General features: G+C 60.7%; 111 protein-coding genes, 1 tRNA gene and 3 pseudogenes (1 of these 115 running past the window's edge). 64 read left to right on the top strand and 51 right to left on the bottom strand.

What is annotated here, in order from left to right; genetic code table 11:
* The 10 genes from ACI77D_RS18660 to ACI77D_RS18615 form a co-directional block, all read left to right on the top strand.
* Positions 1-728 carry the final stretch of a carbamoyltransferase gene (locus ACI77D_RS18660; RefSeq protein ID WP_064451797.1) on the top strand. 1114 nt of this gene lie to the left of the window's left edge, so only the last 728 of its 1842 coding nucleotides appear in the window; its start codon lies off the left edge, out of view; its stop codon occupies positions 726-728.
* A gap of 31 nt (positions 729-759) precedes the next feature.
* The gene (locus tag ACI77D_RS18655; protein ID WP_167353688.1) at positions 760-903 is read left to right on the top strand and encodes a hypothetical protein; all 144 of its coding nucleotides are present in this window, start codon (positions 760-762) and stop codon (positions 901-903) included.
* Positions 904-929: 26 nt separating this feature from the next.
* Positions 930-2249: an aspartate aminotransferase family protein gene (locus ACI77D_RS18650; RefSeq protein WP_064451798.1), complete on the top strand. Its 1320-nt coding sequence runs from the start codon at positions 930-932 to the stop codon at positions 2247-2249.
* Positions 2250-2305: 56 nt separating this feature from the next.
* Positions 2306-2908, top strand: a complete 603-nt coding sequence (locus ACI77D_RS18645) for a formyltransferase family protein (protein ID WP_064451799.1) — start codon at positions 2306-2308, stop codon at positions 2906-2908.
* Between the two features lie 78 nt (positions 2909-2986).
* Entirely contained in the window at positions 2987-3616 is a 630-nt protein-coding gene (locus ACI77D_RS18640) for a LysE family translocator (RefSeq protein WP_064451800.1), read from the top strand.
* Between the two features lie 435 nt (positions 3617-4051).
* Entirely contained in the window at positions 4052-6757 is a 2706-nt protein-coding gene (mgtA, locus tag ACI77D_RS18635) for a magnesium-translocating P-type ATPase (RefSeq protein WP_262667527.1), read from the top strand.
* A 106-nt stretch (positions 6758-6863) separates the two neighbouring features.
* Positions 6864-7580 (top strand): MgtC/SapB family protein, encoded by a 717-nt coding sequence (locus tag ACI77D_RS18630; protein ID WP_053255480.1) that lies wholly within the window; start codon positions 6864-6866, stop codon positions 7578-7580.
* A gap of 303 nt (positions 7581-7883) precedes the next feature.
* Positions 7884-8510, top strand: a complete 627-nt coding sequence (locus tag ACI77D_RS18625) for a response regulator transcription factor (protein ID WP_064451802.1) — start codon at positions 7884-7886, stop codon at positions 8508-8510.
* Between the two features lie 6 nt (positions 8511-8516).
* Positions 8517-12143, top strand: a complete 3627-nt coding sequence (locus ACI77D_RS18620) for a transporter substrate-binding domain-containing protein (RefSeq protein WP_407017226.1) — start codon at positions 8517-8519, stop codon at positions 12141-12143.
* A 134-nt stretch (positions 12144-12277) separates the two neighbouring features.
* Positions 12278-12700, top strand: a complete 423-nt coding sequence (locus tag ACI77D_RS18615; protein WP_064451804.1) for a hypothetical protein — start codon at positions 12278-12280, stop codon at positions 12698-12700.
* Here the strand turns inward: ACI77D_RS18615 and dkgB are convergent.
* A complete protein-coding gene (gene dkgB / locus ACI77D_RS18610; protein WP_407017225.1) occupies positions 12697-13515 on the bottom strand; it encodes a 2,5-didehydrogluconate reductase DkgB in 819 nt (272 codons plus the stop codon). The two genes, ACI77D_RS18615 and dkgB, sit on opposite strands and share 4 nt — an antisense overlap.
* Positions 13516-13710: 195 nt before the next feature.
* Between dkgB and ACI77D_RS18605 the strand changes: the two genes are divergently transcribed.
* The 6 genes from ACI77D_RS18605 to ACI77D_RS18580 all read left to right on the top strand — a co-directional run bounded on the left by ACI77D_RS18605 (position 13711) and on the right by ACI77D_RS18580 (position 21043).
* Positions 13711-14349 (top strand): TetR family transcriptional regulator C-terminal domain-containing protein, encoded by a 639-nt coding sequence (locus ACI77D_RS18605; protein ID WP_064451806.1) that lies wholly within the window; start codon positions 13711-13713, stop codon positions 14347-14349.
* Between the two features lie 148 nt (positions 14350-14497).
* A complete protein-coding gene (locus ACI77D_RS18600) occupies positions 14498-15289 on the top strand; it encodes an enoyl-CoA hydratase/isomerase family protein (RefSeq protein ID WP_407017224.1) in 792 nt (263 codons plus the stop codon).
* Positions 15290-15317: 28 nt separating this feature from the next.
* On the top strand, positions 15318-16478 hold the full coding sequence (locus tag ACI77D_RS18595; RefSeq protein ID WP_407017223.1) for an acyl-CoA dehydrogenase family protein: 1161 nt from the start codon (positions 15318-15320) through the stop codon (positions 16476-16478).
* Positions 16479-16496: 18 nt separating this feature from the next.
* Entirely contained in the window at positions 16497-18605 is a 2109-nt protein-coding gene (locus tag ACI77D_RS18590) for an acetate--CoA ligase family protein (protein ID WP_064451809.1), read from the top strand.
* On the top strand, positions 18595-20202 hold the full coding sequence (locus ACI77D_RS18585; RefSeq protein ID WP_407017222.1) for a 5-guanidino-2-oxopentanoate decarboxylase: 1608 nt from the start codon (positions 18595-18597) through the stop codon (positions 20200-20202). Before ACI77D_RS18590 ends, ACI77D_RS18585 begins: the two co-directional genes overlap by 11 nt.
* A gap of 139 nt (positions 20203-20341) precedes the next feature.
* Entirely contained in the window at positions 20342-21043 is a 702-nt protein-coding gene (locus ACI77D_RS18580; protein WP_407017221.1) for an NAD(P)H-dependent oxidoreductase, read from the top strand.
* A gap of 61 nt (positions 21044-21104) precedes the next feature.
* On the opposite strand, the gene ACI77D_RS18575 is transcribed toward ACI77D_RS18580, so the two are convergent.
* Positions 21105-22184 carry a 3-deoxy-7-phosphoheptulonate synthase gene (locus ACI77D_RS18575; protein ID WP_407017220.1) on the bottom strand — a complete coding sequence of 360 codons (1080 nt, stop codon included), beginning with the start codon at positions 22182-22184 and terminating at the stop codon, positions 21105-21107.
* A 619-nt stretch (positions 22185-22803) separates the two neighbouring features.
* On the opposite strand from ACI77D_RS18575, the gene ACI77D_RS18570 reads away from it, so the two are divergent.
* Both ACI77D_RS18570 and ACI77D_RS18565 read left to right on the top strand, forming a co-directional pair.
* The gene (locus ACI77D_RS18570; protein WP_064451813.1) at positions 22804-23553 is read left to right on the top strand and encodes a carbon-nitrogen hydrolase family protein; all 750 of its coding nucleotides are present in this window, start codon (positions 22804-22806) and stop codon (positions 23551-23553) included.
* Complete coding sequence (locus ACI77D_RS18565) at positions 23554-24000, top strand: GNAT family N-acetyltransferase (RefSeq protein WP_064451814.1); 447 nt, start codon at positions 23554-23556, stop codon at positions 23998-24000.
* Between the two features lie 35 nt (positions 24001-24035).
* On the opposite strand, the gene ACI77D_RS18560 is transcribed toward ACI77D_RS18565, so the two are convergent.
* Positions 24036-24275: a DNA-binding protein gene (locus tag ACI77D_RS18560; RefSeq protein WP_064451815.1), complete on the bottom strand. Its 240-nt coding sequence runs from the start codon at positions 24273-24275 to the stop codon at positions 24036-24038.
* Positions 24276-24356: 81 nt separating this feature from the next.
* Here ACI77D_RS18560 and ACI77D_RS18555 point away from each other — a divergent pair, with 81 nt between their 5' ends.
* The 6 genes from ACI77D_RS18555 to ACI77D_RS18530 all read left to right on the top strand — a co-directional run bounded on the left by ACI77D_RS18555 (position 24357) and on the right by ACI77D_RS18530 (position 29307).
* Positions 24357-24722 carry a helix-turn-helix domain-containing protein gene (locus tag ACI77D_RS18555; protein WP_064451816.1) on the top strand — a complete coding sequence of 122 codons (366 nt, stop codon included), beginning with the start codon at positions 24357-24359 and terminating at the stop codon, positions 24720-24722.
* A 151-nt stretch (positions 24723-24873) separates the two neighbouring features.
* Entirely contained in the window at positions 24874-25515 is a 642-nt protein-coding gene (gene uvrY, locus ACI77D_RS18550) for a UvrY/SirA/GacA family response regulator transcription factor (protein WP_017530522.1), read from the top strand.
* Between the two features lies 1 nt (position 25516).
* Positions 25517-27340, top strand: a complete 1824-nt coding sequence (gene uvrC, locus ACI77D_RS18545; RefSeq protein ID WP_064451817.1) for an excinuclease ABC subunit UvrC — start codon at positions 25517-25519, stop codon at positions 27338-27340.
* A 32-nt stretch (positions 27341-27372) separates the two neighbouring features.
* Positions 27373-27933 carry a CDP-diacylglycerol--glycerol-3-phosphate 3-phosphatidyltransferase gene (pgsA, locus tag ACI77D_RS18540; protein WP_053255497.1) on the top strand — a complete coding sequence of 187 codons (561 nt, stop codon included), beginning with the start codon at positions 27373-27375 and terminating at the stop codon, positions 27931-27933.
* A 63-nt stretch (positions 27934-27996) separates the two neighbouring features.
* Positions 27997-28072: transfer RNA gene (locus tag ACI77D_RS18535), tRNA-Gly, on the top strand.
* Positions 28073-28467: 395 nt separating this feature from the next.
* The gene (locus ACI77D_RS18530; protein WP_407017219.1) at positions 28468-29307 is read left to right on the top strand and encodes a DNA/RNA non-specific endonuclease; all 840 of its coding nucleotides are present in this window, start codon (positions 28468-28470) and stop codon (positions 29305-29307) included.
* An 89-nt stretch (positions 29308-29396) separates the two neighbouring features.
* On the opposite strand, the gene ACI77D_RS18525 is transcribed toward ACI77D_RS18530, so the two are convergent.
* The 3 genes from ACI77D_RS18525 to ACI77D_RS18515 all read right to left on the bottom strand — a co-directional run bounded on the left by ACI77D_RS18525 (position 29397) and on the right by ACI77D_RS18515 (position 31730).
* Complete coding sequence (locus ACI77D_RS18525) at positions 29397-29702, bottom strand: hypothetical protein (protein WP_407017218.1); 306 nt, start codon at positions 29700-29702, stop codon at positions 29397-29399.
* Between the two features lie 220 nt (positions 29703-29922).
* Positions 29923-30984 carry an ATP-binding protein gene (locus ACI77D_RS18520; RefSeq protein ID WP_407017217.1) on the bottom strand — a complete coding sequence of 354 codons (1062 nt, stop codon included), beginning with the start codon at positions 30982-30984 and terminating at the stop codon, positions 29923-29925.
* Entirely contained in the window at positions 30981-31730 is a 750-nt protein-coding gene (locus ACI77D_RS18515; RefSeq protein WP_407017216.1) for a response regulator, read from the bottom strand. The genes ACI77D_RS18520 and ACI77D_RS18515 overlap by 4 nt, the downstream gene beginning before the upstream one ends.
* Positions 31731-32197: 467 nt before the next feature.
* Here ACI77D_RS18515 and ACI77D_RS18510 point away from each other — a divergent pair, with 467 nt between their 5' ends.
* On the top strand, positions 32198-32974 hold the full coding sequence (locus tag ACI77D_RS18510) for an ABC transporter substrate-binding protein (protein ID WP_407017215.1): 777 nt from the start codon (positions 32198-32200) through the stop codon (positions 32972-32974).
* A 57-nt stretch (positions 32975-33031) separates the two neighbouring features.
* Here ACI77D_RS18510 and ACI77D_RS18505 read toward each other — a convergent pair whose 3' ends face one another.
* From ACI77D_RS18505 to ACI77D_RS18455, 11 genes are all read right to left on the bottom strand, one after another.
* Positions 33032-33658, bottom strand: coding sequence for a transcriptional regulator (locus tag ACI77D_RS18505; RefSeq protein ID WP_064451822.1), 627 nt, complete (start codon positions 33656-33658; stop codon positions 33032-33034).
* Positions 33658-34791 (bottom strand): NAD(P)/FAD-dependent oxidoreductase, encoded by a 1134-nt coding sequence (locus tag ACI77D_RS18500; protein ID WP_407017214.1) that lies wholly within the window; start codon positions 34789-34791, stop codon positions 33658-33660. Before ACI77D_RS18500 ends, ACI77D_RS18505 begins: the two co-directional genes overlap by 1 nt.
* 21 nt (positions 34792-34812) lie before the next feature.
* On the bottom strand, positions 34813-35760 hold the full coding sequence (locus ACI77D_RS18495) for an ornithine cyclodeaminase family protein (protein ID WP_064451824.1): 948 nt from the start codon (positions 35758-35760) through the stop codon (positions 34813-34815).
* Positions 35761-35850: 90 nt separating this feature from the next.
* Entirely contained in the window at positions 35851-37197 is a 1347-nt protein-coding gene (locus ACI77D_RS18490) for an ATP-binding protein (protein ID WP_407017213.1), read from the bottom strand.
* Entirely contained in the window at positions 37173-37838 is a 666-nt protein-coding gene (locus tag ACI77D_RS18485) for a response regulator transcription factor (RefSeq protein ID WP_053255526.1), read from the bottom strand. Before ACI77D_RS18485 ends, ACI77D_RS18490 begins: the two co-directional genes overlap by 25 nt.
* Positions 37839-37915: 77 nt before the next feature.
* Positions 37916-38344: a hypothetical protein gene (locus ACI77D_RS18480; RefSeq protein WP_407017212.1), complete on the bottom strand. Its 429-nt coding sequence runs from the start codon at positions 38342-38344 to the stop codon at positions 37916-37918.
* A gap of 23 nt (positions 38345-38367) precedes the next feature.
* Complete coding sequence (locus ACI77D_RS18475) at positions 38368-39132, bottom strand: hypothetical protein (protein ID WP_407017211.1); 765 nt, start codon at positions 39130-39132, stop codon at positions 38368-38370.
* Between the two features lie 60 nt (positions 39133-39192).
* On the bottom strand, positions 39193-40260 hold the full coding sequence (locus ACI77D_RS18470) for an ABC transporter ATP-binding protein (protein WP_407017210.1): 1068 nt from the start codon (positions 40258-40260) through the stop codon (positions 39193-39195).
* Positions 40257-41831 (bottom strand): ABC transporter permease, encoded by a 1575-nt coding sequence (locus ACI77D_RS18465; RefSeq protein WP_407017240.1) that lies wholly within the window; start codon positions 41829-41831, stop codon positions 40257-40259. Before ACI77D_RS18465 ends, ACI77D_RS18470 begins: the two co-directional genes overlap by 4 nt.
* A gap of 27 nt (positions 41832-41858) precedes the next feature.
* Positions 41859-42872, bottom strand: a complete 1014-nt coding sequence (locus tag ACI77D_RS18460; protein ID WP_407017209.1) for an iron ABC transporter substrate-binding protein — start codon at positions 42870-42872, stop codon at positions 41859-41861.
* Between the two features lie 282 nt (positions 42873-43154).
* Positions 43155-43457 carry a DUF6124 family protein gene (locus tag ACI77D_RS18455; RefSeq protein WP_407017208.1) on the bottom strand — a complete coding sequence of 101 codons (303 nt, stop codon included), beginning with the start codon at positions 43455-43457 and terminating at the stop codon, positions 43155-43157.
* A gap of 564 nt (positions 43458-44021) precedes the next feature.
* Here ACI77D_RS18455 and ACI77D_RS18450 point away from each other — a divergent pair.
* The 3 genes from ACI77D_RS18450 to ACI77D_RS18440 all read left to right on the top strand — a co-directional run bounded on the left by ACI77D_RS18450 (position 44022) and on the right by ACI77D_RS18440 (position 46979).
* Positions 44022-45011, top strand: a complete 990-nt coding sequence (locus tag ACI77D_RS18450; RefSeq protein WP_407017207.1) for a hypothetical protein — start codon at positions 44022-44024, stop codon at positions 45009-45011.
* Positions 45012-45013: 2 nt separating this feature from the next.
* Positions 45014-45376 (top strand): hypothetical protein, encoded by a 363-nt coding sequence (locus ACI77D_RS18445; RefSeq protein ID WP_064451834.1) that lies wholly within the window; start codon positions 45014-45016, stop codon positions 45374-45376.
* Between the two features lie 331 nt (positions 45377-45707).
* The gene (locus tag ACI77D_RS18440) at positions 45708-46979 is read left to right on the top strand and encodes a HAMP domain-containing sensor histidine kinase (protein WP_262667545.1); all 1272 of its coding nucleotides are present in this window, start codon (positions 45708-45710) and stop codon (positions 46977-46979) included.
* 9 nt (positions 46980-46988) lie between these two features.
* Here the strand turns inward: ACI77D_RS18440 and ACI77D_RS18435 are convergent, their stop codons facing one another.
* The 3 genes from ACI77D_RS18435 to ACI77D_RS18425 are packed head-to-tail and all read right to left on the bottom strand — an operon-like array spanning position 46989 to position 51056.
* Positions 46989-48335 carry a cytochrome c gene (locus ACI77D_RS18435; RefSeq protein WP_221294425.1) on the bottom strand — a complete coding sequence of 449 codons (1347 nt, stop codon included), beginning with the start codon at positions 48333-48335 and terminating at the stop codon, positions 46989-46991.
* Between the two features lie 16 nt (positions 48336-48351).
* A complete protein-coding gene (locus tag ACI77D_RS18430) occupies positions 48352-50589 on the bottom strand; it encodes a molybdopterin cofactor-binding domain-containing protein (protein ID WP_064451837.1) in 2238 nt (745 codons plus the stop codon).
* Positions 50589-51056, bottom strand: a complete 468-nt coding sequence (locus ACI77D_RS18425; protein ID WP_064451838.1) for a (2Fe-2S)-binding protein — start codon at positions 51054-51056, stop codon at positions 50589-50591. The genes ACI77D_RS18430 and ACI77D_RS18425 overlap by 1 nt, the downstream gene beginning before the upstream one ends.
* 272 nt (positions 51057-51328) lie before the next feature.
* Here ACI77D_RS18425 and ACI77D_RS18420 point away from each other — a divergent pair, with 272 nt between their 5' ends.
* From ACI77D_RS18420 to ACI77D_RS18410, 3 genes are all read left to right on the top strand, one after another.
* Complete coding sequence (locus ACI77D_RS18420; protein WP_221294426.1) at positions 51329-52069, top strand: hypothetical protein; 741 nt, start codon at positions 51329-51331, stop codon at positions 52067-52069.
* Positions 52070-52200: 131 nt separating this feature from the next.
* Positions 52201-52491, top strand: a complete 291-nt coding sequence (locus ACI77D_RS18415; protein WP_407017206.1) for a hypothetical protein — start codon at positions 52201-52203, stop codon at positions 52489-52491.
* A 265-nt stretch (positions 52492-52756) separates the two neighbouring features.
* On the top strand, positions 52757-53257 hold the full coding sequence (locus tag ACI77D_RS18410) for a hypothetical protein (RefSeq protein WP_082895861.1): 501 nt from the start codon (positions 52757-52759) through the stop codon (positions 53255-53257).
* Between the two features lie 49 nt (positions 53258-53306).
* Here ACI77D_RS18410 and ACI77D_RS18405 read toward each other — a convergent pair whose 3' ends face one another.
* Together ACI77D_RS18405 and ACI77D_RS18400 are read right to left on the bottom strand one after the other, a co-directional pair.
* On the bottom strand, positions 53307-53933 hold the full coding sequence (locus ACI77D_RS18405) for a helix-turn-helix domain-containing protein (protein ID WP_064451841.1): 627 nt from the start codon (positions 53931-53933) through the stop codon (positions 53307-53309).
* Positions 53934-53937: 4 nt separating this feature from the next.
* Positions 53938-54096: a hypothetical protein gene (locus ACI77D_RS18400; protein ID WP_407017205.1), complete on the bottom strand. Its 159-nt coding sequence runs from the start codon at positions 54094-54096 to the stop codon at positions 53938-53940.
* Between the two features lie 259 nt (positions 54097-54355).
* On the opposite strand from ACI77D_RS18400, the pseudogene ACI77D_RS18395 reads away from it, so the two are divergent.
* Positions 54356-56472: pseudogene (locus tag ACI77D_RS18395) on the top strand (TonB-dependent receptor family protein).
* 114 nt (positions 56473-56586) lie between these two features.
* Here ACI77D_RS18395 and ACI77D_RS18390 read toward each other — a convergent pair.
* Positions 56587-58419: a sigma-54-dependent Fis family transcriptional regulator gene (locus tag ACI77D_RS18390; RefSeq protein ID WP_221294429.1), complete on the bottom strand. Its 1833-nt coding sequence runs from the start codon at positions 58417-58419 to the stop codon at positions 56587-56589.
* A 277-nt stretch (positions 58420-58696) separates the two neighbouring features.
* On the opposite strand from ACI77D_RS18390, the gene ACI77D_RS18385 reads away from it, so the two are divergent.
* From ACI77D_RS18385 to ACI77D_RS18360, 6 genes are read left to right on the top strand one after another with little or no spacing between them, the layout of a single operon-like run.
* On the top strand, positions 58697-59791 hold the full coding sequence (locus ACI77D_RS18385) for an ABC transporter ATP-binding protein (protein WP_064451844.1): 1095 nt from the start codon (positions 58697-58699) through the stop codon (positions 59789-59791).
* Positions 59791-60888, top strand: a complete 1098-nt coding sequence (locus ACI77D_RS18380) for an ABC transporter ATP-binding protein (RefSeq protein ID WP_407017204.1) — start codon at positions 59791-59793, stop codon at positions 60886-60888. Before ACI77D_RS18385 ends, ACI77D_RS18380 begins: the two co-directional genes overlap by 1 nt.
* Entirely contained in the window at positions 60885-61751 is an 867-nt protein-coding gene (locus ACI77D_RS18375; RefSeq protein WP_005789024.1) for a carbohydrate ABC transporter permease, read from the top strand. The genes ACI77D_RS18380 and ACI77D_RS18375 overlap by 4 nt, the downstream gene beginning before the upstream one ends.
* A 10-nt stretch (positions 61752-61761) precedes the next feature.
* Entirely contained in the window at positions 61762-62562 is an 801-nt protein-coding gene (locus tag ACI77D_RS18370) for a carbohydrate ABC transporter permease (protein ID WP_003174634.1), read from the top strand.
* A gap of 11 nt (positions 62563-62573) precedes the next feature.
* Positions 62574-62846, top strand: coding sequence for a DUF2160 domain-containing protein (locus ACI77D_RS18365; protein WP_064451847.1), 273 nt, complete (start codon positions 62574-62576; stop codon positions 62844-62846).
* A gap of 31 nt (positions 62847-62877) precedes the next feature.
* The gene (locus ACI77D_RS18360) at positions 62878-64620 is read left to right on the top strand and encodes an ABC transporter substrate-binding protein (RefSeq protein WP_407017203.1); all 1743 of its coding nucleotides are present in this window, start codon (positions 62878-62880) and stop codon (positions 64618-64620) included.
* A gap of 154 nt (positions 64621-64774) precedes the next feature.
* Here ACI77D_RS18360 and ACI77D_RS18355 read toward each other — a convergent pair whose 3' ends face one another.
* Positions 64775-65206 (bottom strand): hypothetical protein, encoded by a 432-nt coding sequence (locus ACI77D_RS18355; protein WP_407017202.1) that lies wholly within the window; start codon positions 65204-65206, stop codon positions 64775-64777.
* Between the two features lie 164 nt (positions 65207-65370).
* On the opposite strand from ACI77D_RS18355, the gene ACI77D_RS18350 reads away from it, so the two are divergent.
* On the top strand, positions 65371-65763 hold the full coding sequence (locus ACI77D_RS18350) for a RidA family protein (protein WP_064451850.1): 393 nt from the start codon (positions 65371-65373) through the stop codon (positions 65761-65763).
* Here the strand turns inward: ACI77D_RS18350 and ACI77D_RS18345 are convergent, their stop codons facing one another.
* On the bottom strand, positions 65764-66660 hold the full coding sequence (locus tag ACI77D_RS18345; protein ID WP_064451851.1) for a LysR family transcriptional regulator: 897 nt from the start codon (positions 66658-66660) through the stop codon (positions 65764-65766).
* A 149-nt stretch (positions 66661-66809) separates the two neighbouring features.
* Here ACI77D_RS18345 and ACI77D_RS18340 point away from each other — a divergent pair, with 149 nt between their 5' ends.
* On the top strand, positions 66810-67823 hold the full coding sequence (locus ACI77D_RS18340; protein WP_407017201.1) for an ABC transporter substrate-binding protein: 1014 nt from the start codon (positions 66810-66812) through the stop codon (positions 67821-67823).
* Between the two features lie 142 nt (positions 67824-67965).
* Here the strand turns inward: ACI77D_RS18340 and ACI77D_RS18335 are convergent, their stop codons facing one another.
* Positions 67966-68754 (bottom strand): helix-turn-helix domain-containing protein, encoded by a 789-nt coding sequence (locus ACI77D_RS18335; protein ID WP_221294434.1) that lies wholly within the window; start codon positions 68752-68754, stop codon positions 67966-67968.
* A gap of 85 nt (positions 68755-68839) precedes the next feature.
* Between ACI77D_RS18335 and ACI77D_RS18330 the strand changes: the two genes are divergently transcribed.
* From ACI77D_RS18330 to ACI77D_RS18315, 4 genes are all read left to right on the top strand, one after another.
* Positions 68840-69838 carry a bile acid:sodium symporter family protein gene (locus ACI77D_RS18330; protein ID WP_064451854.1) on the top strand — a complete coding sequence of 333 codons (999 nt, stop codon included), beginning with the start codon at positions 68840-68842 and terminating at the stop codon, positions 69836-69838.
* Between the two features lie 86 nt (positions 69839-69924).
* Positions 69925-70287 carry a hypothetical protein gene (locus tag ACI77D_RS18325; RefSeq protein ID WP_064451855.1) on the top strand — a complete coding sequence of 121 codons (363 nt, stop codon included), beginning with the start codon at positions 69925-69927 and terminating at the stop codon, positions 70285-70287.
* Between the two features lie 112 nt (positions 70288-70399).
* Positions 70400-71584, top strand: a complete 1185-nt coding sequence (locus ACI77D_RS18320; protein ID WP_064451856.1) for a sugar transporter — start codon at positions 70400-70402, stop codon at positions 71582-71584.
* 14 nt (positions 71585-71598) lie between these two features.
* Positions 71599-71955: a lysozyme inhibitor LprI family protein gene (locus ACI77D_RS18315; protein WP_407017200.1), complete on the top strand. Its 357-nt coding sequence runs from the start codon at positions 71599-71601 to the stop codon at positions 71953-71955.
* A 63-nt stretch (positions 71956-72018) separates the two neighbouring features.
* On the opposite strand, the gene tal is transcribed toward ACI77D_RS18315, so the two are convergent.
* From tal to ACI77D_RS18295, 4 genes are all read right to left on the bottom strand, one after another.
* Positions 72019-72942: a transaldolase gene (gene tal, locus ACI77D_RS18310; protein WP_407017199.1), complete on the bottom strand. Its 924-nt coding sequence runs from the start codon at positions 72940-72942 to the stop codon at positions 72019-72021.
* Between the two features lie 79 nt (positions 72943-73021).
* On the bottom strand, positions 73022-73225 hold the full coding sequence (locus tag ACI77D_RS18305) for a YciI family protein (RefSeq protein ID WP_237140900.1): 204 nt from the start codon (positions 73223-73225) through the stop codon (positions 73022-73024).
* 53 nt (positions 73226-73278) lie between these two features.
* Positions 73279-73503, bottom strand: a complete 225-nt coding sequence (locus ACI77D_RS18300) for a hypothetical protein (protein WP_407017198.1) — start codon at positions 73501-73503, stop codon at positions 73279-73281.
* A gap of 148 nt (positions 73504-73651) precedes the next feature.
* On the bottom strand, positions 73652-74596 hold the full coding sequence (locus tag ACI77D_RS18295) for an aliphatic sulfonate ABC transporter substrate-binding protein (RefSeq protein WP_407017197.1): 945 nt from the start codon (positions 74594-74596) through the stop codon (positions 73652-73654).
* 207 nt (positions 74597-74803) lie between these two features.
* Between ACI77D_RS18295 and ACI77D_RS18290 the strand changes: the two genes are divergently transcribed.
* From ACI77D_RS18290 to ACI77D_RS18275, 4 genes are read left to right on the top strand one after another with little or no spacing between them, the layout of a single operon-like run.
* Entirely contained in the window at positions 74804-76135 is a 1332-nt protein-coding gene (locus ACI77D_RS18290) for an LLM class flavin-dependent oxidoreductase (protein WP_407017196.1), read from the top strand.
* A gap of 22 nt (positions 76136-76157) precedes the next feature.
* Positions 76158-77225, top strand: a complete 1068-nt coding sequence (locus tag ACI77D_RS18285; RefSeq protein ID WP_407017195.1) for an ABC transporter substrate-binding protein — start codon at positions 76158-76160, stop codon at positions 77223-77225.
* A complete protein-coding gene (locus ACI77D_RS18280; RefSeq protein ID WP_407017194.1) occupies positions 77212-78201 on the top strand; it encodes an ABC transporter permease in 990 nt (329 codons plus the stop codon). Before ACI77D_RS18285 ends, ACI77D_RS18280 begins: the two co-directional genes overlap by 14 nt.
* A complete protein-coding gene (locus ACI77D_RS18275; RefSeq protein WP_407017193.1) occupies positions 78195-78983 on the top strand; it encodes an ABC transporter ATP-binding protein in 789 nt (262 codons plus the stop codon). The genes ACI77D_RS18280 and ACI77D_RS18275 overlap by 7 nt, the downstream gene beginning before the upstream one ends.
* A gap of 17 nt (positions 78984-79000) precedes the next feature.
* Here ACI77D_RS18275 and ACI77D_RS18270 read toward each other — a convergent pair whose 3' ends face one another.
* Complete coding sequence (locus tag ACI77D_RS18270) at positions 79001-79894, bottom strand: LysR family transcriptional regulator (RefSeq protein WP_407017192.1); 894 nt, start codon at positions 79892-79894, stop codon at positions 79001-79003.
* A gap of 171 nt (positions 79895-80065) precedes the next feature.
* Between ACI77D_RS18270 and ACI77D_RS18265 the strand changes: the two genes are divergently transcribed.
* Complete coding sequence (locus ACI77D_RS18265) at positions 80066-80470, top strand: cupin domain-containing protein (protein WP_407017191.1); 405 nt, start codon at positions 80066-80068, stop codon at positions 80468-80470.
* A gap of 2 nt (positions 80471-80472) precedes the next feature.
* On the opposite strand, the gene ACI77D_RS18260 is transcribed toward ACI77D_RS18265, so the two are convergent.
* Complete coding sequence (locus tag ACI77D_RS18260) at positions 80473-81015, bottom strand: acyl-CoA thioesterase (protein ID WP_064451866.1); 543 nt, start codon at positions 81013-81015, stop codon at positions 80473-80475.
* Positions 81016-81122: 107 nt separating this feature from the next.
* On the opposite strand from ACI77D_RS18260, the gene ACI77D_RS18255 reads away from it, so the two are divergent.
* Complete coding sequence (locus ACI77D_RS18255) at positions 81123-82082, top strand: GlxA family transcriptional regulator (RefSeq protein WP_407017190.1); 960 nt, start codon at positions 81123-81125, stop codon at positions 82080-82082.
* A gap of 1 nt (position 82083) precedes the next feature.
* Here ACI77D_RS18255 and ACI77D_RS18250 read toward each other — a convergent pair whose 3' ends face one another.
* Positions 82084-82947, bottom strand: a complete 864-nt coding sequence (locus ACI77D_RS18250; protein WP_407017189.1) for a LysR family transcriptional regulator — start codon at positions 82945-82947, stop codon at positions 82084-82086.
* Positions 82948-83048: 101 nt separating this feature from the next.
* Between ACI77D_RS18250 and ACI77D_RS18245 the strand changes: the two genes are divergently transcribed.
* Positions 83049-84047: a quinone oxidoreductase gene (locus ACI77D_RS18245; protein ID WP_262667559.1), complete on the top strand. Its 999-nt coding sequence runs from the start codon at positions 83049-83051 to the stop codon at positions 84045-84047.
* 62 nt (positions 84048-84109) lie between these two features.
* On the opposite strand, the gene ACI77D_RS18240 is transcribed toward ACI77D_RS18245, so the two are convergent.
* Together ACI77D_RS18240 and ACI77D_RS18235 are read right to left on the bottom strand one after the other, a co-directional pair.
* Positions 84110-84496, bottom strand: coding sequence for a hypothetical protein (locus ACI77D_RS18240; RefSeq protein WP_407017188.1), 387 nt, complete (start codon positions 84494-84496; stop codon positions 84110-84112).
* 144 nt (positions 84497-84640) lie between these two features.
* Positions 84641-85159 (bottom strand): annotated as a pseudogene (locus ACI77D_RS18235) (pirin family protein); the annotation flags it as partial.
* A gap of 78 nt (positions 85160-85237) precedes the next feature.
* Here ACI77D_RS18235 and ACI77D_RS18230 point away from each other — a divergent pair.
* Together ACI77D_RS18230 and ACI77D_RS18225 are read left to right on the top strand one after the other, a co-directional pair.
* Positions 85238-85612 carry an isochorismatase family protein gene (locus ACI77D_RS18230; protein ID WP_221294445.1) on the top strand — a complete coding sequence of 125 codons (375 nt, stop codon included), beginning with the start codon at positions 85238-85240 and terminating at the stop codon, positions 85610-85612.
* Positions 85613-85810: 198 nt separating this feature from the next.
* Positions 85811-86698 carry a LysR family transcriptional regulator gene (locus tag ACI77D_RS18225; protein WP_262667560.1) on the top strand — a complete coding sequence of 296 codons (888 nt, stop codon included), beginning with the start codon at positions 85811-85813 and terminating at the stop codon, positions 86696-86698.
* A gap of 126 nt (positions 86699-86824) precedes the next feature.
* Here ACI77D_RS18225 and ACI77D_RS18220 read toward each other — a convergent pair whose 3' ends face one another.
* The 6 genes from ACI77D_RS18220 to ACI77D_RS18195 all read right to left on the bottom strand — a co-directional run bounded on the left by ACI77D_RS18220 (position 86825) and on the right by ACI77D_RS18195 (position 93704).
* Positions 86825-87772 carry a D-isomer specific 2-hydroxyacid dehydrogenase family protein gene (locus tag ACI77D_RS18220; RefSeq protein WP_262667561.1) on the bottom strand — a complete coding sequence of 316 codons (948 nt, stop codon included), beginning with the start codon at positions 87770-87772 and terminating at the stop codon, positions 86825-86827.
* Positions 87773-87785: 13 nt separating this feature from the next.
* On the bottom strand, positions 87786-88949 hold the full coding sequence (locus ACI77D_RS18215; protein ID WP_407017187.1) for an acyl-CoA dehydrogenase family protein: 1164 nt from the start codon (positions 88947-88949) through the stop codon (positions 87786-87788).
* 106 nt (positions 88950-89055) lie between these two features.
* Positions 89056-90411 carry an LLM class flavin-dependent oxidoreductase gene (locus ACI77D_RS18210; protein WP_407017186.1) on the bottom strand — a complete coding sequence of 452 codons (1356 nt, stop codon included), beginning with the start codon at positions 90409-90411 and terminating at the stop codon, positions 89056-89058.
* A 12-nt stretch (positions 90412-90423) separates the two neighbouring features.
* On the bottom strand, positions 90424-91398 hold the full coding sequence (locus ACI77D_RS18205; protein ID WP_407017185.1) for an ABC transporter substrate-binding protein: 975 nt from the start codon (positions 91396-91398) through the stop codon (positions 90424-90426).
* Between the two features lie 114 nt (positions 91399-91512).
* Complete coding sequence (locus ACI77D_RS18200; RefSeq protein WP_407017184.1) at positions 91513-93096, bottom strand: rhodanese homology domain-containing protein; 1584 nt, start codon at positions 93094-93096, stop codon at positions 91513-91515.
* Positions 93093-93704: a cysteine dioxygenase gene (locus ACI77D_RS18195; protein ID WP_407017183.1), complete on the bottom strand. Its 612-nt coding sequence runs from the start codon at positions 93702-93704 to the stop codon at positions 93093-93095. Before ACI77D_RS18195 ends, ACI77D_RS18200 begins: the two co-directional genes overlap by 4 nt.
* Before the next feature lie 211 nt (positions 93705-93915).
* Between ACI77D_RS18195 and ACI77D_RS18190 the strand changes: the two genes are divergently transcribed.
* Together ACI77D_RS18190 and ACI77D_RS18185 are read left to right on the top strand one after the other, a co-directional pair.
* Positions 93916-94821 (top strand): LysR family transcriptional regulator, encoded by a 906-nt coding sequence (locus ACI77D_RS18190; RefSeq protein WP_407017182.1) that lies wholly within the window; start codon positions 93916-93918, stop codon positions 94819-94821.
* A 116-nt stretch (positions 94822-94937) separates the two neighbouring features.
* Positions 94938-95732: a class II aldolase/adducin family protein gene (locus ACI77D_RS18185; protein WP_221294451.1), complete on the top strand. Its 795-nt coding sequence runs from the start codon at positions 94938-94940 to the stop codon at positions 95730-95732.
* A 134-nt stretch (positions 95733-95866) separates the two neighbouring features.
* On the opposite strand, the gene ACI77D_RS18180 is transcribed toward ACI77D_RS18185, so the two are convergent.
* The 3 genes from ACI77D_RS18180 to ACI77D_RS18170 form a co-directional block, all read right to left on the bottom strand.
* Positions 95867-96949 (bottom strand): LLM class flavin-dependent oxidoreductase, encoded by a 1083-nt coding sequence (locus ACI77D_RS18180; RefSeq protein ID WP_407017181.1) that lies wholly within the window; start codon positions 96947-96949, stop codon positions 95867-95869.
* A 175-nt stretch (positions 96950-97124) separates the two neighbouring features.
* Positions 97125-98429, bottom strand: a complete 1305-nt coding sequence (locus tag ACI77D_RS18175; RefSeq protein ID WP_407017180.1) for an ATP-binding protein — start codon at positions 98427-98429, stop codon at positions 97125-97127.
* On the bottom strand, positions 98426-99166 hold the full coding sequence (locus ACI77D_RS18170) for a response regulator (RefSeq protein ID WP_407017179.1): 741 nt from the start codon (positions 99164-99166) through the stop codon (positions 98426-98428). Before ACI77D_RS18170 ends, ACI77D_RS18175 begins: the two co-directional genes overlap by 4 nt.
* A gap of 249 nt (positions 99167-99415) precedes the next feature.
* Between ACI77D_RS18170 and ACI77D_RS18165 the strand changes: the two genes are divergently transcribed.
* From ACI77D_RS18165 to ACI77D_RS18150, 4 genes are read left to right on the top strand one after another with little or no spacing between them, the layout of a single operon-like run.
* Positions 99416-100447 carry an isopenicillin N synthase family oxygenase gene (locus tag ACI77D_RS18165; RefSeq protein WP_064451883.1) on the top strand — a complete coding sequence of 344 codons (1032 nt, stop codon included), beginning with the start codon at positions 99416-99418 and terminating at the stop codon, positions 100445-100447.
* Between the two features lie 13 nt (positions 100448-100460).
* On the top strand, positions 100461-101255 hold the full coding sequence (locus tag ACI77D_RS18160; protein WP_407017239.1) for a MetQ/NlpA family ABC transporter substrate-binding protein: 795 nt from the start codon (positions 100461-100463) through the stop codon (positions 101253-101255).
* A complete protein-coding gene (locus ACI77D_RS18155) occupies positions 101252-101998 on the top strand; it encodes a methionine ABC transporter ATP-binding protein (protein ID WP_082895865.1) in 747 nt (248 codons plus the stop codon). The genes ACI77D_RS18160 and ACI77D_RS18155 overlap by 4 nt, the downstream gene beginning before the upstream one ends.
* Entirely contained in the window at positions 101995-102660 is a 666-nt protein-coding gene (locus ACI77D_RS18150) for a methionine ABC transporter permease (RefSeq protein ID WP_064451884.1), read from the top strand. Before ACI77D_RS18155 ends, ACI77D_RS18150 begins: the two co-directional genes overlap by 4 nt.
* A 21-nt stretch (positions 102661-102681) precedes the next feature.
* Here ACI77D_RS18150 and ACI77D_RS18145 read toward each other — a convergent pair whose 3' ends face one another.
* Positions 102682-104094 (bottom strand): PLP-dependent aminotransferase family protein, encoded by a 1413-nt coding sequence (locus tag ACI77D_RS18145; RefSeq protein ID WP_064451885.1) that lies wholly within the window; start codon positions 104092-104094, stop codon positions 102682-102684.
* Positions 104095-104252: 158 nt separating this feature from the next.
* Here ACI77D_RS18145 and ACI77D_RS18140 point away from each other — a divergent pair, with 158 nt between their 5' ends.
* The 5 genes from ACI77D_RS18140 (at position 104253) to ACI77D_RS18120 (ending at position 108438) form a co-directional block, all read left to right on the top strand.
* A complete protein-coding gene (locus ACI77D_RS18140; protein WP_016968943.1) occupies positions 104253-104417 on the top strand; it encodes a rubredoxin in 165 nt (54 codons plus the stop codon).
* Positions 104418-104444: 27 nt separating this feature from the next.
* On the top strand, positions 104445-105314 hold the full coding sequence (locus tag ACI77D_RS18135) for a sugar phosphate isomerase/epimerase (protein WP_064451886.1): 870 nt from the start codon (positions 104445-104447) through the stop codon (positions 105312-105314).
* A gap of 65 nt (positions 105315-105379) precedes the next feature.
* A complete protein-coding gene (locus ACI77D_RS18130) occupies positions 105380-106012 on the top strand; it encodes a LysE family translocator (RefSeq protein WP_064451887.1) in 633 nt (210 codons plus the stop codon).
* Positions 106013-106101: 89 nt separating this feature from the next.
* Positions 106102-107160, top strand: a complete 1059-nt coding sequence (locus ACI77D_RS18125) for a diguanylate cyclase (RefSeq protein WP_064451888.1) — start codon at positions 106102-106104, stop codon at positions 107158-107160.
* A gap of 48 nt (positions 107161-107208) precedes the next feature.
* Entirely contained in the window at positions 107209-108438 is a 1230-nt protein-coding gene (locus ACI77D_RS18120) for a M20/M25/M40 family metallo-hydrolase (protein WP_407017178.1), read from the top strand.
* A 134-nt stretch (positions 108439-108572) separates the two neighbouring features.
* Here the strand turns inward: ACI77D_RS18120 and ACI77D_RS18115 are convergent, their stop codons facing one another.
* From ACI77D_RS18115 to ACI77D_RS18090, 6 genes and pseudogenes are all read right to left on the bottom strand, one after another.
* On the bottom strand, positions 108573-108992 hold the full coding sequence (locus ACI77D_RS18115; RefSeq protein WP_407017177.1) for a hypothetical protein: 420 nt from the start codon (positions 108990-108992) through the stop codon (positions 108573-108575).
* 2 nt (positions 108993-108994) lie between these two features.
* Positions 108995-110064 (bottom strand): annotated as a pseudogene (locus tag ACI77D_RS18110) (RHS repeat domain-containing protein); the annotation flags it as partial.
* Positions 110065-110149: 85 nt separating this feature from the next.
* Entirely contained in the window at positions 110150-110455 is a 306-nt protein-coding gene (locus ACI77D_RS18105) for a contact-dependent growth inhibition system immunity protein (RefSeq protein ID WP_064451892.1), read from the bottom strand.
* Positions 110452-110763 carry an RNase A-like domain-containing protein gene (locus ACI77D_RS18100; protein ID WP_407017176.1) on the bottom strand — a complete coding sequence of 104 codons (312 nt, stop codon included), beginning with the start codon at positions 110761-110763 and terminating at the stop codon, positions 110452-110454. The genes ACI77D_RS18105 and ACI77D_RS18100 overlap by 4 nt, the downstream gene beginning before the upstream one ends.
* Positions 110764-110787: 24 nt before the next feature.
* The gene (locus tag ACI77D_RS18095; protein ID WP_064451893.1) at positions 110788-111108 is read right to left on the bottom strand and encodes a hypothetical protein; all 321 of its coding nucleotides are present in this window, start codon (positions 111106-111108) and stop codon (positions 110788-110790) included.
* On the bottom strand, positions 111105-111911 hold an 807-nt coding region (locus ACI77D_RS18090), incomplete at its 5' end, for an RHS repeat domain-containing protein (protein ID WP_407017175.1). The genes ACI77D_RS18095 and ACI77D_RS18090, both read right to left, overlap by 4 nt.

Genomic DNA, 111911 nt, shown 5'->3' with positions numbered 1-111911 from the left:
GGCCGGGCTTCGGCGATGAAGAAATCGCCGCATTCCTGCTGGAAAACCAATACCCCTTCATTCGCTATGACGACAGCGGCCTGTATGACCAGGTCGCCAGCCGACTGGCCGATGGCGCTGTGGTGGGCTGGTTTCAGGGCCGTATGGAGTTTGGCCCGCGGGCCCTGGGCGCGCGCTCGATTCTCGGCGATGCGCGCAACCCGCAGATGCAACGCACGATGAACCTGAAGATCAAGTATCGCGAGTCGTTCCGCCCGTTTGCGCCAGCAGTACTGGCCGAGGACGCCGGGAATTATTTCGATATCTGTGAAAAAAGCCCCTACATGTTGATGGTCGCGCCCGTGTCGGACGCCATCAAAACCCCGCAATCGCTGCAAGAGGGTGGCCCGGAGCGTGGCTTGGGCAGCATCAACAATATTCGCTCGCAATTGCCGGCAGTAACCCATGTCGACCTGTCGGCGCGGGTGCAAACGGTGACCGAGGAAAACAACGCGCCGTTCACCTACCTGCTGCGCAGTTTCAAGCAGCGCACCGGGTGTTCGGTACTGGTCAATACCTCGTTCAACGTGCGTGGCGAGCCCATCGTGTGCAAGCCGGAGGAAGCGTATGCCTGCTTTATGCGCACGGAAATGGACGTTCTGGTACTCGGCCGTTACGTACTGGAGCGGCCGGGCCAGCCTGCCTTTGTTGAAAGCGTCGACTGGCGCAACGAAATCCCGCTGGACTGATCGTGACCCCTAACTTTCCGGAGCTTTTTCCATGCTGAGATTTCTCGCGTTTATCGTGTTCATGGTTGTACTCCTGCCCGTCGGGTTGACGCGCTCGGTGCTGCATTCCTCACGGTTTGGCCGTCGCTTCCACCAGGCGCCGTCCGCGTGGGATCACGCCGTCAATCAACCGTAACGCCATCGGCCTAAGGATCTGTGTCCATGTCAAAGGTGATTTACAAAAACCTCAATACCTCACCGATTCTTGCGGTGGGTGGCGCCGGGTGCTGGCTGGAGGATGCGGCGGGTAAACGCTACCTCGACACCTGTGGGGGTGTCGCGGTGTCGAGCCTGGGCCATGGCCACCCGCGCATCGTTGCGGCGTTCGAGCGGGAGGCGAAAAAACTCGCCTGGGCCCATGCCGGCAGTTTCACCACGGCGGCAGCGGAGGAACTGGCTGAACACCTGGTGGCCGGCAGCGGCGGCCTGGCGCGAGCGCAGTTTTTGTCGGGAGGCTCGGAGGTGATGGAGTTGGCGATGAAAATCGCCTACCAGTACCAGTGCGAGCGGGGGCTGCCGGATAAGTCGGTGTTTATTTCCCGGCGCCAGAGCTATCACGGCAGCACCCTGGGCACCCTGAGCATTTCCGGTAACCCGCAGCGTCAGTCGGTGTTTGGCCAGTTGTTCCCGGCGGCCGAGTTCGTGTCGCCGTGTTACGCCTACCGTGATCAGCGGCACGACGAAACTGAAGAGCAGTATGCAACCCGCCTGGCCGAAGAACTGGACCAGAAAATCCGCGCCTTGGGCAGCGAAAATGTCGCGGCGTTTTTCGCCGAAACCGTGGTGGGTTCGACCAGCGGCGCTGTTCCCCCGGTGCCGGGTTACTTTCGCAAAATCAAGGCGGTCTGCGAGCGTCACGATGTGCTGTTGATTCTCGATGAGGTGATGGCCGGGATGGGGCGCACCGGCCAGATGTTCGCGTATGCCGACGACGGCATCGTGCCGGACATGGTCGCCGTGGGCAAAGGCCTGGCGGCCGGTTACATGCCGATTTCAGCGCTGCTCATCAGTGAACAGGTGCATTCGGTGATGGCGCGGGGCTCGGGCGTATTGGGCAACGGCCAAACCCATGTCAACCATCCACTGGCCTGTGCCATCGCCCTGGAGGTGCAGCAGGTCATCGTTGAAGACGAACTGTTGGCCCGGGTGCGCCAGCGCGGCGAGCAGCTGCGCAGTTGGCTCAAGGAAAGCCTGAGTGACCTGGATACCGTTGGCGATGTGCGCGGGCGAGGGTTGTTTGTCGGGGTTGAATTTGTGCAAGACCGCGCCACCAAGGCGCCGTTCAAGGGCGGTGGTGCGTATGCGGCAGCGCTCAAGCAAGAGGCCTTGGCACGCGGCCTGCTGATCTACCCGGGCAGTGGCACCGTGCAGGGCGTACAAGGCAATCATGTGCTGTTTGCACCGCCATTTATCACCCGTGAAGACGAGCTGGCGCAAATGGTTGAACGGTTCAGTGCGGTGGTGCGGGCCGTGGCTCATTAGCCGTCAGGCGATGTATCGCGCGTTCACCCAAATTACGTAGAAATGGAGCAGTGAAGATGCAGACAATCGAGCCGTGCAAGGACAAAGTCCTGCTGTCGGTGTGCACCATGGACTGGTGCGATCATGGGGTGGAATTCGCCAAGACCGTGTTCTCCAACCTTGAGGTGTTTTGTTGGGACCCGGGTGATCCTTACCCTTATCACCTGGATAATTGGGAAGGCGACTGGATCATTTCCTACCGTGGCGATTTCATCTTCCCAGAGAGCATTTATAAAAATGCGCGCAAGGGTGCGATCAACCTGCACCCAGCGCCGCCCAAGTATCGCGGGCTGGGCAGTCAGCATTACGCAATTTACTACAACGATGAAACCTACGGCTCGACGTGCCACCACCTTGCGCCGTCGGTCGACAGTGGCCAGATCATCAATGTTGCGCGCTTCAATGTAGCGCCCGCCGAGACGGCATCGTCCCTGCGCCTGCATGTCGGGGCCTATTGCTTGCAGCAGTTTATTCATCTGCTGACCGACTACATCCTGGTGGGGCGACCGTTGCCGGTCTCGCCGGAGAACTGGGGGGAGCGGTTGTACAAACAATCGGAACTCAAACCCTGGATGGAGCAGATTCGTGCCCAAGAGCCGGATCATCGTTGTTTCAAGTAGTTTTTGGGCAAGTCACTTCAAGCCGCTTGTGGTTTGAAGTGTTCACTGCGCGTTGGCGCGACGGGTAAGAGAGCATCTATGTTCGAGTTTTCGAGTTTCGTGGCGGCACTGGGCGTCTACGTGATCGGCACCGCCAGCCCTGGGCCTGGCAATCTGGCGATCGCCAATACCTCCCTCAATTACGGGCGTACGCCAGGCCTGGCCTTGGCGGCCGGGGTTATTTCCGGGTCGCTGTGCTGGGGTGCGATGACCGCTGCCGGTGTCTCGGCGTTGTTGATGTCCAACACCCAGATCCTGCTGTGGCTGAAGGTACTGGGTGCGTGCTACTTGTTCTTCCTCGCCTGGAAGTCCATCCGTGGCGCACTGGCTCACAACGCCACCATGGTGGCACGGGTGCGGGAAAAACAGACCCGAAACCTGGGGTTCTATTTGCAGGGGCTGGGCATTCACTTGACCAACCCCAAGGCGGCCTTGACCTGGTTCACCGTGACCACCGTCGGGCTTAGCGCCAATGCGCCGGCCTGGACCAGTTTTGTGCTGGTGGCGGGCTGTGCGCTGTTGGGGTTTCTGATTTTTTGTACCTACGCCCTGGTATTTTCCGCCCATTCGGCGGAACCGTTTTTCACGCGGACGCGTAAATCATTCGGCCTGATTTGCGGCGCCTTCTATTCATTCGTTGCCATAGGCTTTCTCAGTTCACTGTTGTGACGCCGAATGCTTTCCTGAACCCACCCTGAAGAATCCACCTATTCCCTGTTGGTAAACTTTCCTACGGTTTACTCCCCCGGAGTCGGGGCGTAAACTCCGCGCGTTTTCATCAATAGCGGAGACCCTAAGTGGGTACTTGTTCGAGTGACAGTAGTCGGCCGGTTTCGGTAACCGGCACATACTTGGCAAGGTAACGCGCATTCTTCTGATGCCGTTGTCTCGCCAACAAAGCGAGAAGCGGCATCGCGGCAGCGGCCAGTCCTGGCACCTGCCCCAACCCCTCTCATCGACGCTGACCAGCACCTGATCGCAATCAGGAGGCTACGGACGCGCCTGCCTTTTATGGCCGGCGGGCCAAGCTGACTGTGCCTTTAAAAAGGGCGCAGTGCAGTCGGTCGTACCTGCACGAAGGTTTCCTCGCGCAGGAGTTACACCATGAACCTCACACTGCTGAAAGAGTTCTTCGCCGGTTTCCTGCGGACCCGGCACATTGCCCGGCATTTCCGACGCCTGGCGATGCTCGAGACCGTGACCGACGCCAACGTCAGCCGCGAAGTACCGCCGACCCTGGCGCAAACCCTGGTGGTCGCGGCCAACAGCAGTGCTGTGCAATTGCTGGGCAAATTGGGCAGCCATGTCGAGGGGTTGAGCACCCAGGATTCCGACGCCTTGCGCGTGCAGTACGGCCTCAACGAGGTCGAGCATGAGCAGCCGCTGCCGTGGCGGGTGCACCTGTGGCAGTGCTACAAGAACCCGTTCAACCTGCTGCTGACCTTGCTCGCGCTGATCTCCTTGCTGACGGACGACATCAAGGCGGCCACGGTGATTTTTTCCATGGTGGTGCTGTCGACCCTGTTGCGCTTCTGGCAGGAGGCGAAGTCGAACAAGGCTGCCGACGCCTTGAAAGCCATGGTGAGCAATACCGCGACGGTGTTGCGCCGCGATAAGGCCAAGCGCATTGAGCTGCCGATCAAACAATTGGTGCCGGGTGACCTGATCGTGCTGTCGGCCGGCGACATGATCCCCGCCGACTGCCGCGTGCTCAGCGCCAAGGACCTGTTTGTGAGCCAGGCGGCGATGACCGGCGAATCGATGCCGGTGGAGAAGTTCGTCCACCAGCACGACAGCCAGGCGCGTAACCCGCTGGACCTGGAAAACATCCTGTTCATGGGCACCAATGTGGTGTCCGGTGCGGCGACGGCGATTGTTCTGGCCACCGGCAACAGCACCTATTTCGGCGCGCTGGCGCAGCGCGTGACCGCCACTGACCGTGCGACCACCTCGTTCCAGCATGGCGTCAATAAAGTCAGCTGGTTGCTGATCCGCTTCATGTTTGTGATGGCGCCGCTGGTACTGTTCATCAACGGTTTCACCAAGGGTGACTGGACCGAAGCATTGCTGTTCGCGCTGTCGATTGCTGTGGGCCTGACCCCTGAAATGTTGCCGATGATTGTGACCTCCACGCTGGCCAAGGGCGCTGTGTTCCTGTCGCGCAAGAAGGTCATCGTCAAGCGCCTGGACGCGATCCAGAACTTCGGCGCCATGGACGTGCTGTGCACCGACAAGACCGGCACCCTGACCCAGGACAAGATTTTCCTGGCGCGCCATGTGGACGTGTGGGGCGAAGAGTCTGATGACGTGCTGGAAATGGCCTACCTCAACAGCTACTACCAGACCGGCCTGAAAAACCTGCTGGATGTGGCGGTGCTCGAACACGTTGAAGTGCACCGCGACTTGCAAGTCGGCACGGCGTTCCAGAAGGTCGATGAGATTCCGTTCGACTTCAACCGGCGTCGCATGTCGGTGGTGGTGGCCGAGCAGGGCCAGCCACACCTGTTGATCTGCAAAGGCGCGGTGGAAGAGATTCTGTCGGTGTGCAACACCGTGCGCCATGGTGAGACCAACGAAGCGCTGACCGATGAGTTGCTGGCGCGCATTCGCCAGGTGACGGCGGCCTTCAACGAAGAAGGCCTGCGCGTCGTGGCGGTGGCTGCGCAGCCCATGGCGGCGGGGCGCGACACCTACAGCCTGGCGGATGAAAAAGACCTGACGCTGATCGGCTATGTCGCCTTTCTCGACCCACCCAAGGAGAGCACCGCGCCGGCACTCAAGGCCCTGAAAGCCCACGGCGTGGCGGTCAAGGTGCTGACCGGTGACAACGAACTGGTGACGGCCAAAATCTGCCGCGAAGTGGGCCTGGAACAACAGGGCTTGCTGATGGGCAACGATATTGAAGACATGACCGACGCCGAGCTGGCCAAGGCCGTGGAAACCACCAATGTGTTCGCCAAGCTGACACCCAGCCACAAGGAGCGCATCGTGCGCCTGCTCAAGGCCAACGGGCATGTGGTGGGGTTTATGGGCGACGGTATCAACGACGCGCCGGCATTGCGCACGGCGGATATCGGTATTTCGGTGGACAGCGCCGTGGACATTGCCAAGGAAGCGGCTGACATCATCCTGTTGGAAAAGAGCCTGATGATCCTGGAGGAGGGCGTGCTCGAAGGCCGCCGCACCTTCGCCAACATGCTCAAGTACATCAAGATGACCGCCAGTTCCAATTTCGGCAATGTGTTCTCGGTGCTGGTGGCCAGTGCGTTTATCCCGTTCCTGCCGATGTTGCCGATGCACCTGCTGGTGCAAAACCTGCTGTATGACATTTCGCAGATCGCGATTCCGTTCGATAACGTCGACGACGAAATGCTCGCCAAGCCGCAGCGCTGGCAGCCGGGTGAAGTGGGGCGGTTCATGCTGTTTTTCGGTCCGATCAGTTCGATCTTTGACATCACCACGTTTGCACTCATGTGGTATGTGTTTGATGCCAACACGCCCGATCACCAGACCCTGTTCCAGTCAGGCTGGTTCGTGGTGGGGCTGCTGACCCAGACGCTGATCGTGCACATGATCCGCACCCCGAAAATCCCGTTCCTGCAAAGCCGGGCGGCGATGCCGTTGATGGTGATGACCGGTGTGATCATGGCTGTGGGGATTTTCCTGCCGATGGGGCCGCTGGCGCACTACTTCAAATTGCAGGCGCTGCCGTCGTTGTACTTTGTGTTCCTGCCGCTGATTTTGCTGGCGTACATGGCGCTGACCCAGGCGGTGAAAGGCTTCTATATCCGTAAGTTTGGCTGGCAATAACCGGCCTTATTCCGTAATACCGTTGGCCCATGTGGGAGCAGGCAAGCCAGCGCCCACATGGGCCAACGGTGCAATCAGCTTGCTGCTGCATTCAAGGAGATTTTTTATGCAAGCCATCAACAACATCAACCTCACCACCCTGGTCGACACGTTGGTCAGCCTCACCGCGGCGTTTATCCTCGGTGGCTTGATCGGCTTCGAGCGTCAGTACCGCCAGCGCACGGCGGGCTTGCGCACCAACGTGCTGGTGGCGGTGGGCGCGGCGATTTTCGTCGACATGGCCAACCGCCTGGGCGGTGCGGAAGGTGCCGTGCGGGTCGTCGCGTATGTGGTCTCGGGCATCGGCTTTCTGGGGGCCGGCGTGATCATGCGTGAGGAAGGTAATGTGCGCGGGCTCAACACCGCTGCCACGCTCTGGGCCTCGGCGGCGGTGGGGGCTTGTGCAGGGGCCGACCTGATTCTGGAAGCGCTGCTCGGCACGCTGTTTGTGCTGGCGGCCAATACTTTGCTGCGGCCGATCGTCAATAACATCAACCGTCAGCCATTGGACGTGGTGTCGGCAGAGGTCACCAACATCCTGTATGTCATCGCACGGCGCAGCCAGCAACAGGCGGTGATGGTATTGCTGGAAGCCGAGTTGGCGCGCTGCAACTACCCGGCCAGCGACGTCGACGTACGCCCATTCGGCAGCGAAGAAGTGGAAATCGAGGCCACCCTTGCCGCCACGTCAGTCGATGGTGACGAACTGGATGCACTGGTGGCGCGTATCTCCACATCGACCCTGGTGGTGCAGGCCTTCTGGAGCCCGAGTACCACCGACTAGCCTGCGCCTGCAAAGCATGACCAGGCGTTGGCTTGGGAATGCTTTCGCGAGGAAAAGTCCTACATTTGGTTGGGACTATCCCTTCGATTGAAACGTCATTTCGTTGCTAAGGTTGCGCCCTTGCAACTAGCCAGCGGCAGCCGTTTGGCTGTACGTGTTCGGCCTGTTTTCAATCGAAAGGGACCAGGCATAGCCTGGCTATCGTCCTGAGTGGGGGCAGCACCGCTGGTCGGCACTGTCATTTCTCACAGGTACCTGTGTCCCGTGTGGTGTGTAAGTCTACTTACCTCTCAGGGGAGTGTTATGAGCAAAGCGTTAATAGTTGACGATCACCCGTTTATCCGCAAAACCGTCCGCCATCTGCTGACGCTGGAAGGCTTCACTGACATTGATGAAGCGGGTAATGGTGCCGATGCCGTGCAGAAGGCCAGAGAGGGGCGCCCAGCCTTGATCATTCTCGACTTGGCAATCCCGAAGCTGGGGGGGCTGGAGGTGATCGGCCGAGTCAAGGCGCTGGGCTTGCCGTGCAAGATTCTGGTACTGACGTCGTACCTTCCGGAGTTCTTTTCCTCGCGTTGCATGCGTGCTGGCGCGATGGGGTTTGTCGCCAAGACAGGGGAACTGGACGAGCTGCAAAAAGCGATCAAGGCCGTGATGTCCAACTACAGCTGCTTTCCCAGTTTGCCAAGCAGTTCGGTACGCCGTGATGATTTGCAGTCTACGGAGTTGGAGCTGGTGCAGTTGCTGTCGGATCGCGAGCTGGCGGTGTTGCAGATGCTGGCGCTGGGGTTGGGCAATAACGAAATCGCCAATCAAATGCTGCTGAGCCACAAGACCATCAGTACCTATAAGACGAGGCTCAAGGAGAAGCTGCGCATGTCGTCCGTGGTACACATGGCCAAGTTTGCCCAGCGTAATCATCTGATCTGATTTGAAATGACCCATGCCCAGGTTCGAGGGTTCATCACTACGCTGTTGATGAGCCTGCTTCCGATGATGGCTGCGGCCCTTGATGAGCCCCATACCCTGCGGTTGCTGGGGCACTCCAACGTTGACGGTACAGGCCCATCCGTGGTGTTGGGGGAAGCGGACTGGCATTGGCTGCGCGAGCGGCGAACATTGTTGATGGGGGTTTCCGCTCCCGATTACGGGCCTTTCGAACTGACCAATAACAACGACGAGCTTGAAGGCGTCACGGCTGACTATGCGAAGTTGTTCGCACAGTCGCTGAATATCACCGTTGAGGTCCGGCGCTACGATACGCGCGATGAAGTGATCGAGGCGCTCAAGCAGGGCGCCATTGATTTCCTGGGATCGGCCAACGGATTTGAAGCAGGTGACCCACAGTTGGTGCTGTCGCGCTCCTATGCCAATGATCAACCGATCCTGGTTACCCGTACCGGAGACACCCAATCCCTGAGTGTCGACCTGGCAGGCAAGCGCGTGGCGATGCTCTATCACTACATGCCGCCCGATGTCGTAGAGGCTTTTTACCCCAAGGCCCACGTGGAACTGTTTCCCTCTATCTTCGAAGCCATCGGCGCCGTTGCATTCGGCCGCGCCGATGTTTATCTCGGGGATGCCATCACCGCCAACTACCAGATCAACCGTAACCACCTCAACAATGTGCAAATGGCGGATTTTTCCATCCTGGAATCCAACGCCTTCGCGTTCGCCGTTACCCGCGACAACACTCGCCTGCTGCGTATCATCAATACTGCGCTGAGGTCGATCTCGGTTAACGAACAGATGGAAATCTTGCGCCGTTGGAGTGCAGGTAACCTTGGCTTTCTGGGGGCCGAACGGCTGCACTTGAGCCGCAGTGAACAGCGCTGGCTCGAGAAGCACCCGCGGGTCCGAGTGGTTGCGTCCGACCTGATGCTGCCATTGGCATCCTTCACGGCACAGGGGCAATTAGAGGGGCTGAGTGCGGACGTTTTATCGAGGATCAGCCTGCGTACCGGTTTGAAGTTCGATGTGGTCTCCGGCGGTTCGATGCCCGAGCAAATTGACGCGGTCAGTAAGGGCCGGGCAGACATGATGGCGGTGGTGGCGCCGAGCATCGAAGACTCTGATCAGGTGCGTTTTACCCGGCCCTACCTGACCAACCCCCTGGTGCTGGTCAGCCGCAGCGACTACCCCGGCACGATGACCTTGGAGGACATGATCGGAAAACGTCTCGCGGTGACCAGCGGCAACGCGCTGCGTGAGGTCATCAATCGGGACTACCCCGGTATCCACTTTGTGGAGGCCGGGAGCCCTACGCAGGCCATGGCCCTGGTGGCCAACGGCAGTGCCGATGCGGCCGTCAATTCGTTGATCTATGCGCGTTACCTTATTGCCTTTCAGTACCGTGACCGCTTGCGCGTGACCAGCACGGTGGGCTCTGATCCGGTACGCATGACGTTCGGGGTCAACCGTGGCGAGTTGGAGTTGTACTCGATATTGGACAAGGCGTTGCTGAGCATCAGCCCTCAGGAAATGGATGAGTTGGCCAACCCATGGCGTGCCGATGTGATCATCGAAGACCATTGGTTGCGCCATCGCAGTGCGATTATCCAAGGGTTTGGCCTGGCGGCGGTATTGCTGCTGGTAACCCTGGGGTGGGCGATTTACCTGCGCAGTCTGATACGCAAACGTGCCCAGGCCGAGCGGGCATTGAGCGACCAGATGCGCTTTATGGGGGTACTGATCGACGGTACGCCTCATCCGATTTACGTGCGTGACCGCCAGGGCCGGCTGATGGCTTGCAACAGTGCGTTCCTGGACGTCTTCGGCTTCAAGCTCGAAGCGATGATCGGCAAGACGGTGACAGAAACCGACACCGGCAACCCGCCGCAGGCCCAATCTTTCCATGAGGATTACCTGCGGCTGATGGAGCGTGGCGAGCCGCAGATTCATGATCGGGTACTCAGGTTGCCCGGTGGCAAGGTGTTGACCATTTACCACTGGATGCTGCCGTACCGTGATGGCGACGAGAACGTCGTGGGCATGATTGCCGGTTGGGTGGATGTGAGCGAGCGCCAGCGGCTCCTGGGCCAGTTGCAGGAAGCCAAGGAGGAAGCCGATGCCGCCAACCGTGCCAAGACCACGTTCCTGGCGACCATGAGCCACGAAATCCGCACGCCCATGAACGCCGTGATCGGCATGATCGAGTTGGCGCTTGCCAACGCCGAGCAGGGGCACGCCGACCGCGATGCCTTGGCCGTCGCTTCGGTTGCGTCCCACAGCATGCTGGAATTGATTGGCGATATTCTGGATATTGCCCGGATCGAGTCTGGCCACCTGTCTCTTGCCCTGGAGTCAGCCAACCCGCACGAACTGTTGATGTCGGTGGCACGGGTATTCGAAGGGCTGGCGCGGGCCAAGGGCCTGTCGCTGCAGGTAGAGCTTGACCCACTGATTGACTGCCCGGTGTTGATCGACCCGTTGCGGTTCAAGCAGGTGGTCTCCAACCTGCTGAGCAATGCCATCAAGTTCACCGCCGATGGCCAGGTGCGGTTGGGCGCACACAGTCCTGCGGCGCCTGATGCAGACCATCTGAGCCTCAGGTTATGGGTAGAAGACACCGGCATTGGCATCAGCGCCGAGGACCAGCAGCGCCTGTTCAACCCGTTTATCCAGGGCAGCAATACCGAGCAGTCGGCGCGCAGCGGGTCGGGTTTGGGCTTGGTGATCAGCCGTAATCTGTGCGAAATGATGGCCGGGAAGCTGCAGTTGAGCAGTGTGCTCGGGCAGGGTACGCGGGTGGATGTGACGTTGACACTTGCCAGGACGGCTGCCTTGCCGCCCGAGGTTTCGGCCCCGGCCCCAGCCGTCCGGCCGACCCGTGTACTGGACATTCTGGTCGTGGATGACTACCCGGCTAACCGCTTGCTGCTGGCCCGGCAACTGAGCTTTCTGGGGCATCGCATTATCACTGCCGAAGAGGGGGTTCAGGGGTTTGAGCGTTGGCAAACCCAGCATCCCGACGTGGTGATTACCGATTGCAACATGCCCCTCAAGGATGGCTATGCCTTGGCACGTGGTATTCGTGCGCAAGAGCGTGAGCAAGGGCTGGAACCCTGCCTGCTGCTGGGTTTTACCGCCAATGCACAACCGGAAGAAACCGAGCGCTGTCGGCAGGCGGGCATGGATGGTTGCCTGTTCAAACCGGCCGGGCTTGAGGACTTACGCTCGGCGCTGGCCTCGCTTGCGTTCAGCCCAGGCGTACCCGACGTTGATGGGGTATTGGATTTGGGTTCGCTAAGGGTCGTCACGGGGGACGATCAAGTAGCGCTCAAGGAACTCTTGAACGCGTTGCTCGACAGCCTGGAAGCTGACCGCGTGAGGCTCCCGTTGCTGCAGCGCCAGGTCAGTTTTCGCGGGCTGCATGACCTCGCTCATCGAGTCAAGGGCGGGGCGCGAATGGTCAAGGCCCAAGCGCTGACCACCTGTTGCGAAACGTTGGAGAGGGTCTGCGAACGACAGGAGCGCACCGCACTGGGGGCTGCGATTGAAGCGGTAGACGAGGCGATTGACGATTTGCATAAACGACTGAGTGACTACTGCAATCCTTCATGACTGCGGTTTACGGTCATTCGGTGAATTTGGGAGAACTCCTACGTGAAGGGGGAACTTGGCTGATTTTGTCTTCTGGATATGTCTGGAAAATGAGCCGCTCTCATTGACGAGTACTGCCAGCCCAGGGGTTTGCCATGCCGAACAAAGCACTGACCATCCTGATTGCCGATGAACAGCACCTGCAACGGCTGTACATCGAAAAAATGCTCAATCAGTTGGGGTACCACCGGATTGTGCCGGTGCAAACCTACGAAGAAGTCCAGATTCTCACCGCAGTCCCGGCCGAACCCTTCGATGTCTTGATCATCAATGCGGGGCTTGCCGCTCATGTCTGCGGGCCGCAGCCCCAGGTGCGCCATGTGTTGCTCTACGATCACCTGGACCCAGGCCAACCCGCTGGCGCAATGCCGTCTGTGCTGGTACGCCTGCCCGGAGTGCCGGACAACGTCAACCTTGAACATTTCATGGACATCATCGACCCACCCGAGGCCGCCACGGGCCTGCGGGTGTTGCCGTGGCTGCGGGAGTTATCCTGCAGGCCGATAGCGGGGGTTTAATCCCACTTCGGCGCAATGCCCTTGGGGCTGGTCAAGCGGTGGCCACGTTCCAGGCCAGCAATCTGCGCCATGTCGGCAGCGCTCAAGGTCAGTTGCAGGGCCTTGAGGTTACTCTCCAGGTTGGCGCGTTTGGTCGACGACGGGATTACCGCATAGCCCAACTGCATGGCCCAGGCCAACGTCACTTGCGCAGGGGTGGCCTGATGGTGTTCGGCGATTTGCTGGAGCACCGGGTCTTTCAGCACTTCACCGTAGGCCAGGGTCATGTACGACGTGATTTGAATGCCCTGGGCGGTAGCGAAATCCACGACCTTCTGGTTTTGCAGATACGGGTGCAGTTCGACCTGGTTGGTGGCGATGTTCTCGGCGCCCACCGCAGCAATGGCCTGCTTCATCAGGTCAATGGTGAAGTTGGAAATACCGATCTGGCGCGTCAGGCCCAGGCGCTTGGCTTCAAGCAACTGGCCCATGAATTCGGCCACGGGGACTTGGTCTTCCGGTGACGGCCAGTGGATCAGGGTCAGGTCCAGGTAGTCGGTCTTCAGTTTGCTCAGGCTTTCACGCAGGCTGGGAATCAACAAGCCATCGGCAAAATTGGACACCCAGATCTTGCTGGTGATGAACAATTCATCACGCGGCACGCCACTGGCGGCGATGGCGTTGCCGACATCGGCTTCGTTCTCATAGATCTGCGCGGTGTCGATGGCGCGGTAGCCCAGTTCCAGGCCGTTGCTCACGGAATCGATGACCACCTGGCCTTGCAGGCGGAAGGTGCCGAGGCCGAAGGCGGGAACGTTTTGGGTCGGGATAGACATCAGTAACTCCAGAAGGGGGGTGAACAATGGAGTCGAGTATCCCCGCGTCGTTCCTTCGGAAAAACCGCCGAACCCGAAAAGGACTCTTTACCAAAAGTCACGAGTGGCGTTGCTGCGGATGCTGGATCGGGTGTCGCCCGGTTACCGCGACTGAGGTAGAGTCGTGCAGCCGACTCAACCGCAGGAAATCGCCGTATGACCCAGGAATCCCGTTTCTCCCGCATGGAGCCGGAATTGCGCAAGGCCAATCTGGTCCAGGCGACGCTCACTTGCCTCAAGCGCGATGGCTTCCAGGGCGCGTCGATTCGCAAGATAAGCGCCGAGGCCGGGGTGTCGGTGGGGCTGATCAGTCATCACTATTCGGGCAAGGATGAGCTGGTGGCCGAGGCCTATCGCACGATCACCGCCCAAGTCATGAGCCTGTTGCGCGAGACCATGGCCAAGGCGCCACCGCAACCGCGGGAACGTTTGTCGGCGTTGTTTCGCGGCTCCTTTTCCCCACAACTGCTCGACCCGCAACTGCTGGACGCCTGGCTGGTATTCTGGGGCGCGGTCAAGACGGCCCCGGCGATCAACCAGGCCCACGAACATTCCTATGGCGAGTACCGCACCATCATGCGCTCGGCCCTGACGGACATGGCCAGGGAGGAGGGGTGGAAACAGTTCGACGCCGACCTGGCCGCCATCGGCTTGAGCGCCTTGCTCGATGGGTTGTGGTTGGAGTCGGGGCTCAACCCGGGCACCTTTACGCCGGCGCAGGGCATCCAGATTTGCGAAGCCTGGGTCGACGGCTTGCAGAGTGGCGGTCGCCAACGTTACCAGCTCAAAACCTGAGCCTTTCTCACCGCCTGGACGCAATGTCCAGGTCGATATTTCCCCCCTGAAAATATTTGCAGTTTGCCGATTGCCTCCTTGCTGAACACTCGTTTAGTATCTCGCCATGTCGCACCCCTCAAGCCAATTAAAATAATTCGAGGAAGCCATGACTACCGATTCGCCCGTGCTTACCCATGTGCAAGCAGGCGTTGCCTGGATCACCCTCAACCGGGTGGCCCAGCGCAATGCACTGGACATCCCGACCCTCAAGCACCTGCATGCCTTGCTCGATACGCTCAACACCGACAGCGCCGTGCGTGCGGTGGTCTTGACTGGCAACGGGCGTAGCTTCTGCGCCGGTGCCGACCTGGCGGAGTGGGCCGAAGCCGAAGCCCGTGGCGCCCTGGAAACCTACGGCTGGACCGAAACCGCCCACGCCCTGATGACCCGCCTGCACACCCTCGACAAACCCACCCTTGCTGCGATCAACGGCACCGCCGTCGGCGCCGGCATGGACCTCACCTTGTGTTGCGACCTGCGCATCGCCGCGCAGTCGGCACGCTTCAAGGCCGGCTACACCAGCATGGCTTACTCGCCGGATGCCGGTGCCAGTTGGCACTTGCCGCGCCTGATCGGCAGCGAACAGGCCAAGCGCCTGCTGTTCCTCGATGAACTGTGGAGCGCCGACCGCGCACTGGCTGCAGGGTTGGTGGGCGAGGTGGTCGCCGATGATCAACTCCACGCCCACGCCACCGAGTTGGCGACGCGCCTGGCCAACGGCCCGACCTTCGCCTTCGCCCAGACCAAGGCCCTGATTCGCGAAGGCGCCGATCGCAGCCTGCCCGAGCAACTGCAGGCCGAACTGGCCGCTGGGTTGTTGTGTGGACGCAGCGCCGATGGTGCTGAAGCCCTGCGCGCAGCCATGGAAAAACGCCTCCCGAACTTCTGCGGCAAATAACAACAACACCCCCCGAGCAGGTAGCGCCATGAATTTCCAACTCAGCCAAGAACAAGACATGTTGGTGGACGCGGTACGCAGTTTTGTGATCAAGGAATTGCTGCCCCATGAGGCGGCGGTGGACCGCGCCGATGAGGTCTCGCCGGCGCTTGCTGCGCAGATTCGTGACAAGGCCATCGCTGCTGGTTTCTATGCCTTCAACATGCCCGAAGAGGTCGGTGGTGGCGGCCTCGATTACCTGTCCCAGGCGCTGATCGAACGGGAGTTGTCCAAGGTGTCGTGGGCACTGCATGTGTTTGTCGCGCGCCCCTCGAAAATCCTCATGGCCTGCACTGGCGCACAGATTGAGGACTACTTGTTGCCCTGCGTGCAGGGCAAGAAAATCGACTGCTTCGCGCTGACCGAGCCGGGTGCCGGCTCGGATGCCAACGCCATCAAGACCCGTGCCGTGCGCAGCGGCGATGACTTCGTGATCAACGGCAGCAAGCACTTTATCAGCCATGCGGGGCACGCCGATTTCGCCATCGTGTTTGCCGTGACCGACACCTATGAATACAACGGGCGCCCACGCAATGAGGTGACCTCGTTTCTGGTGGACCGGGGTACCCCGGGCATGACCATCCGCCGAGGTCCCAAGTGCGTCAGCAACCGCGGCTATCACACCTATGAGATGTTCTTCGACGAGTGCCGCGTCCCGGCGTCCAAGGTGCTCGGTGAAGTGGGCAAAGGCTGGGATGTCGCCAATGCCTGGCTCACCGCAGGGCGCGTGATGGTCGCCGCCAATTGCGTCGGCCAGGCTCAGCGGGCGCTGGACGTATCGCTGCAATGGGCGGCGGATCGCAAGCAGTTCGGCCAGCCCATCGGTACCTATCAAGGCGTGAGTTTCAAGCTGGCGGACATGGCCACGCAGATTCGCGCTGCCGAGTTGTTGACCCTGCACACTGCCTGGAAGATGGACCAGGGCCGCATGACCGACGGCGAGGCCGGCATGGCCAAATTGTTTGCCAGCGAAACCCTGGGCAAGGTCGCCGACGAAGCCGTGCAGATTTTCGGCGGCATGGGCTTGATGGATGAAGGACCGGTGGAGCGCATCTGGCGCAACGCACGGATCGAGCGGATCTGGGAAGGCACTTCGGAAATCCAGCGCCATATCATTGCGCGCGAACTGTTGCGGCCGCTGTTGCGCTGATCGGCGCGGAGAACGCTTATGTCCCAGGCTATTCGCGATAACCTCAAGCGCCTGCTGGCGCCCCGGCATCTGGCATTTGTCGGCGGGCGCAGCATGGCTCGCGCCCTAAAGCGCTGCGCCGACGGCGGGTTTACCGGGCAAATGTGGCTGGTCAACCCGCAGCATGACTGCCTCGACGGCATCCCTTGTGTCCGCCGCGTGGCTGATCTGCCGTGCGGCCCGGATGCGGTGTTTGTCGCCACCAACCGTGAACTGACATTGACCTGCATCGCTGAACTCGCCGCCATCGGCACGGGCGGAGCTATTTGCTACGCCTCAGGGTTTGCCGAAACCGGCGCCGACGGTGCAGCCTTGCAACAGCAGTTGCTAGAAGTGGCAGGCGACATGGCCTTGCTCGGCCCCAACTGCTACGGCCTGTTGGACTACCTGCACAACTCGGCATTGTGGCCGGTGGCCCATGGCGGCAAGACGGTCGAGAAGGGCGTCGCGGTACTGACCCAGAGCGGCAACTTTGCCTACAACCTGTCGATGAGCGACCGCTCATTGCCGGTCGCCTACATGGCTTCAGTGGGTAACCAGGCACAACTGGGCGTGGCCGAATTGATGGACGTGTTGCTCGACGAACCGCGCGTTACCGCCATCGGCCTGCACCTGGAAGGCCTGAAAAATGTGCCGGGTTTTGCCCGTGCGGCGCACAAAGCCCTGGAAAAAGGCATTCCGATCATCGCACTGAAAACCGGCGTCTCGCAGCTAGGCGCCGAGCTGGCATTAAGTCACACCAGTTCACTGTCCGGCTCCGATGCGCTGTACGACAGCTTGTTTGCACGTCTGGGCGTGATCCGGGTGAGCGGGCCGGTGAGTTTTGTCGAAACCTTGAAGGCGGCGGCGTGCGGCAACCTGCCGGCAGGAAATCGCCTGATCGCGCTGGCCTGTTCCGGTGGTGATGCTGGGCTGATTGCCGATTACGCCGAGCGCAACCATCTGGCCCTGCCGAAACTTGACGCAGGCCAGCGTGCTGAACTGGCGCAGGTGCTGCCCAGCTACGCCAATCTGGTCAACCCATTGGATTTCACCACCGCCATCTGGGGCGACCGTGAAGCACTCCATAGCATGCTCGACACGGCCCTGCGCACCGACGCAGATGCCGCCATGCTGGTGCTGGATTACCCGGCCGAATTTACCGGCGAGCGCCAGGAATGCGACCTGCTGTTGGCGCTGTTTTGCGCAGCGCTCGGCCGACATGGCAAGAGCGGTTTCGTCACCTCGGCGTTTCCCGAGCTGTTGCCGGTCCATGCCCGCGAACGCCTGCATGCCCACGGCATTCCCGCCTTGCAGGGGGTGGAAGATGCGCTCGCGGCATGGGGCCGGATTGCTGGCTACCAAAACCATCGTCGCGTCTTGCTTGAGCGGGGCGAATCGATCCTCGAACCGCTGTGCCCACAAGCCCTCGATGGCCATGGCGCGGCCCTGGATGAATGGGCGTCCAAACAGGCATTACGCGCGTTTGGCTTGCCCACTCCACCGAGTGTGTTGAGTACGCCGGAACGCGCGATTACCGATGCACAGGTGTTGGGCTACCCGTTGGTGCTCAAGGCAGTCAGCACCGATTTACCGCATAAAACCGAAGCCGGGGCGGTGGCGCTTAACCTGCCAGACGCAGCCGCTTTAAGCGCTGCGATTGAGCAGATGCGCGGGCAAATCGCCGCGTATGCACCCGGCGTTGCCTTCGATCGACTGCTATTGGAGTCCATGGCAGCCCAGCCCTTGGCCGAGTTGATCGTAGGCATCAAGCGTGAAAACGACTTCGGCCTGGCCCTGGTGATTGGCGCCGGTGGCATCCTGGTGGAACTGCTCAAGGACAGCCGCAGCCTGTTGCTGCCCACCACTGACGAGGCGATTGGCAACGCGTTGCTCAGCCTGCGCAGCGCCGCTTTGCTGCAAGGTTTTCGCGGGCGTGAGGTGGCGGATATGGACGCGTTGGTCTCGGCGATTCGCGCGGTGGCTGACTACGCCTGTGCCAATGCCGAACGGTTGCTGGAACTCGATGTGAACCCATTGCTGGTCAATGCCCAAGGCGCCACGGCGGTCGATGCATTGATTCGACTAGGAGATGGCTATGCAAGATAAAATGGTGACCGGCGGCCAGGCGCTGGTGCGGTTGTTGGCCAACTATGGCGTCGACACGGTGTTCGGCATTCCCGGTGTGCACACCTTGGAACTGTATCGCGGCCTGCCCGGCAGCGGCATTCGCCACGTGCTCACGCGCCACGAACAGGGCGCCGGTTTTATGGCCGACGGCTATGCACGAGTCAGTGGTAAACCCGGCGTGTGTTTTGTCATCACCGGCCCTGGCGTCACCAATGCCGCAACCGCCATCGGCCAGGCCTATGCCGATTCCATTGCGATGCTGGTGATCTCCAGCGTCAACTCCACCGCCAGCCTCGGCAAAGGCTGGGGCAGCCTGCACGAGACCCAGGATCAGCGGGCGATCACCGCTCCCATCACCGCGTTTTCGGCGGTGGCATTGAGTGCCGAGGATCTGCCCGAGCTGATCGCCCGTGCCTACGCGGTGTTCGACAGCGAGCGGCCACGGCCGGTGCATATTTCGGTGCCGCTGGATGTGTTGGCGGCACCGGTCAAAAGGGATTGGAGCAATGAGGTGGTCCGCCGTCCAGGGCGTGGTCTGCCATCGGCCGACGTGCTGGAGCAGGCAGTGGCCGCGCTCGCGGCGGCCAAACGGCCGATGATCATTGCCGGCGGGGGCGCATTGGCAGCAAGCGAGGCGTTACAGCGTTTGAGTACGCGCCTGGCGGCGCCGTTTTTTACCAGCGTTGCGGGTAAGGGACTGCTGCCGATCAACGATCCGCTGAATGCCGGTTCCACCCTGTGTGTCGAACCGGGCTGGCAACTGATCAGCGAGGCCGATGTGGTGCTGGCGGTCGGTACGGAAATGGCTGACACCGATTATTGGCGCGAGCGTTTGCCAATCAAGGGTGAGCTGTTACGGGTGGATATCGACCCGCGCAAATTCAATGATTTCTACCCCTGCACGCTGGCGTTGCACGGCGATGCCAACCAGACCGTGTTGGCCTTGCTCGAGGGGTTACCGCCTGCACCGCGCCACGCAGACGCGTCGATCAAAAAGGTCGCAACATTGCGCCAGGCGGTAGCGCTTGGGCACGGCCCGCTACAGGCCATTCATCAAGCCATTCTTGACCGCATCGAGGCCGAACTGCCTGCCAACGCGTTCATCAGCAGTGACATGACCCAACTGGCCTACACCGGCAACTACGCTTACCCAAGCCGCGCCCCGCGCAGCTGGTTGCACCCCACCGGCTACGGCACCTTGGGCTATGGCTTGCCCGCCGGCATCGGCGCCAAGTTCGGTGCGCCGCTGCGCCCCGGCCTGGTGTTAGTGGGGGACGGCGGTTTTCTCTACACCGCCCAGGAACTGGCGACCGCCGTGGAGGAACTGGACAGCCCGTTGGTGGTGCTGTTGTGGAATAACGACGCCCTTGGTCAGATCCGCGACGACATGCTGAGCCTGGATATCGAACCCATCGGTGTGCTGCCGCGCAACCCGGATTTTGCGCTGTTTGCCCAGGCGTTCGGTTGTGCCGTGTACCAACCCAAGAGCCTGGATGAATTGCAGACGGACTTGCGCAACGGCTTCAAACGCAATGGCGTGACGTTGATCGAGCTCAAACATGCCTGTGCCTGTTGACCCATACAGGCGCGGGACCCTGGGCGAAAACAACCAAAGGCGCACCGGCCTGCTGTTTTTATCGGAAGTGAAAATGGCCCCCGAATGGCTTGATCATTTGCTCGCCCAACGGGCGGCGTACAGCGTTTGAGGAGTTCACATGAAGGTTTTGATTGTTCACGCCCACCCTGAGCCGCAGTCCTTTACCGCTGCGTTGCGCGACCAGGGCGTGACCACGCTGCAAGGCCTGGGGCATCAGGTGCAGGTGAGTGACTTGTATGCCATGCAGTGGAACCCGGTGGCGTCGGCGGCTGATTTTTCCACGCGAGAGAATCCCGAGTATCTAGTGTATGCACTGGAGCAACGCCTGGGTGTAAAAAAACAGTCGATCGCGGCGGATATTCAGGGCGAGTTGGACAAGGTGCTATGGGCCGACCTGCTGATCTTCAATTTTCCGATCTTCTGGTTCTCTATGCCTGCAATGCTCAAGGGCTGGGTCGACCGCGTGCTGGTGTCCGGTGTGTGTTATGGCGGCAAGCGGCTCTATGATCAGGGCGGTTTGGCGGGCAAGCGTGCGCTGGTCACGGTGACCTTGGGCGGGCGCGAACACATGTTCGGTGAAGGCGCGATTCACGGGCCGCTGGAGGATATGTTGCGGCCGATCCTGCGCGGTACGTTGGCGTATGTCGGGTATGAGGTGCTGGCGCCGTTTGTGGCGTGGCATGTGCCGTATATCAGCGACGAGGCGCGGCGTGATTTTCTGCTGGCGTATGAGCAGCGGCTACAAGGGCTGGTGGATGAACAGCCCTTGGTGTTTGCGCAACTGGCGCAGTTTGATGAGGCGCTGTACCCACTTTCCTGAGCCCGGCGACGTTCAACTGTGGGAGCTGGCAAGCCAGCTCCCACAGTTTGATTCTCATCGGTCAGTCGGCTTTGCTGTGCGCGCGAAGGCGCTCGGCCGCACTGCGCAACAACTGCTCGGTACTGTTCCAGCCCAGGCAACCATCTGTCACCGACACGCCGTACTTCATCGACGCACTCAACGGTTGGCAACCTTCGAACAGATGACTTTCGAGCATCATGCCGATCAGCGAGGTGTCACCCTGCAGGCGCTGTTCCAACACGTCGTTGAACACCGCCGGTTGACGCAACGGGTCCTTGCCACTGTTGGCGTGGCTGCAATCGACCATAATCCCCGCCGCGACCTTGGACTTGGCCAGGTCATGCTTCACCTGCGCCACGCTTTGCGCGTCGTAGTTCGGCCCACGGTGACCGCCGCGCAGCACCAGATGGGTGTCGAGGTTGCCCGGGGTCTGGATGATCGCCGGGTGGCCCTGGCTGTCGACGCCGAAGTGGCGGTGCGGGTGCGACGCCGAGCGCATTGCATCGCAGGCAATCGCAACCCCGCCGTCGGTGCCGTTCTTGAAGCCGACCGGCATGCCCAGGCCGCTGGCCATTTCGCGGTGGATCTGTGATTCAGTCGTGCGCGCACCGATGGCGACCCAACTCAGCAGGTCATCGAAGTAGCCGGCGGCCATCGGTTGCAGCAGCTCGGTGGCGACCGGCAATCCCAGGCGCAGCATTTCGCGCATCAGCTCGCGGGACAGCGTGAGGCCGGCGGCCATGTCGTCGCTGCCGTCCAGGTGCGGGTCGTAGGCCAGGCCTTTCCAACCGATGGTGGTGCGCGGTTTTTCGACGTAGGCACGGATCACCAGCAGCATCTGGTCGCTGACCTCAAGTGCCAGCTTCTTCAGGTTGCGCGCGTATTCCATGGCGGATTCGGGGTCGTGGATCGAACACGGGCCGACAATCACCAGCAAACGTGAATCTTCGCCATTGAGAATGGCGCGCACGGCTTGGCGATGGGCGTGGATCTGTTCATTGAGGAACGGGCTGAGAGGCAACCGGTGCTTGAGCTCAAGGGAGCTGGGCAGGCGCTGGGTCAGGGCCTCATTGGCGCTGGACAGGGCAGAGACGGGCAGAGCGGCGATGGAGGAGTTCATATTCAAGGCTTCCTGGGCAAGCGGCGGGCTGTTCCCGCACGCTCTGCCCTACTGGGGTGTTCGACAATTGGCCGTATTGGCTGCGTGTGTTGGCTTGCCACCAATAGGTGACCGATCGGAGGCGGCAGGCTGTCCCGAACGGAGCTTGCTAAATCGCCATGCAGTGGAAGTGTCGTAGCGGTAATAGGTGGCGTAGTTCATGTCGTGAGTCCTTTTAGTGTTCGGTGTGATGCAAAATAATTAAGGCTTGAAAAAACAAAACCCCCGGTCGGGGAGCCGACCGGGGGTTAGATTTCTCTGGTAGGCGACCCCTTGAGTAGTGGGCGCCGATTTCAGGTATCAGGCGCGCCAGTGGCTAAACCAATACCCAAAATAAAAGCTGACCAGTGCGCTCAAACCGTTCACACGGGCAGCCGACACCGAGCGCGATGCGCTGGCAGCAGGGCAAACCTGAGTGTGGGTGAGTTGCAACATGGTGTTTCTCCAAATGATGGGGGGAGCTTACTAGAGGCGCATGGCAGGATTCAATCAGTAATTTCTATCGCGTGAGGGACTTACGGCTATGGGGTGAGTGCCGATATGCTGGTTACACTTTGGTATCTATTGCTAGGACGCGACCATGACTGCCTTGACCCTTGCTGCTGCGCAAACCACCTCCATCGCGGGTGATGTGCCGGCCAATATCCAGCGGCACCTGGCGTTTATGCAGACGGCGGCGGCGCAGGGCGTGCAGTTGTTGGTGTTTCCAGAGCTGTCGTTGACCGGGTATGAGCCGGCGCTGGCGGCCGGCCTGGCGATTGCACCCGACGATGTGCTGCTTGAGCCGCTGCGTGACAGGGCGCAGGCGTTGCGGTTAACGGCGGTGGTGGGCATGCCGATACGTCTGGCGCCCGGGGAAGGCGTGCTGATCGGCGCACTGGTGTTGGGCGCGGACGGTTCGCTGGCGGTCTACACCAAGCAGCATTTGCACCCGGGCGAAGAAGTGGCGTTTGTCGCGGGGCAGGGTGGTGCAGCCCTCGAGTGGGGGGATGACCGCATTGCGCTGGCGGTCTGCGCAGACTTTTCCCACGCCAGCCATCCGCGTCAGGCGGCTGAAGCCGGTGCCAATGTGTACGCCGCAGGTGTGCTGATCAGTGAAGGCGGCTACGCGACGGACAGTGCGCTCCTGCAGGGTTACGCCGCCGAGCATCGGATGCTGGTGCTGATGGCCAACCACGGTGGCCCATCCGGTGGCTGGGCCTGTGCGGGTCGCAGTGCCATCTGGTCAGCCGATGGCAGCCTGCTTGCTGCCGCGCCGGGTATTGGCGACGCGCTGGTGATTGCCCGCCGCGATGGCGAACACTGGGCTGGGCATGTGGAAGCACTCTAAATGGCCTTTCACCTGCGCGCTGCCACAAGCCAGGACCTGCCGTTTGCGCGAACGCTGACACATGACGCCATGAACCGCTATTACCAGCAGTACGGTTTGCTGTGGTCTGACAGCGGCTTTGACGTCGCCTGGGCAGGGCGTGAAAACTGGCTGATCTGCAACGATGACAGTGTGATGGGGTTTATCAGCGTCAATCGTGATCACAGGGCGCTTTATATACGTGAATTGCACATGCTCGAGCGCTGTCGCAAGCAAGGCGCAGGCAGTTGGGTGTTGGAGCAAATGGTGCTCAAGGCGCGTGCGCAGGGGTTGGGTCTTTTACGGTTGACCGTGTTCAAGACCAATCCGGCGAGAAGGCTGTATCAGCGCCAGGGGTTGAGTATCGTCGGGGAAGAGGAGTGCTTCTGGTGCATGGAGCGCGAGTGTCACACAACCCCATTTGACTAAAACAGGCACGCTGTACGAATAAGCGCATACTGCTGTCAGGACAGAGCTTGTGTCTCGCAGAGTTGAGCGACAGGTTCATCCACGATAATCCCTTCTTTCATGCCCAGCAGGACCGCCACCTTATGGGCTTCCCCACGCCGTCCCTTTTTACGCCCAGCGAGCACTTGATACGTCGTGGCTGGATCGACGCCGTGCTCACGAGCAAACGCTTGAACTGACTTACCTTGATGTTCCAACCAAGCCTTGGCTTGTGCAGCAGTGCGAATACCGGGCATAGTTCAAAACCGTTCAAGTTTGTGTAAAACGAGATGAGTGTGTCACCTCTAGGGGTGTGCCATAAAGGATCATACATCCAAATGAGTGGAATCGGTTCGCGCTTAAGGCAGGAAAGAGAACGTCTTGGCCTGTCACAGAAGAATTTTGGTGAAATAGGCGGCGTTGAAGCTAACGCCCAAGGTAAGTACGAGAGCGGTGGCCGCGCGCCCAAGGCAGACTATTTGTCACGCGTGGCGGAGCGTGGAGTGGACCTTTTATATGTGCTGACGGGGAGCCCCACTCCCATTCAATTTGAAAACCTGAGTCAGCTTGAAGAAAAGATCCTTGAAAACTACCGAGCCATGTTCAAGGAGGATCAGGATGCTATCCGTCGATTGACCACCACGTTGGCGGAGCATTCAGCGGCGCATAACAAAAAACCCAAGCCGATGTTCGAGCAAACCTGACCTTTTGCTCAGCATAATCTGCAGTATGTCGCTCGGTAGAAGCCTGTATCCGGCGCAAACTCAATATATATGACGCTTGCAGCTAGGTCTGCGCCCTGGTTTTTTGCTAAGGTGTTCAGCAACCTATAAGACCATATCGCGAGGTGTCTGCTTGATTAGGGTGCTAGTAGTCGATGACCATGATCTCGTTCGTACAGGCATTACACGAATGCTGGCTGACATCGATGGCCTGCAAGTAGTCGGTCAGGCCGAGTCGGGGGAGGAGTCCCTGATCAAGGCCCGGGAGTTGAAACCCGATGTGGTTTTGATGGACGTCAAGATGCCTGGGATCGGCGGTCTTGGTGCCACTACCAAATTATTACGCAGCCACCCGGACATTAAAGTCGTGGTGGTCACCGTGTGCGAGGAAGACCCGTTTCCCACGCGCCTTCTGCAGGCCGGAGCGGCCGGTTACTTGACCAAGGGCGCAGGCCTGGCAGAGATGGTGCAAGCCATTCGCCTGGTGTTTGCCGGCCAGCGGTATATCAGCCCGCAGATTGCCCAGCAGTTGGCGATCAAATCCTTCCAGCCTACCAGTGACTCGCCGTTTGATGCGCTGTCGGAGCGTGAGATCCAGATCGCCTTGATGATCGTCGGTTGCCAGAAAGTGCAGTCGATCTCCGATAAGCTGTGCCTGTCGCCAAAAACCGTCAACACCTACCGCTATCGCATTTTCGAGAAGCTCGCCATCAGCAGTGATGTTGAATTGACCCTGCTCGCGGTGCGTCACGGCATGGTGGACGCCAGCGCCTGACATGACCACACCGTTTGATCCGAGTGCCTTTCTTTCAACCTGCAGTGGCCGCCCCGGCGTGTACCGCATGTTCGACAGCGAGGCACGCCTGCTTTATGTGGGCAAAGCCAAGAACCTGAAAAGCCGTCTGGCGAGCTACTTTCGCAAGACCGGTCTTGCGCCGAAAACCGCCGCCCTGGTGGCGCGTATCGCCCAGGTCGAAACCACCATCACCGCCAATGAAACCGAAGCGCTGCTGCTTGAGCAGACGCTGATCAAGGAGTGGCGGCCGCCCTACAATATTCTGCTGCGTGACGATAAATCCTATCCCTACGTGTATTTATCTGACGGTAACTTCCCGCGCCTGAGTATTCACCGTGGCGCGAAGAAGCAGAAGGGCAAGTATTTCGGTCCATACCCCAGCGCCGGCGCAATCCGCGAAAGCCTGAGCCTGCTGCAAAAGACCTTTTTCGTGCGTCAGTGCGAAGACAGCTTCTACAAAAACCGCACGCGGCCTTGCCTGCAATACCAGATCAAACGCTGCAAGGCGCCCTGTGTCGGCCTGGTTGACCCGGCGGAGTACGCCGAGGATGTGCGCCATTCGGTGATGTTCCTGGAAGGGCGCAGCAATGCGCTTACCGATGAGCTTTCCGGCGCCATGGAGCAGGCCGCCAGCACCCTGGATTTCGAGCGCGCCGCTGAACTGCGCGACCAGATCTCCTTGCTGCGCCGCGTGCAGGACCAGCAAAGCATGGAGGGCGGCACGGGTGACGTCGATGTGATCGCCGCGTTCGTCAACCCGGGCGGCGCCTGTGTGCACCTGATCAGCGTGCGTGGCGGGCGAGTGCTGGGCAGCAAGAATTTCTTCCCGCAGACCGGTATCGACGAGGACGTGGCCGAAGTCATGGCCGCGTTCCTTGGCCAATACTACGTCAGCAGCCCCGAGCGCGACTTGCCGTCCGAACTGATCGTCAACGTGGTGCACGAAGACTTCCCCACGCTGATCGAAGCGATCCACGGGCTACGCGGCCGCGAGCTGGACATCAGCCACCGCGTACGCGGCACGCGCGCGCGCTGGCAGCAATTGGCGGTGACCAACGCCGAACAGGCCTTGAGCGCACGCCTGGCGAATCGACAGCACGTGGCTGCGCGTTTTGACGCCTTGGCCGAAGTCCTTAACCTGGACGAGCCGCCCCAGCGCCTTGAGTGCTACGACATCAGCCACTCCAGCGGCGAAGCCACCGTGGCGTCCTGCGTGGTGTTCGGGCCGGAAGGGCCGATCAAATCCGATTACCGGCGCTACAACATCGAAGGCGTCACCGCCGGCGATGACTACGCCGCCATGCACCAGGCCCTCACGCGGCGCTTCAGCAAATTGAAGGACGGGGAGGGCAAGCTCCCCGATATCCTACTGGTGGACGGTGGCAAGGGCCAGTTGTCCATGGCCCGTGACGTGCTCAACGAGCTGGCCGTTCCCGATCTGATTCTGCTGGGTGTTGCCAAAGGCGCCACGCGCAAGGCCGGTTTCGAAACGTTGTACTTGAATGATGCCGCGCATGAGTTCACCTTGAAAGGTGACTCACCTGCGTTGCACTTGATTCAACAGATCCGCGACGAAGCCCACCGTTTTGCCATCACCGGCCACCGTGCCCGCCGTGGCAAAACCCGCCGAACCTCAACCCTGGAAGGGGTCGCAGGCGTTGGTCCGACCCGTCGGCGTGACCTGCTTAAACATTTTGGTGGCTTGCAGGAGCTATCCCGTGCCAGCATTGAAGAAATTGCCAAAGCACCCGGTATCAGTAAAAAGCTCGCTGAGTTGATTTATGCAAGTCTGCACAGCGAGTAGAATGCCTTCTCACCTCGTAGCCAGTTGTGCCGATGAATATCCCTAATCTGATTACCGTTCTACGCGTCCTGCTCATTCCGATTTTCATTTTGTTGTTCTATTTGCCTTACGAATGGAGCTATGCCGCGTCCAGTTCGGTGTTTGCTTTTGCGGCGGCGACCGACTGGCTCGATGGCTACCTGGCGCGCCGCCTCGAACAGAGCACGCCCTTCGGTGCGTTCCTGGACCCGGTGGCCGACAAACTGATGGTGGCCGTCGCCCTGGTCCTGCTGGTGCAGGAACACGGCAACCTGTGGCTGACCCTGCCGGCCGCGGTGATTATCGGCCGCGAGATTGTCGTCTCGGCCCTGCGCGAATGGATGGCCGAAATCGGCGCCCGCGCCCACGTGGCCGTTTCCAACATGGGCAAATGGAAAACCGCCGCGCAGATGCTCGCGTTGGTGATTCTGCTGGCCAACCCCTCGGACTTCTCCTTCTGGGTTCTGATGGGCTATGCCTTGCTGCTCGTCGCCGCTGGCCTGACGTTGTGGTCCATGCTCCAGTATTTGCGCGCTGCCTGGCCTCACCTGCGCACCACCGTTGAAAAGAAATAAAACTTTTTTGAATCAAGGGGTTGACGGGGGTTCTGGATTCTATAAAATGCACACCACCAAGACGCGGGAATAGCTCAGTTGGTAGAGCACGACCTTGCCAAGGTCGGGGTCGCGAGTTCGAGTCTCGTTTCCCGCTCCAAATATAGATCCACAGATGCCCACTGGGCGCTGGGGTCAACGACAAAAGACGCTTAGGCGTCTTTTTTCGTTTCTGCGCAAAGCCACTGGCATCCAGGGCAATCCGGTACGAACCTGTACAGGATTAAGCGCAGGGCGGGCCAGTTCGAATCCGTCTGGTGACGGGCTCCGCTCGAGTCTCCAGGTGGGCATCAGGTGCTGACGCTCTAGCAGGCGCTCACCGCGCCTCTCTCGGCATTCAGCATTCGGCCAGCCGGAATCACAAACAAAAACCATAGCCTCTCCTCATATTGAAATGTTTGGAGTGGTTTAGTGTGCAGGTCGTCTCGCGAAGGAACCGCAGCAGTCGACGTGCCATTTATCGTTGTCATTGATTCACCCTCAAGGAGCTACACCATGCAAGGAAGTATGAAGTTCAAGCACCTGGCGTTTCTGTTGATCCCGCTCGTTGCGGCCTGTACGACGCCTGATAGAACACGCGAATCCGCTATCACTCCCCAGCCGCAGCAGGCATTGCCGTTCGATAACTGTTCGGTGGGGTGCCCCGCTGGCGGCAGTCCCCTGACGTTGAACCGTCAGGCGTACACGTTGAACAACAATGGCTCGACCAAGTTTGCGAACTGGGTCTCGTACAAAATCACCAAGGACACCCCGGCCAGCGGTCGCCCGCGCGACTGGAAGACAGACCCGGATATCCCCGCAGGGGAAACCCTCGACCCGGTGGACTACAACGGCGCCAATGTCGCGCTCAAAGTCGACCGTGGCCATCAGGCCAATCTCGCTTCGATGGCCGGCGTCCCTGACTGGCAGACCCTCAATTACCTGTCCAATATCACGCCGCAAAAGGCCGAGCTTAACCAGGGGCCCTGGGCGCATCTTGAAGACCAGGAGCGCAACCTCAGCAAAGCGCCAGGCATCGACCAGGTGTATGTCGCCACCGGGCCTTTGTATGAGCATTTTGTCGGCACGCTGCCGGGGACGAACAAGGTCCATACCATTCCCAGTGGGTACTGGAAAATCATCTTCGTCGGCAGCTCACCTGAAAACGGCCTGTATGCTTCGTTTGTGATGAATCAGGAAACGCCCAAAGGTGCGAACTTCTGTGATTATCAGGTGACGGTTGATCACATCGAAGAGCGCTCGGGGCTCACGTTCTGGAGCCAATTGCCGCAGCCGGTGCAGGCCGCGCTGAAGGCGAAGCAAGGCCAATTGCCGAGCCGAATCGGCTGTAAATAGCCGTGTAAAACGCTGAACCGGGGCTGCCGTTCCTTGGCGGCCAAGGTTTTGCGACGTGCGCGCGTTGATTGTGCTGAAGCGCTCTGCGATCAATACACGCCGTCAAGCTGCGCCTGCCTGAGCAAATCACGTGCGTGGTCCGCACGTAATATCAGCGTCATTTGCCGTTCCTCGACGATAATTTCCACCACGATCAATACGCAGATCATCGGTGCGGTCACCAGCCAGTGGCAGTAGCACTGGGTGCCCAGGGTCACGCAGAGGCCTACAATCCACAACACCATTACCCACTTGGGCGCGCATTGCTGCAGTGGAACCCAGACGCGCTGCAGTTTTTTCAAGCGCAGCGTGTGCAGTCTTAACGACGCCTCAAGTCGGGCCACGTCATTGCTCATGTTGACACTCGCTCAACGGCACGGGTGCAGCCTGGGAGTGTTCTTCCGAGCCAGGACAGGTTGACGCGTTCAACTTCTACCCACTGCTCGCCGGCGGGTTTTGCGCGACAGCTCTTGAACGCAATACACACGTGCTCGGCATCCAGCAAAGCAAAGTGCCTGTAGTCGTTGGTTTTCCTGAACACCCAGGAAAAGCTACGCATCGCGGTACCTCGTTAAATCAAACATGCCAGCTGAGTTCGAACAGCGTGCCGCCGTTTTCCATGCGCCGGCAGGTCACGGCACCGCCATGGGCGAGGGCGATGGCGCGTACCACCGCAAGGCCCAGGCCGCTGCCGCCTTGGGCGCGTGAACGGGAGTTTTCGCCGCGTTGGAAGGCTTCGAACAAATGCGTCGCGAAGCGTTCGTCGATACCGGGGCCGTCATCGCGCACACGCAGGTAGTTGAAGCCGTCGCGGGTACTCAGGTGCACGATCACGTTTCCGGGTGTCGCATGCCGCCGGATATTGTCCAAAAGAGCCAGCAGCGCCTGACGGATTCTCGCGGGGTCGCAGCGCATCGTGCGGCGTTGCAGGTCCAGTTGCAGGACAAAACCGACAGCGGTGAGGCTGGGTTCGAACAGCCGCACATCGTCCTCAATGCCCGTGGCCAGGTCGGCTTCCTGCAGGTTGAGCTCCAGGTAGCCACTGTCGGCCAAGCCGACCACCCGCAAGTCCTCGATCAAGCGTGTCAGGCCCTCTACCTGGCCCAGCAAGCTGTAGAACTGCGCGGTGTCCGGTTCGAACACGCCTTCGGCCAAGCCTTGCAGGCGCCCACGCAAGATGGTCAGCGGTGTGCGCAGTTCATGGGCAATTGCGGCATTCCAGAACGCCTGTTCCTGCGCCATACGCTGCAAACGTTTAGCCATGCTGTTGAAATCGTCCACCAGGATGGCCGCTTCGCCGATTGACTGGTCACCGGCAACCGCTTGTACATCCAGGTCGCCGTCGGCCAGTTTGCGCAGGTTCTCGGCCACGGAGTTCAACGGCATCAGAATTCGTCGAGACATCTTCAAGGCCACAATCGAGCCCACTGCCAGGCTCACGCACGTGGTCATACCCATCCACACCCATTCAACGTTGGCGGGCAGCCACTCATCCACTTCTTCGTCCGTGAGCGGCCAGTACGTCCATAGCAACGCATAGAAAATATAGGAGCCGATCACCGCCAGGGCGATCACGCACAACACCACGGCGGACATGGACAGGATGATCTGGCGGCTCAGGCCATTGAGCCCCTTCACGCGACACTCCCAAACCGGTAGCCAACCCCTCGGATACAGGTGGGTACGCCTTGTAACCCGAGGTCTTCGAGCTTGCGGCGCAATTTGCTGATATGGCTGTCGACCGTCCGCTCCAGGCTGTCACTTTCCGGTGAACACTGGGCCAGCAGTTCGGCGCGGCTGAACACTCTTTTCGGCGCCTTGGCCAGTTGGGCCAGCAACCTGAACTCAGTCACCGTCAATGCCAGCGGCACTCTGCGGCCGGCGAGGGTCACCGTGACTTCATAGCTTTCAAGATCAATTTCAAACGCGTCCACCCGCAGCACTGTGGGGCTGGCGCGGTAGTGGTAATCGATGGAGCGTCTGAGTACAGCCTGGGTGCGCGCGACGACTTCGGCCGGGTTGAACGGTTTGACGATGTAGTCGTCGGCCCCGATGCGCAGGCCCATCAGCTTGTCCATATCCTGGTCCTGCGCCGTCAGCATGATCACCGGCGTATGGCCGCGATGGCGCACTTCGGCAAGCACCTGCCAGCCATCCACGTGAGGCATCAGCACATCCAGCAGCACCAGGTCCGGCTTGAGCGCCAAGTGCATTTCCAGAGCCTGTCGGCCGTCACGTGCGTGTGCGGTGCGAAAGCCACTGCGTTTGAGATAGGCAATCAGGATATCGGCAATTTCAGGTTCATCTTCGGCAATCAGCACGAGTGCCTGGGTTTCTCTGGCGCTCTCCGGACGGGGCATCGATGCTACGGGAAAATCAGTCATGGTCTGCTCGGTGAATACGCTGCGAGCCTTTGCGTCCGTGTGCTCGCGCTTATCTGCCTTGTCGTGGCTGCCGGTCCCTGGCCACGTTGCCAAGTAGTGATCATAGCGTCTGGGTGAGGGTGCCCAGCAGCTGTTTCTCCTGGTAAGCCTGCGCGACAGGGCGCTACGGCGGTCGCAATTGTGCGTAATCAACATGCACTTTCATGGGAGGTTTTGTGGAGAAACGATGGAGACGGGCAATAATTTTGCCCGCCGTGCTCATCACCGCCGTTTTTGCCATCCAGTGCCTGCGAGTGAGTCCAGGACCTGTAGCGATTTGGATCAGGGTTTATGGAAGTGGCAGCGATAGCGGTGGATTGACGATCGATACGTAAAAGTCCAGTATGGAATTATAAGTACATATACAGGGTTCACTTCTCCCTTTCTTCGCGCTTGCCAAACCAACAACAACTTGCGAGACAACGATCATGAAGAAACGCACGCTGATTACCGGCCTGGCCCTGAGCCTGATTGCCTCAAGCCACTTGCTGGCCGCCGAGAAAACCCTGCGCATCGGCATCGAGGCGGCGTACCCACCGTTCGCCTCCAAGACCCAGGACGGCAAAATCGTCGGGTTCGACTACGACATCGGCAACGCGTTGTGTGCGCAAATGAAGGTCAAGTGCGTGTGGGTAGAGGGTGAGTTCGACGGTCTGATTCCTTCCCTCAAAGTGAAGAAAATCGACATGGCCCTGTCGTCCATGACCATCAACGAAGACCGCAAGAAATCGGTGGATTTCACCCACAAGTATTACTTTACGTCCTCGCGCCTGGTGATGAAGGAAGGTGCAGCCGTGGACGACCAGTACGCCAGCCTCAAGGGCAAGACCATCGGCGTGCAACGCGCCACGACCACCGACCGCTTCGCCACCGAGGTGTTCGAGCCCAAGGGCATCAACGTCAAGCGCTACAGTAATAACGAAGAAATCTACATGGACCTGGCGTCAGGTCGCCTGGATGCGATCTTTGCCGACACCATCCCCCTGAGTGACTTCCTGGCGATGCCACGCGGCAAGGGCTACGCCTTTGTCGGCCCCGAACTCAAGGACCCGAAATACGTGGGCGAGGGCGCCGGGATCGCGGTGCGCAAGGGCAATACGGCATTGGTCAGTGAGTTGAACACGGCCATCGACGGCATCCGTGCCAATGGCGAGTACCAGAAGATTTCACAGCAGTACTTCAAGTCGGATATCTACGGCGACTGACTGCGAATACGGCTCTGAACACCACCGTTGATCGGTGGTGTTGCGAAGATGATCTGCTCAGCCCTTCAATTCCTTGAGGTGTTTGTAGACGGTCGCCCGTCCCATTCCCAGCACATTCGCCACATAGTTCGACGCACTCTTGCCCTTGAACGCGCCTTCGGCATGCAACGCCAGCACCAGCTCACGTTTATGGTCACGGGTCAGCAGATTCAGGCTCAACTGGCGCTCGCGCATCCACGCATGCAAGAAGGTGTTGATCCGTTCCTGCCAGTCATCGCGAAACAATGAGTCCGGTTGCGGGATCAGCTTGCTCGGCGACAGGAACAGGTCCAGTGCCGCCTTGGCATTTTCGAACAGCGAGATATTCAGGTTGATGCACAGCACCGCCAACCGGCGACCTTTGTGGTCGTGGAGCACGGTGCTCAGGCTGCGAATTTTCTGGCCGTCCCAATTGAGCTTTTCGTACGGACCGATATTCACTTCGCGGATGTCATCGCTGAGCATGTCCTCCAGCGCCGAGTCGTCGCCGATGGCCCGTTTCGACAGGTTATTGGCGATGTAGTCGACTTTTTGCGTGCGCAAATCATGCAGCACCACTTCGGCGTGGGGGAAGAACAACGTGGCGATCGCATCGGCAATCGCCCGGAAGTTCTGGACAACCTTTTCGTGTTCAGCGGTGTTCATCAATGCGGCTCCAGGCGGACGGGCGAGAGCATACCAGCGTCCAGGCCGAACCGCGTCAGTTGCTCCGGCAGCGGCGCGCCGCGCACCAGGGCCGCACTGGCCTGGCCCATGGCGGGTGAGGTCTGGATGCCATAGCCGCCTTGCGCCGCGACCCAGAACAGCCCCGGCACGTGCGGGTCGAAGCCCGAGAGCAAATCACCGTCGTGCACAAAACTGCGCAGCCCGGCCCAGGTCCGGGTCGGGCGGCGGATGGTCAGCGTGGTGGCTTCTTCGATCTGGTAAATGCCCATGGCGATGTCCAGCTCTTCGGGCTGCACATCCTGCGGCTCGACGGGGTCGGCGTTGGCCGGTGAGCCCAGGAACATGCCGGCGTCGGGTTTCATGTAGAAGGCTTCGTCGAGGGCCACCAGCATCGGCCACTGATGGGTGTCCACGCCTTCGGGCCCGGCGAAGATAAACGCCGAGCGGCGCTTGGGCTGCAAGCCGATGGAGGCCGCGCCGGCCAGCCCGCCGATATGGTCGGCCCAGGCCCCGGCGGCGTTGATGATGATGGGCGTGGTGTACGTCGCATCCTGGGTGCGCACCTGCCAAAGGCCCTCGGCGTCACGACTCAGCCCCAGCACGTGGCTGTCGGTGCGTACTTCGCTGTTGTTACGGCGGATGCCGCGCAAATAACCCTGGTGCAGGGCGTCGGTGTCGATGTCGCTGGCCGTCGGGTCGAAGATGGCACCGTGGACTTTTTCGCGACGCAGGATCGGCAACCGCGCGCACGCTTCGTCGGCAGTCAGGCGCTGCACCTGTGACACCGTGGCTTTGGCACTTTGGTATTGGCTTTCCAGTTCCGCCGGGTCGCCGCTGAAATCCACAGTCATTTCACCGCGCGGTGTGAGCAATGGATGCTCACAGAAGCCCGCTGGCGGGTTATCAAAAAACGCGCGGCTGGCCAGGGTCAACGCGCGCACTTGCGGCGTGCCATAAGCGGCGGTGTAGAGCGCCGCCGAACGCCCGGTGGCGTGGTAGGCCGGGTGATTTTCACGCTCCAGCACCAGCACTTTGCCGTGCTGCGACAGCCAGAAACCCGTGGAAGCGCCCGCAATGCCGCCGCCGATGATGATGAAGTCTGCATGGCTCATGAACATCTCCTGAAAAAGGGGTTAGCGCTGGATTTGATACAACGCATTGGCCAGTGCGACGTCTTCCAGGCCCAACCCGATCGAGCGGAAAAACACACTGCGGTCGTAGTTCGGGCGCTGCGCCATGTCGCTGAGCAATTCGGGCAGGTCACCGACGACGGCACGCTTGTCCCACCCATGTTGTTCGCCGGCGATCAGCATTTCGCCGGCCGCGCCCGGGGTGGTCTGGCGGTAGTCGCAGAACACCTGCATGTCGTTGAGGCAGTGCGGCGGTACTTCATGGGCGCGTGGGGCGTTGGTGCTGATGGAGGTAATCAGCGCCGGTTTGCTCAGGCGCGAGGGGTCCATCACCGGGCCTGCCGACGAGGTGCAGAGCAGAATCACGTCCGCGTCTTCCAGCGCGGCCTCGCAGGTGCTGGCGACGGTCAGGCGTGGGTCCAGGCCGGTGAGATGGGCCAGGGTATCGGCGCTGGCGCGGCGCAAGCGCGGTGAATACAGGCTGATGTGCTGCCAGTCGCGCAGGTTCTGCACATAGCGCAGGTGCGCCTGGGCGACCTTGCCACTGCCGATAATCGCCAGGCGTCGGGCTGCCGCGGGCGCCAGGGCGTCCACCGCCAATGCGGTCGTGGCGGCCGTGCGTTCGGTGGTCAGCTCGGCCGCATCACACAGCAACAGCGGCTGGCCGGTGTGCATCGACATCAACAATGTCCATGCCGTCACCAGCGGCCCTTGGTCGCGCACGATGTAGGGCGACGTCTTTACCCCGTACACCCCGTCTTCGGCCAGCACACCCAAATAGTTGATGAAATCGCCGGCCCCTCGCGGGAACTCCACGCATTGCTGCGCCGGCTGCACCGCCTGCCCGGCGGCCAGGTCGCGGAACAGCTTGCGCAGCACCCGGGGCACGTCCACCTTGGCGAGTAGTTCGCGCGCTTGGGCTTGGTCAATCACTTGAGGCGTGCTGGACATGGCTATCTCCGCAGATAAACTAATTTGTCCATTATGGACTTTTAGTTCTGGCGAGCAATATCCAGGCGAAAAAAAGCTGGCGGCTGAGGGTTATTTCGCAAGCCACACGCTGACACACAACCCGCGCTGCTCCTCGGCGTCGGTAAATGACAGTTGCACCTGCGCCCCGGTGCGATCGGCGATCGCCTTGACGATCGACAAGCCCAAGCCGGAACCGGCCTCGTCGGTGCCCAGGCTGCGATAGAACGGGTCAAACACCCGCGCCTGTTCCTCGATTGAAATACCGGGCCCCGAGTCTTTGATTTGCAGTTGAATGGTGTCAGCCATCACCGCCACCGACAGGTCGATACGCCCACCCGGCGGGGTGTAGCGAATGGCGTTATCCACCAGGTTTTTCACCAGCGTGAACAGGTCCATCGCGTTGAACATCACCTGCACGTCCTGAGTGCTTTCAACACCGATATCGATCTGTTTGCGCTCGGCCAACGGCAATAGGTCTTCCAGCACCTGGCGATACACGGCATGCACCGACAGCGGCGTTTGTACGCGCTCCGACGCCGACTGCGCCGCCGCCAGGCTCAGCAGTTGATCGATCAATGTGCGGCCGCGTTGAATGCCGCGTGACAGCGGCTCAAAACGCTCCCGGCTCATGGGCGACAGGTCAGTGGCGGCCAGCCGGTCGGCTTGCAGGGCCAGGGCGGTCATCGGCGAGCGCAGTTCGTGAGCGGCATCGGCGACAAAGCGCCGCTGGCTGTCCATCGACTGCTCAACGCGGGCCAGCAAACGATTGATCGCCACCACAAACGGGCGCACCTCGCTGGGCAGGTGTTGTTCTTCAATGGGGTGCAGTTCCTGCTCGGCGCGCTGGTCGATCTCGGCGGCGAGCACACCAATCGGGCGAAACAACTTGCGCACCAGATCGCCAACCACCAACAGCAGCACCGGAAACAAGATCAGGAACGGCAACAAACTGCGCCAGGCGCTTTCGCGGGCGTCCTTGTCGCGGGCATCGGATTCCTGGGCCACGGCAATGCGTTCGCCACGTGCCGTGGTGTGCACCAGCACGCGAAAGTTTTCACCGCTCACCTCAACGGTGGACAGCCCGTCAGCGAGGTCTGTGGGGAAGGGCAAGGGCAAGGCTTCATCGTTGGTGCCCGTGGCGTGCCGGCCGTCACCCAGGTGTTGAATGATCACCCGGGATTCTTCGTCATCGCCATCAATGGCCGGGCCTTGTGGGTAGTGCAGGGTCATCTGCTGGCGGTCATACAGCATCGCGACCTGGCGTAAGGTGTCGTCCTGCTGTTCGTGGGTTTCGTCGAAGGCCGAGACAAAGGCAAACACGCTGGCCACCAGCGCCACCAGCAAAATGGCCAGGGACAGGGTGACCGACAGCCGCAGTTGGACCGATTCACTCAAACGCTTTTTGAAACCATCCATCCCATGCCCCTGACATTCTTGATCACATGACTGCCCAACTTGCGCCGCAAGGCGTGAATCAGGAATTCGATGGCGTTGCTTTCGACCTCATTGCCCCAGCCATACAGACGGTCTTCCAACTCACTGCGCGAGAGGATTGCTCCTGGGCGAATCAGCAGGGCTTGCAGCAGCGCAAATTCGCGACTGGAAAGGGCGACGTTGCGATGCGCGTCGGTGCTGGCTTGCTTGGTGAGCAGGTCCAGCGACACGCTGCCATTGTCCAGCAACGGCAGAGCGTTCCCGCCTTTGCGGCGCAGCACCGCACGGATACGCGCGAGCAATTCCGAGATGTCGAACGGTTTGAGCAGATAGTCATCGGCGCCACTGTCGAGGCCGCGCAGGCGGTCATCGAGACTGTCACGGGCGGTAATGATCAGCAGCGGCACGGGGTTGTTGCGCCCACGGATGCTGTCCAGCACATCGAGGCCGTCCTTGCCGGGCAGGCCCAGGTCCAGTAGCACCAGGTCGTAAGGTTGGGTGTCGAGTGCGGCGAGGCCGGTGAGGCCGTTCTTGACCCAGTCGGCGGCATAGCTCGCATCGCTGAGCGCGCGCTGGATGGCATCGCCAATCATCGGGTCGTCTTCGACCAGCAGTATCCGCATGTCGCCTCCGCAGCAAAAGCAAACGCAAACGCGGTGAAAGGATCACCGCGTCTGTATTGAAGCATGATTGTCTGATGTCAGCCTTTCATCGCATCGAAGGTCTTGAGCAAGTCCTCCATCGAGGCGGTGCAGTCGGCCTGGTTCGGGTTGCCATCACGCAGGGCCGAAAGCGCACGGTCGATGGCTTTGTCCAGCACGTGCCAGTCGTTCGCGGCCCGAGGTTTGATCCCGGCCTCGGCGGCATCCCAGCTGGTTTCCAGGTCTTTGATGCGGGCTTTGGCACCCGCCAGGTCGTGCTTGGCGACGAGCGCCGACACGTCCGCCGCGATGGCGCGGAATTCGGACAGGTCGCCCAGTTTTGACGCATGGGGTTGGCTGCTCGTGACGGTGGCGCCGCCGGCGGTGTCTTGGGGTTTGTCGGCAGGTTTGGAGCAGCCGGTGGCAATGCCCAGCATAAAGATCGCTGAAACAATGGCGGCGTGGCGGATCATGTTTTGAACGCGCATGAGGGTTTCCTAGAGGTGAGTCGTTATTGGGGGATGACTTTGCGGTTGCTGACACTGATTTGCGCGACGGCCACCAGCAGGACAATGACGCAGAGGAACAGCGCGCTGGTCCAACTGGCGCCCATGCCCAGGCCGCCATAGGTCTTGGCTTGGGTCAGCAGGTCGCCGAGGGAGGCGCCGAAAGGTCGGGTGAGGATGTAGGCGACCCAGAAGGTCAGCACGCTGTTGACGCCCACGCGCCAGGCCAGCATGGCCACGGCGATCAAACCGGCGAAAATCACCGCGCCAAGCGTGAAGCCCAGGCCCAGCGCTTCGGTGGCCAGGTCACCGGCGGCGGTGCCCAGGGCAAACGTGCAGAGCACCGTCGTCCAGTAAAACCACTCACGCCGTGGCGTGACGATGTCGCGGATCGACAGGCTGCGCTCGGTGCGATACCAAACCACAAAGTTAAGCGCGAGCAGGCCCGCAAAAATCGCTGTGCTGAGGTACAGGCTGACGTCGAGTTTATCGGTGAGGATATCGGTGATCTGTGTGCCGACGATGCTCACCAGCACCACGGTGAGCCAGTAAATCCAGGGCGTGTAGGCTTTGGTGCGCATCTGCCCGAACAGCGCGACGGCCAACAGCGCAGCCATGCCGAGGCTGGTCCAGCCGGCGCCGAAGCCGGCATTGACGGCGAGGTAATCCGCGCCGGTTTCGCCCACGGTCGTGGACAATATCTTGATCACCCAGAATGACAGCGTCACCTCGGGTACTTTGTTCAGCCAACGGGCTGCTGTGGCATTCATGGGGTTACCTCTCCTTGACTGCGCGGTGGTGGGCGCAGGGGAGAAGGTAGGCCCCGAAACTTAGCTGAGACTGAGGGGCGAAGCTTTTTTCAACACATGGGCCATACCGAGCGTGGTGAGGTGAACCCCGCTGCCGATGGGAGGCGCTTGCAGGCCTGAACTGCGCACCAGAATGGCGGGGCCTGGCTCGGCGTCATCGGGTTGCAACACCACAGTCAGCGTGCACGTATTGCCGCCGAACTCGCGTTCGGTCACCACCCCTCGACAGCCGGAAACGTCGGTGGTACTCAACTGCAATTGCTCCGGTCGCAGCATGATTCGCGCCGTGATGGAGTGGGTCTTGCTGTCGACCTGCACGCGCCCCAGGCCGCAATGCGCCCAGCCCGCTTCGATCCTGGCGGGCATGACCACGGCCTCGCCGAGAAACAATGCGGTCTGCTCATCGACGGGGTACTGGTACAGGTCCATCGGGTGACCGGACTGCACCAGGCGACCCTGGCGCATCACCGCCAACTGATCGGCGAACGACAGCGCCTCGCTTTGATCGTGAGTCACCAGAATCGTGGTAATGCCCGCGTCGCTCAGCAGCCGCGCGACCATCTTGCGCATGGCCGAGCGCAAGCCGGTGTCCAGCGCGGAAAACGGTTCATCGAGCAACATCAGCCGTGGTTGTTGCGCCAAGGCCCGGGCCAGCGCCACCCGTTGCTGCTGGCCGCCGGAGAGTTCATGGGGCCAACGCCCGGCCATGCTGGCGTCGAGGGCTACGCTGTCCATCAGTTCGGCGATACGCGTGTGGCGAGCCTCGCCCTTGGTGGCCAGGCCGAAGCCGATATTGTCGGCCACGGTCATGTGCGGGAACAGCGCGCCGTCCTGCGGCACATACCCGATCTGGCGCTGGTGGGCGGGCACGGCGTGAGTGGCGTCGACCAATGTCTGGCCGTTCAGCGTGAGGCTGCCGGTGTCGGGGAATTCAAAGCCTGCAATCATGCGCAACAAAGTGGTCTTGCCGGAGCCCGAAGGCCCGACGATCACCGTGCGGCTCCCCGTGGGCACCGATAAGGTGACGTCTGCCAGGGCGCGCTGGGTGCCGAAAGATTTGCAGATGGCGTGGAGTTCGAGGGCGTTCATCGGCCTGCCGTGCGTTTGGATTGATGGTAGAGAAGGCCGGTCAACGGCAGTGACAACAGGATCATGATCAGCGCGTAAGGCGCGGCGGCAGCGTAGTCGATCTCGCTGGTCATCGCCCAGAAGCCGGTCGCCAGGGTGCGGGTGCCGTTGGGCGCCAGCAACAGGGTGGCGGTCAGTTCATTGGTGATCGCCAGGAACACCAGCGCCGCCCCCGCAGCGGCGGCCGGTGCGGCCAGGCGCAGGGTGATCAGCCATAACGCGCGGCCCGGCGAGCGACCGAGGCTGCGGGCCATGTTTTCCAGCTCCACCGGGGCCTGGGCGATACCCGCGCGCAAACTCACCAGCGCGCGTGGCAAGAACATCAGCAGGTAGGCGAGCAGCACGGTAATCGTGGTCTGGTAAATCGGCCGGGCGAAGTGGATGGTCACTGTGACCAGTGCCAGCGCGACTACGATCCCGGGCAACGAGCTGGTGATGTAGTTGCAGCTTTCCAGGATACGCTGCAGGCGTCCCGGCGCCCGAATCGACAGCCAGGCAATCGGCACCGCCGCGCAGGTGGTCAATACCGCACCGGCCATCCCCAGCAGCACGGTTTGCTCCAGCGCCGGCAGCAGTTCGCTGAACTGCCAGACCTCACGGCCACCGGCGATCAACCACTTGCCCAGCGTGATCAGCGGGATACCCAGGGCCAGTGCACAGGTCATGCCTTGCAAGCCGAGGGCGAACAGGGTGGTGCGGGTGCTCAGGGTCACGATGCGCTGGTCCCGGGCGCTGCCCGAGCCGACCCGCGCATAGCGGGCATGGCCGCGTGCAGCGGACTCCGCGCTCAGCATCGCCAGGCAGCACAGCGCCAACACGGCCGCCAGCATATTGGCTGCCGGGCCATTAAAGGTGGATTTGAACTGATCGAAGATCGCAGTGGTGAACGTGTCAAAGCGAATCATCGCGTACAGGCCGTATTCGGCCAGCAGGTGCAGGCCCACCAACAGGGCACCGCCGCAGATTGCCAGGCGTAACTGCGGCAATACCACCCGCACAAACACGGCCCAGGGCTTGAGGCCCAGGGACTCGGCCACGTCTTCAATGGCCGGGTCAAGCCGGCGTAATGTCGCCGCCACCGGCAAGTACAGAAACGGGAAGTAGGCAATCACCGACACCAGTACACCGGCCGGCAAGCCATGAATCGACGGCACCAGGCTGACCCAGGCGTAACTGTGCACGAATGCCGGCACCGCCAGCGGCGCCACCGCCAACAGTGACCAGACGCGTCGCCCCGGCAGGTTGGTGCGTTCGGTCAGCCATGCCAGCGCAATGCCCAGCACCACGCATAACGGCAGGGTGAACACCACCAACAGCACGGTGTTGAACAACAATTCGCCGACGCGCGGGCGCCACACCAGCGCCTCAATTTGCGCCCAGCCAATTTGCCAGGACACGCCGATCACAAACGCAATCGGCAACAGCGCCAACAGCGAAACCAATACTGACAAACTGGTGACCCACGTGCCCCCACGGCCTCTGAACAGGCCTTGGGTGCGTCGTTGTGGTGGCGCAGGTATCGCGTGGGCGATACCTGGCACTGGGGCTTGAGGCAACAATCAGAGCAGTCCGGCCTGGGTCATCAGCTCGACAGCCTTTTTGCTGTTGAGCTTGGACGCGTCAACCTTCGGTGCGTCCAGTTGCGCCAACGGCACCAGCTTGGGGTTCGATTGGGCGTTCTGGCCCACGGCGTACTCGAAGGCGTTGCCGTCTTTCAAGATCGCTTGGCCGTCTTTGCCGGTAATCCACTTCAAGAAGGCTTGGGCCTCGTCTTTATGTTTGCTGGAGGCCAAAACACCGCCACCGGAAATGCTCACAAAAGCGCCCGGGTCCTGGTGCTTGAAGTAGTGCAATTGGGTGTCCTTGCTGTTTTCGCCGGTCTTGGATTGGTCGACGAAACTGTAGTAGTGGTAAATCACGCCGCTGTCGACCTGGCCTGCGTTGACGGCCTTGAGCACCGCGCTGTTACCCCGGTAAATGCTCGCATTGGTTTTCATCGCCTTGAGCCAGTCGAGGGTGGCGGCTTCGCCCTTCAATTCCAGCACAGCGGCAACGATGGCCTGGAAGTCGGCACCGGCCGGGGAGGCGGCCCAGCGGCCTTTCCAGCTTGGCGAGGCAAGGTCCAGCAGGGATTTCGGCAGGTCGGCTTCTTTCAATTTGCTTGGGTTGTACACAAACACCGTCGAGCGTGCAGCAATGCCCAGCCACTTGCCGTGGGCCGGGCGGTAGGCGGCGTCCACTTGTTCCAGGGTGGCTGGCGCCACCGGCGCGAACAGCCCGGCGTTGTCCACCAGCACCATGGCCGGGGAGTTCTCGGTGAGGAACACGTCAGCCGGGGAGGCCGCGCCTTCCTGCACGATCTGGTTGCCCATCTCGGTGTCGTCGCCGTTGCGTATGGTCACCGGAATCCCGGTTTCCTGGGTGAACCCTTCAACCCAGGCCTTGGTGAGGCTTTCGTGCTGGGCGTTGTACACCACGATGCCCACGGAGTCGGCGGCATACGCAGACCCGGCGCCGAGCAGTGCGGTGGCGAGCAGGGCTTTAGTGAAGAAAGAAGGTAGACGGGAAGCCATACGCTGAACGCTCCGGTTTTTATGAATGCACGGGAAACCCGTGAGAGGTCGATTGAGACTGGACCAATAGGAATCATTTGCATGTTTGCGCGCGGCGAATGTAGAGCCAGAAATGAGAAAAATACGTCAAATAAACGGTAAATAAACGTGATGAGCGTTATCAAATGACGCAAATCAACTGTGGGAGCTGGCTTGCCTGCGATGGCGGCGGGTCAGTTTGCGGATTTTTCACTGATGTATCGCTATCGCAGGCAAGCCAGCTCCCACAGGGTTTAACTGAGTTTAGGCGTGAGGAGGCGCGGGGTTCAGGCACTCGATGGAGCGATCCACGGTGGTCTTGGCAAGCTCCAGCAAATGCCACACCGCCAGAATCTTCGCCCGCTCGGGACTCGTCAGCAGTTCACTGCAATTGAGCGCCGTGGCAGACGCGCTGTCGAGCACACTGGCAGTGTAGAGCAAGGCATCTTCGAAGCTCAGGTCTTCGATTTGAACACCTTGGGTGGGCAGGTAATGGTCGATGGCGCGATTGAAGGCGGCGCGGTCTTTGGTGGAATGGCGGGGTGGATCGGGGACGGTTTTTTTCATTGTGTAACTCCACATGATTGGAGCTGACACCCACCGCGACTAAACGAGGGTGGCGGCTGTACGCAGGTTAGTCGACCGGTCACATGGAAAACCGGCGCACCCGAAGGTGCCCTACGCACAGCCACCATAAAACTTCATGGAGGACCATGCGCCATGTAAGACCCGAGCGACTAAACCCGATCACTGATGAGCAGTGACGGATCGCAGACTAGTCATCGATTCCAACAGGCACAAGGCGGCAGGGATTGTCTAGGAAACGTCCTGCAATTTAAAGAGACACGCCTTGCTGGCCCTTTACAAACCATGACCAAATGCCACTAACCCCACCCCTAAAATAGGGCAGCAGGCTTGCCTGTGATTGCCATTGATATCCACACATCGTGGGCTCTACACCGAACCCCAAGGCCCTAAAACCGTGGCGGTAAGTGGCTTTTTTGTAGGCGCTGCTTCCCCGCGATGTAGGCAACTTCCCAAATGTTGCTCGGCCTTCCCGAGCTTGTGTCCAGGGCGTATTCGCTTGCTTATATTCCGACGCCATCTTCATTGCATCCAGGGATGTGAGGCATGGCGCAGGGCTATATCAATGAGCGCACGACGGACTACCACAGCTTGAAATCCCGGTTGATGGACGGCGCCCTGAGTCGACCGCGCTCCGATCATTTCGACGTGTTGAACCGGCACCTGCGCCCTGGGCTGGTGACGCCGAGGCAGTTGGTAATTGTGCCCGATCCCTACAGCGTGAGCTGTTCGAGGGAGGAGGCCTGGCTGATGCGCCAGGCCGAGGTGATTCGTCGGGAGCTGGACGCTGGCGCCGGAACCCAAGTGGTCAACAACTACGACCTGCTGCAAAGCTTTCTGGGGTATGGCTCGTTGGGCGTGGGCAGCGCGACATCGGCGTGGGCGCGGCACCTGGACGAAGTGGCGCATACGCTGGAGGAGATTGAGCGGCTGCATCAGCGTCTTAAAAGCGGTGGCTTGGATCGTAAGGCGTTTTTACGCCAGCGTAAGGCTTTGTTCGGCCTGCTGGACGCCCAATTGCAAGGCGCGGCGCGATTTGGCACCGGGTTACAGGGCAATCAGGCGTTGAAGAAGGTGTTGGGCATTTCAACCAAAAGCTATCTGCATAAGGGCGAGATCGCCGGGTATGCGCAGCGGACGCGGGACATTGCGCAGATGTCGAAGTGGTTGGGGAAGGGGACCTATGTGGGGTTGGGACTGGACGTGGGCGTGGCAGGGTTGGAGATCAAGGAGGCGTGTGTGCAGGGGCGCGAGGCGCAGTGTCGGCGGGCGAAGTATGTGGAGACGGGGAAGTTGGTGGGCGGCGTGGCGGGGGCTCATTGGGGAGGGAAGCTGGGCGCGCAATTAGCCCGTCGCGGCTGTGAGGTTTTTTTGGGCGTCGTGGCTAAAGGAAACGGTGCGCTGGCCTGCGCAGTGATCGGCGGCGCTGCGGGAGGGTATGCAGGAGGTGACTTCTTGGGCTCTGGCGGTGCATTTCTGAGCGGGCAAATCGAACAGATCGACGGTGATTTGATCTTTCAGCCAGAGGGCACTTAAGCATGGATTTTCAACTCATCCTGGCAATCTTTTTATTTGCTGGGGCGCTGGTTGGCTCAGGGCTCACTTTATATGCTGAATGCACAAAGCTCGACGCGCTGGAAAGCTGCTTCAGCGAGAACAAGCTGGTCTGCGACAACAAACGGTTTTGGGGCAGAAATCAGCATATCGACAGGTTTCATCGCATGCTCGTGATCACTGAACTGTTGGGAATGCCTAAAATGCACGTCAAAAGAGGGAATGTGACCGAGGCTGAACTGGCGTCCGTCCCCTTGTCCCTCAGGCGTTGGGCGTTGTGGCCGTTTAATTTTGGGATGGCATGGATTGCCGGCTGTATCCTCTGGACTGTCTTGTACGGCTGGTAGCCTACGGTTATTGCTCGACAAATCAGCCCCTATCGCGAGCCGGCTGCCCTGTTCAATCGCCTCTCCACCCGACACCCAGGCACTGCATCAACGCTTATAACCTCGCTGGCAGTGTTGCTGAGTGCGCTGCCGTAGGCGTTCGGGTATAACGCCGGTTCTGAATTGTACCCACGGCGGGGTATGGCGAGAGTGGCGGGCTTGCGGTTTCGCAGGTGCTTACGCGCTACACGACGTCCGTGGTCTATCTTTGGTTCGAACGTCGGCGTCGAAAGGCATTACCCGACTCAGCAGGTATTTCAGGTTGAACGCAGCCGTGGGACCCCGTATGGCAATGGACTTCAGGCACAGCCTGACGAAACGGATCGTGATTGTGTTTGCGCTGATGAGCGCCTTCGTGGCGGGCGTGTTTGCAGCGGGCATTATCGCCACCGTGCATGTGGTCGAATACAAACTCACCAGCGCCGACCTCGGCAGCGGGTTGAACCGCCTGTTGCGCCAGGATGACACAGCCAGCTGGAGCCACCGCCCGGGCAAAGGCGAATTGTTTTTCGCCCAGGGCGAGCAGGGTGACCTGGCGCTCGACCCGTTGCTGACCGAGCTGGCGCCGGGTTTCCAGGAGGTCGACTATCAGGGGCGTGCCTACTACGCGGTGTCTCAGGTGGTCGATGGGCGCCAATACGTGCTGATGCGCAACCAGGAAAGCTTTAAGCAACGTGAGCGTGTGCTGTTCGGCGCGGTGGCGGTGGGTTTTATCCTGAGCATTCTATTGGCGGTCCTGCTGGGCCGCTTGTTGGCGCGCCGCGTGATGGCGCCGGTGGTACGCCTGGCGCGGCAAGTGCGTCATCGCGACCAGTTGCTGGATGTAGCCCCGCCGTTGCATCCGGATTACGCCGTGGATGAAGTAGGGGAGTTGGCCCTGTCCTTCGACAAGACCCTGGGGCGCCTGCGCGATGCGTTGAGCCGGGAAAAACTGTTCACCAGTGACGTCAGCCACGAGCTGCGCACACCGCTGATGGTCTTGGCCAGCTCCTGCGAATTGTTGCTCGGTGACCCTTCGCTGGATCAACGTTCGGTGGCCCAGGTGGGCCGGATTGCGCGGGCCACCGATGAGATGCGGCAACTGGTGGACACCTTCCTGATGCTGGCGCGGGCCTCGGGTGCCCAGGGCCATGGCGCTCAAGCAACGTTGAAGGACGTGGCGGATGGCCTGGTGGAAATCTGGGGGCGAATGATTCGCGAAAAAGGCCTCGAGTTCATTTATGAAAGCGAACACACCTCACCCGTGGAGTACAACCTGACGCTGTTGCAGTCGGTTATGGGCAACCTGCTGCGTAATGCCTGGCACTACACCGACAGCGGCTTTATTCGACTGACCTTGAGCGAGCACGGTTTTCGTGTGGAGGACAGCGGCATTGGCATTCCCGATCACAAGCGCGAGGCGATGTTCCAGCCCTTTGTCAGAGGTGAACACAGCCGGGGAGAAGGGCTGGGGCTTGGCCTGTCGTTGGTGCAGCGTATTTGCAGCACCCAGCAGTGGCGGGTTGAACTCACCACCAGGCAACCGAATGGGTGTTGTTTTTCGGTTGACCTGACGGCGAGTTGAACGCCTTTTTCAGCGCATGTGCAGAATAATCGGACTGCTGCTGGCCGGGTCGGTATGCCCGCGCAGCTTGCCGACCGCCTGTGCGTCGACCGCGCCACCGTGGTTGCCCCACGTGCTGCGCACGTAGGTCAACACCTGAGCGATTTCCGGGTCGGACAGTTGTTCACGAAACGCTGGCATGCGGTAGGCGTCCGGTACACCGGCGGCGACCACGCGTTGCGAGCCGTTGAGGGTGATATTGATCGCCGAGGCGCTTTCCTTTGCCAGTGCCGAGGTGGCGCCGGCCAAGGGAGGCATCCACTCGGGTTGGCCCTTGCCGTCGAGGCCATGGCAGGACGCGCAGCGGGTCGCGTAGGTGTGGGCACCGGGGATGTCCGGGCGCGCGTCGGCGGCCACGGCCTGGTATTGCCAGGCCGTGCCGTCACGCTGCGGGTCGCCGGGCAGTGACTTGAGGTAACGCGCGATCGCGGCCAGGTCCTCATCGGCCATGAACTGCGTGGAGTTGTTGAACGCTTCGGTCATCGAGCCGTAGACCACCGCATGTTTGTTGCGCCCGACCTTGAGGAACTGCACGATTTCAGGCTCGCTCCAACGGCCCAATCCGGTGTTGGGGTCCTGGCGCAGGCTCGGCGCGTACCAGCCGTCGAGCAACGCGCCGGCGAGGTACGGCGCGCCGGACTCGTCCAGCGCCTTCTCGTTGAAGGCCAGGCCGCGTGGCGTGTGGCAACTGCCGCAGTGGCCCGGGCCCTGGACGATATACGCGCCACGGTTCCACAGCGCATCCTCGCCGGGTTTGGCGGCGTAGGTGGCGTTCGGCGCGAACACCCCGTTCCACAGCGCGATGGGCCAGCGCAGGTTGAGCGGCCAGGGAATGTCGCTGGGGATGTTGGGCTGCTTGGCCGGTTCTATGCCTTTCATGAAAAACGCGTACAGCGCGCGCATGTCATCATCGCTGAGCTTGGCATAAGACGGGTACGGCATGGCCGGGTAGAGCCGTCGGCCGCCCGGCGCAACACCGTGGCGCACCGCCCGGTCGAAGTCGGCTGCGGTGTAGGCGCCGATACCGGTTTCGCGGTCCGGGGTGATGTTGGTGGCGTGAATGGCGCCCAGCGGGGTGGCCATCTCCAGGCCGCCGGCGAACGGTGCCTTGCCCGGCAGGCTGTGGCAGGCCACGCAGTCGCTGAGGCGGGCAACGTACTCGCCACGGCTGACCAGGGCCGGGTCGAAGCTGGTGGTTTGTTCGTGTTCGAGCGGTGAGGCGGGCTGGCGGGTGACGTACCACGCCAGCAGTGCGGCTATGACCGCGCAGGCCAGCGCCAGCCAGCCTGCGGTTGCAGCCAATCGTCGGTTGTTCATGGGCGTTCCCTGTCGGTTAGCTGAAGGTGTATCGGCTCAATGGCAAGCTGCGGATACGCTGGCCGGTCAGGTGCGCCACCGCATTGGCCACGGCTGGCGCCACTGCGGGTAACGGCGGTTCACCGATGCCGCCCATCTTTTCGCCACTTTCGACGATCCGTACGTGCACCTGCGCCATACGCGAAGCCGGCAGGATCGGGTACAGGTCGTAGTTGCGCGCCCGTGGTTTGCCATCCACGTACACCGCTTCCTCCAGCAACGTTTGAGATAAGCCCAAAGCCACGGCGCCATTGACCTGCGCCTCGACGATTGCCGGGTTGACGATGCTGCCCGGGTCAATGGCTTCCCAGATATGGTGCACCTTGACCTGGCCGCTTTCGATCGACACTTCGGCGATCACCGCCGCGTGCGAGCCGAACGGCGAGGCCATGGCCACGCCCCGTGCCCGACGCGTGCCGTCCTCGGCCGTGTAGGGGCCACGTTTCCAGCCACCGGACAAATCGCCCGCCGCTTGCAGCAGGGTGGTCAGCCGCTTGTTGTCGCGCAGCAGGTGCAGGCGCAGCTCATAGGGGTCGTGGCCGCCTTTGTCGGCCAGTTCGTCGAGGAACGCTTCGTAGAAAAAGTCATTCAGCGAGTTGCCCACCGAACGCCAGTAGCCGAGCATGGCCGGGCCCTTGACGTAGATCTGCGCGATGCGTTTGTTGGGGATGGCGTAGGACTTGCCCGACAACCCTTCGAGCGCCGTGGGGTCGAGTTTTTCGCCCTGTTTGCCGGCGATGGCTTCGGAGGGGCCTTCGGTGGCGCTCACGGCCTCAATGGCCACTGGCAAGCCTTTGTCGTCCAGCGCGGCGCGGAACTTGACCACGGCGACCGGGCGCAACACGTCGCGCAGGAACTCTTCTTCGCGGCTCCAGATCAGTTTGATCGGGCGGCCTACCGCTTTGGCCAAGGCGATGGCCTGCGGGTAGGGGTTGGCCGAGTCATACAGGAAATGCCGGCCAAAAAACCCGCCGAGCAGCGGCGAGTGCAGGGTGATTTGTTCAATGGAGAGCCCGGTGCGCTTGGCCATGTCGGCGCGGAACATATCCGGTGCCTGGTTGGGCAGCCACACCTCCAGCGAGCCGTCTGGGTTGAAACGCGCCAGGGCTGAAGGGGGCTCCAGCTGAGCGTGGTTGAGGTATTGGTTGTGGTAGGTCGCTTCAATTTTGGTCTTGGCGTTGGCCAGCGCGCCGGCCACATCGCCTTCGTTCTCGTCGTCACGGGCCGGGCCCTGTTGGGCGGCGAGGAAGTCGCGGTACTTGTCGCTGGAAAAGTCCGCGGGCATCGCGCGCACGGTCGAACCGGCAGCCGCTTCCAGCCATTCCACCTGGATCGCCTCCACCGCCCGCTTGGCATGCCACCAGCGTTCGGCAACGACCGCCACTGCACCTGGCAGTTGGTGAACCGAGTGCACGCCTTTCATGGCCTCGACCTGTGCCTGGTTGCGCAGGCTGCCGACGGTCATGCCCAGGCGTGGCGCGTGCTGGACGGCGGCGTGGAGCATGCCGTCTACCTTGAGGTCGATGCTGTATTGCGCCTTGCCGGTGGATTTGTCGTAGGCATCCAGACGTTTCACCGGCTTGCCGATCCAGCGGAACTGGCTCGGGTCGCGCAGTGTAATCGTGGCCGGGTCGGGCACCGGCATGTCCAGGGCACGACCGGCCAACTCACCGTAACCCAGCGAGCGGCCGGAAGCGGCGTGTACGACGCGGCCGGGCTGTGTGGTCAGTTGGGCCACGGGCACGCCCAATTGCTCGGCACCGGCCTGCAGCAACATGGCGCGGGCCAGGGCGCCGAGGCGGCGCATGGTCGGGTAGCTCATGCGGATGGACATGCTGCCACCGGTGATGCGCATACCGTTTTCCATCACCACATAGGCTTCGCCGGGCGGTGCGGCCTCGACCACGAAGGTGGCGGGGTCGGCATCCAGTTCTTCGCCGACGATCTGCGCCATGGCGGTGTGGGTGCCTTGGCCGCCTTCCATGAAGGGGCTGAGCAGGCGCACGCTGCCGTCCGGGCGAATCTCGAGAAATGCCGGCACCTGGGTCCCGCGTTCTGCCGGGCCGGCCGTGGCGGCGTAAGCCCTGGACGCGCCCAGTGGCAGGCCGAAACCTATGACCAGCGCACCGACGGCGGTGCTGGCCAGAAAACGCCGGCGCGACAGATTGACCGGTTCGCCCAATGGCGCATCGAGTATTTCGTTGCGCGTATTCATCAGGCGCTCTCCGTCCTGGCAGGTTGGGCGGCCAGGTCGTGCACGGCCGTGCGGATGGCGTTGTAGGTGCCACAGCGGCACAGGTTGATCATGGCGGCTTCAATCTGTGCATCAGTAGGCGCAGGGGTGTGCTTGAGCAGCGCGGTAGCGGCCATCACCTGACCGGATTGGCAGTAACCGCATTGCGCCACCTGGTGCTCGACCCAGGCCGCGACCACGCGCTTGCCCACGTCATCGGTTTCAATCGACTCGATGGTGGTGACCTCGCGGCCGACCACTGCGGCCACCGGCGTGACGCAGGAACGCACGACATTACCGTCCACCAGTACCGAGCAGGCGCCACACTGGGCCAGGCCGCAGCCGTACTTGGTGCCGGTCATGCCCAGGTCATCGCGGATCACCCATAGCAACGGCGTGTCGGCGTCGGCATCGACCTCATAGGCTTTTTGGTTGATACGTAATTGCATGGTTCACCTGCTGATCATCGGTTGATGTGGCTTTTCTTATAAGTTGCCCATCGTTGCACTCTAGACCACGGTGCAAGGCCTATCTATCCCGTCATCGATAACTCGCAGGATCAGGCAAGTATTCAAGAGGATTGCACGCTTGATGACGGTCCCCCAGCCTGTAGGCCTTTGCTGATCCAAGCCTGCGTGCCGCACTTTTTTTCATTCTCCTGATCTATTCCTGTCACGACCACGCTCATTCAGCGCGTGGACAGCAGCCAGACCCGGTGCCGATGGATCCAACGTTTATAGCTTTTATCAGCCGATGGCCGCTGCTGTTTGCAGCGGTGTTTATATTCAGTTCGACCGGTTGCAGCCAGCAACAGGGGCGCGATATCGCCAGGCAGTTCAGCGATGGCAAACCCGATGAATTCTTTCAAACCAGTGTCGATCGCATGGCAACCCTGAGCATGCGTGACAACCTGCAAAGCCTGTATCTGCTGATGAACAAGCTCTACCTGCGCAACCCCAACCAGTGGCGTCAATCGGGCTACCCGGACGCGGTGACTGCTGCGCGGGCAATCCGCCAGGCCATCGAGAGCCGTCAGTCACTGCCTGCCTTGGGGGACCGCCATGACCTGGCCGCTTTGAGCTATTCATTGAGCCCGGAATTTCGCGGCGATCGCGTCGGGGCGTTCATCTATGCGATCGGCAGCATGCTGGTGACGGCCCACGGCGGTCGCACCCAGTTTTATATGACCGACTCGATCAACCCGCAATTTGTCAGCAACGCCGCGCGCAATATCGAGAAAGCCACCTGGCTGCTCAGCCAGCGTCAGGATGCCAACGGCGTCTTGCTGCTGTTTTCCAATGAACTATCAGAGGAGGGCAGCAACCTCAGTTTTGCCGTTGAGTTTGGCAAGGTGGTCGCGCGTCTGGACCTGCTCGCCCAGATGCTCGATGAGCGTTACCGACGTGTCGCGCTCAATTACGCGCAGAGCCTGCTGCTGATGAACTTCCTGCCGGTGCAGTGACGCGTGGCTGGATCAGGCAGTGCGGTGTTTCCCTTTCCCATGTAGGAAACGGCCTATGTTAGGCCCCTGCGCTTGAAACACACCCTGGGTCGGCAATAGCCTCGGACTTTTCTTGACGATGAGTGCCTACCTTGGGTAAGCGAAAAACGGTTTGGTCTACTGATCGCGAAGTTCGCCTGCGATTTATCCTCTTTGCGGTCATCGACGTCGCGAGCGCCCAAGGTGTTCGCGCTGAGTTGTTATTGCCTGCACAGAAACTGCTGCGTAACGCGCCGAGCGAGTTGCAGCTGCGCGACACTCTCTCGCGCATTTTGGCTTGCGATGAGATGTATGGGTTCAGGTTCCCGCCGGGGACGGAGGCGGATGACTTCATGCAGGCGCTGGAACCTCTCACACACGAGGCCAAGGGCCTGATTTCTTGAGCGGGTTAGATCGTTTATTTCCTTAAGGTTGGACTCAAGGCCTGAATCGAATATCCACGGCGGCGTTTATGCGGTTGTAGCGGTGGCTGCCTACGTTGTTGCATCCGTTCGTCTGTCATCGCGGTGCGCACAGCTGTGTTGATCAACCAAGCGTGCTGCCGAACAGCCATTCCTGCTGCTCTGCCGTCGTCTTGCGCCTGCGCCGGGCGTCTCTAGAATCGGCGCCAGAACTTAGCCCTTTCCTGTCGATTACGGAGTTTCGAACATGATGAACGCAATGCAGATGCCGATGAACACCTCCATGCCAATGATGCCGATGATGGGCATGCCGATGATGATGGCTACCCTGCAGTGCGAAATGGCTGGCGACGCCATGATGTGCACCCTGAAGCCGGCGGCCGGTATGGACATGGCTCAGTTCAAGACCAACGCCGAGATGATGGCGATGATGATGAACTGCGGCATGCCGATGATGATGCAGTGCGCCAATATGTCGATGATGTGCATGTCGGCCGAGGCCATGAAGATGATGACGGACATGAACATGCCGATGATGGCAATGGGCATGTCGATGCCGATGATGAAGTGCATGATGGAATGCACCCTGATGGGCGACAGCATGCAGTGCAAAATGATGCCGATGCCGGGCATGAGCATGGCCATGATGGAAAACTGCTGCATGCTGATGAACAAGCTGATGAACGACTGCGCCATGCCGATGATGATGAGCTGCAACGGCATGCCGATGATGTGCTGCACCTGCTGATAGATCCCGCAGAATAAAAAACGCCCCGATTAATCGGGGCGTTTTGCATTCAGTCCAGCCGTTCCGGGTAGGTGATCACCAGGAACGCCACCGCCTCGCTGTCCGCAGGGTTGCGGTAGCGGTGGGGCTGGTCGGCATAGAACAGGATCGAGTCGCCGGTGGAGAGCAGGTAGCGCTCCTCGTTGACGCTGACTTCCAATACGCCTTGGGCCACCACCAGGTTTTCCTGGATGCCGGGGCCGTGGCCTTCGGAGACTTCCTCGCCGAGGGCGCGCAGGCGGATCTCGTAGAATTCGGACTGGCGCGCCGTGTCGTAGGGAAACAACGCGCGGCTGACAAACGCACCGTCGGCACTCACCAGGCGTTTGCTGTGTTGCGCCGGCAACACCTCGACGCCTTCAAAGGCGCGATCTTCCAGGAACGCCGCCACCGACACCTTCAAACCCTTGGCGATTTTGCACAGCACCTTGATCGACGGCACGCTGCGGCCGGACTCGATCTGCGCGAGCATCGCCCGGCTGACGCCGCAGGCGCGTGCCAGGCCGTCCAGGGAAAGGTAGCGTTTGCTGCGCAGCCGTTGCAGGTTCTGCGCCACACACAGGCTGGTGTCGTCGTCATCCAGGCCAGGCTTGGGAAGCGGTTCGGAGGGCTCGGCCAGCACCTGCAGAAAATTCATCGGTTTACGCCCGGCGAGTATCGCTGGGCGTCGCCGCCTGTGCGGCAACCACCGCAAGCCCTGCACGCGCTGCGTAGATCGCCCACATCAACTCGGCCGCTGCGCGCTCCTGGCGGCGTTTACGGTGGAGGGTGAAGTCGATGACGGTGGCGGATGTTGGCATGGGGGCGATCTCGTGGGTCGTGGGTGACTCAGGGGTTCAACAATAATGCGTGGCTGTTATTTCGTTAAATACTGAGTTCGCATGTGTTAATTCGATTTTGGACTTAAAAAGCAAACCCGGTCTGACGCGGTTGTGGGAAGGGTCTGGTCCGTCAATAAGGCGTGACCTGGTGAGCGTGCCTGGCTTCCCATCACTGTTCGCGTGATGGGCAGCAATATGCCCCCTGCCTGTCACGCCCCTGAATTCCAAGGACCTGACCATGCTGTTGCGCCAACCTCCGCTCCTTTTCGCCGCCCTGACCCTCAGTTCACTGGCGCACGCCGAGACACTGCAACTGGCGCCCGTTGAAGTCACCAGCAGCGAAGCCAGCGCGGGCGAAGTGGCCCAGGCGCAGCTGAAAAGCGTGCCCGGTGGCACCAACTACATCGACATGAGCAGCGTGCAACAGGGCCGGGTGAGCACTAACGAAGATGTGTTCAAGTACCAGCCCGGGGTGTACGCCAAGGCGGCGAACAATGAAGGGGTCAAGCTCTCTATCCGCGGTTCCGGATTGAACCGCAGCCCCGGCGCCCATGCCTCCGGGCTGTATGAAATGTTCGACGGTTTGCCGCTGACCGGCCCGGGCGGCACACCCTACGAGCTCAAGGACCCACTGTGGCAAAGCCGCGTCGAGGTGCTGCGCGGCGCCAACGGCTTGATCAGGGCGCGCTGGCCCTGGGCGGCTCGGTCAACTACATCACCCATACCGGCTATGACGCGCCGAAGCTGCAAGTACGTTATGAAGCAGGCAGCCGCGGCTATGCCCAGCGCGAGATCAGTTCCGGCCAGGTGCTGGGGGACGCCGACTACTACATCAGCCTCACCGACTCCGAATCCGACGGCTACCAGCACCAGAGCGCCGGCACCGGCAAGGGCGTCGCGGCCAACTTCGGTTACCGTTTCAACCCGGACCTGGAGACGCGTTTCTATTTTCGCTACCGCGAAACCACCAACGACTCACCCGGCAAACTGACGCGCTACCAGATCCGTCACGACCCGAGCGCCGCCAACAGCCTGAATGCCGCCCGCGACTCCAAACGCCTGCAGCCCGGCTCGACCTGGATCGCCAACAAGACCACCTTGCAGCTGGACGATCATTCGCGCGTCGAAGTCGGGCTGGCCTATCACGACTACCCGATGGACCTGCGCGAAGGCACCAACCGCCTGAAAGTCGCCTACACCGACGTCAGCGGCACCTTCAACTACATCCGCCAGGACAGCCTGTTCGGCCACGACAGCAAAACTACGATTGGCCTGCGCACCACCCAGGCGATGCCGAACAACGGCGCCTCTGAATACGTGCGTACCCCAGCCGGTAACACTGCGACGTATGCCCCCGGCACCAAGACTCGCGACTACAGCTATTTGGGCTCCGACAGCGTCCTGCATGTCGGCAACGAACTGGAATTGGTCCCGGACCTGTGGCTGACCACTGGCCTGGCCGCGATCTACACGCGCCGCGAAACCCAGGTCACCTATCCCGAAGGCCAGGCGCCGCTCAGTCAACATGATTGGGACTACGCACCACGCATTGGCCTGCGGTATGACTTCACCCCGCAGTTGCAGGTGTACGGCAACCTGAGCCGCTCGGTCGAGCCGCCGCATGCGTGGTCGATGATCTGGGGTTCCAATAAGTACTTTCCCAACGGCAGCGGCCCGGCCACCGGTTTGCAACGCGAAGGCGTGAGTTTGCGCAATCAGACCGCTACCACCCTGGAGGTCGGCGGGCGGGGTGAGCAGTGGTTCGGCCAGTGGGACCTGGCGCTGTACCGCTCCGAAGTGCGCCACGAATTGCTCACGGTCGAAACCCAGGCCCAAACCGCCAACAGCAGTGCGATTGTTGCCGAGTCCAACGCCAGCCCGACCGTGCATCAAGGCGTGGAACTGGGCCTGCTCAGCCCACTGTGGGACGGTGGTCGCAACGGCCAGCTTGCCCTGCGCCAGGCCTACACCTTCAGCGACTTCCACTACCGCAACGATGACCGTTTCGGCGACAACACCTTGCCGGGCATCCCCAAACATTACTACCAGGCGCAACTGCGCTACAGCCATCCGACCGGTTTCTACACCAGCCTCAACACCGAGCATGCATCGCGGGTGGCGGTGGACTACGCCAACTCCTACTTTGCTGCGGCCTACACCACACTCGGCGCCACGTTCGGCTACGACGCACCGAAGCAGGACTGGCAAGCCTGGGTCGACCTGCGCAACCTCACTAACCGGCGCTATGCCAACACCGTCACACCGGGTTACGACGACAAGGGGATGGATGTTGCGCGATCCACGCCGGCCGACGGTCGGGGCATTTACACCGGCGTGTCATGGAGCTGGCGTTAAGCACCGTTGTGGCGAGCGCTGCACGGCTGGCGGTAATTGTGGCATTGGCGGATAACTTGCCGGTCGAGGTGGAGCCTTTCACCGATTGGCGGGTGGTGGTCAAACCGCTGTCGATCAGGCTTCGTTCTGCCGCAGGCGCTTGTAAAGCGTATTGCGACTGACCCCCAGTTCCCGCGCGAGGTGGGAAATATTCCCGCCCGCCGCCTTCAGGCGTTGTGTCAGGTCGGTGTTGTCATCCAGAAACTCATGGGTGGGCAACGGCGTCGGCCCCTTCAGATCGACAAAAAAATCATCCGGCAGATGCTCCGGGCGCACCGGCTGTTCCTCGGCCATCGCCAGCGCCACCTGCAACACACTGCTGACCTGACGTAAATTCCCCGGCCACGGGTGCTGCTCAAACAGTGCCAGCACCTCGGCACTCAGCCCGGCCCACTGGGTCGGTTCGCGGTGTTGCTGCCACAACTGCTGGAACAGCGCCTGTTTGTCGGTGCGCTCGCGCAATGGCGGTAATTCCAGGGTCAGGCCGCCGATGCGGTAAAACAGATCCTCACGAAAGCGCCCGGCCTGCACCCATTCGCGCAGCGCACGGTTAGTGGCGGAAATGATCCGCAAGTCCACCGGGAACAGCTCGCTGCTGCCCACCGGCTGCACACAGCGTTCCTGTAATACGCGCAGCAAGCGGGCCTGGGTCGGCAGCGGCATATCGCCAATTTCGTCGAGAAACAGGGTGCCTTTATCGGCTTTGCGGATCAGGCCGATGCTGCCTTTTTGGTTGGCGCCGGTGAAGGCGCCTTTTTCGTAGCCGAACAGCTCCGATTCCACCAACTCGGCCGGAATCGCCGCACAGTTCACTGCGATAAACGCCTGCCGGCTGCGCGAACTGGCCTGGTGCAGGGCTTTGACGAAGACCTCTTTGCCCACGCCGGTCTCGCCGTGGATCAGCAGTGGAATGTCCTTTTCCAGTAGCCGCTCGGCCTGGCGCACGGCTTTTTCAACACGGGTGTCGCCAAAGTGCAGGGTCTTGAGACTGATCGGGGCCGGCGTCGCCGGGGGTGGAGCGCTGGGCTTGGGTTCACTGAAGACGCGCGCCTGCACCGGCATTTTCCTTGGCCGCTTCAATAAACACTGGAACCGGTTGCGCCCGGCCGCCTGCAGGGAGAAGGGCAGCCCCTCCGGCTGATTGAGCAATTCCAGCAACGACACCTTGAACAAACTGTCGATCAGCACCCGCGACAAACTGATGCCCAGCAAGTTATCGGCGCGGCGGTTGGCCGACAGCACCTGGCCGCTTTCATCAAAGATCAGCAGGCCCGCCCATTGGCTGTCGAGGTTGTTCAGGCCGGTGTTGAAGGTCAGTTGAAAATGCTCGCCGCGGAACAGGTTGAGGATCAGCCGGTTTTCCACGGTCTGGCTCATCATCTTGACCATGCCCAGGGTGTGGGAGGGCGGCAGGTAGCTGTCGCTGGACACATCCAGCACCGCAATGATTTCGCGCTGGGCATCGAAGATCGGCGCCGCCGAGCCGGTCATGAAACGGTTGGCTTTAAGGAAGTGTTCGTCGTGCTCGATATGCACCGCCTGGGCACACGCCAGCGCAGTGCCGATGGCATTGGTGCCGCTGGAGCGCTCCCGCCAACTGGCGCCGGCATTGAATCCCCGCGCCAGTTTCGGCTCGATAAACCGCTGGGTGCCCCACGACGTCAGGACCTGGCCCTGGTTGTCGGCCAGCATGATCAGGCAGTTGGAATTGCTCAGGATGTTTTCGTAGTAGGGCAGCACTTCCTGATGGGTGGTTTGCACCAGGGAATGCTGGCTTTCCAGCAATTGGCTGATGCCTTCGGCAGGCAGTTGGTCGAAGCTCGGTGTGCTCTGGTGGTCCAGGCCAAATGCGCGGCAACGGCGCCAGGAATCCTGGATAAGGGTGTCGTGAGCCAGGGGTTCGGCCATGAGGGCGACCTTCTTTTTATTGTTATGGAGTCTTGCAAACGCTACCTGGAGGAACAGGTTCAAAAATTTAGATCTGTGTCGCCGATCAATTGTTGTTCAGAACTGTTCATTGTCAACCTCGCGCCTGTTCAGTTGTTCAGCCTCGGTTGTTCAGTTGTGTTCACGCCTGAACAGCGTATTGCGCCCATTTCCTTACAGATCAACCACCTGCCGCTTCTGGCACGAAACTCGCTCTGCATCGTTGCCAGATTCATTCCAATAATAAAAAGGGCGTGTCATGTCATTGACCCTGGAACATGTCTCCCGCGTCGTCGAAGGCCAAACCTGGATCGACGACGCCAACCTGCGTTTTGAAGCCGGTTCCTTCAACGTATTGCTCGGCCGCACCCTGTCCGGCAAGACCAGCCTGATGCGCCTGATGGCTGGCCTGGACAAGCCCGACAGCGGGCGCATCCTGATGAATGGCGTGGATGTCACGCAAAAGCCGGTGCGCCTGCGCAACGTGTCGATGGTCTACCAGCAGTTCATCAATTACCCGACCATGACCGTGTTCGAAAACATCGCCTCGCCGTTGCGCCAGGCCGGTGTGTCCAACGAGTTGATCCAGAGCAAAGTGCTGGAAACCGCGAAGATGCTGCGCATCGAGAAATTCCTCCAGCGCCACCCACTCGAACTGTCGGGTGGCCAGCAGCAGCGCACGGCCATGGCCCGCGCGTTGGTGAAAGATGCCGAGTTGATCCTGTTCGATGAGCCGCTGGTGAACCTGGACTACAAGCTGCGTGAAGAACTGCGTCAGGAAATGCGCGAACTGTTCAAGGCCCGCCACACCATCGCGATCTATGCCACCACCGAGCCCAACGAGGCCCTGGCGCTTGGCGGCACCACCACCATCCTCCACGAAGGCCGGGTGATCCAAAGCGGCAAGGCCGCCGAGGTGTATCACCAGCCGCAGACCGTGCTGGCGGCCGAGCTGTTTTCCGAACCGCCGATCAACCTGATGCCCGGGCGTATCAGCGGTAATGAAGTGAGCTTCGCCGATGTCGTGCACTTCCCGCTGAACGTCGACCTGCGCCCCATCGGCGAAGGCGAGTTCCGCTTTGGCGTGCGCCCCAGCCATATCAGCCTGGTGCCGAGCAACGACGATGACCTGGAGCTGGCGGTGACCGTGGAGGTCGCGGAAATCAGCGGCTCGGAAACCTTCCTGCATGTGCGCAGCGAACACTTCCTGCTGGTGCTGCACCTACCGGGGGTGCATGAGTACGACGTCGACGCACCGATCCGCGTGTATATCCCCACCCATAAACTGTTTGTGTTCGATGGTCAGGGCCGTTTGGTCCAGGCACCCGGGCGCCGTGTCGCGAGGGTTGCCTGATGGCCGAGATTCATTTGCAGAACCTCGCGCACAGCTACAGCCCTACACCCAGCGGTCCTGAGGACTACGCCATTCGGGAAATGAACCACGTGTGGGAGCAGGGCGGTGCCTACGCCTTGCTTGGGCCGTCTGGCTGCGGCAAGTCGACCCTGCTCAATATCATCTCGGGCCTGCTCAGCCCCTCGGAAGGCCAGGTGCTGTTCGATCACACAGTAGTCAACGAACTGACCCCGGAAAAACGCAACATCGCCCAGGTGTTCCAGTTCCCAGTGGTGTACGACACCATGACTGTGTTCGACAACCTGGCCTTTCCGCTGCGTAACCAAGGCATGGCCGAAGCGAAAGTTCACAGCAAGGTGCAGGAAATTGCTGAAGTCCTCGACCTGCAAAACCTGCTGAGCAAAAAGGCGCGCAACCTCACCGCCGATGAAAAACAAAAAGTCTCCATGGGCCGTGGCCTGGTGCGCGACGACGTGTCGGCGATCCTGTTCGATGAACCGCTGACGGTGATCGACCCACACCTCAAATGGAAGCTGCGGCGCAAGCTCAAGCAGATCCACGAGCAGTTCAATATCACCATGGTCTACGTGACCCACGACCAGCTCGAAGCCTCGACCTTTGCCGACAAGATCGCGGTGATGTACGGCGGGCAGATCGTGCAGTTCGGCACGCCGCGCGAGTTGTTCGAGCGGCCAAGCCACACCTTTGTCGGCTATTTCATCGGCAGCCCTGGGATGAATCTGATCGAAGTGCAGGCCGAAGCCGGTGGGGTGCGTTTTGCCGGTACGCTGCTGCCTTTATCCGCGGCATTGCAGCAACGTATCCGTGAGACCGACTGCAAAAAATTGCAGGTCGGCATCCGCCCGGAATTTATTCACGTGTGGGACGAGTACAACCCCGACGCCCTGCAGGCCGACGTCATCCATGTGGAAGACCTGGGCACCTACAAAATCATCACCCTCAACCTCGACGGCGCGCCGTTGAAAGTGCGGCTGGCCGAAGACAAACCGGTGCCGGAAGGCAAAGCCTCGATCAGCTTCCCCGCGCAGTGGTTGATGGTGTATGCCGACGATTACCTGCTGGAGGTGCTGCCATGAACAAGGTGCAGAACAACAAGGCCTGGTGGCTGGTGTTGCCGGTGTTCCTGCTGGTGGCGTTCAGTGCGGTGATCCCGATGATGACGGTGGTCAACTACTCGGTGCAGGACATTTTTGACCAGTCCAGCCGCTACTTTGTCGGTGCCGACTGGTACAAACAGGTGCTGCTCGACCCGCGCCTGCACGACTCGTTGCTGCGCCAGTTCATCTATTCGGCCTGCGTGCTGCTGATCGAAATTCCGCTGGGTATCGCCATCGCCCTGACCATGCCCACCAAGGGCCGCTGGTCATCGCTGGTGCTGATCATTCTGGCAATTCCGCTGCTGATTCCGTGGAACGTGGTGGGCACCATCTGGCAGATCTTCGGCCGCGCGGATATCGGTTTGCTCGGTTCAACCCTCAACGCCATGGGCATCAGCTACAACTATGCCGCCAACACCATGGACGCCTGGGTCACTGTGCTGGTGATGGATGTGTGGCACTGGACTTCCCTGGTGGCGCTGCTGTGTTACTCGGGGCTACGGGCGATTCCGGACGTGTACTACCAGGCCGCGCGGATTGATCGTGCATCCGCCTGGGCGGTGTTCCGACATATTCAGTTGCCCAAGATGAAAAGCGTGCTGCTGATCGCGGTGATGTTGCGCTTCATGGACAGCTTCATGATCTACACCGAGCCTTTTGTGCTCACCGGCGGCGGGCCGGGTAATGCCACCACGTTCTTAAGTCAGACCCTCACCCAGATGGCCGTAGGCCAATTCGACCTGGGCCCGGCGGCGGCGTTTTCCCTGGTGTACTTCCTGATCATCCTGTTGGTGTCCTGGCTGTTCTACACCGCCATGACCCATTCCGACGCCAACCGCTGAGGCCGCCAACATGAGCAAGCGCAAGGTCATACCGTTGCTGATCTACATCCTGTTCCTGCTGGTGCCGATCTACTGGCTGCTGAACATGTCGTTCAAGAGCAACACCGAAATCCTCGGCGGGCTGACGCTGTTTCCGCAGGACTTCACCCTGGCCAACTACAAGGTGATCTTCACTGACCCGAGCTGGTACACCGGCTACCTCAACTCACTGTATTACGTGAGCTTGAACACGGTGATTTCTCTGAGTGTGGCGCTGCCGGCGGCCTATGCGTTTTCGCGCTATCGCTTTCTGGGCGACAAACACTTGTTTTTCTGGCTGTTGACCAACCGCATGGCGCCTCCGGCGGTGTTCTTGCTGCCGTTTTTCCAGCTGTATTCGTCTATCGGCCTGTTCGATACGCATATCGCGGTGGCGTTGGCGCATTGCTTGTTCAACGTGCCGTTGGCGGTGTGGATTCTTGAAGGCTTTATGTCCGGCGTGCCTAAGGAAATCGACGAAACCGCCTACATCGACGGCTACAGCTTTCCCAAGTTTTTCGTGAAGATTTTTATCCCGCTGATCGGTTCCGGCATCGGCGTCACCGCGTTTTTCTGCTTCATGTTTTCCTGGGTCGAACTGCTGCTGGCGCGCACGCTGACCTCGGTCAACGCCAAGCCCATCGCCGCGGTGATGACCCGTACGGTGTCGGCATCGGGTATCGATTGGGGCGTACTGGCGGCGGCGGGGGTGTTGACCATCCTGCCCGGCATGCTGGTGATCTGGTTTGTTCGCAACCACGTGGCCAAGGGCTTCGCCCTGGGCCGGGTCTAAAGGAGTCGATGATGGAATGGATGGCCTGGACCACCCCCACCGCGTTGTTCTTTGCGGCGATTGGCCTGTTGCTGGTGGGCATGACCACCTGGGAACTGCGCTCGCCGAGTATCCCGCGGCGCGGTTTGTTGCCGATCAGCACCACCCGTGGTGATCGCTTGTTTATCGGTCTTCTCGGCAGCGCCTACCTGCATCTGCTGGTGATCGGCGTAACCGGCTGGAGCATCTGGGTGGCGACCGCGCTGTCCCTGGTGTGGCTGTTGTGTGTGATGCGTTGGGGCTAGTGCTCCGTGAATAAACTACCAGGAGGTCTCTATGTTGAATAAAAACAATAAGCTGCGACATAGTATTTCATTGGCCGCCGTACTGGCCCTCAGCGGTTTGAGCGCTACGGTCTGGGCCGATGCGTATGAAGATGCCGCGAAAAAATGGATCGGCAGCGAATTCAAACCGTCCACGCTGACGGCCGATCAGCAGCTCGAAGAGTTGAAGTGGTTTATCAAGGCGTCGGAACCGTTCCGTGGGATGAAGATCAACGTGGTGTCGGAAACCCTCACCACCCACGAGTACGAATCCAAGGTGCTGGCCAAGGCCTTCAGCGAAATCACCGGCATCAAGCTGACCCACGACCTGCTGCAGGAAGGCGACGTGGTGGAGAAGCTGCAAACCCAGATGCAGTCCGACAAGAATATCTATGACGGCTGGGTCAACGATTCCGACTTGATCGGTACGCACTTTCGCTATGGCAAAACTGAATCCATCACCGACCTGATGGCCAATGAAGGCAAGGACTTCACCTCACCGACCCTGGATATCAAGGACTTTATCGGCCTCTCCTTCACCACGGCGCCGGACGGCAAGATCTATCAATTGCCCGACCAGCAATTTGCCAACCTCTATTGGTTCCGCGCTGACTGGTTCGAGCGCCCGGAGCTGAAAGCCAAGTTCAAGGAAAAATACGGTTACGACCTCGGCGTGCCGGTGAACTGGTCGGCCTATGAAGACATCGCCAAATTTTTCAGCGAGGACGTCAAGGAAATCGACGGCAAGCGTATCTACGGGCACATGGACTACGGCAAGAAAGACCCGTCCCTGGGCTGGCGCTTCACCGATGCCTGGTTCTCCATGGCCGGTGGCGGCGACAAAGGCCTGCCTAACGGTTTGCCGGTGGACGAGTGGGGCATTCGCGTGGAGGACTGCCACCCGGTGGGCTCCAGCGTAACGCGCGGCGGCGACACCAACGGCCCGGCGGCGGTGTTTGCCACGCAAAAATACGTGGACTGGATGAAGGCCTACGCACCACCGGAAGCGGCGGGCATGACCTTCTCCGAATCCGGCCCGGTGCCGTCCCAAGGCAACATCGCCCAACAAATTTTCTGGTACACCGCCTTCACCGCCGACATGACCAAGCCGGGCTTGCCGGTGGTGAACGCCGACGGTACGCCGAAATGGCGCATGGCCCCCTCGCCAGTCGGGCCTTATTGGGAAAAGGGCATGAAGAAGGGCTATCAGGACGTGGGCTCCTGGACCTTCCTCAAGTCGACACCTGAGAAGCAAAAACTCGCGGCCTGGCTCTACGCGCAGTTCGTCACCTCAAAAACCGTCTCGCTGAAGAAAACCATCGTCGGCCTGACGCCGATTCGTGAGTCTGACATCAACTCTCAGGCGATGACCGACCTGGCGCCGAAACTCGGTGGTTTGGTGGAGTTCTACCGCAGCCCGGCCCGGGTGGAGTGGACCCCGACCGGCACCAACGTGCCGGACTACCCACGCCTGGCGCAACTGTGGTGGAGCAACATCGCGGCCGCCGCCAGCGGCGAGAAAACCCCGCAACAGGCGCTGGACAACCTGGCCAAGGAGCAGGACGCGATCATGACGCGCCTGGAACGCTCCAAGGTGCAGCCGGTGTGTGGCCCGAAAATGAACCCCGAGCGTGATGCCCAATACTGGTTTGACCAGCCGGGCGCGCCGAAGCCGAAACTGGCCAACGAGAAACCGAAAGGGGAAACCGTGAGTTACAACGACTTGCTCAAACAGTGGGAGGCGGCGCGTCAGTAACTGATAGGCGACAACGCTGTACCTGTGGCGAGGGCGCTTGCGCCCGTTGGACTGCGCAGCAGACCCGTTTGTTGGGCCGCTGCGCTGCCCAACGCGGGGCAAGCCCGCTCGCCACAACAAGTGCCCGCTTTACCAGGGGCGCGGAAACGTTAAGTTACGCGCTTGCCTGCGGTTGGATGCGTAATTCCCCGTCCACATCCTTGACCAGTTCACTGGCCAGAAACAGCGGCGCCAGGCGCTTGTGCAACTGCGGCTCGACGAATTCCTTGACCGTGTCCAGCACCAATACGCCACTGAGCGGCAGCTCGGCCTTGGTGTACGACAACCAGGCTTTTTTCAGTGCCATCAACACATCGCTGCCCGCCGTTGAGGCGAAGCGGCGGTGGGTGGGTTTGCCGTCAAAGTGGAAGGTGTGCTGGAACGCATAGCCGGTCTCATCGCCGTTGGCCGCAGCGCAACGCACACAAGTGCAGGGGCCGTCGCCGAAGGCGCTGCGCAGGTAGGTGTTGAAGTCCACCACGGGTTTGAGTGACAGGCGCTTATCCACCTCGAACAGGTCCCCGGTCATTTTATCGTCAGTGTTCAACGTCCATTTCCTCGCAGGTTCGGCAGTCTTTCAAAGCGCGGCACAATACCAGCCGAGCAGCATCCGTGGGGATTTTTTGCGCGAACGGTGCTCGCTTCAGTGTTGACGTCCATTCGCCAATGGCCTTGTTAGAGTTTCCCCAATCAACCCCACAGGAAAACGACATGAGCACTCAGACTTCTATCTATAACCACGGCGTTGCATGGGAAGAGGGCCACAGCGTCAGCCAGGGCTATAGCGTCAACGGCACGATTTTCATCGCCGGGCAGTTTTCCCACACGCTGGAAGGCGAATTCGTCGATGGCGACGCCGCTGCGCAAACCCGCAAGACCTTGGAGAACCTCGATCACGTGTTGGCCGGGTTCGGTGTCGGTCGTTCGAACATCGCCGCCGTGGATATTTTCCTGGTGCACGCCAAGCGCGATTTCGAGGCGGTGGTGGCCGTGTGGAAGGACTACATCGGCACGCATCGCCCGGCGGCAACGCTGGTGGGGGTGAACTACCTGGCGTCGGATGCGCAGATCGTCGAGATCAAGGCCGTGGCCCACGCCGATTGATCAGTCCGGTAGCTGTTCGGCAAGCAGGTCGATAAAGCGCCGTACCCGAGGCTCCAGGTAACGCTTGCTCGGGTACATGGCCATGATTTCGACGTTGCCGGCGTTGAGGTCGGGCAGCACCGGCAGTAGAAGGCCGTTGGCCAGGTCGTCGGCGATCAGGAAGTCCGGCAGCAGGGCAATGCCCATGCCTGCCACGGCGGCGTCGCGCAACGCTTCGCCGCTGTCCAGGCGCAGGCGGCTGCGGCCGGGGGCCTTGAGCCATTCGCCGTGTTCGTCGCGAAAGCGCCAGCTTTGTTTGCGTGTGCGGCTGCTGAAATATAAACAGTCGTGGTGGGCGAGGGCGTCCGTGTCACGAGGTGTGCCGTGTTCGGCGAGGTAGGTGGGCGATGCGCAAAGCAACGCTCGATAGCGTGCGACTACGCGAGATATCAACTGGCGGTCGGCATGTTCGCCACCAATGCGGATCGCCAGGTCGAAGCCGTCCTCGACGATATCGGCCATGCGGTCGGTGAAGCTGGCTTCTACTTGCACCTCGGGCCAGGCTTTCAAGTAGGTAGTGAGCAGCGGCAGGATGACGCGCCGCCCAAAGGCGTCGGGCAGTGTCAGTCGCAATAACCCGCGTGGCGTGCCACTGGGCTGGCCGATGCTGTTTTGCGCGGTGTCGACAGCGGCAAGAATCTGTAAACCCTGGTCGTAAAGCGCGCGGCCCTCATCGGTCAGGCTCAAGGTGCGGGTGGTGCGGTTCAACAGACGCACCCCCAGGCTGTCTTCCAGGCGCATCACCGCCTTGCCGGCCGCCGAGCGCGTGAGCCCCATGGCCTGGCCGCCTGCGACAAAGCTGGCGCCATCGACCACGGCCATGAAGATCAGCATTTCATTGAGGTTGGTGCGCAGCATGGGGCGACTCACGGCGGCGAAAGCAGTGGCGCAATATAGCAGCTCGATGCTGTGGATTTATTGCATAAGAATAGATCCCGATATTCTTTTCCAGTCTTAAAAATCGCCGCTAGGCTTCATCACCTTCTCGAAAACGCGGCAAATTCCCCATGACCTTCAAGCGTTCCTCCTTGACCCTGCTGGCCGCGTCCCTCGCGGCCGCGAGTACCTTGCTCAGCCCTGGCGCCCAGGCCGAGGGCAAAATCAGCATCGCCCAACAATTCGGTATCGGTTACCTGATTCTTGATGTGGTGCGCGACCAGCACCTGATCGAAAAACACGGCAAGGCGCAGGGCCTGGATATCCAGGTGGAGTGGAACAGCATTTCCGGCGCCACCGCGATGAATGAATCGCTGCTGGCCGGCGCTCTGGACGTGGTGTCGGCCGGTGTACCGCCGATGCTCACCTTGTGGGACCGCACCAAGGGCAAGCAGAACGTCAAGGCCATCGCCTCCCTGGGCTCGATGCCCAATTACCTGTTGACCAACAACCCGAACGTGAAGAGCCTCCAGGACTTCACCGAGAAAGACCGCATTGCCGTGCCGGCGGCGGGCGTGGGCTTCCAGTCACGCACGTTGCAGATTGAAACCGCCAAGCAGTTTGGCGATGCCAACTACAAGAAGTTCGACGACATCTCCATCAGCCTGGCTCACCCGGACGCCACGGCCGCCTTGATTGCCGGCGGTTCGGAGATCAATTCGCATTTTTCCAGCCCGCCGTTCCAGTACCAGGAATTGTTGAACCCCAACGTGCACAAGGTGCTCAGTTCCTACGACATTCTGGGCGGGCAGGCGTCGTTCAACGTGCTTTACACCACCGAGAACTTCCACGACGAAAACCCCAAGACTTACAAGGCGTTCTACGATGCCCTGGCCGAGGCCGAGCAGATCATCAAAGCCGACAAGCCTGCCGCCGCCAAAACGTATATCCGTGTAGAAGAATCCAAGTTGCCGTTGGACCTGGTGGAGAAAATCGTCCAGGACCCGGAAATCGACTTCACCATCGTGCCGCAGCGCACCTATATCTATGCCGAGAAATTGCAGGCGCTGGGCGTATTGAAGAACAAGGCGGCGAGCTGGAAGGATTACTTCTTTGAAGAGGCCCATGGCGGGAATGGCAGCTAAGTCACCTGCTTGACTTGAAATACGCACAACTTGTGGGAGCTGGCTTGCCTGCGATAGCGGTGGGTCAGCCCAAAATATGTCAGCTGACACTCCGTCATCGCAGGCAAGCCAGCTCCCACATTGGATTTTCGTCGTCTAAGAATCATCGAAAGAACTCACCCGGTGTCGCATCAAACTGCTGGCGAAACGCATTGATAAACGCCGACGTCGACTCATACCCACACGCCAACGCCACATCCGTGACCCGCTCGCCTTGTTCCAGGGCGGGCAGGGCGCTCAGCAGGCGCAAGCGCTGGCGCCAGGCGCGAAAGGTCAACCCGGTGTCACTCAGGAACAACCGGCTGAGGGTCTTTTCGCTGACCCCCAGCTTCTGGCTCCACGCCCCCAGCGTCGTTTGCTGCTCCGGGTGGAGGTTCAGGCTGCGATAAATCTGCCGCAGCCGCGAGTCATGGGGCAACGGCAGCATCAAGTCCACCTGCGGCGCGGCGGCAAGTTGGTCCAACACCACTTGGGCCAGGCGCCCGTCCGGCCCATTCTCGGCATATTCCACCGGCAGTTCGCTGAAGCTGCGAATCAACTCGCGCAACAAACTGCTCACCTCCAGCACCTGGCAACGCTCAGCCGCCCAAGTGGTGACGCTGCAATCGAGGTACAGGCTGCGCATTTCCGTGTGCGGCGAACTGAACACCCGGTGCGGCATGCCCGCCGGAATCCACACCGCGCGCTGGGGCGGTGCGACGAAACGGCCGACGCTGGTCTGGATTTCCAGCACCCCGGAAATCGCGTAGGACAATTGCACCCACGGGTGACTGTGCCGGCGCGTCAGGGCCCGGTTGGGCAGTGATTCAGTACGCCCATACACCGGCCGTGGCAGGCTGGAAAGGCCGGGCACACTGCGTCGAACCGTCTTGTCATGTCCTTTAGGCGGCATTTACTGGCTCATTGGCGTTAGTCGGTAACAAGCCGTTACGTTAGAGTCGCGACGATGCTCTTGGCAACCCCTGGAAGAATTGCTTATGACCCGCCCACGTTTTCTACCTGACAACTTCACCCTGACCCTGATCGGCACGGTGATCCTCGCGTCACTGCTGCCCGCCAGTGGCCAAACCGCCGTGGCCTTCGGCTGGGTGACCAACCTGGCCATCGCGCTGCTGTTTTTCCTGCACGGCGCCAAGCTGTCGCGCCAGGCCATCGTCGCCGGTGCTGGCCACTGGCGCCTGCACCTGCTGGTGTTCAGCCTGACCTTCGTGCTGTTCCCGTTGCTGGGCCTGGCGCTCAAGCCGGTGCTGTCGCCGCTGATCGGCAAAGACCTGTACATGGGCATGCTTTACCTGTGTGCGCTGCCGGCCACCGTGCAATCGGCGATTGCCTTCACCTCCTTGGCGCGCGGCAATATCCCGGCGGCGATTTGCAGTGCGGCAGCCTCCAGCCTGTTCGGCATTTTTCTTACGCCGTTGTTGGTGACGCTGTTGCTCAATGTGCACGGTGACGCGGGCTCCACCGTCGACGCGATCCTGAAAATCAGCGTGCAGCTGTTGCTGCCCTTCGTCGCCGGGCAAATCGCCCGGCGCTGGATTGGCGAGTGGGTCGGCCGCAATAAATCCTGGCTGAAATTCGTCGACCAAGGCTCGATCCTGCTGGTGGTGTACGGAGCGTTCAGCGAAGCGGTCAACGAAGGCATTTGGCACCAGATCCCACTGTGGGAGCTCGGCGGCCTGGTGGTGGCGTGCTGTGTGTTGCTGGCGTTGGTGCTGGTCGCGTCCACCGTGCTGGGCAAGGCCTTCGGCTTTAACCAGGAAGACCGCATCACCATCCTGTTCTGCGGCTCGAAGAAAAGCCTGGCGACGGGTGTGCCGATGGCCCAGGTGCTGTTTGCCGGGGCAACCATGGGCGTGTTGATTCTGCCGCTGATGTTATTTCACCAGATCCAGTTGATGGTGTGTGCGGCGCTGGCCCAGCGCTATGCCCGGCGGCCGGAAAGCATTCCTGAGCTGATGGGGCAGGTGGATCCGTGATCTAGATCACACCCTTGACCGAATCACCTCAAGTTAAAGGCCGGCCAGACGACTTACTTATTGAGAGCCCAATAAGGAGAGTCGGCATGAACGTTAAAGGTATTTCGGTGTTTACCGGCCTGTTTTGCCTATGGGCGGGTGCCTGTGGTGCCGCGCAGACAGTGGGGCAAGGCACCATTCAGTTCAGAGGCGCCATCGTCGAGCCGGGGTGTGCGACAAATGCGCGCAGCGGTGCAGTGATGGAACTGACCGGCTGTGCCCAGTCCAATCGCGGCAGCCACCTCGATGTGCGCAATGTGACGCCGGTGGCCAGCGTCAATACGGCCCATGTGAAGCTGGTGTCGGACAGCGGCAACGGGCGTTATTACGACCAGCGCTATCAACTGGTGGACGACGCCGGCAAACCGATTCAGTCGGGCAACTACGTGATTACCATGACGTCGCCATAAGCTCCACGGCGACGATCCGCGCCAACAAAGGGCCGAGAAACCTATAGAATGCTCGGCGGCGGCGCTTGTTCTGCGTGGCCGTTTGATCACCGCCAGAGTACCTCGCCCGTCAATGAGCCTTTCAGCCGCAACGCCCCAAGCCAATTGGCAACCGGTCATCGCCCTCGCGTTGGCCGCCTTTGTGTTCAATACCACCGAATTCGTGCCCGTTGGCTTGCTCAGCGCCATCGGCGCCAGCTTCGACATGCCCATCGCCAGCGTCGGCCTGATGCTCACCATCTATGCCTGGATCGTGTCGCTGACCTCGCTGCCGGTGATGCTGCTGACGCGCAACGTTGAGCGGCGCAAGCTGCTGATCGTGCTGTTCGGCCTGTTTATCGCCAGCCACATTCTCTCCAGTGTCGCCACCAGTTTTGGCTTACTGATGGTCAGCCGCATCGGCATTGCCTTGTCCCATGCGTTGTTCTGGTCGATCACCGCGTCGCTGGCGGTGCGGCTGGCGCCACAAGGCAAACAGGTGCAAGCCCTTGGCCTGCTGGCCACCGGCACGTCGTTGGCGATGGTCCTGGGCATTCCGCTGGGTCGCCTGCTTGGTGAAGCCATGGGTTGGCGCACCACGTTCCTGGTGATTGCCGCGTTCGCCGCCGCCCTGGTGTTCTGGCTGGCGCGCACCTTGCCGCCGCTGCCAAGCCAGAACTCCGGCTCGCTGCGCAGCCTGCCGTTGTTGTTCAAACGCCCTGCACTGGTGGCGCTCTATGTGCTCACCGCCATGACCGTCACCGCGCAATTCACCGCCTACAGCTACATCGAACCCTTCGTCGAAGGCGTCGCCGGCATGAGCGGCAACGCGGTGACCCTGATCCTGCTGGTATTCGGCGGTGCGGGCATCATCGGCTCGCTGTTGTTCAGCCTGGTGCACCGCTTCAACCCGCACCTGTTCGTAGTCAGCGCAGTGTTCCTGCTCGCCGCGTGCCTGGCGCTGATGCTGCCATTGAGCGGCGCCGAGTCGTACCTCGTCGGCCTGAGCATAGTCTGGGGCATGGCGATCATGGGTTTCGGCCTGGCCATGCAGTCCAAGGTGCTGGTGCTGGCACCGGACGCCACCGACGTGGCCATGGCCATGTTTTCCGGCATCTACAACATCGGCATCGGCGGCGGCGCGCTGATGGGCAGTTGGGTTGGCAGCCACTTCGGCTTCGCCTGGATCGGCGCGGCGGGCGGGTTGTTGGCGGCACTGGCGTTAATTGGGTATTGCCTGGCGATTCATCGGTTCGGGCAGGGTGTGGTGCGTCACTGAGGAGCAAACGTCTGATGATCAAGCCTGTTGTTTTTGCAGTTCTTACGGGTGTTTGCGGGCTGCTGCTCAGCCCCGTAGCCTCGGCCGCCAGTTTCGACTGTGCCAAGGCCAGGGCGCCAGACGAAATCGCTGTCTGCAAGCACGTCGGCCTGAATGACCAGGACGTGACGATGGCGTTGCTCTACGACTTGAACAAACACTTCATGGCCATGGGCGCGCGGGGCTCGTTGATGGACGGGCAAGGCGCGTGGCTCAAGCAGCGTCGTGCGTGCGGCGCGCAGGTGAGTTGCTTGACTGATGCCTATACGCAGCGGATCGGGATGTTGCGCCGGTTTATTGATGAGCAGGTGATGACGAAAGGACCGTTCTAAGACCCTTTTCGTCATTCTACTCCCGGCTTTTGATAAACAGCCTGTGATCCATAGGCAGGATTATCACAAGGCAGCCAGCACGGCCTCGAGTTTTTCCTGATCCCGCGCAAACTGCCGAATCCCTTCCGCCAGCTTCTCAGTCGCCATCGCATCTTCATTCGACGCCCAGCGGAACTGCGCTTCGGTCAACTGCTGCCGCGCTTCGCCCTCGGCGCCCGGCACCAATTTGCGCGCCAGCGGGTCGGTATCCTCAGCAAGTTTTTGCAGCAAGTCCGGGCTGATGGTCAGGCGATCGCAACCGGCCAGCTGTTCGATCTGGCTGAGGGTGCGGAAGCTGGCGCCCATGACCACCGTGTTGATCTGGTTGGCCTTGTAGTAGTCATAAATGCGCGTCACGGACTGCACGCCCGGGTCTTCGGCGCCGGTGTAGTCCAGGCCGGTATTTTTGCGGTACCAGTCGTAGATGCGGCCCACGAAGGGCGAGATCAGAAACACGCCCGCATCGGCGCAGGCCACGGCCTGGGCGAACGAGAACAGCAGCGTGAGGTTGGTCTGGATGCCGGCTTTTTCCAGGCGTTCGGCGGTGCGGATGCCTTCCCAGGTGGAGGCCAGTTTGATCAGCACGCGGTCGCGGCCGATGCCGGCCTGGTCGTACAGCGCGATCAATTGGTTGGCCTTGGCCCATAGCGCGTCTTCGTCAAAGGACAAACGCGCGTCGACTTCGGTGGAGATGCGTCCCGGGATCACTTTGAGAATGCCCGCGCCCACTGACACCGCAAAGTGGTCACACGCCAGGCCCACATCCCCTTTGGACAGGTTCACCGCGTTGCGCAGCAGCTCGGCGTATTCCGGGATGGCGGCGGCCTTGAGCAGCAGCGACGGGTTGGTGGTGGCATCGACCGGACGCAGGCGGCTGATGGCTTCCAGGTCGCCGGTGTCACAGACCACGGTGGTGAATTGCTTGAGTTGTTCGAGTTTGGACGTCATGGGCGGCGGTCTCCAGAGGCGGCAGGGGACACCCGTTGTACCATTTCCCGAGCCGCTTGTTTACCCGCTCGCCAACCCGTCAAGCCTCAGGAAAGCCGGTTTTCTGCGGCCAACGGTTCTGGAACAGCTGCACGTCTACCTGATGGAGCAAGCCGTTGCGAGTAAACGGCGCTGTCGCGAGCCACTTCTGCACGTGGGCTTGATCATCAAAGTCCACCACCATCAGCGAACTCACCGGTTCGCCCTCGGCGCCCAGTAACGGCCCGGCAAACGCATTGGCCAAATGAAACCTTTCCCCTTCTTTGACCGTTCACGCCCACCGGCGGCCTACCCATTTTATACACGGACTTGATAGCGAGGCATGTCTGTACGAGACAAGGTTTGGGTATCAATGTAACCCCTCGCGTCAGCTAACGTCGGTTGGCTCACGGTCCTGCTTCCATCTGGTTTTAGAACGCGATAGGCGTTGGCCTGACCGACCAGGTTGCCATAGCTGTCGTAGTGACCGCCGGATGGCCCTGCCTCAATTCGATAACCTTTGTAGTCTTCGACGAATGCCATGGCCATGTTCCTTGCAGGGTGGGTTGACCACTTCAGACTAAGAAGCATCGCAGGGAGCGTCTACTGTGATAACTAACAGGCTCTCAGAACAAACGGCGATAGGTTTTATATCAAGGCACGCTTGACGAATGAGGCGCGACGCTTGGCCTCACGGCGTCCACGTCTGCACCGCCTGCGCATCCACCGCCTGGGGTAACAGCCCCGCCTTGAAGAACGCATCGGCAATCTTCTGCTGTTCACCCAACTGGTCCACCGTCACCGGCTGCACCTCATAGCTGCGGTGCGCATTGGCGGCTTCGACCGTAGCCACGTCCAGATTGCCCCACAGTGGGCCCAGCACTTTCGCTGCGTCCTGCGGGTTGGTTTTTACCCATTTACCCGCTTTTTCCAACTGCTCATACACCACCTTCAACACCTCGGGGTGTGCCTTGGCGTAAGGCGTGCCGGTCAGGTAATAGCGCTTGTAACTGGCCAGCCCGGCGCCATCGGCCAGGGTGCGCGTCGGTAGCTGGCGTTGCACGCTGGTGAGGAAGGGTTCCCAGGTGACCCAGGCGTCGACCTTGTTGTTCTCGAACGCTGCGCGACCATCGGCCGGTGACAGATAGGCCGGCTCGATATCCGAGAAGGCCAGGCCCGCCTTGGCCAGCGCGGCGATCAATAAGTAGTGGGTGCCGGCCGCTTTGGTTACCGCGATTTTCTTGCCTTTCAGATCCGCCAACTGCTGGATCGGCGAGTCCTTGCGCACCACGATGGCCTGGGCTGACGGTGAGGGCGCTTCCTGGGCGAAGTAGGTGAGCTTGGCCTGGGCCGCCTGCGCGAAGATCGGCACGGTGTCAGCCACGTCAGCGCTGATGTCGACGTTGCCTACATTCAGTGCTTCGAGCAATGGCAGGCCGCTGGGAAACTCGTGCCAGCTCACGTCGATTTTGTCGGCCTTGAGGGCTTTTTCCAGGGTGCCCTGGGTTTTCAGCAGGGTGATCAGGGTCGAGGACTTCTGGTAACCGATGCGTACGGTTTCCTGGGCCTCGGCGCTCACGGCGACGGAAAAGGCCAGCAGCCCGATAACAATGGCGAGGGGACGACGGATAGACATGGCGCGCTCGATTTTCAGCGAAATATCTACAAGCTTAAAGTTCTAAAAAGCATTCGATAAATACTCTTTCGATCTGAGCTTAGGGGGCTTTTTCAAGGTTTCGATGAATCGGGCATAACCATAGAATTATATCGTTCTTTCATAATAGGTGATTATTAATATAAGTTTTAGGCCTGAATATTTTACATCTCGCTGCTAAGGCTCCCCATGACAAAACGCCGCCAAATCCACTTATCGGCCTTCCTGTTGAGCGGTCCCGTGGTGCACAGCCACGCCGTGTGGCGCCACCTCGAAACCGTCGGCAATTACCTCGACCCGCAATACTATTCACGCATCGCCAAAGTGGTAGAAGAAGGCCTGTTCGACTTCCTGTTTTTCGCTGATCGCCTGGCCGTGGGCGACCAGATGGGCGGCTCGCGCGAATTCGCCTTGCGCTACGGCGCCCAGGACGCCACGCGCCTCGACCCATTGCCGATCCTCTCCTACCTGGTAGGCCAGACCACCAAACTGGGCCTGGGCGCGACCCGCTCCACGACCTATTACGAGCCGGCGCATATCGCCCGCGAATTCGCCACGCTCGACCACCTGTCCAAGGGGCGCGCGGCGTGGAATATCGTGACCTCAATGAACGACAGTGAAGGGCGCCTGTTCGGTAAGGACAAGCACCTGGAGCACGACCTGCGCTATGACCGCGCCGATGAATTTGTCGAGGTCGCGCTGAAACTCTGGAACAGCTGGGGCAAGGGCGCGCTCAAGCTGGACCGCGAAAGTGGCGTGCTCGCCGACCCTGCGCTGATCCAGTCGGTGCAGCATCAAGGCGACTGGTTCAAGGTGGAAGGCCCGCTGAATATTCCACGCACGCCCCAGGGTCGACCGGTGCTGATCCAGGCGGGTTCTTCCGGGCGCGGTCGGCGGTTTGGCGCGCGCTGGGCCGAGGCGATTTTTACCATTCACCCGCACCTGGCGGCCATGCGCGCCTTCCGCGATGACGTGCGCGCCCACGTGGTGCAACAAGGCCGCGACGCCGACAGTTGCAAAGTGCTGACGGCGGTGATGCCGTTTATTGGCGGCAGCGAAGCCGAAGCCCGGGCCAAACGCGACAAGCACAACGCCCTGGCGCGGCCTGAGTTGGGCCTGGTGACACTGGCTTCACAGCTGAATGTGGACCTGTCGCCATTCCCGCTGAACGCCACGCTGGCCGAAGTGGCCCGGTCGCCATTGATCCCTGCCGCGGCCGCCGAAAAGTTGCTGATGCAGGGGCCCGAAATCACCCTGGAACAACTCGGCCGCATCTTTGCCAGCAGTGTGCGCGTGCCGCAACTGGTGGGCACCGGGGCGCAGATCGCCGACCAATTGGCCGAGCTGTTCGAGCAGGGAGGCTGCGACGGGTTTGTGATTTCACCGGGTTACTTGCCGGGCTCGTTCAGCGAGTTTGTCGAGAGTGTGATTCCGCATTTGCAGCGCAAGGGGGTGTTCCGCACGGCGTACGAAGGCTCGACGCTGCGCGAGCATCTGGGGCTGGCCGATCTCAACAACTGAATTTTTTAAAGGGATATTTCGCATGGCTGCTTTTGATCACTTAACCCGCCGCCGGCTCCTGGGCCTGGCCGGCATCACCCTGGCCAGTCCCTTGCTGCTGTCGCTGCCACGCCTGGGCTTGGCAGCCGATGAACATGCGGGGCACAACGCGCCTCAGGAGCCCGCCGGTACTGGCGACTTTATCCGTCTTGAGGCGCCGCGCTCACTCAAGCTGGCGGTCAACCTCAATGCTGTATGCCTGGCCCCGGTGGTGATTGCCCACGGCCAGGGGTTCTTCAAGAAGCACAACCTCGACGTTGAACTCGTCAACTTCGGCAACTCCACCGAAGTGCTGCTCGAAGCCATCGCCACCGGCAAGGCCGATGCGGGCGTGGGCATGGCACTGCGTTGGCTTAAGGCCCTGGAGCAGGGCTTTGATGTGAAACTCACCGCCGGCACCCACGGCGGTTGCCTGCGGTTGCTCAGTGCGGTGAACGGCGGCGTGACCAAGCTGGAAGACCTCAAGGGCAAGGCCATCGGCGTGACCGACATGGCCAGCCCGGATCGTAATTTCTTCTCGATCCTGCTGAAAAAACACGGTGTCGACCCGGTGCGCGATGTCGAGTGGCGCCTGTACCCGGCTGACCTGTTGGGCACGGCCCTGGAGCGCGGGGAAGTGCAGGCGGTCAGCGGCAGTGACCCATTCATGTACCGCCTGATCAAGTCCGGCGTGGCGCGTGAATTGTCCACCAACCTGGTGGAGGAATACGCCAACCTCAGCTGCTGCGTGGTGGGCGTCACCGGCAAGTTGGTGCGCGAAGACAAGCGCGTGGTCGCGGCGCTGACCCAGGCCATTCTGGAAGCCCATGACTATTCCGTGCAGCACCCGGAAGAAGTCGCCAAGGGCTTCCAGGCCTATGCGCTGAACACCTCCACGGAAGAAGTGCAGGCGATTCTGCATGACCATACCCACGGCCACCATGCGGTTGGCGCGGCGCTGACCCAGGAAATCACCACTTACGTCACCGACCTGAAAACCGTGGAAGTGATCAGCAAAAGCACCGACCCGGTGGAGTTCGCCAAGGAGATCACCGCTGATGTCTTCAGTTGATACGACGGCCGTGAACCCGCCTCTGGCATTCAAAGTCTGGTGGCAGGGCGCAGGCGTGGTGGGTGCCTGGGGCGCAGTGGCGCTGCTGATCAGCTACTGGCCCAACGCGACGCGCCATTGGCCGATGACTCAGGGGCTGGCCAACCTGTGCGTCGGTATGGCCGCACTGTTTATTGGGTTGAGCCTGTTGGGGCGGCACTTTTCCAAACTGGGCCGACGGTTGCGCAATGCCGGGCCCTGGCTGATTGCGTTGCCGGTGTTGCTGGGCATCTGGGAACTGCTCACCGCCAAACTGGCATTGCTGCCGGTGCCATTTTTCGCGCCGCCGCAGGCGTTGCTCGCGGTGTATATCGAAGACTACGCACGCCTGGCCGACAGTCTGTTGCATTCGGCGTTGCTGCTGGGCTCGGGCGTAGCGTTTGGGGCGGCCACCGGCTTCGTCGCGGGCGTGGCCATCGGCTGGTCCACACGGATCGGCTACTGGCTGCACCCGGTGTTGCGCATCCTTGGGCCGGTGCCGTCGACGGCTTTGTTGCCGCTGTGTTTTTTCCTGTTCCCCAGCAGTTGGAGCGCCAGCGTATTCCTGATCGCCCTGGCCACTTGGTTTCCGGTCACGGTGCTGACCTGGTCCGGCGTGGCGAGTGTGGATAAAGCCTACTACGACGTGGCGCGTACCCTGGGTGCCAAGCACGCTTTCCTGGTTTTCAAGGTGGCGATTCCCGCCGCGTTGCCCCATGTGTTTGTCGGCCTGTTCATGGGCCTGGGCGCCTCATTCTCGACCTTGGTAGTGGCGGAAATGATGGGGGTGAAATCCGGCATCGGCTGGTACCTGCAATGGGCACAGGGGTGGGCGGCGTACGCGAATATGTACGCGGCCTTGTTGATCATGGCGCTGGCGTGTTCGGGGTTGATCACCGGGTTGTTCCTGGTGCGCGACCGCTTGCTGGCCTGGCAGAAAGGAGCAATGAAATGGTAGCCCTGGCACACGCGGCATCGGCATCGACGGGGTTGGCGTTGCGGATAGAAAATCTGAGTCACGGCTTTGCCCTGGACGGGCACCCTCTACCAGTGCTGGAGCGGGTTTCGCTGGACGTAGCACCGGGCGAGTGTGTGGCGCTGCTCGGGCCTTCGGGCTGTGGTAAATCCACCTTGCTGCGCCTGGTGGCCGGTTTGGAACCGGCTGACGCCGGCAGGTTGTTGGCCGATGGCGAACCCATTCTCGGCCCGGACCCGAGCCGCGTGGTGGTCTTCCAGGACCCGACCCTGTACCCGTGGCGCCGCGTGTGGGACAACGTGGCGCTTGGCCTGGAGGCCCAGGGTTTGCTCAAGACGCATGCTTTCAAGGTTGATGAGGCGTTGGAAAAAGTCGGCCTTAGCGCGTTTGCCCGCGCGTACTCTCGACAGCTTTCTGGCGGCATGGCGCAGCGGGTGGCGTTGGCGCGGGCGTTGGTCAATCAGCCGCGATTGCTGATCCTCGACGAGCCCTTGGGCAAACTCGATTCATTGACTCGCATCACCATGCAAAAGGAACTCATCGACCTGTGGCAGCGCCAAGGCTATACCGCGTTATTGGTGACTCACGATGTGGAGGAGGCCTTGCTGCTGGCCAACCGCGTGATTGTGTTCAGTGACCGCCCGGCGCAGGTTCAGGCGCAGTTGAGCATTGATCGACCTTACCCTCGGCACCGCGATGACCCTTATCTGGTGGGCCTGCGCCGGCAGATACTGGGCCTGCTGGGTTTGGGAGAGAGCTGGTAGTCATGAGCGCGTTTTCTTCAGCCGCGATAACGCAGCGCTTCCACCAGCAACGCAAACGCCGGCGAAGCCTGTCGCCGGCTTGGGTAGTACAGGTGAAAACCGGCAAAGGGGGCGCACCAGTCGTCCAGCACGGCGATCAAGCGGCCATCCGCCAAGTAAGGCGCCACGATGTCCTGAGGAATGTAGCTCAGGCCAAACCCGTCCACGGCGGCCTTGAGCAGTTGGTACACACCATTGAAGGTCACTTGGCCTGACACCCGCACGTTCAGGCTTTCCCCGGCCTTTTTGAATTCCCAGGCGTACAGGCCACCGTTGGTGGGCAGGCGCAGGTTGTTGCACGCGTGGGTCGTGAGGTCGCGTGGCGTCGTCGGAAGGGGATGGTCGGCAAAATAGCGGGGTGAACCGACGACGAGCATGCGCATGTCCGGGCCGATACGAGTGGCGATCATGCCTTCGGCCACGTCCTCCCCCAGGCGCACGCCGGCGTCGAAACCCTGGGCGGCAATATCGACGAAACCGTAGTCGCAGCAGACTTCGATAGCGATGTCAGGGTATTGGGCCAGGAAAGGTTTGAGCACCGGCCAGAGGATGTCCTCCAGCGCATGGTCCATGGCGTTGATGCGGATCGTGCCCGAGGGCGTGTCGCGCAAATTGCTCAGGCCTTCCAGGCCAATCTGGATTTCATCGAAGTGCGGCCCGACGGTGTCGATCAGGTGTTGCCCGGCCTCGGTGGGCGACACGCTGCGTGTGGTGCGTGTGAGCAAGCGCAGCCCCAAACGCGCTTCCAGCGCGCGGATCGTATGGCTCAGTGCCGACTGCGACACCCCAAGTTTCGCTGCCGCCTTGGTAAAGCTGCGCTCGCGCGCAACGGCCAGGAAGGCGAGCAGGTCATTGGCATTTTCTTTGAGCATTGATGAGCAGCTCTCATAAGTATTTTCAGATTCTAGCGGCTAATTATCTCAATAGGGTGCTGTTAGATTGAATCCAGCCCTTCAATCGGAGAACGACCGTTGAAAACATTCGCCGCCGCAGCGCTCTCGCTGTCATTGCTCGTTCAAGAATCCAGCGCACAGGAGACCCCCATGCTCACCATCACCCCCAATGGCTCGCAACCCTCAGCCCAAGGCCCTGCCGACTGGTTCACCGGCACCGTGCGCGTGGATGCGCCCTTCAAAGGCACCGATGCCGCACGCATCAGTGGCGCCACCGTCACCTTCGAACCGGGCGCACGCACCGCCTGGCATACCCACCCCTTGGGGCAGACATTGATCGTCACCGCCGGCGCCGGGCTGGTGCAGGAATGGGGCCAGCCGGTACGTGCCATCCGCCCCGGCGACACGGTGTGGATTGCCCCCGGCGTCAAGCATTGGCACGGCGCTACGCCGAGCACGGCCATGACCCATATCGCGATTGCCGAGGTGCTGGACGGCAAGGTGGTGGACTGGTTGGAGCCGGTCAGTGAAGGGCAGTACGCGTCAGCGCCGTGACCTCAAACCTGCTCCTCTTCGCGCAACTGCACACTCATATCATCACAACTCTGCGCCCAGTCGCTCAGCCACTGTGGCATAGGCGGTGATGCCTCGGCCAAGCCCAGCTCCCGCAGAAAATCTGCCGGGGGCAGGGTGCCCTTGGCTGATTTAAACAGCCCGCGCATCACCACCACGCCCACCACCCGACCCTTGCTGACAAAACGGTGCTCCATCAGGCTCCATTTGTGGTCCCAGCCGAGCATGCGGGTGTGCACCTCGAACACTTCGAACAGCTTCAACTCGCGGCGAAACTTGCCCCAGGTATCGCCTACGATCGGCAACGCCTTGTTGCGCAGGGCCACGCGAAACGCGCCGGTGCGCAGTACAAAATCCATCCGCGCGACGTCCGCCAGGGAGAAGTACCGGCCATTGGTGACATGCCGGTTGATATCCAGGTCCAGCGGCCACACTCGCATGCGCACCACGGTGGTTGCCAAGCCATGGGCGGGCTTGCGCCAGGGGCGGCGGGACAACATGAACAGCAAGCGAAACCAGAGATTCATAAAAGCGCCAGGCAGTTGATCAGTGGCGGCACTTTACGGGCGCGAGATCGGCTAAGGTAGGTGCGCAAATGACTTATTTCATGCGAAAAACGCACGCGGGCTCTTTTATGCACATTACCTTGCTCCTGGCCGATCAATGCTCCGCCGCCAGTGCGACCCTGGCCCTGGAAATGCTCAGTGCCGCCAACCTGTTTGCCGACAGCCCGCCGTTCGAGATCGTGGTCGCCTCCCTCGACGGCCAGGCCGTGGACGCCTGGGGCGGGCAGCGTTTGCAGGTGGCGTGCGCGACTGCGCAGGTGCGCCAGACCGACCTGATCCTTATCCCCGGCTTCCTCTTTACCCTCAAAGATGCTTTGCCGACTTTTTCTGCCTACGGCCCCTGGCTGCGTGAACAGCATGCCCAAGGGGCCGTGTTGGCGTCGATGTGCACGGCGGCTTTCTTGCTCGCGGAGACCGGTCTGCTGCAAGGTTTGCGCGCCACCACCCACTGGGCGTTTGCCGAGTTTTTCCGACGGCGTTACACGGATGTGGTCCTGGATGACGCGCAGATCCTCTGCGAAGAAAATCGCGTGATCACCTGCGGTGGTGCCAGTGCAGCGATGGATTTGATGCTGCACCTGATCCGCCGTTTCGGCTCACCGGAGCTGGCGCAGACTTGTGGCAAATACCTGCTGATCGACAACGTGCGCACCGAGCAGTCGGTGTATGCGGTGTGGTCGTTGCCCAAGAGCCACGGCGACGGGGAGATCCTGCGGGTGCAGCGCTGGCTGGAACAGCACTTTGCCCAGGCGCTGGTGATTGACGACGTGGCCCGGCGTTTTGGCTTTGGCGTGCGCAATTTCAAGCGGCGTTTCAAGGAGGCGACCGGCTATACGCCTATCGCCTATGTGCAAACCCTGCGTCTGGAGCGCGCCAAGCAGATGCTGGAATCGACGCGCATGACCCTCGACAGCATCACCTACGCAGTCGGGTATGAAGACAGTAACTCGTTTCGCCGCCTGTTCCAGCAGCGCGTAGGGATGCTGCCGGCAGCGTATCGCAAGAAATTCCTGGCCGTTTCGGGCTGATTCAGCGACGCAACTGCGCCTTGCTTTCAACGCACTCCACTAGAAACTCCATCACCACTTTCACCGACGGTGAACGACGAATATCGGGGTACACCGTGAGCCAGATATCGCGCACCGGGCCGTCGGTGGCCGTGGGCAATCGCGCCAGCAGCGGGTCGTGATCGCCCACCAGGGTGGGCAGCACCACGGCGCCGACGTGCGCACGGGCGGCCATCTGCTGGGTGATCAGGTCGCTGGCGGCAAAAACGATTGGGCGTTGGCCGCGCAGTTGGTGCAGCCACGCTTGTTGGGGCAGGTGGTCACGGCTGCTGTCGTATGCGATGAAGGTCCACTGCGCGGCAGGTAGCTGGTTGAATTCAGGCGCGCTATAGAGCCCAAAACGCACCACGCCGACCTTGCGGCGCACCAGTGCGTCTTCGTCGGGGCGCACCGTGCGCAAGGCAATATCGGCTTCGCCCTTGTCCAGCGCGGCCAGTTGCGTGGAGGGCATCAGCACCAGGTTCAACTGCGGGTACTGGGCGCGCAACCGCGCCACGTGAGGAGCGATGCAATGGTTGGCGATGGACGGCGGGCAACTCACCCGTACGGTGCCGGCCAGTTCGATGGAGGCGACGCGCGACAGGCGCAGCACTTCGGTGGCCATCTCGCCCATGCCTGCCGCCAATTCGGCCAGTGCCAGGCCTTGGGCCGTGAGTGGGCGACTGCGGGGCAGGCGGTCCACCAGTTTCACGCCCAGGGCTTTTTCCAACGCATCGACGCGGCGCCCGACGGTGGCGTGTTCCACCTGCAACTCGCGGGCGGCCGCCGACAGCGACTGGGTGCGGGCCAATACGGTGAAGTAATACAGATCCTGCCAATCGAACATCGGGTTATTTCCGCACAGAGGCTGGGAGAGATTGGGGAATATTCCAGCCGATCATGTCCTTTTACCATGGCCGCTTCCCAGTGCAAACGGAGTTGTTCCCCATGAAAGCCATCACCCTGCAAGCCTACGGCGGTCCCGAAGTCGCCCACCTTCGCCACGACGTTGCAAAACCCCAGGTCACAGCCGGGCATGTGCTGGTCAAAGTGGCCTGCGCCGGAATCAATTTCATGGACATTCATACGCGCCAAGGCAAATACGCAAGCTCCGCCACTTACCCGGTGCGCCTGCCGTGCACCTTGGGCATGGAGGGCGCCGGTGTCGTGGTGGAAGTCGGCCCCGGCGTGAGTCACTTGGCTGTGGGCGATCGCGTGGCCTGGTGCATTGCCTGGGGCGCGTATGCCGAGTACGCCAATGTGCCGGCCGACAAAGTCGCGCAGATTCCCGGCGCAATCCCCTTTGATCAAGCCGCTGCGGCGATGTTTCAGGGCTGCACGGCGCACTACCTGATTGACGAGGTGGCGCGTTTGCAAGCAGGCAGTACCTGCCTGATTCACGCGGCGTCCGGCAGCATCGGGCAATTGCTGGTGCAAATGGCGCGTCGGTTGGGGGCGACGGTGTTCACCACCGGCAGCACCGCCGAGAAATGCGCGATTGCCCGGCAGCGCGGCGCCCATCAGGCCTGGACGTATGATGGATTTGCCGACCAGGTCTTGCACGCCACTGGCGGGCGAGGGGTGGACGTGGTCTTCGATTCGCTGGGCAAAAATACCTTGCGTGAAAGTTTTCGGGCTTGTCGCACGCGCGGTTTGATCGTCAACTACGGCAACGTCTCGGGCTCGCTGACCGACCTTGACCCGATTGAGCTGGGGGAGGCGGGCTCGTTGTTTTTGACGCGACCGCGGCTGGCCGACCATATGGCCGATGGGGCGACCGTGCAACGGCGCGCCAATGCGGTATTTGCGGCCATGCTGGAGGGGTCGCTGACAGTGGCGATCGAGGGGCATTACACCCTGGAGACGGTGCAGCAGGTGCATGAACGCATCGAGGCACGGCAACAGATCGGCAAGGCAGTATTGTGGGTGGACCACAACCTGCATTAATCGGGGACGAAAAAAAACCGGCTGATCAGGCCGGTTTGGGGTGCCCCGCAAACAGTGCGGGGTTATGCGTTGTTGCCGCGCAGGCGATCCGCACCGCCTTCAGCCAGGCCACGTTCCTGCAGACGGTCCGCGCCGCCTTCGGCCAGGCCACGTTCTTGCAGACGATCCGCGCCGCCTTCAGCCAGGCCGCGTTCTTGCAGACGGTCAGCACCACCCTCGGCCAGGCCGCGTTCTTGCAGACGGTCAGCACCACCCTCGGCCAGGCCGCGTTCCTGCAAGCGATCAGCGCCACCTTCGGCGACACGACGCTCCAGCAGACGATCAGAACCGCCTTCTGCTACGTGGTTACCTTGCAGGCGATCCGCGCCGCCTTCAGCGACAACCGGATGAGCAAAAGCGTTTGCAGCGAGTACCGAGAAAGCGAGGCTAAGCAAGAGTTGGCGTTTCATGGTGGTGTGCTCCGAGTGTTTTAGTGAGTTGCCGTTTGGCATGGGTTTGATGTTACGCGTTGGATTTTTTAAGAGAACTTCATTGCGCTGATGGTGACTATCGACGCCAGCGATGGCCCGTTTTGCGGGCCATCGTCGACACGGTCATGGCATCTGCGGCAGTTCCTGAGGGCGCAGGTCAAACACCAGCACCTCGGCATCGTCGCCCTGGCTCAGGCGGATCTGGCGTTCGTCCCGCACGCGGGCGCCGTCGCCTTCCTGCAAGCGCTGGCCGTTGATTTCTAAGCTGCCCCGGGCCACATGCACGTACACATGGCGATCCGGCGGCAGGTCCAGGGTCGCGGCTTCGTCGCCCTTGAACAGCCCGGCATACACCCGCGCATCCTGGCGAACAGTGAGCGAGCCCTCGGCGCCATCCGGCGAGATGATCAACTGCAAGCGTCCACGTTTCTGCGTCGCGCTGAAGTGTTCCTGTTGATAGCGCGGTTCGGCGCCGGCCACATTCGGCACGATCCAGATTTGCAGAAAGTGCACGCCCAGGCTCTGGCTGTGGTTGAACTCGCTGTGGGCCACGCCGCTGCCGGCGCTCATCAGTTGCACATCGCCAGGGCGAATCACCGAGCCGGTGCCCAGGGTGTCCTTGTGTTCCAGGGCGCCTTCGAGCGACTTCCAGTGTTTCTGGGGCGCGTTTGGCTCCTCGTGTTTTGCCTTCTGACTCTCAACCCCCAAAGGAGCTACCCGATGACTTACAAACGCTTGAACAAAGACGACGCCGTGGTGCTATTGGTGGACCACCAGACCGGCCTGATCTCGCTGGTGCAGGATTTCTCGCCCAACGAATTCAAGAACAACGTGCTGACCCTGGCCGCGCTGGCTGAAGGCTTCGAAGTGTTCGTGGTGACCGACGCCTCTGGTACGTTCAATGAAGCCGTGCAACGCGCGTCGTGGGCACGCATGAGCGCGGCGGGTGCGCACCTGGTGAACTGGTTCTCGGTGGCCTGCGAGTTGCAGATCGACTGGCGCAACGACATGGAGGGCCTGGCCAACCTGCTGTCGCCACGTATTCCCAACTACCGCAACCTGATGAACAGCTACTCGGCGTTTACCGCCAAGTAACTCGTCCTCAGGCATTCAGGTGAAACCCTGTGGGAGGGGGCTTGCTCCCGAAAGCGGTATTTCAGTCACCTCGTCTGTGGCTGACACACTGCTTTCGGGAGCAAGCCCCCTCCCACATTTGATTGTGTTCCCACATTGGGTTTGTGGTGTGGCTACCGACAGGCTATAAAACCGCAAAATGTCCACCGAGAAGCGACAATGAACCCCTTCGAAGACATGCGCCTGTTTTGCCAGGTCATGGAGTCCGGCAGTTTCACCGCCGCCGCCGAGCAACTGGGCCTGTCCAAGCAGTTTGTCAGCCGCCGTCTGATCCAGCTGGAAGACCGCCTCGGTGTGCGGCTGCTCAACCGTTCCACGCGTCGTCTGGACGTGACGCCGCTGGGCCAGAGTTATTACGAATCCGCCTTGCGCCTGCTCGGTGAAGTCGAGCAGGTGGAGCAGGGCATCGCCGGCCAGAACAGCGAGCCACGCGGCACCCTTCGCCTCAGCGCGCCGTTGTCGTTTGCCATGGCTCATCTTGGCTGTCTGTTACCGATGTTCCTGCAACGCCACCCGCATGTGTCGGTGGAAGTCGACCTGAGCGACCGCCCCGTGGACCTGATCGGCGAGGGCTATGACTTGGTGCTGCGTATTGGCACGCTGGAAGACTCCACCTTGATCGCGCGGCGCATCGGCAGTGTCGAACGGGTGTATTGCGCCAGTCCCGAGTACCTGGCCCAGCGCGGCACGCCGTTCAAACCCGAAGACTTGGGCGACCACGACTGCCTGCCTTACGGCCATGGCCGCCAGGTGCAATGGCGATTCCTGACCAAGGGCAAGGTGCAGTCGGTGAATGTCAGCGGACGCATGCGCGTCAATAACGGCGAGCTGCTGCGCGACACGGCCATTGCCGGGTTGGGCGTCACGTACCTGCCGACGTTTATCGTCGCCGATGCCTTGCAGGACGGGCGCCTGGTCACGGTCTTGGAAGACTTCACCCCCGAAGCGCTGACCTTGTCTGCGGTTTACCCGCAGCACCGGCAAAGCTCAAGGCCGGTGCAGGCACTGGTGGAGTTTCTACGCGAACGCCTGGCTGGCGGCTGCTGAACAACTGACACAACACAGAACCCCTGTGGGAGGGGGCTTGCTCCCGAAAGCGCTGGGGCAGTGACTATATTGGTTCTGATACGCCGCCTTCGCAAACAAGCCTGCTCATTTTTGTAGGCGTTCGGCTTAGCGATTAACCAGGTTGGCCAGCGTCGAACCGCCTACATAACGCTCCAGATTGGCCAGGAACGTATCGGCAATTTCCTGCTTGCTGTTAGTCGAAATGGCTGAGGTATGGGGCGACAAGCGCACACGCGGATGGGTATACAGCGGGTGCCCGTCCGGCAACGGCTCCGGTTCGGTCACGTCCAGCGAGGCCAAGCCGATCTGGCCGTTGTCCAACGCTTCCAGCAACGCCGCCTGGTCCAGCAGGCCACCACGCGCAATGTTGATCAGGTGCAACCCCGGCTTGGCGCTGCCCAGCACATCACGGTTAACGATATGCCGCGTGGCCTCGGTGAGTGGCGCGGCCAGCACCAGGTGGTCTGCGCGGGCGAACAGGTCGTGGATATCCCGTGCGGTTTCGACGCCTTCCACCGCAATGGGCGCCGCGCGTTGGCGCAATGCGACCACGTTGATCCCAAGGGCCAGCGCCTTGTGCGCGAGGGCTTCGCCGATGGCACCGAAGCCGAGCAGGCCCAGGGTGGTGCCCTTGAGCGGGCGCAGTGCGGTGAAATGCCACTGGGCGTCCTTCACCCAGATGTCCGGCAAATGCTTGGACGCGGCAAAGATCGTCGCCAGGGCGAACTCGGCGAGGTTATCGGCGGCGCTGCCCCGGGAGGTGCTGACCGGCGGGCCGTTGAACAGCCATTGCGGATAAAAGTCGATGCCCGATGACACCAGGTGCACCCACTGCGCGCCATAGGGCCAGCCGGGCGGCGGGGTGTCCGGCGCGGTGTAACCACGCACGTTGATCGGGCGCAGCAGCAGGATATTGGCCTGGGGCGGCAGGTCACTCGGTACGCCGGCGGGCACGCCGATCACTTGGGCCTGCGGGTGGATCGAGGCGAGGCGTTCGCGAATCACATCGTTATAGTCTTCGTCCAGTTGGCTGGCGATAATCACCTGACTCATGAGCGTTCCTTCTTCAGATTGGGGCACGTTGGGCGAAGACAGCTTTGCCGACGCCTTGCAGCACGGCGTCGTTCTGTGGCGTATGCACGCGACTGCACAGCACGTCGCGGTAGTGCCGTTGCAGCGGACTGTGGCGCGACAGGCCAGGGTTGCCCGAGGCTTCGATGGCCAGCTCCACGGCGCGAATCGCATTGCCGGTCACCAGGTATTTAAGCTGCGCGGCATTGGCGGCAGGCGTGTGACCTTCAGCGGCTGCATCGAGCAGGCTGCGGTTGGCAAACAGCAGGGTGTCGATATGCCCGACCGTTTCCTGAAAACGCGGCAAGCTCGACAGCGCTGCGCCGAGATTGGACGGCTTGCGTTGCTCCAGCCAATTCACCAGCCAGTCCCGCGCAGCCTGGGCCACGGCGTCATACACCGACGACAGCAACACCGACATCCACAGGAACGCATCGCCATCGAGTTCCGGCTGCGGCGCGCTCCAGGGGCTCACACTGACGGCGTGGTCCAGCGGCACCAACACGTTATCGAGCACCACTTCATGGCTGCAGGTAGCCCGCATGCCCAAGTGGTCCCAGGTGTCGATGATGCTCACACCCGGGCTGTTTTTGGGCACCAGCCAGGCACCGACCAACGGGTCGGCGTCGTCACTGCGCGCCCACACGCTGAACCAGCTCAGCCCATGGCTGCCGGTGGAGTAGATTTTGCGCCCGCTGATGCGCCAACCCTCGGTGGTACGCACCGCCGTGGTTGCCGGCAGGCCGCCACGGGCCGGGGTGCCGAGGTCGGGTTCGACGCGCAGGGCGTTGATCAGCGCACCGTTGCGCACCGCGTCTTCGGCGACGTGCACGCGCAGGTGGCGGGGCCAGGTTTTGCTGTCTTGCAGGCGTGTGTGTTGCAGGTACTGCATCACCAGGATCAGTGCGGTAGAGGGTTCGCCCTTGGCAATCGCGCTGATGGCTTTGCGCGCCTGGGGCAGGTTGGCGCCGCCTCCACCCAGGGCTTTGGGCACGGTGAAGGCGACCAATCCATGCTCATGCAAGCGCTTGAAATTGTCATGGGGAAAGGCGCCGCTCTCATCATACAAATGCGCGTTGCTGGCCAATTCAGCGCTGAGGCGTTCGAGCAGGGCTTCGAAGTTGGCGACTTCCACGGAGCGTAAAGACGGTTGAGTCATGAGTCTGTACTCAGTCAAATGTGGGCGCGGGCTGGCTCGCGATGGCGGTGGTTCAGCCAATGAATAGGCTGCCTGACACAGCGTTATCGGGAGCCAGCCGCATCGTTCAAGCCAGGGCCTTGAGGGGCGCTTCAGCCACGCTGTAACGGTTGGCCGGCACGTGCAGCCCGAGGTTGTCGCGCAAGGTATGGCCGCTGTACTCGGTGCGAAACAGCCCGCGCTGTTGCAGCACCGGCACCACCAACTCGGTGAAGAACTGCAAGCCGTCCGGCAGCACCGAGTTGATGATGAAGCCGTCACTGGCGCCGGCTTCAAACCAGGTCTGGATCGCATCGGCGACTTGCTCCGGGGTGCCGACAAAATCGCGTTTGGGCCGCGAAAAACGCAGGGCCACTTCGCGCAATGTCAGGCCTTCGTCCCTGGCCAATTGCTTGATGCGGTCGGAGCCGCCTTTTTGACTGTTGGCGCCCAGGTCGCCGAGTTCCGGGAACGGTTCATCCAGCGGGTATTGGCTGAAGTCGTGGTCGTTGAAGGGACGGCCCAGCGCCACAATGGCGTCCTCTACGGTCACCAGGTCCACGGCCTGCTGATAGCGGCGTTCCACCTCCGCTGCATCGCGCCCGACAATCGGGCGGATGCCGGGCAAGATCGACAGGCTGTCGGCGTCACGGCCAAAGCCCTTGGCGCGGCGCTTCAAGTCGGCGCTGTAGGCCTTGGCCTCTTCAATGTTCTCGACGTGCACGAAAATCGCATCGGAATTTTCGGCGGCAAAGTTACGCCCATCTTCCGAGGTGCCCGCCTGGAAAATCACCGGCTGGCCCTGGCGCGAGCGGGCGATATTCAGCGGGCCCTTCACCGAAAAAAACTCACCTTTGTGATTCAGGGCATGCAGCTTGTGCGGGGTGAAAAACTCGCCGCTCTGTTTGTCGTAGGCAAAGGCGTCGTCTTCCCAGGAGTCCCACAGGCCCTGGACCACATTCAAGTGTTCCTTGGCGATACGGTAGCGCACGGCGTGTGGCGGGTGCTCGGCCTTGCCGAAGTTATCGGCGGTGCCGCTCAGCCAGGAGGTCACCACGTTCCACCCGGCGCGGCCGCCGCTGATATGGTCCAGGGAGGCAAACTGGCGCGCCACCTGGTAAGGCTCGGTGTAGCTCACCGTCACCGTCGCCACCAGGCCGATATGAGTGGTCAATGCGGCGAGGGCCGAGAGGATCGTCAGCGGCTCGAAACGGTTGAGGTAGTGCGGGCTGGATTTGGCGTGAATGTGCAGGCTGTCGGCGATAAACACGAAGTCGAATTTGGCGCTTTCGGCCAGTTCAGTCTGCTGTTTGTAGAAGCCAAAGTGAGTACTGGCATTGGCTTGCGCCTGCGGATGGCGCCATTCGCCCCAGCCGTGACCGACACCGTGGACCATGGCGCCCAGTTTCAAATGGCGTGGCTTCAATTGACCTGGCTTGCTCATGTGCTGCTCCTTTTAGCGCGATGCTTGGGAATTGGGGACACGCTCGGCGTTAAAGCTCTTGTCGAAGCCCTGCGACACGTCGATGTGCTTGGGCAGCAGGCCTTCTTTTTGATAGGTGTCGGCTGTGGCTTGAAGGCCGCTGATGACGGCGTCGTCGATCAGCACGGGGGACAGATGGGTGTCTTTGGCCACCTCCACGTGCACGGCTAACGGCAGGCCGGTGATCCTGGCCTGGGCGGCGGCGTACTCATCGGGGTGCACGTTGGCCCATGCGTAGGCGCGATCGACGCGGGCGACAAAGTCATTCAGTTGCGCGCGTTTTTCGGCGATGGCCTGGCGGGTGGCGGCGAAGTACAGGTGATTGCTCAGCAACTGGTTGCCACTGATCAACACGCGGGCCTGGCTCTGTGAGGTGACCACGGTGGTGTAGGGGTCCCATGTGGCCCAGGCGTCGACCGTACCGTTATCCAGTACCAGGCGCGATTCGCTGGGCAGCAGGAAAATGAACTGCACATCCTGGGTCGTCAGGCCAGCGCTGGCCAGGGCCTTGATCGCCAGGTAATGGCCGATGGAGCCGCGCCCGGTGACGATTTTTTTACCCTTGAGGTCGGCCACGGTCTTGATCGGTGAGTCCTTGGGCACCAACAGCGCAGTGGTGTTGCGCCCTTCGGCGTGGATGATGCTGACCACCTTGAGCGATGCCCCTGCACCCACGGCGAACACATACGGTGCATCGCCCAACGCACCGATATCGACGGCGCCGGCATTCAAGGCTTCGCCCAACGGCGAGGCGGACGGGAACTCCGACCACTTGATTTCATACGGGACGTTTTTGGTTTCGCCGGAAGCTTCCAGCAGCGCCTTGATCGTGGATTTTTGATTGGCCACTCGCAGGGGTTGCAGGTCAGCGGCGTGGGCGGTGGTGACCAGGCCCAAGGCGAGGGCGGCGCCCAGCAGAAGGCGCTTGAACGGTGTGGTGAACAGCATGGGACAAACTCCAGGCGTTTGTTAAAGGGGTACGGATACCTCCGCCTGGAGAAGGGGTCGGATGTCCTGGGGCGCTGCACCGCTCGCGGTGCAGCTGTAGGGTCAGATGATGGGTCAGATCACATGGAAACCGTGGGTGGCGTCGTGGGCCAGTTGGTCGACCAGGCCGAACTCCCAATCCAGGTAAGCCTGCATGGCTTCCTTGGGGTTGTCGGTGCCTTCGTAGGGGCGGCGGTAACGGTCGATGCGCGGCGAGGCCAGGTGGGTTTCACCTTCTTGCAGCGGCAGTTGCGCCTTGATCCAGCCGGCCGTGCCGTCTTGCAGCAGGAACACCTGTTTGCCGGTAATGGCTTCGACCTCGGGCACCGCCAGGCGCGCCAGTTGGCTGCTGCCGCAGGTCAGCACGTAACGCTGGGCAGCCGGCACTTTGGCCAGGGCCTCGGGCAATTGCGCGCGCAGCGCCCACCAGGCCCCCGGGATATGGCGTTTCACGTAGTTGGCGCTGGCGGTGAAGTCCAACACGACCGTGTCGCCATGTCCCAGCCAGTCTGCGAGGGTGTGTGGGCTGATGAGTTCGGCTTGGGGCGGCGCGGGAACCGGGGCAACCCAGGCGTCGTGTTCACTGAAATGCGCCGGTTGCAGAGCGTCCAGCACATGCACTTCCCAGCCAAGCTGGGCCAGCCAGGACGCCGACATATTAGCCCGCACGCCATCGTCATCCGCCAGCACCAGTCGCGCACCGCGCACGCTGGCGACGTGGTCGGTTTCCTGGACCAGTTGGCCCCCCGGCGTGGAGCGCGCGCCGGGCAAGTGGCCGGCTTCGAATTCTTCCGGCGTGCGCACATCGAACAGGTAGGTGGTGCGGGTCGGTTCCTGCTGCCAGCGTTGCAGATCTGCCAGCGTGGCGCGGCCGACGCGGGCCTTGTCGGCAACGCGACGCGCGTCCTGGGCGGCGATCCGGCGGTGTTCTTCGGAGGTTGGTGCAAAGCGGCGCGACTGGCCATGGGCGAGTTTCTGCCCGGCCAAGGTCCAGCCGATGGTGCCGTTGCGCAAGGCCGACACCGGGTTGGCGATGCCGGCATTGATCAGTGACTGGGTGCCAATAATGCTGCGGGTACGCCCGGCGCAGTTGACGATGATACGGGTGGCCGGGTCCGGCGCCAGTTCACGGGCGCGCAACACCAGTTCAGCACCCGGCACGCTGATGCCGGTGGGGATGCTCATGGTCTGGTATTCGTCGAAACGGCGCGCGTCGAGCACCACCACATCGGCCTGGCTGTCGAGCAAGGCCTGCACCTGTTCAGCCGCCAGGGACGGCGTATGTCGTTCGCTTTCGACCAGTTCGCCAAAGGCCTTGCTTGGCACGTTGACGTCGATAAACAGCTCGCCACCGGCTCGGCGCCAACCGTCTAGCCCACCTTCCAACTGGCTGACCTGGGTGTAGCCCAGCGCAACCAGGCGCTCAACGGCACGCTGCGCCAGCCCCTCGCCGTTGTCGTAGACGGTGACCTGCGTATCACGGCGTGGAATGCGCGAATACACCTCCAGTTCCAGCTTGGACAGCGGGATGTTCGCAGCGAACAGCGGGTGAGACTCGGCAAACGGCGCTTCTTCGCGCACGTCGACCAGAGCGACTTCCTCACGGTCCAACAAGGCCTGGCGAATCTGGGCAAAGCTGCGGGTCGATACGGTGGTCATAGGGCAGGACTCTTTTCTTTGGACACATCCCAGATGTTCGGGAGGTAGGCGTTGGAATAACCGGAGATAAACAGTTTTTCGCTGCCGTCGGGCTGGTACACCGCGCGGCGCACGGCACCGATGTTGGCGCCGTACACATGGATGCTGATAGACACCTGGTCGCTGTGTGCATTGCTGACCTGATGAATATCCCCCACCTTGGGCGACACGGCCTCGACCTGGCCCGGCACCAAGTGAACAGGCCTGCCTTCGGCCACCAGGCTGCCGTCAGGCGCGCGTTCGAAACCCTGGGAAAACTCCGCGCCACGCAACATGCCAATCAGCCCCCACACCCGATGGTCATGAATCGGTGTGCTTTGCCCCGGCCCCCACACAAAGCTGACGATGCTGAAACGCTGGCGGGAATCGGCATGCAACAAAAATTGCTGGTAGCGCTGCGGGTCGGGCTGGGCGTATTCGTCGGGCAGCCAGTCATCGTGGCTGACCAGTTGCGCCAGTAACTTGCCGCCACGGTGCAGCAGGTCGCCTTCGCGTGGATTGCCGTCGATCAATTCCGCCAGGGCGCCTATAAAGGCTCTGAGTCTCTCGGGGTGCGGGGCCTGGGTCATGGCAATTCCATCGTGCTGTTGATGGTTTTATATAAGCATAATGTTTATATTTAATATGCTATTTTTTAATGATTAGCTTATAGCTTTAGGTAATTTAGAACCGGTCTGAATAGCGTTAGACGTTATCGATCCCAGCATGGACTATCCAGGCAGCGTTGCGGCAACTATGCTTCGCACACATCTTAATGACTGTTCTCTATGTGCGGCCCAAATGAAAATTGACGATATCGATGCCTTTGTCGAAGTGATTCGTTGCCAGTCCATCAGCCACGCAGCCGAGTCGTTGCAGCTGACCCAGCCGGCCATCACCCGCCGTGTGCAGAACTTCGAGCAGGCGCTGGGTGTGGAGCTGTTCGACCGCAATACCAAGCCTCTGAAGCCTACGCTGATTGGCACCCGGGTCTATGAGCAATGCCGCCTGATCCTGCGTGAGATGGACGCACTGCGTGAACTGGTGGCCACGGACGCGCCGCCCACCGGCGTGCTGCGCCTGGGCGTGCCGCAAACCATCGGCGATGTGGTGCTGCTGGATGCGCTCAAGCAGCTGCGTACCGAATACCCGGACCTGCGCGCCCAAGTCGCCACCGGCTGGGACAGCCAGTTGGTGGGCAAGATCGAGCGCGGCGAGCTGGATGCGGCGGCGGCCTTATTCCCGGCCGGCAAGATATTCCCGGACAACATTGTCGGTGAGTCCATCGGCAAGATGGAGCTGGTGGTGGTGTGCGCCAAGGCACAGTTACCGAAGAAACCGTGCAAGTTGGCGGACGTGTACCAGAATGGCTGGATTCTCAACCCGGATGGCTGCGGTTTCCGTGCCGGTTTGCAGCGCACGCTGTCCGATCAAGGTTTGGCATTGCGGGTGAACCTGGAAACCTTCGGCACCGAGCTGCAATTGGGGCTTGTGGCTGACGGCCTGGGATTGGGCCTGGTGCCACGCCCGCTGTTGGAGCGCAGCGCCCATCGTGAGCAACTGGCGGTGATGCAGCTCAAGGACTTCAAACCGGTGCTGGATTTGTGGCTGATCTACCCGCACTTCCTGGGCAACCTGCAAGGCCCGGTGGATGCGTTTGGCCAGTGGGTGGCGGCGTCGTTGCACAAGCTGCGGGACGCGGCCTGAGCATTATGGTTATGAAAAAAAATAATAATTAGCTTAGATTAAAATGTGCTTTTTATTATTTTTTGCCATCCCATAGGCTGACTGGAAGTCCTTAAGGCTATCCAGGAAGTTTTGCCATGAGCAGCGTCACCCCGATCTCCAGCGTTTCCAGCAACGTTCGCCAGCGCGTCACGCCAGAAGAGTGGGAGGTGCGCGTCAAACTGGCCGCGGCCTATCGACTGGCGGCGTTGTACAAGTGGACCGACCACATCTACACGCACTTTTCCGCCCGTGTGCCGGGGCCGCAGGAGCACTTTCTGATCAACGCCTTCGGGCTTTTGTTCGATGAAATCAGCGCCTCCAACCTGGTCAAGGTCGACCTCGACGGCACCCTGGTCGATGACCCGACCGGCCTGGGCATCAATTACGCCGGTTATGTGATCCATAGCGCTATTCACGGTGCCCGCCACGACCTGCAGGCGGTGCTGCACACCCACACCCGTGACGGTATTGCGGTGTCGGCGCAAAAAGACGGCCTGTTGCCGATCTCCCAACATTCCATCGCGTTCTCCGGGCGAGTGGCCTATCACGGCTATGAGGGCGTGGCCCTGGACTTGGATGAGCGTGAGCGGCTGGTGGCGGATTTGGGTGACAAGAGTGTGATGATCTTGCGTAACCATGGGCTGTTGACGGCTGGCGTCAGCGTGGAGCATGCGTTCCAGCAGCTGCAAGGGTTGGAGCGCGCGTGCACTATCCAGATTGCGGCGCAGGCGGGCGGCAATGCTGAGTTGATCTTCCCGCCGGCAGAGGTGGTGGCCAAGGTGGAAGAGCAGGCCAAGGTATTCAGCAATGGCGAAGGGCCGGGCGTGGCACGGCATTGGAATGCGTTGATTCGGCAATTGGAACGCACCGATACCGATTACAAAAACTGAGTTTGAAATCACTGAACAAGTAAAAAATGTGGGAGCGGGCTTGCTCGCGAATGCGGAGTGTCAGTCAACGGAAATATCGACTGATCCACCGCTTTCGCGAGCAAGCCCGCTCCCACACTGGGTTTTTTGGGGGCTTAAGCGACCTGTTTGGCCTGCTCGCGCTCTGCGACCCACTGGCGGGTCAGCGGGATCAGCTGTTTGCCATAGTCGATCGCATCATTGAGCGGGTCGAATCCACGGATCAGGAAGGTGGTGATGCCCAAGTCGTAGTAATCCAACAACGCTTCAGCGACTTGTTCGGCGGTGCCTACCAGCGAAGTGGAATTGCCCTGCGCGCCGAGCAACCCGGCAATCCCGGTCCACAAACGCTTATCCAGCCGCGACCCCTGCGCCGCTGCTGCCAGCAACCGACGCGAGCCTTCATTCGGCGGTTCATGGCGCACAAAGCCATTCTTTTCGGCCAGTGCGGTCGCCTGTTGCAAGATCGTTTCGGCCCGCGCCCATGCCAGCTCCTCGGTTTCGGCGAGGATCGGTCGCAACGACAAGCTGAAGCGAATTGTACGCCCGTGCCTGGCCGCTTCCGCACGCACCTGGGTCACGGTTTCGCGTACCTGCTCGTAGGTTTCACCCCACAGCGCATACACGTCGGCATGCTTGCCCGCGACCTCAATGGCGGCCTTGGAGGAACCACCGAAATACACAGGAATATGCGGCTGCTGCGGCGATTTCACCGTCGAGTGTGCGCCCTCTACCTGATAGTAGGTGCCGTCGAAATCGAAGGGCTGTTCGCTGGTCCATTCCTGGCGTACCACACTGAGGTATTCGTCGGTGCGCGCGTAGCGTTCGTCCTTGCCGATATGGCTGCCATCGGCGCGCAGTTCACGGTCGTCGCCACCGGTAATGATGTGCACGGCGGTTCGGCCACCGTTGAATACGTCCAGGGTGGCGAATTGGCGTGCAGCCAGCGTGGGTTGGGTAAAGCCTGGGCGATGGGCGATCAGGAATTGCAGTTTTTGGGTCACGCTGGCGGCATGTGCGGCGATCAGCGTACTGTCCGGGCTGTTGGAGTGGAAGGCCACCAGGGCGCGGTCGAACCCTGCGGCTTCGTGGGCGCGGGCCACGCTTTCGACGTAGTCCGGTTGCAGGGTAGGGCCGCTGCGCGGGTGGATCTCGGAGGCGTGGTGACCACCGATATAGCCGATGAATTCAATGCTCATGGTCTGTCCTTGCTAATGACGGGATTGACACCTCCTCCGGGCGTGGGGTCGGTCACTCGGGTCAAAAGTAAGGGCAGCGGGCGGGTCTGTAAAATGCCTGTTGGTTCTAACCTAATTATTAAAATACTGAATCATTTTCTATTTTAGCTATCAGTAATGTGCATTAAAGGCCGCACTAAAGACGCAACCGAACCTCCGCACACAACCCGCCGCCTACTCGGTTACTCAAGATCAGCGAGCCGCCCATCGCCACCGCCAACTGCTGCGCGATCGCCAGCCCCAACCCGGTGCCGCCTGTGCCTCGATTGCGTGAGCTCTCCACCCGGTAAAAGGGCTGCATCACCTGCACCAATTCATCTTCGGCAATGCCAGGCCCACGGTCTGACACGGTGATGGACAACTCCCCGGACGCGGTCGAGCCGACTTCCAGTTCCGCGCTGCCGGCGAATTTCAGGGCATTGTCCAGCAGGTTCACCAGCACGCGGCGCAGTGCATGGGGGCGGGTGTCGAGGACGAGGGCGCTTTTGCCGGTGAGGCTGACAGGCTTGTTCATGTCCTGGTAATCAAACACCAGGCTGTCGAGAAAGGCGTCCAGATCAATGCGGTGACTGGCCTCGGTGGCACCGTGGACGCTGCGGGCGTAGGCCACTCCTTCACGCACCAGGTGCTCCATTTCGCCCAGGTCGCTCCACAGCTTGTCGCGATCGGCGGAGTCTTGCATAAACTCGGCGCGCAGTTTCATGCGGGTAATCGGTGTTTGCAGGTCGTGGGAAATCGCCGCAAGGATCTGCATGCGTTCCTTGAGGTATTCGGCGATGCGCGTTTGCATGGCATTGAACGCTATCGCCGCATGCGCAACCTCGGCTGGGCCTTTCTCGTCCAGAGGCGTGGGGTGTGCGTTGGGGTCAAGGGTTTCGACGGCGCGTGCCAGGCGAGTCAGCGGGCGGATGGCCAGGCGCACGGCAAACCAGGTACAGCCGAGCAACAGCACCAGTTGCAGCACCAGCACCACGGGCAACCAATAGGCGACGGGCAAGGCGGCTGGGCGCACATCGAGGGTTATCGGGTTGCCATCGGCCAGGGTCAGGTGCACCTGGAAGTGTTTCTGCATGCCGGGAATGTTGCGCAAGGTCAACGCGTACTGCTCACCCAGCGCCTGTGAAATCGAGGTGGCGGCCATCGGCACGTCATCGCTGTTCATCGGCTCACCGGCCTCGCCGGCATTGAGCAGGTAGCGGTAGTTCTGCCGGTCGATACGCGGCAACCAACTGGCGCGCTCGTTGGCGGGCAGTCGGTCGAGGATGGCCACCGAGGTGGAGACATCGTTCTCCAGGTTGCCCAGCATGGCCGTGCGCGCGCTGATATAGCGTTCGTAGAACTGCGCGCTGAAGGACAAACCATTGGCACACACCAGGCTGATCAGGAAGATCAGCGACAACTGCGACGCCAGGGTGCGCGGCCAGCCGAACCGCCATTTCATTGCGTGGCCCCGAGGACTTCCACGGCCAGGGAGAACACATACCCTTCGCTGCGTACGGTCTTGATATAGGCCGGTTCGCGGGCATCATCCAGCAGGCGTTGGCGCAGACGGCTGACCAACAGGTCAATGGAGCGGTCGAACAAATCGGCGTCGCGGCCCTGGGTCAGGTTGAGCAATTGGTCGCGGTTGAGCACGCGCTGCGGATGGTCGAGAAACACCCGCAACAGGCGGTATTCCGCGCCGCTCAGGGCCACCAGGGTGTCGTCTTCGTCGAGCAGGTGGCGGGCAGTCGTGTCCAGGCGCCAGCGCCCAAAACGAATCAGTCGCCCGCTCTCACTCACCACCAGGTTCGGCGGCAGCATGCGCGTGCGGCGTAACACTGCGTTGATCCGCGCCAGCAATTCACGGGCGGCGAAGGGTTTGACCAGGTAATCATCGGCGCCCATTTCCAGGCCGATGATGCGATCGGTTTCATCGTTACGCGCGGTGAGCATCAGCACCGGCGTAGCCTTGTGCTTGCCCACCCGCAGCTCGCGGCACAACTGCAAGCCGTCGTCGCCGGGCATCATGATGTCGAGCACGATCAGGTCAACCGGGGTGGTGTCGAGGAAGCTGCGCATCTGGCGGCCGTCAGCAACCACGGTAGTGCGCATGCCGTTTTTCTTCAGGTAATTACCCAAAAGTTCGCGGATCTCCCGGTCGTCATCGACGATCAGGATGTGATCGACATGATCCATGCTGCCTTCCTCGTTAAATGCTCATGAGCCGCAGTCTAGCCATCGGCGCCGGCTTTGCCTTGTGCCCTTTGTATTGCAGTGTATCTGGCGATAACGAGATACACGGCGATGCAAAAAAACCGACAGGCACGCGTGCGGGGATCGTTCACCCCAGCGCCTAAGCTAATTCTAAAAAGGTATTTATTACGCGTTTTTAAGATCGTTTAGCTTGGTCGCTCCAACCCAAGACGTTCATGGAGTGAGCCTTTGATGCTGCAATCAATTACCACGTTGCCGTTGCTGGACCTGTCACAGCTCGACGGCAGCCCGCAGCAGCGCGGCAAGTTCCTTGATGAGCTGCGATCTGCCGCGCGGCATATCGGGTTTTTCTACCTCACGGGGCACGGGATCGACCCGGCGCTGTTGAGCCAGGTGCAGCAGCAGGCACGCGCATTTTTCGCCTTGCCCGACGCCGATAAACGCGCGGTCGGCATGCTCAACTCCCCGCACTTTCGCGGTTACAACCGCGCCGCTTCGGAGATCACCCGGGGCCAGCCGGACCTGCGCGAACAGTTCGACGTCGGCGCCGAGCGCGAGCCCCTGGATGCAGAACAATACCCGGCCGCCTGGGCGCGCCTGCAAGGTCCGAACCAATGGCCGGCCGCTTTGCCCGAGCTCAAGCCTCGGGTGCTGGCCTGGCAGCAAGCGATGACGCAGATGTCGTTGCGCCTGCTGCGCGCCTTCGCCCAGGCGCTGTCGCTGCCCGAGAATGCGTTTGACGCGCTGTACGGCAGCACACCCAACGAACACATCAAGCTGATCCGCTACCCCGGTCGTCATGCACAACAAAGTCGCCAGGGCGTAGGTGCGCACAAGGACTCCGGCTTCCTGAGCTTCCTGCTGCAAGACCAGCAAGCCGGTTTGCAGGTGGAAGTGGAGGAGGGCCGTTGGATCGACGCCGCGCCGCGCCCCGGTACGCTGGTGGTCAATATCGGCGAATTGCTTGAGTTGGCCAGCAACGGCTATCTGCGCGCCACCGTGCACCGGGTGGTCTCGCCGCCGGTGGGCAGCGAGCGCTTGTCCCTGGCGTTTTTCCTCGGCGCACAGCTGGATGCGGTGGTGCCGGTGTACCCATTGGCGCCGGAACTGCTGCGTGATGCACATGGCCCGGCCAGCGACCCGCGTAACCCGCTGCTGCGCGATGTCGGCTGGAATTACCTCAAGGGCCGCCTGCGTTCGCACCCTGATGTCGCCCAACGTTTTTACGCCGACGCCACACTTCCCCAAGCACTGTCCGCCTGATCAGGAGATCACGATATTGAAAACCACCGCACTTACCCTGGCGGCGTTGCTGGCCTCATTCAGTGTGTCGGCCGCCGATGCGTTGCGCGTCGCCGCCGACCCGATTCCCCATGCACAGATCCTCGAATACGTGCAGAAGCTTGACCCGAGCCTGAACCTGAAAATCATCGAGATCCCCAGCGGCGTGAACTCCAACGAGTTGCTGGCCCACGGTGATGTGGACGCCAATTACTTCCAGCACCTGCCGTATCTCAACTCACAGGAGCAGGCCCTCGGGCAGAAATTCGCCGTGGCGGCCACCGTGCATATCGAACCGTTGGGCATCTATTCCCATCGCCATACCAGCCTCGCCCAGGTGCCGGATAAAGGCACCGTGGCCGTGCCGAACAACGTCACCAACCTCAGCCGCGCGCTCTACCTGCTGCAAGCCAATGGCCTGATAACACTCAAGCCAGGTTTCAATGATGCGTCCAAGGACCAGGCCACGCCCAAGGACATTGCCGAGAACCCCAGGCACCTGAAGATCCTGGAAATCGAATCGCCGCAAATCCCCCGTGCGTTGGACGATGTGGACCTGGCGGTGATCAATGGCAACTTCGCGCTGGAGGCCGGGTTGGTGCCGGCCAAAGATGCCTTGGGGTTGGAAAAGGCCGAGGGCAACCCCTACGCGAATATCCTCGTGACCACGCCCAGGTTGGCGGACGACCCGCGTATCAAGCAGCTCGCCAAGGACCTGCGTTCGCCGCAAGTTGCCCAGTTCATCAGCGAAAAATATGCCGGCTCGGTGATCCCGGTGGCGGTCGAATGATCGTCGTCGAAGGGGTCAGCAAAACCTACGCCGGTGGCCAGCCGGCGGCGCTGGATAACGTGTCGCTGCAGATTGCCGATGGGTCGATCTTCGGCATCGTCGGCCGCAGCGGGGCGGGCAAAAGCACCTTGCTGCGCTGCCTCAATTTGCTGGAGCGGCCAACCAGCGGGCGCATCCTGCTGGATGGTCAGGACCTGACCCAACTGAGCGACAAGCAATTGCGCGAGCAACGCCAGCGCATCGGCATGATCTTCCAGGGCTTCAACCTGCTGCATTCGCGCAACGTGGCGGATAACGTGGCCGTGCCGCTGGAAATCGCCAAGGTGCCCAAGGCTGAGCGAGCGGCGCGGGTGGCCGAGTTGCTGGCATTGGTAGGGCTCGGCGACAAGGCCCAGGCGTTTCCTTCGCAATTGTCGGGCGGGCAAAAACAACGGGTGGGTATTGCCCGCGCGTTGGCGGCGCGCCCGGCGTATTTGCTGTCGGATGAGGCCACCAGCGCCCTTGACCCGGAAACCACCGCGTCGATCCTTGAGCTGTTGCGCGACATCAACCGACAGCTGGGGGTGACCATCGTGTTGATCACCCACGAACTGGAGGTGGTCAAGGCCATCTGCGACAGCGCGGTGTCCCTGGCGCAGGGCCGCGTAGTAGAAAGCGGCACCTTGCTGCAATTGCAGGCTGACCCGGCATCGCGCCTGGGCCGCTCGCTGGCGCCCAGCCTGCAAGTGGTGCGGGCCGTATGAAAACCGACTGGAACGACGTGCTTCAATTGTTGCTCAATGCAACAGGCGAAACCCTCTACATGGTGCTGCTGGCGGGGTGGTTCACACTGTTGATCGGCCTGCCGCTGGGCGTGGTGCTGTTTATCAGCCGACGCGGTGGCCTGTTCCCCCTGCCACGGCTCAACCGTGTGTTGGGCGGGGTGATCAACCTGGGGCGTTCATTGCCCTTTGTGGTGATGTTGATTGCGTTGATTCCGCTGACACGCTTGATCGTCGGCACGACGCTGGGCAGCACGGCGGCGGTCGTGCCGATTACCATCGGCGCCTTTCCATTTTTTGCGCGCATCGTCGAGAACGCCCTGGATGAAGTGGACAAGGGCCGCATCGAGGCCATCGTGGCCATGGGCGGTGATATCCGCCACGTGATTCTAAAAGTCCTGCTGCCCGAAGCCTTGCCGGCGCTGGTGGCCGGGGTGACGTTGACGTTGGTGATGCTGATCGGCTTTTCGTCCATGGCCGGCGTGATCGGCGGCGGTGGCCTCGGCGACTTGGCGATACGGTATGGCTACCAGCGTTTCAACAATCAGATCATGGTGGTGACGGTCATCGTGTTGGTGGTGCTGGTGCAGGGCGTGCAAAGCCTGGGGGATCGCTGTGTGAGGTCGTTGGCGCATCGTCGCTAAACGTGATCGGTTTGCAGCGGGTCAAGGGGCGCGCACGGCCTTGAGCAGCAGCGCCTCGAACACCCGCTGCGCGCGTGGCTCATCACTGTGGGCCACATTGAAGCGCATCGAGTTGAGGTGAGCGGGGTCATAGCCGAACAGCGCACCCGGCGCCAACACCATGCTGCGTTTCAACGCCTCCTGGGCCAGTAGCTCGCCATTTACGCCCGCTGGCAGGCGCGCCCAGATAAACATGCCGCCTTCATAGGCCATCGGCAATTCGCAGCCGCAGCGCTTGAGCCATTGCTCGACGCGCCCACCCGATTCCATCAACCGCTGCACCATGCGCTTGCGGTGTTTGGCGTAGCTGCCTTCGCTGAGCATGCGATAGACGATCTGTTCGAACAGCTCCGAGGTCACGCCGCCGCTCATCAACTTCATGTTGGTCAGGTTGGCGGCCAGTTGCGGCGCGGCCACCACATAGCTGACGCGCGTGTTGGCGCTCAGGATCTTGGAGAACCCCGACAGGTAGGTGACCTGGTTCAGGCCCGCCAGGGTGGCCAGTCGGGGCGGCGGGTTGGGGTGCAAGTCGCCGTAGAGGTCATCCTCGACAATATGGCAGTGGTACTGCTGGGTCAGTTGCAGCAGGCGAAACGCCTGGCTGGGGCTGAACGAGTGGCCGGTGGGGTTATGCAGCACGCTGGTGGTGAGATACAGGCTGGGGCGGTGCTCGGCCAGCAGCTGTTCGAGGGCGGTGAAGTCAAAGCCGTCGGGGCGGCGCTGGATAGTCACCACTTTGACGCCGTGCAGGGCCAGGTTGGCGTGGAAGTTGAAGTAACACGGCGCGTCCAGCAGCACGGTGTCGCCGGGGCGTGCGAGCAGGCGCATCAGCATGTCCAGGCCCTGCACGGTGTTGGGGGTGGTGATGATTTGCTCGACCGGCACCGACAGGCCTTCGGCGTGCAGTTTCTGTTGCAGGGCTTGGCGCAACGGTAACAGCCCGGCCGGCGTGCCCAGCCCGGCGATGCGCAACGACGGCGCGCGCACCACGCTGCGCAGGGTTTGGCGGATGGCTTCGCCGTTCAGCCATTCCTCCGGCAAGTGGCCGCCACCGGGGCGCAGTTCGCCGCTGACGGTGACCAGCGGGCGCCGCAACACGCTGAGCAGGTCCTGGGGCAGCAGGTCGACCCAGGTCGCCGAAGTCGGGTGGGCGGTTTCCATCGCCACAAAGTAGCCGCGCCCCTGGCTTGAGGTCAGCAGGTTGCGCCCGCGCAGACGGTCCAGTGCCTCATTGAGGGTGAATTTGCTCACACCCAGGGTCTGGGTCAACTCACGCACCGATGGCAACTTGCTGCCGGGCGCCCATTCACCGCTCTCGATGGCCTGGCTGAACGCCGCGACGATCTGCTGGACCTTGGGTGTGCCTTCCACAAAGGCGATGGCGGATACAAACATAAACCTTCCTTGTCTTTGCCGGTGCTTTTACCGGTGAAGTTAGGCCGGATTAGGCATCACTTTACCTGCCTTGTGCAATGCCGCTCCCCTAGACTGCGCGCCATCTCGCCAGGAGTTGGCGACATTCCCTACAGGCGAGCAATGGATTTCGCATCCTTATGAAGACTTATATGTGCGCACCCTGCGGCTTTATGTACGTAGAAGAATTGGGCATTCCGGAGGACGGAATCCCGGCAGGCACCCCTTGGGAAGAGGTGCCTGAAGACTGGACATGCCCCGATTGCGGCGTGACCAAGGCCGACTTCATGGCCATCGAACTTTAACCCTCCATCAACGAAAGGAATCGCTCCATGGACAGCAAACTGATCAACCCCACCGTGCCGTTCTGTACCGGTGTGGCTCACCAGAAATACCTCGGCGCCGAAAAAGGCCTGCAAACCGCTGTCGAAGGCGACTGCACCCACTGGTACATCGACGGCAGCCTGTTTGGTGAAATGGTCGACGACTGGACCGAGGCACGCATCGTCAGCCTGCAGGCGCACATCGAGGCGACCGGTGTTAAGCCAATATTCCACGGCAACTTCAAGGCGCCACTGGGCAGTGACGTCGAGGCGTTCCGTGTGGCGGCCGTGGAGTACGTGAAAAAAGAGATCGACATCGCCAGCCGTTTGGGCGCGCCGTTGATCATTCACGGTGGCTGCATCGTCGAGCCGAAAATGGTGCTGATGGCCAAGAAGGTTGCCCTGGAGCACTACCTCAAGTCGGTACAGGAACTGGCAAGTTACGCCGAGGCCAAGGGCACGGATATCTACCTGGAGAACCTGTCCAACTACGTCAACTACCGGCCGTTCCACTACATCTTCACCCATGAAGCCGAATACGCCTTTGTATTCGAGCGCCTGCAAGCGCACAGCAACGTGTACTTCTTCCTGGATGCCGGCCACGCCAACATCGAAAACGGGCTGCCGGCGGAAGTGGTGCGCAAGTATCACCACCTCATCAAGGGCATTTCCTTCAGCAACAACAACGGCGTGCAAGACCAGCACTTCGGCATTCATGACGGCAACTGTGACTACGCCGACGTGATGCAGGCCATCGTCGAAACCAATTGGAAAGGCCTGGTGGCCTTTGAAACCCGCAACCAGACCGCCAAAGCTGCCCTGGCTGACCTGGCGCTGATGTACCGCGAATCCCTGACGACCGAAATCGCGGTCGCCTGATGGGCCCAGGGGCGGGCGCTTGCGTGGCCCGCCCCGTTGTTTTTTTCAATCCAAGGTCCCGGACCATGACAACTGCGTTAACGCTGTCTTCGTTTCTCTACTTTCTGCTGTTTTGCGCCACCATGACCTTCAGCCCCGGCCCGATGACCCTGCTGCTCTTGAGCCTGGGTTTGAAAGACGGCCTGCGCAGCTCGATCCCGGCGCAGATCGGCGCCACGGTGTCCTATCTGATTTCGATCCTGATCTTTGCCGTGGGCTTTTCGGAATTGATCAAGGGCAACCTCGCCATTACCCAGACCATCCAGTTTGTCGGCGTGGCCTACATTCTTTACCTGGCCTACAAGCAGTGGACCAGCAGCGGCGTCGCGATCAACAAGGACGGTGCCGTGGAGGGCTCGCGCAGCCTGTTCGGCAAAGGCTTGCTGACCGGGTTTTCCAACCCCAAGACCATCATCATGTTCAGCGCGGTGTTCCCGCAGTTTGCCGGGTCAGGTGAGCACAGCTCATCGGCGGATATCGCGATCCTGGGGTTAACCTTTCTGACGCTGCAATTTGCCAGCGGTTGCCTGTACTGCTATTTCGGCCAGCGCATCAAGCACGTACTGGAAAACCCCAAGCGCCGGGTGTTGTTGCAGCGGGTCACGGCGGTGTTGCTACTGGGTGTGGCGTTGATGCTGGCGCGCGGTTTTTCGCACTGAATGGCCTGATCTACAGCCTTATGAGCGGTAGTGGCGATTTGCCGTTGCCCTGATAGACTCCAGGCATTCATCCAGGATTACACCCGACCATGTCAGCTGCCGGAGGAAAAGGACTTCCGCTCGCTTCACGGTTGTATAAATCACGTGCACTGGGGCTGACGCTCGGCTTCGTGTGCGTGGTGTTTGGTATGTATCCCCTACACCCACCGGCGTGGGTGTGGGTGTGGATGGTGATCAACGCCTTTGTCTGGCCGCACCTCGCCTATCAATGGTCGCGCCGCGTGAGCAATTCACTGCGCAGCGAACGCCGCAACCTGCTGTTCGACTCCTTTTGCGGCGGGTTCTGGGTCGGCGCCATGCACTTCAACCCGCTGCCCAGCGTCACCACCGTGTCGATGATGACCATGAACAACGTCGCCATCGGCGGGTTTCGCTTTATGTTGGCCGGTTGGGTCGCGCAGGGGTTGGGTATTGGCCTGTCGTTGCTGATGTTTGGTCCGGCGTTTATCGCCGTGACGACCGAGATCCAGCTGTATGCGTGCCTGCCGATCCTCATGCTGTATCCCCTGGCGCTGGGTTGGATCTGCTATCGCCAGGCCGTGACCCTGGCCCGACACAAACGCGAGTTGCTGGCGTTGAGCCGCACGGACAGCCTGTCCGGCCTGCTCAACCACGGTGCCTGGAAAGACCAACTGGAAATCGAGTTTCAGCGCTGCCGCCGCGAGCAGGTGGGCGCGGCCATTGCGCTGATCGACATTGACCATTTCAAGACCATCAACGATACCTACGGCCATGTCACTGGCGACATCGTGCTGCGCCAATTGAGTAAAGTCCTGCGCCAGAACCTGCGGACCTCCGACCTGGCCGGGCGTTATGGCGGCGATGAGTTTTGTGTGATTCTGCCGGATATGCCACTCAATCGCGCTACAGAAGTGATGGATGCCTTGCGCGATCGCTTCAGTGCGCTAGCGTATGCGCAGGACCCAACCCTGCGCGCCAGCTTGAGCATCGGCCTGGCACCGTATCAAGCGGCCCACGCCGATTCCACCAGTTGGCTCAACGACGCCGACCAGGCCTTGTATGAAGCCAAGAGCAGCGGGCGTAACCGGGTCAGCTCAGTGCAGGGGAGTTGGTTGCGGTCGGTTTAGTGGGGTAGGGTGTCGCAGCCCCTCCCAACAAAAAACAAGGATCGGTCCATGCTCTTTTCCTTCTCCCGTACCCTCCTGGCCGCGACCCTGGCCTTGTCCTTCGCAATGCCGGCCTACAGCGCCGAACCCCACAAACAGATCCAGGCGGATTCCGAGCAGTACAAGGCCGAGGCCCTGAAACTGTTGGAGCGCCTGGTGAATATTGATTCGGGCTCCGGCTACGAGCCCGGCCTGACCCAAGTGCGCGACATCGCCGTCGATGAATTGAAACAGCTCGGTTTCAGCATCGAACTGGTGCCGGACAAGGCCGCCAATAACAGCCATGTGATCGCCACCCTCAAGGGCACCGGTAAAGCCAGGATCCTGCTGATGGCCCACATGGACACCGTGTTCAAGGAAGGCTCGGCCGCCGAACGCCCGTTCCACATCAAGGACGGTCGCGCTTATGGCCCTGGCGTGATGGACGACAAGGGCGGCATCGTCGCCGGCATCTACGCGCTGAAAGTCCTGAAAAACCAGGGCTTCAAGGACTACGCACAAATCACCTTCCTACTCGACGCCAGCGAAGAAACCGGCTCCGAGGCCGCGTCCGAGCTGATCCGCAACACCGCCAAAGGCCACGACGTTACCCTGAACCTCGAACCCGGCCGCCCAGCCGACGGCCTGGTGGTATGGCGCAAAGGCAGCGCCACCGCCGTGGTCGAAGTCAAAGGCAAAGCCGCCCACGCCGGCGTCGCCCCGGAACTGGGCCGCAACGCCGCCATGGAAGCGGCGCACCAGATCCTTCAACTGGGCAAACTGGGCGATGAAGAAAAGAAAACCACCATCAACTTCACGGTCATCAAGGCCGGTGACCGCACCAACGTCATCCCCGACCAAGCCACCGCCAAGGCGGATGTACGCGCGGCGTTGCCGGAGGAGTTTGATCGAATCGAGAAAGACCTGGCGCGTGTTTCAGCGAATAAGTTGATCCCCGAAACCGAAGTGAAGACCAGCTTGCTGCGAGGCCTGCCACCCATGCCGCAAACGCCGGAATCGGACAAGTTGGTCGCCATTGCCCAGGGGATTTATGGGGAGCTGGGGCGTAAGTTGACGGTTGAAGGCAGCGGCGGGGCGGCGGATGCGAGCTTGTCCGCCGGGGTTGGGACGCCGACGTTGGATGGGTTTGGGATCGTGGGCGGGAATATTCATACGCCGGAGGAATATGCCGAGGTGGAGAGTGTGGCGCCGCGTATTTATCTGCTTAGTCGGATGATTATGGAGCTTTCCAAGCGGTGATTTGATTGCAGGGCTCACTCATTCCGGTGAGCCCGATTCTCTGGCCAGCTGGCTTATTGTGACCGCTGCGCAACCCAACGCGAGCAAGCTCGCTCGCCACAGGGTTGGGGTTGTCAGTGAGGCAAGTGGTGTTCTTACCATGTGGATGGGTCTTCGAGACTGGCTCTTTGGAGGTCGTCTTTCCAAACCTCGTTGGCTAATCGGTAGATGTCGGCAAAAAAGCTTTGAGGGTCAACTATTTCTGTTTCGTCCCAGGCCATCGTTGAATATTTATCTGGGTCATCCTCAAAAAAACAATGAAAATCAAAGTTTTCTGTATTTAATGCGGCGTCCAGGTTTTCCATTAATTTGTATCGGTGGCGATAGGAAAGCTTGTTGTATGGATCCAGGCAATATTTGAGAATTAGATTTTCTCTATCTTTTTTGTCGTTGGGGTCATAGGCGTGAAGCTCTGCTCCCATGGTTTCCTCTCTGTCGTAAATGTCAAAAACTCCTACGAAATAATACAAGCTCGCATCAAAAGGTATGTGCTCGGAAAATGGGTGAAATAGCATTTTTATTCCTTGATCGGAAACAGAGTAAAAGGCGTGCCGTCTTCACGGAATTTCATCTCGGCACCATTCATCGAAGGATTGAACGTTGGATACATAAGGTCTTTCAAAAAAAAGAACAATGATTTTTTCGCTGTATTTTTCATTGTTAGGGTCGTAGTTCCACAACGCTTTACCTTTGATTTGTTCAAGGTCGAATATTTAAAGTGCCGTTGAAATATACGAGATGGGTTTTGAACGTTAGCACTTGGCTTGCAACCATCTCCACCTGGACAGGTGCTCAATCCCAGCGGGTCTACCCATCCGGTCGGGTTGGGCACGTACTGGTACGCATTGATTCCACCCGCCAGCTTCACCGGGTCAGGCGTCAGGTAGCGGCCAATATCCGGATTGTAGTAGCGATGGCGGTTGTAGTGCAGCCCGCTCTCCGGGTCGAAGTATTGGCCTTGGAAGCGCAGCGGGTTGTCGATTTTTCCGATGTCGAGTCGGGCAATCTCACCGTAGGCACGGTAGTGCGCCGACCAGACGATTTCACCGTCAGGCGCGGTCAGTTCCTGCGGTGTTCCGAGGTGTTCCGAGGTGGTCGAGTTGGTAGTGGAAGGGCTGGGTGTCTTTTGGACCAAAGCCTTCCAGCATTGCCAGAGGCCTAAAACTGTCCGGTTCGTAGATGTAGCTGCGATGGCGATCCGCGTGATGCTCGGCAATCAGCTTGTCGCCTTGCCAAAAAAACTCTGTGGTTGTGTCGTCGACGGTTTTGCTGATCCGTCGACCAAACGGGTCATAGCGATAGCTGGCCGTTCTCCCGTTCGGCTGGGTAATGCCGATCAGCCGATGCTGGCAGTCATAGCGATATTCGGTGACAAGTTGGTGACCCTTACAGCGTCGTTGGCGGATGAGGTTGCCGAACGCGTCATAGTCGTACTGATGATCGCCCTGGATCATCAGGCGATTACCGGCAACGATGTCCGGGTCGATCCTGCATTAGCAGGTTGCCTGCCGGGTCGTGGCCGAAGCGTTCATGTGCGTCTTGTGAGTGATCGGCCCGAGTCAGACGGGCGAGGGGATCGTAGTGGTGGTACCTCGTCCGCTCCTATTGGGGCTGCTTCGCAGCTCAACGCAAGCTCGCTCACTACAAGGTTTTCTGCTGCCTTATTTGTTTTTTATTTGAAGCTTTGTTTTTTCAGGGTTGAAGCCACATGTTTCAACCACGTTCGAGCGTCCTTCCATTCGTTAAGATAATAGTAGTAGCATCCAATGTCGGCGAATAAATAGTCTTGAAGCTCTTGCTCCGTCTTGTTGGTCATTATTAATCTGTCTAATTCTGACTGTACTTCGAATAGTACGTCCGCAGAAACATCGGAGATGAAAAAGTCAATTACATCATCTGCGTTCTTGTAGTCGTGCACCCAATCTTGATTAAAATAGCCTGCAAGGAATTGCTGTAGTTCGGGATAGTCTTGGTTCATGGGTTTGGAAATCCAGTATGAATTCGGTAGCCATTATGCATGTTGTTATCTCTGCGAATGACAAGGTGAATTTCCGTTCCGGGAACGGAAGTCGTGGTGTTCTTTTTAAAGCTGGTGCCTATAGGGTGTTTGACTTTTTGGACAATGACAACTTGATTGTTTTGCCCTTTGAAAAAGTTGCTAATCTTGGCTTTGTTGTCATCTAATACGTTTGATATTGCTAACTCTGCCGTTGCGCGATCATTTTCCGGTCCGTGGTCCTTTGGCGAGCGAGTGTGCTCGTCGCAGGTACCAGCTTGGGGGAACACGCTTCATTAGATGTTTTCAATCGATCAATGAATTGGCGTTTTTTGAAGTTCTGCGCTAATCGAAACTTGAGCGAGCAGCAGTTGCTCGATTAGCGAATCAATTGACTGCGCGGTAAGCGTTAAAGTGGGAGATTCCCATTCATAGTCTTTAACGACCTTTATTTGGAAGTGCCCTTTTGCGTCGAATGAAGGATACCAACCTACGTCAATTAGGAAGCCGTGTGGATACTCCACTTGAAGCAAGTCCTCTTTCAGATGGTGGGCTTGATGCTCAATCCCTGATTCCTGCAACATCGAGAGCTCGTCGTAAGTTACTTTGCCTTGTAGAAAATCTAACGAAATCATTTAGTTAGTCTCCGGAATTCTTGCTCTGATATAGGGTGGCCGTGGATTGTTTTCGCGCTTAATTCAATACGTATCCAACGGCTAGATACTCCTTCGCTGGCGCCAATGCTCTCAGGATACTCCATCACTTTCCACGTTTTTCCATTAGTAACTGTTCTGCCATTTTTATAGGCTTCTCTTTCCAGATTTTCAATATTTATGCCTGGCTTGTACTTGGCTGGGCCGGACTTTGTTGTAGCCAAAATATCTTTCCAAGGCATTTTTTTTGAGGGGCTGTGCTTATACCCATGAGCTGTCCACTCGATTTCTTCAGGTGCAGGCAGCGTCGGCTGGCTACCTTTGACTATTGCACTGTTTGCCGGATTTTCGACGTCCTCAAAGGGACCGCAATTACCAGGACATTTACTGAGTCCTAGCGGATCTACCCACCCCGTAGGGTTCGGCACGTACTGGTACGCGTTGATCCCACCCGCCAACTTCACCGGGTCAGGCGTCAGGTAGCGACCACTGTCCGGATTGTAGTAGCGATGGCGGTTGTAGTGCAGCCCGCTTTCCGGGTCGAAGTATTGGCCTTGGAAGCGCAGCGGATTGTCGATTTTGCTGATATCGAGGCGGGCAATCTCGCCGTAGGCGCGGTAGTGCGCCGACCAGACGATTTCGCCGTCAGGCGCGGTCAGTTCCTGCGGTGTTCCGAGGTGGTCGAGTTGGTAGTGGAAGGGCTGGGTGTCTTTTGGACCAAAGCCTTCCAGCAGTGCCAGAGGCCTAAAACTGTCCGGCTCGTAGATGTAGCTGCGATGACGATC

The sequence above is a fragment of the Pseudomonas sp. O39 genome (assembly GCF_045447295.1).
Taxonomy (GTDB): domain Bacteria; phylum Pseudomonadota; class Gammaproteobacteria; order Pseudomonadales; family Pseudomonadaceae; genus Aquipseudomonas; species Aquipseudomonas antarctica_A.
Note: the sequence above shows the minus strand (reverse complement) of the source record. Positions and strands in the feature narration are given on the sequence as shown.

Coding starts and splice junctions, on each gene's coding strand:
- ACI77D_RS18655 (WP_167353688.1), top strand. CDS start 760: ATGCTGAGATTTCTCGCGTTTATCGTGTTCATGGTTGTACTCCTGCCC.
- ACI77D_RS18650 (WP_064451798.1), top strand. CDS start 930: ATGTCAAAGGTGATTTACAAAAACCTCAATACCTCACCGATTCTTGCG.
- ACI77D_RS18645 (WP_064451799.1), top strand. CDS start 2,306: ATGCAGACAATCGAGCCGTGCAAGGACAAAGTCCTGCTGTCGGTGTGC.
- ACI77D_RS18640 (WP_064451800.1), top strand. CDS start 2,987: ATGTTCGAGTTTTCGAGTTTCGTGGCGGCACTGGGCGTCTACGTGATC.
- mgtA (WP_262667527.1), top strand. CDS start 4,052: ATGAACCTCACACTGCTGAAAGAGTTCTTCGCCGGTTTCCTGCGGACC.
- ACI77D_RS18630 (WP_053255480.1), top strand. CDS start 6,864: ATGCAAGCCATCAACAACATCAACCTCACCACCCTGGTCGACACGTTG.
- ACI77D_RS18625 (WP_064451802.1), top strand. CDS start 7,884: ATGAGCAAAGCGTTAATAGTTGACGATCACCCGTTTATCCGCAAAACC.
- ACI77D_RS18620 (WP_407017226.1), top strand. CDS start 8,517: ATGACCCATGCCCAGGTTCGAGGGTTCATCACTACGCTGTTGATGAGC.
- ACI77D_RS18615 (WP_064451804.1), top strand. CDS start 12,278: ATGCCGAACAAAGCACTGACCATCCTGATTGCCGATGAACAGCACCTG.
- dkgB (WP_407017225.1), bottom strand. CDS start 13,515: ATGTCTATCCCGACCCAAAACGTTCCCGCCTTCGGCCTCGGCACCTTC.
- ACI77D_RS18605 (WP_064451806.1), top strand. CDS start 13,711: ATGACCCAGGAATCCCGTTTCTCCCGCATGGAGCCGGAATTGCGCAAG.
- ACI77D_RS18600 (WP_407017224.1), top strand. CDS start 14,498: ATGACTACCGATTCGCCCGTGCTTACCCATGTGCAAGCAGGCGTTGCC.
- ACI77D_RS18595 (WP_407017223.1), top strand. CDS start 15,318: ATGAATTTCCAACTCAGCCAAGAACAAGACATGTTGGTGGACGCGGTA.
- ACI77D_RS18590 (WP_064451809.1), top strand. CDS start 16,497: ATGTCCCAGGCTATTCGCGATAACCTCAAGCGCCTGCTGGCGCCCCGG.
- ACI77D_RS18585 (WP_407017222.1), top strand. CDS start 18,595: ATGCAAGATAAAATGGTGACCGGCGGCCAGGCGCTGGTGCGGTTGTTG.
- ACI77D_RS18580 (WP_407017221.1), top strand. CDS start 20,342: ATGAAGGTTTTGATTGTTCACGCCCACCCTGAGCCGCAGTCCTTTACC.
- ACI77D_RS18575 (WP_407017220.1), bottom strand. CDS start 22,184: ATGAACTCCTCCATCGCCGCTCTGCCCGTCTCTGCCCTGTCCAGCGCC.
- ACI77D_RS18570 (WP_064451813.1), top strand. CDS start 22,804: ATGACTGCCTTGACCCTTGCTGCTGCGCAAACCACCTCCATCGCGGGT.
- ACI77D_RS18565 (WP_064451814.1), top strand. CDS start 23,554: ATGGCCTTTCACCTGCGCGCTGCCACAAGCCAGGACCTGCCGTTTGCG.
- ACI77D_RS18560 (WP_064451815.1), bottom strand. CDS start 24,275: ATGCCCGGTATTCGCACTGCTGCACAAGCCAAGGCTTGGTTGGAACAT.
- ACI77D_RS18555 (WP_064451816.1), top strand. CDS start 24,357: ATGAGTGGAATCGGTTCGCGCTTAAGGCAGGAAAGAGAACGTCTTGGC.
- uvrC (WP_064451817.1), top strand. CDS start 25,517: ATGACCACACCGTTTGATCCGAGTGCCTTTCTTTCAACCTGCAGTGGC.
- pgsA (WP_053255497.1), top strand. CDS start 27,373: ATGAATATCCCTAATCTGATTACCGTTCTACGCGTCCTGCTCATTCCG.
- ACI77D_RS18530 (WP_407017219.1), top strand. CDS start 28,468: ATGCAAGGAAGTATGAAGTTCAAGCACCTGGCGTTTCTGTTGATCCCG.
- ACI77D_RS18525 (WP_407017218.1), bottom strand. CDS start 29,702: ATGAGCAATGACGTGGCCCGACTTGAGGCGTCGTTAAGACTGCACACG.
- ACI77D_RS18515 (WP_407017216.1), bottom strand. CDS start 31,730: ATGACTGATTTTCCCGTAGCATCGATGCCCCGTCCGGAGAGCGCCAGA.
- ACI77D_RS18510 (WP_407017215.1), top strand. CDS start 32,198: ATGAAGAAACGCACGCTGATTACCGGCCTGGCCCTGAGCCTGATTGCC.
- ACI77D_RS18505 (WP_064451822.1), bottom strand. CDS start 33,658: ATGAACACCGCTGAACACGAAAAGGTTGTCCAGAACTTCCGGGCGATT.
- ACI77D_RS18500 (WP_407017214.1), bottom strand. CDS start 34,791: ATGAGCCATGCAGACTTCATCATCATCGGCGGCGGCATTGCGGGCGCT.
- ACI77D_RS18495 (WP_064451824.1), bottom strand. CDS start 35,760: ATGTCCAGCACGCCTCAAGTGATTGACCAAGCCCAAGCGCGCGAACTA.
- ACI77D_RS18490 (WP_407017213.1), bottom strand. CDS start 37,197: ATGGATGGTTTCAAAAAGCGTTTGAGTGAATCGGTCCAACTGCGGCTG.
- ACI77D_RS18485 (WP_053255526.1), bottom strand. CDS start 37,838: ATGCGGATACTGCTGGTCGAAGACGACCCGATGATTGGCGATGCCATC.
- ACI77D_RS18480 (WP_407017212.1), bottom strand. CDS start 38,344: ATGCGCGTTCAAAACATGATCCGCCACGCCGCCATTGTTTCAGCGATC.
- ACI77D_RS18475 (WP_407017211.1), bottom strand. CDS start 39,132: ATGAATGCCACAGCAGCCCGTTGGCTGAACAAAGTACCCGAGGTGACG.
- ACI77D_RS18470 (WP_407017210.1), bottom strand. CDS start 40,260: ATGAACGCCCTCGAACTCCACGCCATCTGCAAATCTTTCGGCACCCAG.
- ACI77D_RS18460 (WP_407017209.1), bottom strand. CDS start 42,872: ATGGCTTCCCGTCTACCTTCTTTCTTCACTAAAGCCCTGCTCGCCACC.
- ACI77D_RS18455 (WP_407017208.1), bottom strand. CDS start 43,457: ATGAAAAAAACCGTCCCCGATCCACCCCGCCATTCCACCAAAGACCGC.
- ACI77D_RS18450 (WP_407017207.1), top strand. CDS start 44,022: ATGGCGCAGGGCTATATCAATGAGCGCACGACGGACTACCACAGCTTG.
- ACI77D_RS18445 (WP_064451834.1), top strand. CDS start 45,014: ATGGATTTTCAACTCATCCTGGCAATCTTTTTATTTGCTGGGGCGCTG.
- ACI77D_RS18440 (WP_262667545.1), top strand. CDS start 45,708: ATGGACTTCAGGCACAGCCTGACGAAACGGATCGTGATTGTGTTTGCG.
- ACI77D_RS18435 (WP_221294425.1), bottom strand. CDS start 48,335: ATGAACAACCGACGATTGGCTGCAACCGCAGGCTGGCTGGCGCTGGCC.
- ACI77D_RS18430 (WP_064451837.1), bottom strand. CDS start 50,589: ATGAATACGCGCAACGAAATACTCGATGCGCCATTGGGCGAACCGGTC.
- ACI77D_RS18425 (WP_064451838.1), bottom strand. CDS start 51,056: ATGCAATTACGTATCAACCAAAAAGCCTATGAGGTCGATGCCGACGCC.
- ACI77D_RS18420 (WP_221294426.1), top strand. CDS start 51,329: ATGGATCCAACGTTTATAGCTTTTATCAGCCGATGGCCGCTGCTGTTT.
- ACI77D_RS18410 (WP_082895861.1), top strand. CDS start 52,757: ATGATGAACGCAATGCAGATGCCGATGAACACCTCCATGCCAATGATG.
- ACI77D_RS18405 (WP_064451841.1), bottom strand. CDS start 53,933: ATGAATTTTCTGCAGGTGCTGGCCGAGCCCTCCGAACCGCTTCCCAAG.
- ACI77D_RS18400 (WP_407017205.1), bottom strand. CDS start 54,096: ATGCCAACATCCGCCACCGTCATCGACTTCACCCTCCACCGTAAACGC.
- ACI77D_RS18390 (WP_221294429.1), bottom strand. CDS start 58,419: ATGGCCGAACCCCTGGCTCACGACACCCTTATCCAGGATTCCTGGCGC.
- ACI77D_RS18385 (WP_064451844.1), top strand. CDS start 58,697: ATGTCATTGACCCTGGAACATGTCTCCCGCGTCGTCGAAGGCCAAACC.
- ACI77D_RS18380 (WP_407017204.1), top strand. CDS start 59,791: ATGGCCGAGATTCATTTGCAGAACCTCGCGCACAGCTACAGCCCTACA.
- ACI77D_RS18375 (WP_005789024.1), top strand. CDS start 60,885: ATGAACAAGGTGCAGAACAACAAGGCCTGGTGGCTGGTGTTGCCGGTG.
- ACI77D_RS18370 (WP_003174634.1), top strand. CDS start 61,762: ATGAGCAAGCGCAAGGTCATACCGTTGCTGATCTACATCCTGTTCCTG.
- ACI77D_RS18365 (WP_064451847.1), top strand. CDS start 62,574: ATGGAATGGATGGCCTGGACCACCCCCACCGCGTTGTTCTTTGCGGCG.
- ACI77D_RS18360 (WP_407017203.1), top strand. CDS start 62,878: ATGTTGAATAAAAACAATAAGCTGCGACATAGTATTTCATTGGCCGCC.
- ACI77D_RS18350 (WP_064451850.1), top strand. CDS start 65,371: ATGAGCACTCAGACTTCTATCTATAACCACGGCGTTGCATGGGAAGAG.
- ACI77D_RS18345 (WP_064451851.1), bottom strand. CDS start 66,660: ATGCTGCGCACCAACCTCAATGAAATGCTGATCTTCATGGCCGTGGTC.
- ACI77D_RS18340 (WP_407017201.1), top strand. CDS start 66,810: ATGACCTTCAAGCGTTCCTCCTTGACCCTGCTGGCCGCGTCCCTCGCG.
- ACI77D_RS18335 (WP_221294434.1), bottom strand. CDS start 68,754: ATGCCGCCTAAAGGACATGACAAGACGGTTCGACGCAGTGTGCCCGGC.
- ACI77D_RS18330 (WP_064451854.1), top strand. CDS start 68,840: ATGACCCGCCCACGTTTTCTACCTGACAACTTCACCCTGACCCTGATC.
- ACI77D_RS18325 (WP_064451855.1), top strand. CDS start 69,925: ATGAACGTTAAAGGTATTTCGGTGTTTACCGGCCTGTTTTGCCTATGG.
- ACI77D_RS18320 (WP_064451856.1), top strand. CDS start 70,400: ATGAGCCTTTCAGCCGCAACGCCCCAAGCCAATTGGCAACCGGTCATC.
- ACI77D_RS18315 (WP_407017200.1), top strand. CDS start 71,599: ATGATCAAGCCTGTTGTTTTTGCAGTTCTTACGGGTGTTTGCGGGCTG.
- tal (WP_407017199.1), bottom strand. CDS start 72,942: ATGACGTCCAAACTCGAACAACTCAAGCAATTCACCACCGTGGTCTGT.
- ACI77D_RS18300 (WP_407017198.1), bottom strand. CDS start 73,503: ATGGCATTCGTCGAAGACTACAAAGGTTATCGAATTGAGGCAGGGCCA.
- ACI77D_RS18295 (WP_407017197.1), bottom strand. CDS start 74,596: ATGTCTATCCGTCGTCCCCTCGCCATTGTTATCGGGCTGCTGGCCTTT.
- ACI77D_RS18290 (WP_407017196.1), top strand. CDS start 74,804: ATGACAAAACGCCGCCAAATCCACTTATCGGCCTTCCTGTTGAGCGGT.
- ACI77D_RS18285 (WP_407017195.1), top strand. CDS start 76,158: ATGGCTGCTTTTGATCACTTAACCCGCCGCCGGCTCCTGGGCCTGGCC.
- ACI77D_RS18280 (WP_407017194.1), top strand. CDS start 77,212: ATGTCTTCAGTTGATACGACGGCCGTGAACCCGCCTCTGGCATTCAAA.
- ACI77D_RS18275 (WP_407017193.1), top strand. CDS start 78,195: ATGGTAGCCCTGGCACACGCGGCATCGGCATCGACGGGGTTGGCGTTG.
- ACI77D_RS18270 (WP_407017192.1), bottom strand. CDS start 79,894: ATGCTCAAAGAAAATGCCAATGACCTGCTCGCCTTCCTGGCCGTTGCG.
- ACI77D_RS18265 (WP_407017191.1), top strand. CDS start 80,066: ATGCTCACCATCACCCCCAATGGCTCGCAACCCTCAGCCCAAGGCCCT.
- ACI77D_RS18260 (WP_064451866.1), bottom strand. CDS start 81,015: ATGAATCTCTGGTTTCGCTTGCTGTTCATGTTGTCCCGCCGCCCCTGG.
- ACI77D_RS18255 (WP_407017190.1), top strand. CDS start 81,123: ATGCACATTACCTTGCTCCTGGCCGATCAATGCTCCGCCGCCAGTGCG.
- ACI77D_RS18250 (WP_407017189.1), bottom strand. CDS start 82,947: ATGTTCGATTGGCAGGATCTGTATTACTTCACCGTATTGGCCCGCACC.
- ACI77D_RS18245 (WP_262667559.1), top strand. CDS start 83,049: ATGAAAGCCATCACCCTGCAAGCCTACGGCGGTCCCGAAGTCGCCCAC.
- ACI77D_RS18240 (WP_407017188.1), bottom strand. CDS start 84,496: ATGAAACGCCAACTCTTGCTTAGCCTCGCTTTCTCGGTACTCGCTGCA.
- ACI77D_RS18230 (WP_221294445.1), top strand. CDS start 85,238: ATGACTTACAAACGCTTGAACAAAGACGACGCCGTGGTGCTATTGGTG.
- ACI77D_RS18225 (WP_262667560.1), top strand. CDS start 85,811: ATGAACCCCTTCGAAGACATGCGCCTGTTTTGCCAGGTCATGGAGTCC.
- ACI77D_RS18220 (WP_262667561.1), bottom strand. CDS start 87,772: ATGAGTCAGGTGATTATCGCCAGCCAACTGGACGAAGACTATAACGAT.
- ACI77D_RS18215 (WP_407017187.1), bottom strand. CDS start 88,949: ATGACTCAACCGTCTTTACGCTCCGTGGAAGTCGCCAACTTCGAAGCC.
- ACI77D_RS18210 (WP_407017186.1), bottom strand. CDS start 90,411: ATGAGCAAGCCAGGTCAATTGAAGCCACGCCATTTGAAACTGGGCGCC.
- ACI77D_RS18205 (WP_407017185.1), bottom strand. CDS start 91,398: ATGCTGTTCACCACACCGTTCAAGCGCCTTCTGCTGGGCGCCGCCCTC.
- ACI77D_RS18200 (WP_407017184.1), bottom strand. CDS start 93,096: ATGACCACCGTATCGACCCGCAGCTTTGCCCAGATTCGCCAGGCCTTG.
- ACI77D_RS18195 (WP_407017183.1), bottom strand. CDS start 93,704: ATGACCCAGGCCCCGCACCCCGAGAGACTCAGAGCCTTTATAGGCGCC.
- ACI77D_RS18190 (WP_407017182.1), top strand. CDS start 93,916: ATGAAAATTGACGATATCGATGCCTTTGTCGAAGTGATTCGTTGCCAG.
- ACI77D_RS18185 (WP_221294451.1), top strand. CDS start 94,938: ATGAGCAGCGTCACCCCGATCTCCAGCGTTTCCAGCAACGTTCGCCAG.
- ACI77D_RS18180 (WP_407017181.1), bottom strand. CDS start 96,949: ATGAGCATTGAATTCATCGGCTATATCGGTGGTCACCACGCCTCCGAG.
- ACI77D_RS18175 (WP_407017180.1), bottom strand. CDS start 98,429: ATGAAATGGCGGTTCGGCTGGCCGCGCACCCTGGCGTCGCAGTTGTCG.
- ACI77D_RS18170 (WP_407017179.1), bottom strand. CDS start 99,166: ATGGATCATGTCGATCACATCCTGATCGTCGATGACGACCGGGAGATC.
- ACI77D_RS18165 (WP_064451883.1), top strand. CDS start 99,416: ATGCTGCAATCAATTACCACGTTGCCGTTGCTGGACCTGTCACAGCTC.
- ACI77D_RS18155 (WP_082895865.1), top strand. CDS start 101,252: ATGATCGTCGTCGAAGGGGTCAGCAAAACCTACGCCGGTGGCCAGCCG.
- ACI77D_RS18150 (WP_064451884.1), top strand. CDS start 101,995: ATGAAAACCGACTGGAACGACGTGCTTCAATTGTTGCTCAATGCAACA.
- ACI77D_RS18145 (WP_064451885.1), bottom strand. CDS start 104,094: ATGTTTGTATCCGCCATCGCCTTTGTGGAAGGCACACCCAAGGTCCAG.
- ACI77D_RS18140 (WP_016968943.1), top strand. CDS start 104,253: ATGAAGACTTATATGTGCGCACCCTGCGGCTTTATGTACGTAGAAGAA.
- ACI77D_RS18135 (WP_064451886.1), top strand. CDS start 104,445: ATGGACAGCAAACTGATCAACCCCACCGTGCCGTTCTGTACCGGTGTG.
- ACI77D_RS18130 (WP_064451887.1), top strand. CDS start 105,380: ATGACAACTGCGTTAACGCTGTCTTCGTTTCTCTACTTTCTGCTGTTT.
- ACI77D_RS18125 (WP_064451888.1), top strand. CDS start 106,102: ATGTCAGCTGCCGGAGGAAAAGGACTTCCGCTCGCTTCACGGTTGTAT.
- ACI77D_RS18120 (WP_407017178.1), top strand. CDS start 107,209: ATGCTCTTTTCCTTCTCCCGTACCCTCCTGGCCGCGACCCTGGCCTTG.
- ACI77D_RS18115 (WP_407017177.1), bottom strand. CDS start 108,992: ATGCTATTTCACCCATTTTCCGAGCACATACCTTTTGATGCGAGCTTG.
- ACI77D_RS18105 (WP_064451892.1), bottom strand. CDS start 110,455: ATGAACCAAGACTATCCCGAACTACAGCAATTCCTTGCAGGCTATTTT.
- ACI77D_RS18095 (WP_064451893.1), bottom strand. CDS start 111,108: ATGATTTCGTTAGATTTTCTACAAGGCAAAGTAACTTACGACGAGCTC.